Consider the following 95820-nt stretch of genomic DNA (forward strand, 5'->3'; position numbering starts at 1 on the left):
ACCGCGGAGACCTTGCGTGAGCAGCTCTCTGTCGTGCGAGACGTCACCGAAGCGCTCGGCCCCGATGTACCTGAATGGGACGGGGCCCGTACACGCGCGAAAGTGACCTACGAGAAGTTCTTCACCGCAGTCGGTCATCTGCCCCGAGCGGAACGGAAACTCGCCGTTCAATGGGAGCACGCCGCCTCGATGACGTACTGGTACGTCACCGGCGACCGGAGCTTCGCGCCATTGGAGGAACGCGCCGCAGGATTACTGGCGACGTTGCCCGAGGGGCTCGACCGTTCCGCAGCGCGAGAGATGGTCGATGCGATCATTCACCACACCGAGCTTGCCCTGCGCAGCCTTTCCCCTCGCCGTACAGACGACAACGATGAAACTCCGACCGTGGTGAACCAGAAGGGCCTCAGAGACCGCATAGCGGACGACCGCGCCCGATTGACGTTTCAAGGAACATTTGGCACCGAAACCGTCGCCCTCCGGCAAGCTCACCGACATTACTTCCCCTGGATCACAGAAACTCTGACCTATCTCTCCGAACCACGCTCTCGCACAGAACTTGAAGCCGTGGCCGAGCAGTGGCGCAATGAACGAGTCAAATACGTCTACGACAACCCCCAGAATGCCAACATCACCATCGCCACCACCGCATGAACCGGGTTCGCAAATGACGCCTGCACCTGTCCGTGCGATCAGGGCGCTGTTCTGGGGACTGTAAGAACAACGGTGTAACTCTGAAAGGAGATACGCCACTATGACTGACGTGATTGAACGTGAGACAGAGACGAACTCGGCTCAGCCGGGTATCAGCGATGCGCGGCTCAAAGAGCTGGTCGAGCAGGCGCGAGCCGAAGGGCTGCAGTTGACCGGAGATGGTGGATTGCTGTCGAAGCTGACCAAGCTAGTCGTGGAGTCCGCGCTCGAAGGCGAGATGGACGACCACCTCGGATACGGCAAGAGCGACCCGGCAGGGAGGGGCAGCGGCAACTCCCGCAACGGCAGACGAGCCAAGAACGTGTTGACCGAGGCCGGCCCGGTCGAACTCGAGGTGCCCCGTGACCGGGATTCCTCCTTCGAGCCGAAGATCGTGGCCAAGCGGCAGCGTCGGCTCTCAGGCGTGGAGGACATGGTGATCTCATTGTCGGCCAAGGGTTTGACGACCGGTGAGATCGCTGCACACCTGGCCGAGGTGTACGGAGCTGATGTGTCCAAGCAGACGATCTCGACGATCACCGAGCGGGTGATGGAAGGCATGGCCGAGTGGCAGAACCGGCCGTTGGATCCTGTGTACCCGGTGTTGTTCATCGACTGCATCCACGTCAAGATCCGCGAGGGCAACGTCGCTAACCGGCCGATCTACGTCGCGATGGGGGTGACTGTCGACGGCACCCGCGACATCCTCGGATTGTGGGTCGGTGAGCACGGCGACGGGGAGGGAGCGAAGTACTGGCTTCGGGTGTTGTCCGAGCTGAAAAACCGTGGTGTGCAGGATGTTCTGATCGTCGTGTGCGATGGTCTCAAGCATCTACCCGACTCGATCGAGCAAGTGTGGCCACAGACCATCGTGCAGACTTGTGTGGTCCATCTTCTCCGTAACACCTACGCCTATGCCTCCCGCAAGGACTGGTCCGAGATCGCCAAGGACCTCAAACCCGTCTACACGGCTCCGTCGGAGCAGGCCGCGCTCGACCGATTCGCAGAGTTCAGTGACAAATGGGAGAAACGCTATCCCGCGATCATCAGGCTCTGGACTAACGCCTGGGCTGAGTTCGTGCCGTTCCTACAATTCGACAACGCCATCCGGCAGGTCATTTACACGACCAACGCCATCGAGAGTGTCAACGCTCGAATCCGCAGGGCTGTCAAGGCCCGTGGACACTTTCCGACCGAGGCCGCGGCCTTGAAATGCGTGTATCTGGCCATCATGAGCCTCGATCCCAAAGGCACCGCCCGCAGGCGCTGGTCCAACCGATGGAAGGCAGCACTGAATGCCTTCGAGATAACGTTCGACGGACGGCTGTCTGCCGGACGAAAGTAGTTAGAAACCAATCAATTACACCGTTTTCTGGACAGACCCCTGTTCTGGAACAAGTCCGAAGAATGTGTCGGATGCCGGCACTAGCGTGCGGGTGTGAACCCCGTCGAGATCGCCGCGAGCATGGTCGCCTACATCAAATCCAATGAACCTGCGCTGCCGGATTAGACGATCGATTGTTGCCAGGCGGTGTCGGTGGAGGCGGTTCGGTAGCGGTGTAGGAAGTCGGCGATGGTGCGTCCGACGACAGGCCAGTCTTCGCGTTCATCGAACATCGACACCAGAAGAATATTGAATTCGCTGACGCTGGTGTCGAATACGAGGAACTCGGCCCGCTCGGCGATGATCGCGAAGACTATGTCGGTGCTCTCGAGGCGGACGTCGTCGACTCCCCAGAACCGTAGTTCTCGTTCGGTGCGGGCGGCGGATGCTGTCGACGAGAGAATCGTGATTCCGGATTTTCTGGAGCCGGTGCCGTGATGCAGTCGGCATTCTCCGGTGTTCGTCCACAGGTTGACGAGGTCGGCGGGGAGGGCCTCGAGGTCCCACGTGTCGGCGATCAGTTCGATGTCGGCCGGTGGGTCGCAGATGGTGTCACTGTCGAGGGATTCACGTGGATAGGTTTTCACGATGTTCGTGATCGGTGTCGGCATGAGTTCCCTTGCTATCGGGTCGCGTTGCTTGATCGACGTTGGGCGGCGATCAGGTGTGCTGCCACGGTGTCGTCGATCCGGGTGGCGAGTTCGGTGTGTTGGGGTGTGGTGGTGTGCGCGTGGGCGGCGCCGACGGTGCCGGTGCACAGGTTCCAGGCCAGGCGGTGGGCGGCGGGGTGGTTGTCGAGTTCGCCTGCTGTGATGGCCTCTTCGACGAGACTGTGAATGTCGTGGACCCATCGGCTGAAGGCGTGGTCGTCGTCGATCGAGGGTTCGAGGGTGAGTTTCATTCCGGCGCGCAGGGACGGATCGGTGGTGACCTGGTCGGCGAGGGAGGCGAAGATCGCTGTCAGTTGGCCGAGTCGGGTGGATTCCGTGCCGAGGATCGAGGATTTCCTGACGGATTCCGATCCGAGGATGCGGGCGATGCTGATGGTTTCGCCGACTGTGTGGTTCCAGTCGTCGATGAGCTGGAGGGCGATGGCTTCTTTGGATGTGAAGTGGAAGTAGATTGCGCCTTTGGTGATGTCGCCGGCGGCGATGATGGTGCTGATGCTGGTTTCTGCGTATCCGAGTGCATCGAATTGGGTTGCGGCGGCGGTGAGAATCGCGGCTCGGGTGCGGATAGCGCGAGCTTGTATACGGGGGTGTTGTCGGTGTGAGGGGTGCTCGGCCTCCTGGAGAGTTCGGGTCACTTTGTGCTTCTTTCGTTCGGGGGTTTCTCGGGTGCATGTGGAGCTGGACCGTCGGCGTCGGCGCTTTAGCGTTGCGGGGCGAGTAGCAGTGTGAGGGTGTGGAATTGTTGTTCGGCACTGGCGGCGAGGAAAGCGCATCGGTCCGCGTCGACGTGTGGGTCGAGCGTTGGAGTTGGTGGATCCGTAGGGTTTGCGCATCCGAGGGAGAGGTACTGCTCGAGGCTGCGGTTGAAGACATCGACGGGGGAGGAGTTCTGGCCGGTCCACTCCAGTGGTGAGGTGGTTTTGTCGATTGTGCGGACGAGGTTGTTCTTGCGGGTCAAGGTGTCTGCGCAGTGCTGCGCCTCGAAGCGGCACGAGATTTCGGTTTCTGTGCGGAAGTCGGCGCACAACTGCGTGCACGATGCGTTCCCGAGGTGGTTGCGACCATCGTCAGAGCCCTCGTGACCGCAACTTACGATCGACAGTGCCGCAATCACAGGAGCGGACAGCACGAAGAGGCGACGAACAAACCGCCTCGCTCCTGTTGTTCGATATCTGCTGCGTGCGAGCGTTGCTGGTGCTCGGCTGAGCTTCGGATTCAGCATGTGCTGATGATTCCCATCACGAAGAGTGCGGTTGCGAGTCCTGCCGTTGCGACTGCAAGGTTCGTCACCAGTTGACGCTCGTTACTGTCGTCGAGGAGCAAGACAATGAATCGCAACGCTACGGCGATGACCGCGGTGAGGAACCCGGCGATGTAGAAACACTGACTCTGTACCACCGGGTCCCCGGAGTTTCCGAATCGCGTTCTTTACCAGTCACTTCCGGCGTAGAAGATGTTTCCCAGGTTGGTGGCGGGATCGACGAGGTGGATCCCGACGGTGCCGTTCGGGTGTGATGCCGCTTCGTCGAAGAGTTGATCGCCGGTGACCGGGGTCCAGCCTCCGCCGGTGCTCCAGATGGAAGCGTCGGGCAGTCCGACGGTCCAGGCGTCGCCGAATGCGAGGTTGATGAGGTTGCCTGCGTTGATCTCGCTGGCGACGACGGTTTCGTTGTGATCGAGAATGACTCCGACGTAACCGTTTCCGGATACCGGGGTCGCGGCCGAGGCCGATCCCGCAGCGACCACGGCGAGCGCTCCCGCTGCTGCCGGGACGGCGATGGCGGCGAGGATTTTGTGTGTGCGATTCATGGACGATCCTTCTCTTGGTCCGGGTTCGGCGACTCGTTGCCGCCGCATCCACAACGTCGGAACTGGTAGCTTCCTGGGCCCCAGTGAACGCCAATCTGCAAATTGTGGGCAACCCCTGGGGTGGTATGCGAGAGGCAGATCACACGCAGTGTAATCGAAGGGCGCGCGCGAAAAGGCCTGCGGAACTGCTCGCGCGTTGGACCGGGTTTTGTACAGCACGGCTACAACGAAGAACGGCGCCCACCCTGTCCGGGATGAGCGCCATTCTGTTCCAGTGCAGCAGTTTCCGGGGAAGTCGATGAGGAGACTTGCCGGAGGTGTGGGCTGGAGATCTAGTTGTAGGTCGGTGCGTAGTTGAACACGAGGTCGCCGATGGTGAGCAGATCGCCGATGGTGAAAAGCTGGTTCAGAAAGTCGAGCCCGAGGGTGATTGTCGGCATCTGATCTTCTCCTGTGTTTGCTGGAAACTGACTCGTTGAATATTTACCCCCAGCATGACCCCGAGGTGATCTACATATGAACGCAGGGTTACATATACCCGGATGTGACGGACAGAACACGGATCTTCTGTCACGGAGGGGTGTATGCGAGCGATGTGTGCAATCTTTGGTAGCGGAGTAATTGCGCGCCCTGAGCGATTATCGTCGCAGGTAGGTGGGCATGAGGGACCAAAGACCTTAGCGTGTGTCTTTCGTGTCGGGCCGTTGGGTTGCTAGTTATTAGCAACAATCGGTTACTGTGTTGATGCAACCGGCCTTAACAGCTACCTGTCGATCACGACTGGTGGGCGCCGCGAAACGAAGGACGCCACCTATGTCGCGCATATTGAAAGCTGCTGTGGCAGCTGCTGTTTTCGTATCGATCGGAACAATGGCAGGGGTCGTGGGCGGCGGTGTTGCGTCGGCGGCACCGTCGGTGCCGTTGGGCGGCGGCTCGGGAATCGTTCTGCCCGACACGGATCACGCGAACCCCCATGTGAGCGGGCTGTGCACCCTCACTGCTGTCGGTTACGACGACGCCGGGTCGTTGGTGGGCTTGACGGCCGGGCATTGTGGTGTCCCCGGCGATCGTGTCGTCGCCGAATACGACGAGGGTGCTGGGGTTGTCGGTCGGTTCCGGTACTCGTCTCCGGTGACCGATATCGCGGTGATCGACCTCGACGACGCGATGGTCACTCCGTTGCGGACGGTGGGCGGCACGACGATCAACGGCATCGGCGCTGCTCCGACGCCGGGAACGATCGTGTGCAAGGAAGGTCGCAAGACCGGCACCACGTGCGGTGTGACCTGGGGATACGACCAGGTTTACGGGGAGATCGTCGAGCACGCGTGCTCGATGCACGGTGACTCCGGCGGTCCGGTGGTCGTGGGGGACCGCCTGGTGGGCGTGGTCAGTAACGGCTTCCGGCCGGGATGCTTCGATCCGGGTCCGCCGCCGTTCCACGCGCCTATCAATGCTGCGGACATCAACATCGGGATCGCCGACATCAATGCACACGGCGGCGGATTCCGACTGTTCTGACAGACATCGGCCAACCCCCGCTCACCTCGCAAAAGGAAACCATCGTGACGTACCCGCCACAGCAACCCGGGCCAGGCCCCACCGATCCCGGTGCCGGTCACAATCATTCGGTTCCGCCGCGCTCGCCGCTGCCTGGTGGGCCGAACAACTCGCCAGGGGCCGGTCAGCCGTACTTCGCGCAGGACTATCAGCCGCGTCCGCCGGCGCAGCGGATCGAGTACGCCTCCTGGGGCCGTCGGGTGTTGGCGTCCCTTGTCGATTTCGCGTTCAGCATTCCGTATCTCATTTCGTACACGGCGATGTCGGCGACGATCGAATACGGCTCCTACGATCGCCTCACCGGTGCATACGTCCGCGGTCACGGACCCGATGACACTCTGATGGTTCTGACCGTGATTATTGGGTTCGCGACCTTCGCTTTCGGGATCTGGAACACCATTGTCCGGCAAGGGCGGACCGGGGCTTCGATCGGCAAAAGTGTTCTTCACATCCGGGTGGTCTTCGAGGAGACCGGCCAGCCGATTGGGGTGGGGCAGAATTTCTTGCGTCAGCTTGCCCACGTCCTCGACGGTCTGCCTTGCTACCTCGGGTACTTGTTTCCGTTGTGGGAGGACAAACGGCGCACGTTCGCGGACATGATCATGAAGACCGTGGTCCTGCGAGACCCGAGCGAGTTACCCGCCGCTGCGGCAAACGAGGTGGGCACGCTGTATCGCTGACACGGGTAGGGGCGTTCGCATGCAAATCGCGGCGTTTCCATCCGATCTGCAGAACCCGGTGACGCGACCACCCCGGGCGCCGAAGCGAATCCGGCCGGAGCCGTGGCAGCGGAAGTTGCGAAGAGGCGTCTAGATAAAGGCTCAATCGGAAGGCTGTGAGTATCGCGTGGTGGGACGGGTGACGGAGGAGAACGTTTTCCGGGTTCGGCTTAACGAGTTGTTCGCCCGAGCTGATCGCCGGTTGACGAATCGGGCTGTGGTGAATGGTATGGCCGCCCACGGCTGCCGGATTTCGACCCCGTATCTGTCGCAACTACGAACCGGTATGCGGGGCAGTCCATCTGACGAGGTCGTGGCCGCGATCGGGAAGTTCTTCGGGGTGCCTCCCGGATACTTCTTCACGATTCCGTGGGACGGGGATCGTGAAACTGCGCGCGGCGAGGACGAGAAGATCGTGGCCGGACTTGATGATTCGGACTTGCAGCACCTGTTGTCCGCAGCGAACGGGCTCTCGTCGGGGTCTTTGGATCTACTGGCCGACGTGGCCACGAAACTGAGAGTTGCAGAGGCGCGACATGTCATCCCGGCGGACGCGGCCGGTTATGTGCGTCTGGCAGAAGCCCAGTGGCGAAACAGTCAAGGAGCCGTTGTGCCGCGTCAACAACAATCGTGCCGCGCAATCCGCCCGCCGTAAGGCCGTCGAAGCGCTGACGCACACCGCTGCCGGGGTGGGTGTGACGGTGGTGTCCGTACCGGCGCGTGGGTCGTCGTCGTTGTGCCCGGTTTGCAACGACACGCTTTCCTGCCCTGGCGGCTACCACAATGCGTGGTGCGCGCAGTGCAAGGTGGGTGGTAATCGTGATCATGTCGCGGGTGTGAATCTGGCCAAACGTGCGCTGTTGGGGCGGGGCAAAGTTGTTCGCAAGCGAGGTCAGAATCCGGAGATTCGGGTCACCGAGCGTGCGCCGGTACGTCAGTGCCGCGACAAGACCAGTCCTACACCGAGCAGGCCCCGTCATCGTCGTGTCCGTCGCAGTGTTTTCGCCTCGATACCGTCGGTGGGGGTGAATCAGATAAAGATTGTCCCTGCACCTCAAGCGTCGGTGTGGGGCACGGTCAAACCCGCAGCATCGCAAGGTGTTACGGGTAGCCGTGAAGTACTTCCATCTCCAGTGTCGGCCACGTCAGTGGTAGATAGTATGAGATTTAAGTAGACGCTATTGCTTCTCGATCTTCCATGCTCGGGATCGGTTTCCACGTCCGGGCCGGTTGTGGATCCAGTTCACTATTTCGGCTTTGTCCCACAGTGGAGTGCGGCCTTTCCTGTTGACCGGTTTCGGTGCTTGGCCGCGGTGTGCGTAGGCGTGGAAGGTCCTCAATGCGATGACGGTCCCGGATTCCTTCTCGATCAGGGTGATGCATTCTTCAGCGCTGAGCAGGATCGGGTCTTCCATGGCTGTCCCTCCGTCGAATGTGTGCACGTCTGTCGTTGGGCCCGAGGCCGTCATCAAAGATTACATCCTCAGTTTGCGAACTCTGCCGGTGTTGGCGTGTCGGTTTTGAGGCCCTGACCAGCAGGTTTTTCGTGGACAGGTCCCGCCGACTTGAGATTACATACTCAGTATGTAATCTTTGACGAGTGGTTGAGACCGCCCAGAGACCGTGTGAAACGAACTGCTCAGGAGTGCATCCGATGGCGAGTTACAAGCCGACCTACCGCTACGCCGGCTCCATCCTCACTGCACCTGCTCCAGGGGTAGCGCTGGTCAAGGAGGTCGGACTCGTCGTTTCCGTACCCGGCGTCGGACCCAAGACAGGCGGTCGATACATGGGCGTCCCCGTAAAGGTCGGACCGATACATACTCGCCTCTACCGCCCCCACGACGACGTCGAAATGACCCTGCCGAACACCCAGTTGCAGATGTGGATCGCGCCTTTCGAGTCGGCTGCTTTTCGGGAAGGTCATGTGGGGTTGCTTGCTACACAGCCCGGGTGGAGTTGGTTGAACTGGACCATCGCCGAGCACGTTGCGTATGACCTCGATGTCGAAGCGACGAATCGAGTCCACTTTCACGACGTAACAACCCTTTACGGTGGGGAGCCGCCACTGGTAGTGGTTCCCTGCGGCGCGGCCAAAGCGCCTTGTGCGGCACCGGCAGGTGAGCTCTATCGCGGAAGCTATCACCGGCTCTGCCTGCGTGCAGCGAAGGCTCTGACCAGTCCTGATTTCATCCGCATTCTCTCTGCGAAGCACGGCTTGCTCGCCCTGGACACAGTGGTGGAACCGTACGACCTCCGACTGGGTAAACCTGGATCGATCACCGCCGAAGATCTTGTTGCTCAAGCCGGGCAACAGGGCCTGCTCGGTCATCGTGAGGTGGCGATTCTGGCTGGCCGCGACTACACGCGTATCGCGCGCGCAGTCTGGCCTCAGGCCAGTGCCCCGCTTTCGGGAACCCGCGGGATCGGTGAACAACAACACCGGCTTCTCAAAATCGCGGCCGGCGCCGCACCGGCCAATGTTTGACACCCCCAGGTCCCCATTGGAACCCAGAACCCCTTTTTCGGAGAGGTGACCTCAGATGAGTACACAGGAAACCGGCCTGATCGATATTCCAGCACTGTTCGTCGAATCATTCATTTCGTTCGCCAACGACATCAACGACGTCGAACTTGGAGATGATGTCATTGGAGATCTGGAATTCGAGGTGTCCGAGGACGGGAGGAGGTTGTACCTGGCCAATAAATGCCCGGGTTTCTACCCGTACTTGCAGCTTGAATCCGAGGTTGGAGGTTTGACGATCGCCCACATTCGGTCCACGGATTACGTGGAGCGCGACGACGGTGGGTTCGACGAAGTGCCTTACGATCATGGGCAGGTGGTGATAGACCTTCGCAATACACATCAAGCTGCGCGTGAAGCGGTCGACTGCTGGATCGCCACACTCTGAGCTTGTGTGGCTCCCATTGTGAAGTGAGAGCCACACAAACACCAGGTCAGTAGACGATTCGCGTCCTTAGAGGTGAACGTCTTCCCTTATTTCAATCGGTCAATCAAATCTAGCGAACTATTGATCAAAAATACTATTTGACGTAAAGTAAATACTACTCCGCTAATGATTTGAATAACTATAAGTATGGTTGTTAAAGTTATCATTCATCTGTTTTTCCTTTCGTAGACTGCGATTAGCTAATGCTTTTCGCGATGTATCAAGTATATCACTTATAACTGAATAATGCAAATAGAAACCCATTAGAAGACAATGAAAAGAATGCCAGGCCATTCCCGAAAACTAATCAAACTCTTTGCTCTATTATAACAAATTGGGCGAATTCTCGCTTGAATGTAGTTCATGCGGTCGGATTGCCCATTCACCTAGTAATTCTACCATCCAACCCCGCGCGTGAGCATCGATGGCGGCGTCCTGACCAAGGAATACGACGTCACGCAGGCAGGGTCACCTCGTGTGATCGTGCTCCTCGGCTGACTACCCATAGATCACTGAGGGATCACCGGCCGGGTACTAGGCGGAATGTAACGCGGTCTTCGCACCGTATTGAGATGTGTCCGCCCGATGCCCTCAGGACCACCGAACAACTCCTCTGCGCGTCGGCTGTTGAGGAACGTGCTGATCAGCTGCCATAATTCGTCTGCGAATGTAGGCGCGTCGGGTCCGACCAGCCGGAGCAGAACTTCGAATGCCTCGTCGTCGTCGAGCGCGGCAACGACGCCGTGCGAAGCGATCACTTTCGCTTGCTCGGCGTACAGACTGCTCAGTGCTTCCAGCCCGTGCAGAAAATCTTTGAGGTACGTGTCCGGGAGCATGCCCATCATTGTTCCACTGGTTGTCAGGTGTCCGATTGTCTCCTCGTCTGGCCCCCGATCCCAGATTGCCACCTTCTCTGCATGAATGACGATGACTGCATACTGTTGTCGCTCCCTGCTGGCCAGTGGCGTTTTGGACGTCGTCGGCGAGTCCATGAATGGTGGATTGTGTTGTGACGATGGAATAGTCATTGAGGAGTTCGGTTTCTGGGGTTCGTTCGCCGGCTGCTACGGCGCGTGGCGCGAGGTACGGGCGCCGTACTGGTCTCTTCGAGCTGACAGGGTTGTGGATAACGCAGCGAGGTGTTGTCCGGGGGCGCCTGCACTGTCCGGGCAAGGCTCGCCCAGCGAAGGATTTCGGAGCGTTGATTGCCCTGCATCTCGGAGTTTCGGATTTATCGCTCTCTGTTAGTTTGTTGTTCTGGAGGGCGTCACGAGATGGGGGAAGTACGTTGTCGGGTGACTGGAGTCCGGATTTTCAGCCGCACAAGTGGGCGCGGGACAAGGCGGAGTTCGCGGCGTGGATGGACGGGGCGACGGTTCGTGCGCCGTGGAAACGTAACCGGTTCACCATCTGGCGTCGTGAACAGCATGTGAAGCGGGCACACGATTCAGCAGCTGTGGCACGAAAGCAGAAGGCAGATCGGATTGCCAATCCCAGTGCGGAACTTGTTGCGGCGTACCAGGAGTTGCAGGCTGCGGAGGCAGCGTCCGGCGCTCGGCTCGGTTGTGCACGCGGCGGCGATATGAGCGACCCGGAAACGGTTCGGGCTATTGCTCGGCTGCTCAACGATCACGCAGACAAGTTCCAGTAGGAAACAATGAGCGGCGGTCTGTCAGGATCTGGGGCATGAGATGGCCTCGGCGCAATGCTCCGCCTGCTTCGGTAAGAGCCCCGGTGATAATTCCGCCGCCACCAGCGGTGTTGTTCAGCGAGTACATAGAGAAGAAGCCGCGGCGCCCATCGCCCGTGGAGGGCACAATTTTGAGCATGCTCCACGCTGCGAACCCGTCAGGCGGCGTGAACGAGACAGTTCGCACGCGGCTGGCGATGGTGCTGTACAACCATCAGCAGCCACAGGCTGCCGGGGATCCTCGGTTCCCGTCGATGACGGACCAGATGGTCACTATTGCGATTGAGCGATTGGTGTTTGTACAGGGCAATTTGCGGTTGGGTGGGCCTGCCCCGACCTCTAATGCACTGTTTCGGCATTTTGCCGGTCTCATCATGAACGAAGAGGTGTCAGTTGTCCTCGATGCGGTAGGGGCATACGCGGACGCGCATGCGCGGGTTCCTGGAGTGCCGTGGATGAAAGATGCGGAAGAAGCGTTTCTGGCGGATGTCGAAGATGTGCTGGCCTCCACTGAATACGGTGTGCGCGGCCGGGAGTTGGTGTTGCGCACCGACCTGGCATCGGCGGTGCTCGTGGACGAGCCACTGCGACTGTTGTCCGCTGGGGTTCCGGCGCTGGAGAAGATTGATCTCAAGTTCGGGGAGGCTGTTGCCGAGTTGGCGGCAGGAAAACCGGCGGACGCGATCACGGACGCTGGTACGGCGTTGGAGATGCTCCTCGATGCGTTGGGCTATTCGGGCGGCTCGCTGGGCGACCAACTCAAAGCCGCGAAGAAGCAGGGATGGCTTGCCGGCGTCGACACACCTTTGGCGAATGCGCTCGAGGATCTCGTGAAGTGGATTGTGTCTGTGCGTAATCAGCGTTCTGATGCTCATGACACGCAATCACCTGATCAGGGGGACGCTGAGCTGATGGTGCGGTTGGTTGGGGTGTTGGTGCTTCGGTTCGGTCCCGACGTGCCGGAGAAATAGGAGTCGATCGGGGTTTCCAGCACCGCGACGATCCGACCGGACGGGTTGAGTGCTGACGATTCACTAGATCAGAGCGTGCTCGCACTGGCATGCAGGTATCCGGACAGTATTCCCGACGAAAGTGCATGTTGGACTGGTCCATTTGCCGCCAGTTAGGCGTTTCGGATAGTACTGCTCATCTTCCAACGTGACCGAAGGCACTGCCCTACGCAAATCCATGGTTACCGAAATATGCGATACTGTCAGTCACATCCAAGTGGGGCTGCGCCCGATGCAGCCTGCGCGTCGCAGGAGGTTTTCCATGTCCCGTTCACGTATGGCTGCAGCTGCTTTGTTGCTTCCGGTCGCCGCTGGGGCCGTTGCTCTTGTCGGTGCAGGTGCCGCCTCTGCCGCCACGCCCTATTCCGGAAACGGTTATGTCGGTGTCACGTTCGATCAGAACGAGACTCGGTTCATCGCCGATACCAATGCCGGCGAACTCCTCCGCGGCATCCCGGACAACACTTTGCACATCAATCTCGGCCCCGGTTCGATTTACAAGGGGTCCGACAACGTTGTTTACGCGACCGTCGACCAGTTGGTCGACGAGTCGGCGTCACACGGTGGCCGCGTCGCCTTGACGATCAGCGATCCGGCGATCTGGAATGGCGTCGTGCTCACCGGTTTTCAGCAGTGGTGATCTAGCTTCGCCGAGGTTCTTCTCGCGCGGGCGGTGACCTTTCACCTGTCCAATCCGTATGAGGCTGCGCACGATGCAGCCTCCTCCCATCTGGAGGTTTCATGTCCCGTTCACGTATGGCCCTCGCCGCGTTGATGATTCCGGTCGCTGCTGGTGCTGTCGCCGTTCTCGGAGCCGGTGCAGCTTCGGCCGTCGAACCGTATTCCGGCGAGGGCTATGTCGCGGTCCGCTTCGACGAGAACGAAACTCGTTTCATCTCCGCTACCAATGCCGGCGAACTGCTCGATCTGATCCCCAACGAGTTCTGGAGCGTGTCCCTCGAAGAGGGGTCTGTCTTTGAGAACGAGGAATACGTCACGTCCGCGACTATCGACCAGTTGGTCGACGAAGCGGCAGCTCGCGGCGGGATGATCAGCTTCACGATCAACGATCCGGCGATCTGGTCCAAGAACATCTCGATCATCCAGCAGTGGTGACGTAGGTCGAGTTTGTACGTGCAGGGCCGGTGAACATTGTGTTCACCGGCCCTTTTCGTGTGCCCGACAGCTACCTCGTTTAGGTGGCTGGCGCGTCGGTGCCGTCTGAGCTAGTGCGTGAGCTTCATCTGGTCGTGCAGAACCTTCGCCCCCGCAAGCGACAATCCCCGATTCGCCCGACGCAACTCGCGTATGGCGACTAGGGGTTGTTTCGAGGGAGAAATCCCCTCCGCAGCCAATATGTCTACCGCCCAACGCGTTCCGGATCGCACTGCTTCATGCTCTGTCCCGCCGAACACCGCGGTCAGGTTCTTTCTGCCGCCCACAGGACGGGGCGCCAGCACAGCAACACCGATAACCAAAGCCAAGGTCGTGTAGATCGCCATCACACGGTGAACGCTACCGCCGATCTGCCGGCCCTGCCTGGTGCAAAGATTCTCAGCTTCTGCAGGATTGGACGCTTGAACCTTCCGGGTCAGCTCACCGATGGCACTTCGGTGATGGCGTCGGCAGTGACGAGCATGTCGATCTCGACGCTGTTGGTTCCGCCGGCGTCGGTGACGTGCACGGTTACCCCTGCCAGCCATTGACCGTCGTGCATTTTCGCCCAGAATTTCAAGACCCCGTCCAGATATCCGGACATGTACAGCGCGGATGTTTTCACTCGCATGCTCACGTGATCGGCGCGTGATGCTCCTCCGCGTCCGAGTGGCAGCGCCCGACCGATGTCGATTTTCACTGCCCTCGGCTCGTCGAATGTCCTGATCACGGGGTGGTCCGGCCAGCGTTCGTTCCAATGATCGGTGTTGATCACAGTGCCTTCTTCAGGGGGGCAGGCTCGTGTGCGGCGTCGACGGTCGGTGCGATTGCTCGCCAGACAGACGCCCCTGCCTCTTCGCGGATCTCCATCCGTCCTGTGCGTCGTTGGAATCCCTTGCCCAGGGCCGCGACGTCGAGCTGGACGGAAGTCACCCGCCCGCGCCCTGCAGTCAGGCCGCTGTACCCGGCGACCCTCGATTCGATCCGTAGATCCGGGCCGTCCCATTGCCCTTGGGTCACTACGAGAACATTGCCTTTGGACCTGGCTCTGGCGACGACTGCTCGCGCTCTCGACGGTGTGACGGCCGCGCCGGAAAGTGCAAGTATTACCAGGTCAATGCCGTCAAGCAGGATTGCTGCCACCTCGACTGCACTGTCCCGAGGCTCTGGGATCAGTGCGATACGTGACAAATCCGCGCCTTGTTCGGTGGCTGCAAGTAGTCCCAGAGTGGGCATTCCGATCACTGCTGCGTGTCCGCCGTCTGCGGTGACGGACGCGAGCAGGCCGATGAGGACGGAGTTCGCTCCGGAGACGCTGACGACAGTGCCTCGTGCCAGCCCGCCGCGTGGAAGTAGTTCGCCGAGCGGCGGTGGCACCGGGAGCATCCGGAGGGTCGATTGCGCCGTGGCCACGATCGGAGTCGGCTCGCGCTCGTCGACTGGGCGGAGCATCACCGAGGGTGTCGCTGGTTCGGTGCCGTCCGAGCGGGCGGGGATCGAGGCCATCTTGCGGCGTAGCTGTTCGAGCTTTTCCGCCTTGGTCAGCACCGATGTTGCTGATGAGTGGGGCTGTTGGCTCACCGTCGCCCCGCTTTCCTGGATTCGCGCGTATTTCTCGCAAACCCAGGATACTCGAACACAGGTTCGATAAGAACAGGTCTGGGCCGAGTAAGCGCGGCGTCTAGTTCTCGAGGGGGTAGGTCTCCATCACGCACCGCCCGGAGTGAACAGGACACGGATGCCCGCCTTGTAGATGCGGAGGATTGCGTGGGATGGAGTTGTTTCCTCTCCGTCGAATCGGTCTCCCGGATCAAGCGCAAGCCAGTGATCGGGGCCTATCTTCTCGTACACCTCACCCGACCGCTGACCTTCGCGTGCTAGCGCTCGGATCAAGCTGCATTTAGGTAGGGCCATCAACTCGGCCGCGCTGTTCACCGTGCGAGGTTTCGACCAGCCCTGCGACTTCATCACCTCCACTGCTGCGGCGGCTGCTTGTTTGCGGAAGGGCCAACCTTCGAGCGTCGCCCTGATTGCGTCGATCAGCTCCACCTCGGCTAGTTCATCGCTCTCGGGTATGGCCTGTGATTGGATCTCACTCACTTCAACTCCCCGTTGTGCGCTGGTTCATCGAGGCCCCGTTCGTACAGAAATTGCTTGCATGACTTGAGGTGCTCGATCGGTGGGTCGAGTTGGCCGAAGGGGATGGTGAGGTCGTCACCGGAGCGGTTGTCGATGGTGATGGCAGGCTGGTGGATTTCACCGATGCACTCGACAATCGGGTCGTGCCCGTTGTCGACGTCGCCCCAGTTTCACATCTTGGTGCTCATCGCTGTTTCCTCTCAGAAGGCTTGCGGTTCAGTCGGTATGCGAATGCGACGAGGACCTGGTGCGGAATGGGCTCCGGTTCGGGATTCGATCGGGCGCGCTTGATGATCCGCACTGCATTGCCGTCGATTTCCCACAGTCCGCACCCGTCCGGGATCTCCTCCGGCCTTAACAACCCGACTGGTGTGGCGTAGACGAAACGGTGGGTGATCTTCCGCCACGGCCGTCGCTTTTCCTCGCTCTCGCGGAGGAAGTCGGCGCGGCTGATCTTCACTTTCGATCGCGGTTCTTGTTGCCCCGCCGTCGAACATAAGTCCGTCGATCCTGCGATAGACCGGCGTCCCGTCGTATTCGGGCATGGGATCGCCCGGCTTCCAAGCACTCCATGCATCCCGGACTGGGTTTAATGCATCGCGGTCGGTCACAGTGATTTCGCGAACCAGCGCACAACCGGAGTGCTTGCGGGCGATTGCATCGAGTACTGCAGTTGCGTTCATGATTTCCCTTCCAAAGTTGCGCCGATGGTTCGTGATGCTTTCCGGGGTGAAGGGCTTTGAGCAAGTGGACTTTTCCCTCCACGTGGCACCTCAATCAGGCGGATCGCTCGTTCGTGCGCCGCACGTCCGCGGCAGCTGTCACCTTGTGGGTATGTGGACGGGGTGACGCCGAGGAGTTCGACGCGGCCGCGTTTGGGGTGGTGTGAAGGATCGCGAGCGCGGCACGGATATCGCGGGCTGCGGCGGCGAGGTGGGTGGTGATGTCCTGGTTGTCGGCTTCGGCAGCGAGGAACAGTTCCAGCTCTTCGGGGTACGTTCTCGGTGCGGTGTAGATCCCTCGTAGTTCTTCGCGTGCGTCAGCTATCGCGGCCAGTGCATCGTCGAGGGCCGCGAGCATTGCTCGGAGCCGCCGTTCGGCCGAGTCGGGGAAAACTTGTGCGGGACGGTATGTCTGAGTCATGAGCGGGAAACTCCTGTCGTGTCATGTCGCGTTTCGATGACCGTTCGTACGTGTCAGCCGGCGGAATCGGCCCCCGGGGTATGCCGATCGGTGGGCGGGAGGACCGCGACGATGCGGGTTTCTACGCATTTCGACGGTCGGCGGCTCACTTGGATGTCTCCGGCGATCAGCTCGCGCATCCGATCTGCAATGTCGCTGTCGTCTTCGTAACCGCTGCAGAAGATTCTGTCGTCCGGGCCGCGAACGCCGCGCTCGGTGTCGAGGATCGTGTAGTACGGGACCCTGCGGAGGTTGAACGGGCTGGTAAGGATCGCGAACCTGCCATCGCCGGATGTGGCTCGCACTCTCCACCATCGCCGGGACTCCGCGAATTGGACGCGGTGCCCCATCTCGAGCGCGGTTGCATCGACCGCTGTCCGGGCTGATCCTGTCGTCATTTCTCTCATCAGCCGCGCTCCTCGAATTCGGAGAGCTCTCCGCGTAGTTCCGCCAGCGCGGACTCTCGTGCGCGCCGGAGGTCTGTGAGGTCGATCGCCAACTGATCTATCGCCGAGGCCGCCACATCATCGCCGGCCGCGTTGGCCAGAAGGTTCTCGATGGCCCGGTCTCCATCGTGAATCCTGTCGAGAGATTCGCCGGCAGTGAGCGATTCCTGCAGTTCGAGCAGATGGCGACGATAGCTCCACAGCGCAGCTACACGTGTGAGCAGCGATCGCTCGACGCGCTCGAGCCATCGGCTGCTCACCAGGTGAGCTTCCCTCGCTGCGAGGGCTTGCGGGCTGCTACCCGCAGCCGGGGTCCCCAAAGTTGCTCGCACTGTGGCGAGTTCACCGGCGTGCGCAAGAATTCCGGCCAGTTGCTCGTCGAGATTCAGGCGTATGCGACCTACGTCGAGATCCTCACTTTCCCACGCAGGGACCGTGCGGATCTCGTCGACAAGTGTCGATGCCGCCAACGCCAACCGCAACTCGACATGCGCCCCGCCAGCCGAGATCAACGACTGCAGAGCAGTAGCGGCGTCACCGATCTCGGTTTTGTCCTCCTCACTCAGGCGGAGCGGATCGCGGCGGGTCCACCACCACAGCCCCACCGCCTCTATCCCCGCAGCCAGGCAAAAGCAGACAAGTAGTGCGACGAATGGGTTCGCCGGCGCAGTCACGCCCGCAAAAACCGGGATGAGCCCGATCAGAACCGGCGCGAGAAGAGCGAGCGGAATCTTCACCTCCTCACCGCCTGCTACTCGACCGGTATGTACCGTCGTGCGCCACACATCGCGCCGAGGGTAGTAGTCGAGCGACGATTTTCCTTCCCATCCAGGCTCGTCAGTACTCCACGACTGCTCACGCCTGAGGTCGACGATCTCCGCAACGCGCTCGCTGAGCATCTGCTCCCACAACCGGTCGAGCGCGCACAAGAATTCTTCGCTCTCCGGGTCCACGTCGATGTCGGCGATCATGGACCGCACTGCGGTTGCTGCACTCTCTACGCTCATGTCACGCTCCGACCAGGTCCGTTGTAGGTGAATGCTCCCGTTCACAGCAGCTGGCCGCGCTTTTGCCGAACGCCGAACTCGTTGCCGCACATGATCGATACCGGGATTCGCCCCAGCGCTCTCGCTGCCGTAGACGCGTCGTAGAGACGCAGGTCCCGCAAGGGATGCCGCCACCGTTGCAATCGGTGGCGCGTGGACCACCTCGTACGACATTGAACGGGCTGGTAAGGATCGCGAACCTGCCATCGCCGGATGTTGCTCGCATCCTCCACCATCGCCGGGACTCCGCGAACTGCACGCGGTGCCCCATCTCGAGCGCAGTTGCAGCGACCGCGCGGGTGATGAGGAGGGCCCGATTGGATCGCCAACACTCGATTCGTTACTCACGACTGCGCCTCAGAAGGATTGCTGGGCAGGACTTCAGGAGGAAGGGCGGCGAGGGCGGCGTGGATCTGCGCGGCGCGTTGGAGGGTGCCGCGTACGCCTTCGGGGTACGCAAATCCGCGGATGTCATACGGGTCGGGTTGCAACGCAAGGATGGACACGCGCTCGGCGAGCGCGGCGTGATCGCGGCGCGTAAGGGATGTGTAGTTGCCCGGTGTGGGGACATCGCGCAGGGCGGATTCTAGGTAGTTCCAGGTGGTTGATTCCCCCGCGGGGGAGTCGGTTTCGTGGTCAGTCATGAGACGCGGTTCCTTTCGGTTAATTCTGAGGGCTGTTCATCGAGGTCAGAGGAATGCCGTCACTGGACGACGACTCCCTTTTTGAAGGCTTGGTGTAGAGAGAATTCGCGGCCCAATGGGTGTGCGAACGACCGGTGTCCTGGGAAGTGCTCCTTGTGACGCAATGTTTCGCATTCGGGGTAGTTCCAGAATGTTGGTGTGTTCGGATGGCCGACATCGAATCCCGCTTCCCGCCAGAACTGGACCAGTTCCGGGCGGTCAGGGGTTGATCCGTACAGGTGTCCTTGCTTCGCGGTGGCGGCGGAAAGGTCGTCAACCAGCGTTCGGACGAGTTGTGCTCCGACAGCGGACGATCCGGTAGTTTCCGGTTTGACCACCAGGTTTTCGAGTATCCAGACGGTTCTCGATATCCACACGCATCCGGCTTCTGACCAGCCAGCTCTGCGGGCGGCGCGTGCCAGACCGTGTGGTGGTGATGCCAGCACGTATCCGATAGGGCGATGGTTCGACGTGGCGATGATTCCGATCGAATCCACCGCGTTCAGTCCTGCGGGGGCTGCCTCACCGGAGGTCCATCTTCGGTGCAGTGACGTCATTTTCTTGCTCTCACGGGGATGAAATCGCTGAAGCTCGATGCCGTCCATGTGGTCAGTCCCTTCCCAGTTTGAGGACAGGCGATTGTGCGCCCCCTCTTACAAGAGAGGAGGTTCGACGTCGGGGTTCCTGTGACATGAATTGCGAAAAAAGGTTTTGGCGGGGCGCTGTGCGGGGTTCTCGTGGTGGCGCCGAGGCGCTGCCGAAGAGTCTCGTCGGTGGGGGCATATCGCCAGTGTGACTGAGGGTCATTACATCGTGAGCAGCCCGAGTTTGAGGCTGGAGGAGCGTGGATCGGAATGTGCGTGATGTTCGTAGTGTCATGTGCCGCGGTTAGCGTCCGGATTGTCACCACGACGTTTGCGTTGGGAGTCCTACCAACGCACAAGGACCAAGGAGTTTGTCATGGCGTTCGATCCGATTTCGATTTTCGTCGCAGGTGTTGCTGCTGCGGGTGCAGCCGTTCAGGGTTCCCCTCTGCCCCCGCCCGTTGCGGATGTTGCTGCAAATGTGGTTGCAGCAGTGGAGCAGTCGGCCTCTGAGTGGGATGCTCAGCTAGCCCCGTACCTTGAGTATCTTCCTGCGGACATTCCCTCGTACGCAGAACAATTGCTTCCCCAGCAGGACACATCGCCGGAGCCAGCAGTGCCTGATGCACAGGTGGAGAGCCTCGAACCGACCATCACTGTGCCGGCGCCAGTTGCTCCCGTGGTTGCTCCTGTCGTACTGGCCGGCCCGGGGTCCTCTGCCCCCTCTGCTGTCCCACCGTTGACTTCGCTGATTCCCGGGTTGTCGGGCGTTCCCGAACTTGTCTTCGATCCGAACATTCCGCGCGACGTGGAGATCGCCCGCAAAGTTATCGAAGCGGCCTTGACGGCGCTCGGGCTGCCGTACCAGTGGGGCGGCGGAGCCCTCGACGGTCCGACGATGGGTGATGGAACAGGTGGCGCGACAGCGGGTTACGACTGCTCCGGGTTGGTGCGCTTCGCGGTATTTCAGGCGACGGGAAAGGAATTGCCTCGGACCTCGCAAATCCAGTTCACTGTTGGCACTCAAATTGCTTGGGACAGCGCACAGCCTGGAGACCTGCTCTTCGGGAATTGGCAGGCTGACGGCGCGAATCATGTTGCGATCTACCTCGGTGGGGGCCGCATGATCGAAGCGCCGCAGGCAGGGCAGCTCGTGCAGATCAGCGCCGTCCGCTCGGACATGGTGCCGGTCAGGCTCTTCTGAGCCGACAGCCATGTCCAGTGAGGACGAGGCACACGAGATGGTCGATGCGACGGGTACACGTCGACGACTGCAGGCCTTGCTCGCCAACGGGCACCGCGCGAAGGATCTCGTTGCAGCTCTGGGCGTGCACACTAGTTGTCAACGAATCATTCGCAGCGAGAAAGTATCTGCGGTCATCCGAGACAGTGTCACGCAGTTGTACGGAGAGCTCGAAAATCGAGTCGGCCCGTCGGATCTGGCCCGCGAACGATACCGCGGGCTCGGTTACCTGTCGCCGATGTGGTGGGACCCTGACATCATCGACGATCCGGATGCCGAGCCGGCCGGTATTCGGGTGTACATGAAGATTCGAGTCGAAGACCCGCAGGGGGGCAGCCGTTACCGACGAGTGTTGGTGGATGTCGTCACCGAAACACGAGTGGAACGTGTCGCCCGTATGCACCGGCTGGGCCTCTCGGTTGATCAGATTGCTGTTCGTATCGGGACTCGGGTCCGTTACGTGAGGCGCGATTTGGCTGAACTCGGCGTTTCACATCGGTGATGGTGCTTCTTGGGAGAGCAGATCTGGATGTCGGTGGTGGAGGGGCGGGGATCGAACTTCGTTGGATTCCGATCGGCGGGTCGAAGTTGGGCTGATGAAACGTACATCTACGTGCCTTTTTGTCGTGTGCGTGATCGTGTGCGTGACTCGCTTTCCGAACTGGACGTGTTCGAGATGTGCTGTACCGGATGTAGCGTCCCGTTTCGAGAGGTTGCTCGGGAACAAGCCCACAGTGGCCCGTTAACGATCGAGGAGATTCGATGACGATGAACTCACCGGAACCGTCAGCCGCGCAGGCATCGTTGCCTGGATCTGCGGTCCATGGTGGACGGGGGTCGGACGAGATCGTGTCGACCTTCCTGCGTGCCGCGGTTCTTTCCGGGCATGTAAATGGAGATGGGTTCTCTACCAACGGGAATGGCGACATTGATGCTGTAGACGAAAGGAAAGTTTCATGACCAACGTGGGGGAAAGTCGCATCGGATCCCGACTGAGCGCAATGCTCTCGGAGTTCGATACAGGCGAACAACAGGAGGGATCCGTGCGAATGGACTTCGCGCTGGGTGCACGTGCAGACGGCGGGGATCGATGAGAACTCGTGAGCTCGTTGTCGTACAGGTCAATGCGACAGGCGATGACCCGGCGAGGCACGTCGCATTGGAAGTGGCGGCCGTGAGCCTTGGCAGTGGGAAGCGCTGGGATTTGACGGTGCCGCTCACTCAGGAACAGCTTGCGGATGCGGATCCCTCCGTTCTGCGCCGAAATGGCTATTATCGGCGAGGTTTGGCGGACAGTGCCGACCTCACTCGCTCTGTTCTCTCTGCTCGAATCGCTGACCTGGCGGGGGCTTTGGCTGGCAACACCCTCGGTGGGACGTCCCCGGAAGACTCTGCCGATTTTCTCGCCCGACTATTCCGTAGCTTCGATATCGAGCCACGATGGCACCCACGCCTGGCTGACATCGGAGCATTGACGGCTGGCGCATTCGGACTGGCTGCGACGTCGATTCCGACGTTCACGGCGTGCTGTCGAATGTGGGGAATCGACTTCGACGCGGACGAGCCGTCAGCGATGACGACCGCCACAGCTGCCGCAGGGTGCTTTCGCACTCTCGATCAGTACAACGCGGTCGAAGTGCTGCAGGGGAGCGATCCGCATCCGGTCAGGCTGTCAGCGGTCCCCGACCCGATAGTCCGCTCGCAGTCATGATCGGGAAGGGGACTGTTGAGCGCTTCCTTTCTCGGGTCGCAGGTGGGCACCTCGCCGGCGCATATTTTGTCGTTGTCGTCATCGTCAACGTGGCCCAGTCGTGGCGACGAGATGGCGCCCTGCCGTCGTGGACGGTTTGGCTTCTCGACGTTCCGTTGGTCGTCGTCGTTTTCGGAATGACCGGATTGTGGATTGTGCAGCGCGTCCAGCGGTCCAGGGGTGCCGACGGCCACCCCAGCAATGAAACGTCACTGTGACGAACCATAGGAAGGTCCGTACATGACCGACACCACCGCAATATGCGCGAAGATCATCCGTCGATACGCAACACTGCGCGAGGAATATCTTCACGGCAAGTCCGACGCGGATTTCAACAGCTCCTCGACAACTGATCAAGAGCGGTGGCTGATGTGTGAAATCAGTGGCCTACGCAAAGCCGCCGATCTGCTGTCCGCAGATGCATCAGAGGTACCGATGGGGCTGCCCTCGAGGTACTGGGACGCGTGGCCAGAGATGGTGGAGGAGATCCGCAGTAGTCCGGTCGAGAACGAAGCCCGCTCGCAGGGCGTGACCTCAACAGCCGTTGCGCCGGGCGTGGACATGAACCAGCGGGAAATGTTTTCACAGTGCGTACCGAGCTGCGATGCATGTGGCACTGACGCCCCTCATCGCGAGGTTCCTTCAGATGGATGGACACAGTCGCACGGTGAAAAGTACTGCCCTTCGTGCTCCTTCGTCCGACAACAGAGCTGGGGAACCAGCACCCACCACCAAGTGAACGAGGCAGAATCATGACGCGCCGCCGCAGTGAGTCTGAACGTCCACCGCACCTCGGCTCGCGGCTATCCCCGGCGCCGTTGCAGTCGACGAGTAAGTCCGAAGATCCCCGTACGGTCATGTTCGAGAGAATCGACGCGCGAATTCGCGCACGTTCGCGTTCCGTTTCAGCTACCAAGAATGCGACGCTTGCTCTCGGTGCTTGGACGGAACGCGCAGTGACGCATGGCGGACTCACAGTGTCGGAAATCGCGAGGCAGCTCGGAATGGTACGCACGACGCTCACGGAGTTCAGACGCCAAGCCAATGCTGCCGGCTACACCATCACAGACGAGCAGGATGAATGGATCCTGCAGTTGCCAGCGCACGAATTCGTCGACTGCGCTCTCTCCGCGGGTCCGCTCGCGGAGATCATTACGAGCACAGACCCCAGCGACCTCGTCTACTTGTCGGGGCAGCCGCTCTACCGATTCGACCTCTCGTCCCGCGGCTCGGTGCCTCACCTCATGGTCCGATGCGGAGACAACCCAGACAACTGGTTCATGCTGAGCCGATCCGGTTTCGACGGTGCAAGCGCGGCCGACAATATCCGTGTGGTGCTCATTGCGCTCGGGGTTGAAATGCGCATCATCGACCACATCACTCGGCACACAGTCACCCACCTCGTGCTCGACGACGACCAGCTCCGAACGACGAAAGCCCGGCACCTGGGATTGCCCCTCCCGGAAGAAATCGAGGGCGGACGCCGACATCTCATCACGCTGACAGGGAAGTTCGAACCCTCGTCGCCGTCGGGGTACTTCGATGTCGACGATCTCGTTCTTCCGGGTGTCGCGGGACGTCTGTTCGGACTACTCGATCGTCACCCACGGTTCAGCGGTGTACCGCGCGGCGGCACGATCTTCTCTACTCGTAGCGTCGCCGGTGCGGCGGGGTTCGTCGACGACTACGGCACCGTCTACCCGCTGGTGATCGAGCAAGGTTCGCTGCAGATCTAGGTCACAGATTTCGAACCGACCGATTTCACCGAATGGTTGCCGCAAGAATTTCACAGTGTGCTCCACTCTGCGGGGCTGCTCCCCGCAGACTTGGCCGACGAGGATCCTGCCCAGGCCCTGCGGACACTTACCTCCACAGGACGCGGCCGCGCACCTGAGACTCATCTCAACGGCGGGATCACGTGGCTGCCGTAGTCTCCGTTCTTCATCGCTGTGGAGTGAGCGCAGACGCATTGAGGGCCACAGAACGAATTCTGTGGCCCTCAATGCTCGCAAGCACTAGTTGATGCAACTAGGCGGTGACAGCGGGTCTGTCCAGAAAACGGTGTAATTGATTGGTTTCTAACTACTTTCGTCCGGCAGACAGCCGTCCGTCGAACGTTATCTCGAAGGCATTCAGTGCTGCCTTCCATCGGTTGGACCAGCGCCTGCGGGCGGTGCCTTTGGGATCGAGGCTCATGATGGCCAGATACACGCATTTCAAGGCCGCGGCCTCGGTCGGAAAGTGTCCACGGGCCTTGACAGCCCTGCGGATTCGAGCGTTGACACTCTCGATGGCGTTGGTCGTGTAAATGACCTGCCGGATGGCGTTGTCGAATTGTAGGAACGGCACGAACTCAGCCCAGGCGTTAGTCCAGAGCCTGATGATCGCGGGATAGCGTTTCTCCCATTTGTCACTGAACTCTGCGAATCGGTCGAGCGCGGCCTGCTCCGACGGAGCCGTGTAGACGGGTTTGAGGTCCTTGGCGATCTCGGACCAGTCCTTGCGGGAGGCATAGGCGTAGGTGTTACGGAGAAGATGGACCACACAAGTCTGCACGATGGTCTGTGGCCACACTTGCTCGATCGAGTCGGGTAGATGCTTGAGACCATCGCACACGACGATCAGAACATCCTGCACACCACGGTTTTTCAGCTCGGACAACACCCGAAGCCAGTACTTCGCTCCCTCCCCGTCGCCGTGCTCACCGACCCACAATCCGAGGATGTCGCGGGTGCCGTCGACAGTCACCCCCATCGCGACGTAGATCGGCCGGTTAGCGACGTTGCCCTCGCGGATCTTGACGTGGATGCAGTCGATGAACAACACCGGGTACACAGGATCCAACGGCCGGTTCTGCCACTCGGCCATGCCTTCCATCACCCGCTCGGTGATCGTCGAGATCGTCTGCTTGGACACATCAGCTCCGTACACCTCGGCCAGGTGTGCAGCGATCTCACCGGTCGTCAAACCCTTGGCCGACAATGAGATCACCATGTCCTCCACGCCTGAGAGCCGACGCTGCCGCTTGGCCACGATCTTCGGCTCGAAGGAGGAATCCCGGTCACGGGGCACCTCGAGTTCGACCGGGCCGGCCTCGGTCAACACGTTCTTGGCTCGTCTGCCGTTGCGGGAGTTGCCGCTGCCCCTCCCTGCCGGGTCGCTCTTGCCGTATCCGAGGTGGTCGTCCATCTCGCCTTCGAGCGCGGACTCCACGACTAGCTTGGTCAGCTTCGACAGCAATCCACCATCTCCGGTCAACTGCAGCCCTTCGGCTCGCGCCTGCTCGACCAGCTCTTTGAGCCGCGCATCGCTGATACCCGGCTGAGCCGAGTTCGTCTCTGTCTCACGTTCAATCACGTCAGTCATAGTGGCGTATCTCCTTTCAGAGTTACACCGTTGTTCTTACAGTCCCGTGACAGCTGCCCCGCCGTTGTTGATCTGAGTGCGAAGAGTGTTCGTCAGTTCCTCCGCTCCAGTTCGTCCGGAATCGTTGATCGGAGTACTGGCGTAGGAGTTGTGATCGTCGTTGGCGATGAACGTTGCGTAGTTCAGTACCTCGTCGAGAACCTTGCCTGGGGTGAGTTCGTCAGCCATCTTGTTGAGCATGGGGAAGGCATCGAGAGGAAGTGCCTTCAGCGTCTTGCGGACCGCATTGTTGAGCTGGCCGACGAGCTTTCCGAGATCGGGTGGCAGTGCAATGTAGTTCTGCATCGCCGCGTTCGCCGAGATACGTGAGACGGTAGCGCCGATCGCTGCGTACTCGTTGATCGGCAGCTTGGATACGACCTGCCCGATGACGGTGGAGAGCTGTGTAGCGAAATTGATCACTTGAGGAGCCAGCTGCGCGAGCAGTCCTGGGACCGCGAGGAAGTCGCCTCGGGCGACCGTGTCGGTGAGCTGAGTGACAGAGGCGGTGATAGGTGCGATGTCCGCGCCGGGGACCGTTTTGGCGGCGACATCTGCGCTCAGATTGCCGACCTGTGAAGCGAGATCGAGAGCGAGTTGCGGTACCGCCAGGAAGTTGCCGGTCGCGACATTTTGGTTGAGTGCATCGAGAGTTTTGGTCAGCGGAGCGCCATTGAGTCCGAGGAGTGTCGTGACGACGCCGGCGACGGACTTCACCGGATCGCGCGCATCGATCTGCGAACCGAGAGCACCGATGAATTGTGTCCCGACAGCATCGTCGGGGGTGTTGCAGTAGAGGTCTCCGGCAGCGCAGACGCTGACGACGATGTCACTCAGGTCGCCGAACCCTGCCGGACGAACGCCGGCGAATCCGACGCCTGTGATGGGAGCGCCGATGCTCTTTCCCGCGTTCTTGGATTGTCCAGGGTCGGCGAGGAGGGCGACGCCGAACATGCGATTGCGATCGACTGGTCCCGATCCGCTGCCGATATCTGCCGCCAGGTCGCCGGCTGCATCAGCGCCTTGGGAGAATCCGGTGAGACCGAACTTGGTGTTGGTGCATTCGGCTGCCTTGTCGGCGATCATCTTCGAAGCGGTGTCGATTGCCTGCTTCTTGCTTGTGCCGTAGGTGTTCGCTTTGTCGTCGACGATGAGAGCCATGTACGGCACGTACTCGACTTGAAGTTGCGCGGTAGAGAACTCGCTCACCAAAGGATCGGTGACGTTTTTGAGCATGCCCCGCGACTGGTTTGGATCGGCATCTGCAGTTGTTTCGGTCGTGCCACCGATAGCGAGAAGAAGGTTGTCTGGGCACGCAGGCTTCGGAGCGCTTTGATTGGCTGTCGCGGCGGGAACCGCGACTACAGCTGCCAGAACTCCGATGGCAACAGCGGCCACCGTGACTCGTCGTGCGGTGATGAATGTACTCATCGGAGTGTCCTTGTCTTGAGGGCGTGAATGGAGTGAAACTCAACTTGCGAGGGGAAGGTCCTTCTTCGCTGAGCGGTACATGGAGATTCGCTTGATTTTGGGTTCCGGGACGTTGAGGTGATTGCACACGGCGTCGCGGACCCGGGCGATCGAGCGACTCAACCGCTTACGTGCGGCTGCGTGGGTGATTCCCATCTCTTGCGCTAAAGCGGCGACATCGGCACCGTCTTCGTTCATGTACGCCCGGGTGATCAGTGTGCGATCGGAGTCCGAAATGGTGCCCTGATCTACTGCCCAATTCAGCACATCCATGACATCAATCTCGGTGGGATCGTCGTCCCGAAGAAACTCCTCCGCTGCCCGTTCAGCATCTGCAATCTGGAAGTGGGCGTCGTCGACAGCGACGTCGAGAACCGCAGTTGTGGCGGTGATCTTGTGGAGGGTGTTGAGCGCGAGTTGCCCCGCGATTCCACGGCGAGTTCCGCGGTAGGTCGAGATCGTTTCCCAGAATGCGTGAAGCGTCGCAGCGGTCCGGTCTGCGTACGCAGCGTGTGCGGCGACCCCGTTGGCGACTCGTGCGTACTTCTGCATCCCGGTCAGTTTCGGACGCATGAATTCAATGAGCGTGCTGCCCGCCAGTGACGACCCCGCTTGGTGTGCGTGAAGTAGTACCGACAGAACGGCGTCGGGTTCACAGAAGGTGAGTGCCTTCAGTTCCGCGAACGACTCGGCACCCACAAGTTCGGGCCGGGTGTTGACCCACTGCGAGAGTTCGATACGAGCAGAAGGCGTCGCGGACTCTCGTATCCACTGCTGATGCAGGACCGCGAGGAAGTCCGTCGAGTTGACGGGAATGGTGGCGCTGGTATGCGCGTGGATGGACGTGTCCACGGCGATCTCCTATGCAGAAGGAATTGGTCTGCATAGGAGTAGATCAACGGGTTATTGCCGTGACCTGCATGTATGTCATTGCCATTGGGGCTTCTGTTATTGCCGCGGCCACGCCGATCGACTCAAAGCCACCGTGAACGCGGTCACAGCGAGTTGCGCAGGCGGTCGCCCGAGCAGGCAGTTCTTCGACTGGCAATGACACCGAAAACTGCTTCAGAAAACTTTTTGAAGAAAGTTCGTCGAGACCTGTCACAGCAATCCGAAAATCGAACCTCCTCTCTTGTAGAGGCCCTCGAAATTGCCGAGAGCCAGACGAGAGGAAGGACCTGACATGGCCGAGCCGGACCCGCAGGTGAGCACCGATCCATGGAGAGGCCCGTTCACTCGTTTCAGTGGTGAATCAGACGATCTCGGTGGCCAGCTACGCGATGCAGGTCTGGTGTTCGCCGTACAGGAACAACTGCGGACCGCACTGTCGGAGCTTGCAGATCACCCCCTCAGTCCAGAGGCCGGCGCGCGGGTCCACTACCTGCTGGGCGAGCCTGCGGCTGGCGCACGTGCAGCGCTCGGTCGCATGAACACGAGCCGAAAGGCTGCGACACAGCCGCCGACTCTGTCGATCGTCGCGCCACTCATCGAGAGCGAAGGCAGTGCCTCATGAGTCGCTTCAAAGGAATGAAACGGAAGCCCCGCACGGACAAAATCGTCCTCGACGACAACGAACCACAGAGCGAACAAGCGACGTGGGCGCGCACACAAGATCGGAAGACACAACTAGTCCGATTCGGACTTTTCGGAGCCATCGGAGCGGGAGTACTGGCACTCGTTCTCGTGTTGTCCGGGTTCACCGTGTCCTCACCAACAGTGGTGAAACCGAAGTCCACGGCATCCGTGAACACCGCCGCACAGGCACAGTCGGAAGACCTCGCGCAACAGCTCGTTGTGACGTGGCTTCAAGCGAAACGTGGTGCCGAAAAGTCACTCGCACCATACGTTCGCTCGGAAGGAATCAAGCTCCCTGCGGAAGCGCTCTTCGTCGCCAGCGACGCCCGAATTGCAAGCGTCGAACTACAACCAGCACCCGCGAAGTCTGCCGCAGCATCCGGAACTGGTGCGCCAACTACCAACACGTCCGAGGTCTACTCCGTCATCGTCTCGGCCTCCGTGCGGCAGGTATCCGAACCCTCCGAAGCCGCGCAGAGACGCTTCTATTCGGTACCCGTTGTCGTCAACGACGGCCGGGCCCGTGCGGCATCAATCCCGTCACCCGTTCCCGCCCCTGCAACCGGACCCGACGTGAATCTCGGCTACAAGTACCGCATTGTCGCCGGGCATCCGTCGAACACCGCAGTCCAACAGTTCCTCGCAGCTTTGACCGCAGGAACGGGAGAAATTTCGCGATACATCGCGCCAGGGACCTCCCTTCGGGCGATCAGCCCAGCCCCGTACAAGAGCGTCAAGGTCGTCGATCTCGTTTCCGATCGCGACTTCTCCGGTGAGGCAGCTGACAAAGCGCCGGCCGACGGAATCAAGATCCGAGTGCTCGCCACTGCCGAACTTTCGGTGACAGCTACCGAGTCGGTGACCGGCCAGTATCCACTCACGCTCACCTCACGAGGCGGTCGATGGGAGGTTTCCGCCATGGACGCCAGCCCGCTGCTTCCTGCCCCCGAACAGAACGCAGCAGCCAGCGGTGCGCCCTCTACTTCCGTTTCGACGACGCCCGCGAGCGCAACTGCTCCCACTTCAGCCACCCCCGTCAACTGACATCCACGAAAGGCATCCCGATGAGTACAGCTGCACTTCTCCTCGACCCGAACACTCACCTCTTGGCGGAAGGAATCCTCGAATGGACCAACACCAAAGCCACCGAAACGCAAGACACGATCCGAATCCTCACCGCCACCGGAGCCTGCGGAGGTGTCGCCTTCACCGCAGTCAAGAGTCGCTTCTCCATGGCTCCCATCCTGCTGTCCGGACTCGTTGCGGGACTTCTCGTGTGGATCGTCTGGAACGTCACCGAAGTCAAGGACAAGGTGGGCTCCGAACTCGATTCCATGGGTCACTCGATCGTCGTCGATGCACCCGAGCCGCGTGCTGACCTTCTCGGATTTGTGAACCTGCCAGACCCGCACGACATCTAACTCACCTCAGCCCTGAACGCAGCCAAACAGCGAGTCACCACGAAGGAGGTGCGAAGGCCGTGAGCGAATCGGACCCGCAGTCAACGTCCCGAGAGGTCGTCAAGAACTACACCCGCGCACGAAAGTTCCCGCAGCTGCTCGGCATGACGCCGGATGGAAAGAAACTCCCCGGCGGTCCGTACAGCTACACACAGTTCGTCGGCGCCGGACTGGTAGCACTCGTGCTCTGGAAGACACCAGGAATTTGGGCGACAGGCTCGCTGATTCGCAACGTATTCGTCTTCGTCGCACTCGTCGGGGTCACTGCGTGGGGACTTGGCAAGCTCCCCATCGGCGGCAGGAATCCACTCTCCATGGTCGCCGGCGTGAGCAAAGCGCTCGGCTCGCCGGCACAAGCACCGAAAGTTTCCGGACCTTCACCGCGCAGGCCCCGAGTACACGCACTCGCAGGCATGGTGACCGTCGTGCCGGTGCCCTCGCTCGCGGCGCACCCCCTCGTCGAACACATCACCGAAGCTCGCCCGGTCCGCATGGAGCCCGAACCCGCTTCCATACCTGTTCAAGACCACACCCCGGAGCGCCGCCGAGTTTCACCGCCGTCGATTCCCCGGCCCCCACTGGCCACCCAACCCGCTGCATCCACCAGCGTCCAGCGTCTTGTCGCCATGGCCGCCGCATCGCACAACACTCGAGAGAAGGCCTGATGCTTCAACCAATCACCGCTGTCGGAGGAAACCTTCGGTGGACGCGCTCAGGCACTGTCTGGGCAGACTTCATCCTGACCGGAATCGAATACGGCTACAGGCCCGCTGAGGACAAGAGCACTGCGCGGTCTATGCACAAGATGCTGCTGCGTGCTCTCGACGGAGAAGCGCTTCTGCTCGGAATCTGCGCCAGCCTCAATCCCGAGGCGGTAGTGGCACGGATGGAAGAAGGAATCGATCTCGACGCACACCCACAGTGGGCTGCAGAGTGCGACGCCACCATTGAAACACTGGAAATGTTCCAACCTGGCAAGCGCATTTACTGGCTGTCCATTCCCCTCGCCAACAAGGGATGGAAGAACCAGGCGGCCGCGGCCTGGTCCGCTGCACGCACAACCTTGACTGACTATCTCGGACTCCCGCGAACATCACTGGACCCGGAAGAAGTCGCCAGGCGGACAACGCAGGCAAACATGATCGCCGCCGACATTCCTGCCTACTTCCGTCCCACACCGGCGACGCCCGCACAGATGATCTGGTTGCATCAACACAGCCTTCAGCGTGGGCTCGGCTTGGATTCGGACGTTCCACTTTCCTATTCCTCGATCGGTACGAAGCCGATGGCCGCATTTACTGCCGCACGGTTCGACGAAGGCGCCCAGACCGATCGCCCCAGTACTGGTTGGAAATCGAAGGCGCCGACATTGACGAAGGCCCTCAAAATCGATCAGCCGTGGACTCTCGAGGAGCGGCCCGCGAACTACCAATGCCTATTGGCGTTGGCCGACACACCCTCCGGCAACACAGTCTTCCCCGGCTCCGAGTTTCTCGCCCTGGCCGATGCCATTGCCGGCGTCGACGTCGATTGGGGCATCAGACTTCACATACGCAGCTCGGCAGAGGTGTCGAAGAAGAACAAGCGTGCCCTGATCAACCTGAACGAGCAGTTCAGCCAGCGCGAGGGCGAAGTGTCCCATGGGCACGGGGTTCTCCACGCCGCAGCGGAGGACCTCGCCGAGTACGCGGCGAAAATGGATGCCGACAACATGGAAGTCGAAGTCCAGTCGACGACTATCTTCGCGATCGGGGCGCACACCGAAGAGGTCGCTCTCCGGGATGCGCGTCAACTCGCGAAGCTGTTCGAGCTATCCAGTTACAAGCTGGTCAGCCCTCTCGGATTCCAAGAGGAGCTGTGGGGCGCACTCAACCCGGGAGTATCGACACCCTCCATCGTCAAAGAATTCGCTCAGATCACCACCTCCACCGATTTCTCCGCCTACGTGCCCTGCGTTCACAACGACTTGGGTGATTCGTCGGGCCCACTGCTCGCGTTGAATATCAGCTCGGCTCGGATCGGCGTGGTTCACCACGACGTCGCCAAGAAGTCGGCGGCGGACATCTCGGGTTCCTTCGCAGCGGTCGGGTCGCTGGGATCGGGTAAGTCGGTTCTTCTGAAAGGGATCGGTGGAGCCTTCCACGATCGCGGAGGCAAGATCGTCGTTATCGACCACACCGAGGTGGGGGAGTACGCCCGATGGGCCGCCACCATCGCCGAGGCTGTCATCGCGGATCTGTCTCATCCCAAGTGGAGCCTGGACCCACTGCGTATCTTCGGGCCCGACAAGGGCGCCGAGGTCGCGACATCCGTTCTGCTGCCACTCCTGCAGCTCCAGCCCGACGAGCCGCTGGGCGTCCTTCTCGGCACTGTCCTCGAACCTGCCTACCGCGGTGAGCACGGATTGCTCGGCGGAGGCCTCGGGGACATCCTCGATCACCTCCGCAGCGATGATTGCACCCTCGTTCAACGCATCGAGCTGGCCGACAAACTCGGCGTCTATGCCCGCAAGTCCTATGCAGCGGCCTTGTTCGAGAAGGGACTGCCGGCACTCGACATCACAGCGCAGGCAATCGTCTTCCGCACCCACACGGTCAAACTTCCCAGCCAGCAGGAAATCGTCCAGGAACACCTGTTCCGCCAGCTCGGGTTGGAGAAGCGCGTAGGCCGAGCCATGTATGCGCTCATCGGTCTGATCGCCCGCGGGATCTGCTTCGCGAATCCGACTGAGCCCGCGATGTTCCTCGCCGACGAGTGCCACCGCATGACGCGCGCCGAGGAAGGCGTCGACATCGTCATCGACTTCCTCCGAGAGGGCCGCAAGGAGCAGGCATACATCGGGCTCGGATCGCAGGACCCGGACGAAGGTTTGGGCAATGAGACCTTGCGAGGCTTGATCCCTACGCGGTTCGCGATGCGCCAGACAGATGCCACGCTCGCTCGCCGGTCTCTTTCATTCGTCGGTCTGGATCCCAGCGATCCCGACATGTTCAAAGAACTCACCGAACAGACGTCCCCCGTTTCGGGCAAAGACCCGGCCACCGGCGCGGAATACGTCGAGCCTCATCGCCGCGGGGAGGGCTACATGCGCGACGCCTACGGCAACATCGGCCGAATCAAGGTGCTCATGCCGTCGGAGCCGAACCGTGCACACGCAACCCAGACGACGCCGGACAAGGCGCCCAAGGAGCTGATCGAGGCATGAACGCCACAGCAATGTCGCCTGCCGACACGTCCCGCACCGTCTTCTCTGTTCGCGCCGGCGTCAAGGCGGCATTGCTGTGGGTTCTCTGGTCATGGGTTCCTCAACCTGTGTGCTCAGCACTCGATCGCCGTACCAAGGGGCTGCGAGTGTGGCTGTGGGCAACGAAAATTCGGCGTGCAGTAGTCAGAACGGTCGTCGGTTGGCACTTGATCGGAACGGTCGCGGTCATTGCAGCTCTGCCCGCACATGCTGAAGACGGATCTCGATCGCCGGAGAACCGCTACTTCAACTTCATGCCTGTGAAGGACTCACACGGCATTTCCGTATGGCGGTACTACCTCTCGATCGACGAAGGTTCCGCTCGGCACCCCACCTACATGGCGTACTCCATCATCATCCAGATCCAGTTCGAGATCTATCGAGCGATCTCAGGGGCGGCGATCTGGTTCATCACCTGGAGCATGTCGTTCGACTGGCTTCCGAAAATCGTTGCACCCGTACGAACGCTCGGCGATGCGGTCACGTCGATCACCGGACAGTTCAACCTCACCACCACGTTTCTGACAGTGACGGCGGGCGTCGTTGCGATCTGGATTATCCGCGGACGCTGGTCGACCGGCATCTACGAGCTCATGATCTCCTGCGCGATCGCAGCGTTGGCCGTGGGTGTCCTTTCGAACCCGATCGAGCGCATCGCCGGCGAAGACGGGCTGATCATGCAAGGCCGCGACGCCGGCCTGCAGATCGCCGCGGGACTTGCCAACGACGGTGACATGAACTCGAGTCCCGACGAAATGATCAATGACATCGGAGCGGGCTTGGCGGACAGCTTCATTCGCCAACCCACCCAACTGCTGAACTTCGGAACAGTCATCGACAGCGACCCCTCTGCAGGCGTCGACTGCATCGAGGCGTGGGACTCGGCGCATGAAGACAAGAAGGGCAACGACAAAGACACTCTCAAGGACAACATCGCCGACTGCGACGGATCCGGCGCGAAAGACATGAAGGACTACGCCGACAACCCTGGACCATCCCAGGTCATCGGCGGCCTGATCCTCGTACCCGGCAGCTCGATCATCATGCTCTTCGCCTTCCTGTTCGCGGGGGCGATGTTGATGGCAGCAGCGGCAGCACTCGGGTCAGCAGTCAAAGCGATCCCCGCCCTCGTGTTCGGTATTTTGCCCGGAGCAGGCCGAGGATCGCTGCTGAAAACTGCCTCCACTGTCATCATGTCCATCTTGATCATGGTGTTCGCGGTGGTCTTCGTTGCGGCATATCTGCTGGTGGTGCGTTCGTTCTTCAATACGGAGAGCGGCGGGTTGATGGAGAAATTCGTCTTCGTCGACATCGTCCTGCTCGTCGGGCTGGTCATGTTCCGCCGAGGGATCAAACGTCTACGCAAGCTCTCCGACACCCTCGCACAGAAGATGGCCACCCGGCCCGGCGCAGCGCCCACCGCGATCAGCAAGTCGACTCCGGTCGCCAGCCCGATGCAGAACGCCGCAGCTGCAGCACAAGTCGGCCGGCAGGTCTACCAGGGTGGAAAAACGCTCGCCAAGCACGGCGCCAAGGCGGCCCGCCATGGCGCAACTGCAGCGAAGGCCACAGGCAGCGCAGCGCAAGCCGCCGGTGCGGCAACGGGTACAGCCGCAACCGGCGGGGTTGCTGCGGCTTACTTCGTCGGTAAAGCAGCAGTCTCAGGTGTGAAAGCGGTCAAGAACAAGCGTGCCGCCGGCAAGGACGTCGAGCCGGCCGAGAAAGCCGAGACGAAGGGAAAGGACTCCACTGCGACTGCCGCAGCGCTCGCGGCAGGGCAGAAGGGCAAGGACGCCGCGAAATCGGCAGTGTCTTCAGCGACCGCAGCGGCGGCATCGAAGGTCGCCGGTGTCCCGGTATCCACTGGTGCACCGCGTCCGCGCCGGGACCAGGTGGCCAAGCCTGGAATCAAGAAGCCGGTCAGCAACGCACCCGTCTCCACTGCCTCTCGGCCCGCTCGCGGCGACCGAGGTGGAGCAACACCGAAGACCACCAACGTCGGCCGAGACACCTTCCGCGAGTACCGCACGAGCAATGGTTCGCCGATCTTGTTGCCGGAACCCAAGAAGAGCTCTACCCGCCGAACCTCGGAGTCACCGGCGACCAACGAGTCCTCGGCGGTGCCTCGGGTTTCGCCGTCCACAGCTCGCCCGCAACCGTCCGAGTTGGTACGGCCCTCCCGACGCTCCGCCGGGTAGGCGGCAATGAACTACAAGCACTGGATCGCGATCGCTCTCGTTCCAGTAATGGGCGCTGTCATGATCGTCGCCATCCCGATCATGATGCTGCTCCGCAGCGGGTCGGATGCCTCGACAAGTTGCGGCGGGCCTGCAGTCACGGCGCCTGCCGGCGCCGAAGTGGCACCGACCGACCCCTCCGTTCTCGCCGGAAAACAAACGGAGATCGTCCGCACGATCATTGCCGTCGGCGAACAGATGGGCTTCTCCGATCAAGGCATCATCGTCGCGCTCTCCACCGCCTCTCAAGAATCCGGATTCAAGAACTACGCGAACGACGGAACCGGCATCTTGGCAGCCGATCAAATGGATGTCGCCAAGTCGTTGAACTACCCGCACGACGCGGTCGGCAACGATCACGGCAGCGTCAATCCATTGCAACAACAGTATCCGTGGTGGGGAACGATGGACGAGCTGATGAACCCGCAGATCGCCGCGGTCAAGTTCTACGAAGCTCTCAAAAAGGTTCCCGGCTGGGAATCGTTGCCGGTCACCGTTGCCGCGCAGAAGGTGCAAGTTTCGCTGTACCCCGATGCCTACGCCGACGACGAGATCATCGCTCGCCGTCTGTACGCGGAGAACAAAGGCGCAAGCAAAGACGCACCCGCGCTGCCCCCGCAATACGACAAGCCGGTCTCCGGCGGACCGCAGGACGTGGGCGACAGCCCGGTCAACGTAGGCGACAGTTTCGAGCTCGACGTTGCCGATGTCCTGTGCGGCGGCGGCGCGGCAATGGACTGCGCACCGACCAACAACCCTGCGGAAAAGGGACTCACGCCAGACGCCCTCCGAGTGATGCGGTGCATCACCGAAACCTTCGGAGAACGGCCCTGGGCGAACATCGGAGATCGCCCGTCGGGCGTCGACCGGGATCATCAAGAAGGTCGCGCCGTCGACGCGATGATGACCGAGGGCGACGACGACTACCGCACACCCGCCGGCCGGGCCAAGGGCGACGCGATCGCGGACTTCGTCGTCAAGAACGCCGACGCCTTGGGCGTCAAGTACGTCATCTGGTACGAGAAAATCTGGACACGAAGCCAGGACGCAGTAGGGCAACCAGGAAGTTGGGGACCCTACGACTACCCGCTCGGAGGAAACAGCACCGACACCGTCGCCCACCGCGACCATGTGCACGTCAGCGTCTACGGCAATGCCGCGATCGCCGCGCCCGGTGCCGGCGCGATCGGTGACGGAAACGCGCGGCTACCCGTCGACCCAGGCAAATACACGATCACCTCCGGCTACGGCTACCGCTCCAACCCAACAGGAACGGGCGGGCAGATGCATGCCGGTCTCGACTTCGGAGCGGCCTCCGGGACCCCAATTTTCGCTGTGACAGGAGGATCCGTCACACAAGCGAGCAACGTCGGCGATGGCTACGGGAACTGTGTTGTCATCACCACCGGCAACACTGAGACCCGATACGCACACCAAGTCGACGGCGCAATCAAAGTCAAGGTCGGAGACCAAGTGAGCGCGGGAACGGAAATCGGTGGAGTCGGCACAACCGGAGACTCCACCGGCGACCACTTGCACTTCGAGGTTCGGGTGGACGGCAAGAGCACTGATCCGATGCCGTATCTGCAAGCCATGGGCCTGACCCCCTGAAAGAGAGAAGCACGTGATGTCATTGCCACCGCTGGGGAACCCTGATGACCAGGAATTCTCCGAGGAGAATGAACCCACCGAGCAGAAGCAACCACCACGCTCACAGGTGGTCATTGCCGGACTACGCCGACATCGATTCGCGGTCGTTGCCATAGCTCTGATCAGCGGATTTCTGCTCTACACGCTGGTCATCGATCGACCAGATGACTCCTCGACGCCTTCGGAGACACCCACTACGACATACGTGGCGGAGGCTCCTCCTACCGAAGCGGAAGAAGACCACGGTGACGGCACAGACGCCGACCACAACACCCCGATGGGAGTGGCCGGCCAGTACCGGGTGGTCGCCCGCGGCTTCGCGCAAGACTTCACCACACCCGGCGCTGACTGGTTCGACCGTGTGAGCAGGTGGGTGACACCTCATCTGGCGCAGGGCTACGCGAGCACAGATGTCCGTCGGGTGCAGCCGGCGCAACTGGTTGACCTCACCGAATACTCCACCGGAGCTTCTGTTTCGGACTTCATCGCCACCTACGACACCGGACTCGAACTGGCGATTCGAGTGGAGTACAGCTCCACAGGTTGGCAGGTCAGTACCTGCCAGCCGATGAAAACTGCGTACTGATCATTCGCTGAACATTCCAACAAGAAGGCCGAGACCGCATCCGATGGATGTGGCCTCGGCTTTTTCTCGTGTCTTCACAGACTTGCCGTTGACGGTCGATTGGAAGGCGTCTGTAAGGGGGTCATGCGGATCTGACCGTGAGAGAGATTGTGTGTTGACGCAGTTGTGGCAATAGCGCAATATAGCCCCGGGCTGGGGGGATGCGCTCCGTCCTTAGACTCGCAAGCTCGTCACGTCGGAGCGTACCTCCCCTGTCAAGGGGGTGTCCACCGGAAACCTTTCAACCAGGAGATTTGCCTCGGGTGCCGAACGGAAGGGCACACGTGACCCACAAAGCGCCCACCATCGACCCACCACTCTGCGGCCTAGTCGGTGCCTGACCTGTCACAGAACGCGTTCATCCGAACCTCCTCTCTTGTGAGAGTCGAAATTCCGGCTCGTCCACAGACGGAGGTTGAAAACGGTGAATCCCCCTACGAAAACGGTGAGCAGCGACGGATCTGGTGCCGGTGGCGCTTCGGTGGCTCAGGAAGGGATCGAATACGGAAAAGAAGGGAAGGTGTGGCTGCCGGAGGAATATCCCCACCACTTCAGCGCCCGTCGCTCAGAGGCAGACGAAGTGACGGCGCTGGCAACTGCTGTGTGCGCAAAGGGTTGGTCGCTGTCTGTCATTGAGCCGCGCGCCGGTGTGCTTGGAAGCAACCGCGGTCTCGATCTTCAGGCGCACGCCGCATTCGATGACTCGGCGGGAGTGCAGGGCGTTCTCCGCGAGGCGCTGCTGCTCATGCAAACCCGTTATGGGCAGTTGTTGTCAGGGTCCGTCGACCAGTTCACGGTCTTCCCGCCCCACATCGTGTTGGTTGACGGGCTGGATGAGTTCTTCGAGGAGCTGAACACACGAAAGAATCCCGCGTACTCCTGTGCCGAAGCCAGGCAGGTACGACGCGACTGGGACTACATCGCCCGGAAGGGAGGTGCATTGAGAGGAAGCGTGCACATCCTTGCCACTGGTTGCTCGAAAAATCTCTTGTCGTCGACCGTCTACTCGGATTTCGATCGAGAGGAGTGGTTCTGGATGAGTATCGATGGGCTCTGAACTAGGCGCGGAGTCGCGAGAGGCAACGCGTTCCCGCTCTCGAGGTTCTTTTAGGTTTGATCTGCCGCGTTGCACAAGCTCGCGAAGTTACGAAGAAGGACTCGTCTCTCGTTCCTGGCATGTGGGACAAGACGATCATGTCCGTCACCTCCCACCAGTGGCGAACTCGCCACCGAATAGCGAGTTTCGCTTTCCCTGTCACAGAACGCGTACATCCGAACCTCCTCTCTTATGAGAGCCGAAATTCCGGCTCATCGAGACGGAGGTACGGAACAGTGAAGACCACAGCGAAAATGACGAAGACCGGATCCGGTGTAGGCGGTGTCTCTGTGGCACACGAAGGGATCGAATACGGACAGGATGGGGATCAGCGCAAGTTGTGGCTTCCGGAGGTGCATCCCCACCACTTCATCGTCCGGACGGAAGCTACCCATCACTCAGAGTGTGGCGAGGTCACAGCGCTAGCAACCGCTGTCTGTGCTGAGGGTTGGAGGATGTCGATCATCGAGCCGCGCGACGGTGTATTCCGGAGCAGTCACGGCGGCCTCGATCTTCATGCATACGCCGCGTTCGATGACTCGGTGGGAGCATGCACCATTTTGCGCGAGGCGAGACTGCTCCTCGATAGTCGCCTCGAACAACGGTTGACTGGGGACGCCTTGAGCGATGTCACGCCCCACGTCGTACTGGTGGATGGGCTGGATGAGTTCTTCGAGGAGCTGAACACGCGAAAGAACTCTGCGTACTCCGCGGTCGAAGCCACGCAGGTACGGAACGACTGGGACTCCATCGCGAGGAGAGGAGGAGCAGCAAGCGTGCACCTTCTTGCTACTGGTTCCGCGAAGAATCTCTTTTCACAGGCGGCCTTTGCAGATTTCGATCGGCAGTCGTTGTTTGCGAAGACTGGTGATGGAGCCTGAACGAGACGCTGCGTACTGAGTAACGAGTGGCAACTACTCCCTCCTGAGAGACTCGATCTTGCACCCGGGCGTCGCATCTATCGATGCGCTGCCTGGGTGCTTTCGTGTTGCATACGGCTCGCACGGCTAAGCCAAAGGACTCGCTTGTCGTTCCGCGCTCGGCGGTAAGGGCGATCATTTCCGTCATCTCCCACCAGCGGCGAACTCGCCACCGAAAAAGAAATTTTCGCTTTCCCTGTCACAGAACGCGTACATCCGAACCTCCTCTCTTATGAGAGCCGAAATTCCGGCCCGTCGAGACGGAGGTACGAATGATGACGACCACAACGGGTCCGACAAGCATCGCCAATGCGAAGCAGAAACCGATGATCACCTCGGTCCTCGTGTTCGGAGTCACGGGTAACTCGGCACGAGTTGTGGCAAGTCGCTCGTACCCGAGCAGCGAAGCGACGAAGGATGTGCCGGCGGCGACGCTCGTGCACCTCGGTTCTTGCGTGCACTGCCTTCCCGCTGTGGAGGTGAGGGCATGACCGCCTCGATGGAAAAGGGCGTTTCGCGTGCGATGGAACTTGCCTCCGCACGCCAGATCGCCGCGCAGTCCCCGCCACTGGAAGCGCGCCCGCACCCCTGGTTGCGCAACGCCGCCATCACCGCCGCCGGAGGCGCAGTGTTCGCCAGTCTCGCCTCGATCATCGATCAGAGTGCATGGGCGGTGCCGATCGCCGCGGCTGGCGGCGCGACCGCAGTCGGCGTGGGGGCACTGGGTTATCGCGCGAAAATGCGTGACGTCGAGGTCGACCGTGCGATCGAACAGCTCAGCCCTCAGCTAGGACTTGCCGCGCCGAGTCGGGAAACAATCAAAGCCAGCCGGTGGGATGCGCGGGGGTGGCCTGGGCGTCCTGGGCGCCTCGTGATCCGATACGCGTCGGCGAAATTGTCGCTCGACGAGCACTTCATTGCGCGTATCAACGAGGTGCTTTCCGGTCAGGCGTGGGGCGAGTACCGATTGCAAAAGCACGACACTCGGCGCCGGCGAATCATCTTCGTTCCGACTCGCGCCAGCGAAGAAAAGACTGTTGAGGAAGCCGCCAGCATCGCGCGTGCGAAACGCACCGTTCTGACCTTGCTCGGACCCACCGGCAAGATCACGAAGACGGAGTTCGATCCGGTGACGGGCGAGTTGCGCGCATTGGAAGCAAGCCACGAAGTCGGAACGAAAATAGCGCCGTCGGGGTATCGCAACCGAATCGAGCGCACAGTTTCCGGGTTGCTGTCAGGGCGGTGGCGCGCGAAATGGGAACTGGAAAAGGACACAGTTCGATTCGAGGTCCGCCCGAACTTCGAAAAGAACGTGTGGCACCCCGCTCCAGTTCTTTCCGATGACAACCCCTTGATCAACTACGACAGCGTCAAGATTCCCTACGGCATCGACGAAGACGGTCACGTCATGTACTGGCGGCCAGCCGTTGACCCACACATGATGCTGGTCGGTTCCTCCGGAACAGGAAAGACAGTCACCGCTCACACTGTCTTAACCGAGGTCACGGCCAACGGCTGGATCGTATGGGTCGTAGACGGCAAGGGAGTCGAATTCCTCGGTTTCCAAGACTGGCCGAATGTACAGATCGTTGCGGCACAGATCGCTCATCAAGTCGCTGTCATCCATCGTGCATGGCAAGTCATGGAAGAGCGATACGCAGCGATCATCGCCGGAGAAGCTCAAGAAACCGACTTCGAACCTTTGGTGCTGTTCATCGACGAGTTCGCAGATTTCCGCGGCAACCTTCTCAACTGGTACTCGATGATCAAAGGCAAGGGAGATCCCACCAAGCCTCGTACATTGCAGGAAGTCGGATCGATCGCCCGTAAAGGTCGAACATCCCGGGTGCATATGGTTCTCGGCACCCAGCGCCCGGACGCCGAATATTTCGGTGGCGACATGCGCGACAACTTCCGGATGCGCGTCTCCATGGGCAGGCTCTCACCACAAGGTGCGCAGATGATGTGGGAGTCGATGAGTATCGGCACTTCAATTCCACGGGGATGCCGCGGTCGCGCCACCACAGTTAACGACGCGAATGACGCAGTGGAGATCCAGACGTATCGCACACCGGATCCACGCAAGGTGGGCCCGGGGGATGAAGGTTACGAGCTTTTCGAGGTTCTTCGTCCCGCGGTGGCTCGCCATCCGCGCCTGCTGATTCTCGATCCCGAACCTGACGAGGTCGACATCGACAAAGGCGACTCCGAAGAAGTGGAACTGAGATTTCACAACTACGCGATGGCGCCGTGGGGCCGTGCAGAGGACCATCCCTACAGCGATCCAGTTGCGCTGCGCGCCAAAGGAAGGTCGCGCGATACCGCCCGAGGCGCCACCCCGCTCGAAATTCTCGGAATCTACTCCAAGCGGCTACCCCGCACCAAAGATCTCCTTGACGCTGCAGAGTCTGCCCACGCTCGGCCCGAACTCACTGTCGTTCCGGAGTTGCTTGCCGATGACGTTGTCGAGGATGACTGGGAAGGCTTCAGCGAACCGGCCGTGAGCTCGCCAGGGGACATCCAGGTAGGCGACTTGATCTGCGTCGACGAGGACACCGACCACTGGGCCGTGGTCGACAGCGACCCTGGCCCGGACGAATTCGACGAGGACCACTACGCCATCACCTGGCGCGGAGACGGCGACTCCGAAGGCGTCCTATCGGTCCCCGAGGACGGCGAGGTCTCGCTCCGTCGAGCTCTCGAATTCGCCTGAACCGCAACCACTTCACTAGTCAAGGACAAGTACATGTCAAACTCGAATTCTCGAAACACCTTGTCGGACTCGGACATTCTCATCTTGATGTGCCTGGCACCGTTTGCTGTCCCGCTCGTTATCGCCCTGGTACCTGGATGGTGGGGCAATTCGCTGACGTGGCTGGTCGAGCACAAAATTCTTGTCGCCGCGTCGGAGTCGCCACTCTTCACGTTTCCTGGCCAGATCGGCGGCGTTGACCTTCCTCGACTCGTCATCGTTATTGCAGTCCTGCTTGCTGCAGTGGCGTGTGGGTTCAGTGCACTCCGAGCTCTGCACGATCGCCGGATCGATCGCCGGCTCGCATCGGGGGACAGATTGTGATCGGCCGCTTCCCATCGGCTGCCCTGGACGACGAGGTCCGGACTGCGGTATCGTCCGAATCGCTAGTTGAGACACGGACTGACCATCCGTGCACACACAATTTGAAAAGAGAATCCAATGTCCTTGGATAACGCTGTTTCACGCATGCCTTCTGTGCCGTGCACCCCAACTTCGCCGACCTACGAAGACGATGGGCTGTTTCCGCTGCCGACTTCCACCGCTAGAGTGGAGAGCAGGCCGGCTTACCGGTCCACGGAGCCGGAGTCTGTGAGAACGGGTTGGTCCCCTGACTCCAGAACCCGGTTGGACGACGTTTCACGTCGCTCCTCCTCCGGCGGCGGGACGTTTAGGACAACCTCCCGCCGCCTGAGGTCCACCACGGTTTTCAATTCCGACGGATCGCGCCGGCATCTGGAAGTTCTTGAAAAAGCCGGACTGACTCGACGCATGATCGCGCGCTCGGCGAAGGTCAGTCTCAAGGCGCTTTCTACGATCAGTTCGCAGACACAAAAGTCGATCGATGCGTCCGTCGCGCAACGAGTGCTTGCCGTGACGTTTCACCCTTCTGACGATCGGACGAGGACTCCGGGCGTGGGTGCGCTACGACGCATCCGTGCGCTGGTCGCGATGGGGTTCCCGTTCAGTGATCTGGCACAGCGCCTGGGTGTTTCGCAGGAAGTACTGGAATCCTTGCCGGAGAAGGGTTTGATTCGTGTTGCGTTATGGGAGTCGATCGATCGTCTCTACGACGAGCTTTCGATGACATCGGAAGCTCCGAATCCCGCAGTTCGAGATTGGGCGCGCGATGTTCAGGGTTGGGCGCCTCCGTTGGCGTGGGATGACGATGAGATCGACGACTATCGAGCCCGCCCGCACCGGCCCCGCGGTCTCAAATCGCTCGATCCTGTTGCCGTCGAACGTCGTCTGAATGGGGAGCGCTCCGTCAATCTCACCCTCGCAGATCAAGAGGCGATCGTGAAGGTGGCGCTGTCGCAAAAGTGGCCCGTCGCGCGACTGGCCGACGTCCTCAGCTGCGACGAGCGAACAGCCAACTCACGACTGGTCCGTTATCGTGCTCGAATGCGAACGAAGAGTGCCGCTCATGGCGAGAGTGTTTCGGATGTTGCGTAGCGCCGCGCGAGCACAGTCGTCCATCATCCGAGTTCTTGTCTCTCTTCTCGTTGTCCTCTTTGCATCGGGAGTCGTGACACTTTTGGATAGCACTGCTGAGGCACTCCACGCCCAAAATCGTGTTGTTTCTGGCGCACTTGTCGTGGGAATTACCCTGATCTGCTCCGTGATGGCGTCGCGCGGTTTGCGAACCGCTGTCACTGTCTGGTGCAGCGATGCGGACATCCCCTTCGAAGTCACCAGCGCAGCTACCCACGTTGCCTCTATTTTCACGGCCGTTTTCTGGCTTTTGACAACAGAATTCGCGAACATGGGAGCAGCGTTGCCTGCCGTCTTGGCACTATCGACTATTGCTGTGTGGTGTGCGGTCATTGATCAAGCAACGATGCGAATTCCGACTTCCGCCGCCTACACCGCAGCAGCACTGACGCTTTTGCTGATTGTCGTTGCAGGGCTGTTTGATTCAGACGCGTCAGCGATCCTTCGTGCGGTCGTGGGCGGTTTCGCGACAGCGCTGATGTACCTGCTTGTCGCGTGGGCCACGAGGGGAGGGGTGGGATTGGGTGACGTCAGGTTAAGCCTGAGTCTAGGATTTGTGCTCGGATATCAGGGTTGGCCGAGCGTAGTTGCCGGGCTGATTTGGCCGGTAATCGTCTTGTTCCCAGTGGCGATCGGCGCGATCATTCATAGGCGCATAACTCGATCAACCGAGACAGCGCGAGAAATTGCCGCCGGCCCGGGTCTTGTCGCGGGTTGTGCGCTAGCCCTCGCCTTGAACGGTTGAATGGAACCGGAACTCGTCTGGTAACCGAAAGATCCATACTCACATCATCCTCTGAACCGCCAGTGTTCAGAGGATCTTTTTTTGCTGTCTTCGCAGGTTAACGGCTATATCTCAAAAATGGGGTGTCCAAAGTGTAATGGGTCGTCGTTATGGTCCGAACCAACAAACTGATCGGGGAGGGCACTGTGAAAATCTCAGGTAGATCCAAGGCAATGGCATGGGTTGCAGGAGCGGCTGTCGCGGCAGGTGTTGCACTGGCCACCTATCCGGACGCGGCTCCTTGAGGTGTGTCAAGGATCTTGGACAGGTCCTCGTCGGTTATGCAGCTGCTGCTGCCTGTCGGTATTCGTTGAATGCTTCGATCGGTGGTCGATAGCCGAGGGTTGAATGAAGTCGTTGCCGGTTGTAGAAGACCTCGATGTATTCGGCGACGGCGCACCGTGCCCGGCTCCGGGTCTGGAACGATTGCTGGTAGTACATTTCGTTCTTCAAAGTCGCGAACCAGGATTCCGCGGCGGCGTTGTCCCAGCACACACCGGTGCGACCGACACTGGTTCTGATCGCGTTCTTCCTCGCGAACTCGGCGAATCCTGTTGAGGTATATTGACTTCCGCGATCGGAATGGAATACTGCGTCCGGTGAGACGTAGCCGCCACGCATCGCCATCGTCAGGGCGTCGACGACCAGACTGGTGCGCATATGGTCGGCAGTCTGCCACCCGACCACCATCCGGGTAGCCAGATCGATCACGGTCGCCAGATACAACCAACCCTGCCCCGTGCGCAGGTAGGTGATGTCGCCGACGAAGCGCTGTCCGGGTTCGGGCGCGGTGAAGTCCCGCTCGATCAGGTCCGGACTGACCACAGGCCCGTCACCGGCGACGGTGGTGCGTTTGTAAGCACGGGGCTGAACCGCACGCAGGCCGAGCTCACGCATGATGTCCGCGACGGTACCGACGCTGACCTCGACATCGTCGCGGTTGAGCGCGGCGGTGATTCGCCGGCACCCATATGTCTTGCGGGAGTGAATGAATGCACGCCTGACGTGGTCGGCGAGGTCCCGACGACGCGCCGTCGCCGGTGTTTCGACCCGGCTGCGCCAGGCATAGAACGTCGAGCGTGGCACGCCCATCAACATGCACATCCAGCCGATTGCATAGGTGGCCTTCTCCACTTCGATCAACGCGCAGCGCTCGGCTACGGTTGAGTCCTCGCGAAGAAGGCCGCGGCTTTTTTCAGGAACTCGTTCTCCATCCGCAGCCGGCGGATCTCGGCTTGCATCTCTGCCACGTGGGCAGCCTCCACGGGTTCGGTTGCGGTCGCCGGGTCGGGATTCTTCTTACGCCAGGTATTGACCCAGTTCGCCAGCGTTCCGGCGTTTATCCCCAGATCACGAGCCACATCAGCGGTCGAACGATCCAGACTGACAACCATCTGCACAGCTTCAGCCTTGAACTGCGGACTGAACTGGCGGCGAGTCTCGGACACAAACAGATCCTCTCTCAAAACGAGAGTCACTGTCCAAGATTATTGGTACACCCCACCTGCTGTACCTCCCCAGGTCCCGAGCGCAGAGGTTCTACAGAGCGCGGTGAAAGTCGCGGGCCTAATCGAGAGCTCGTCGGTCGTAGACGACGTTCCGAACGTTTCGGGCTACCAGAGGGGTTGTGGGAAGGGAGAGGCCCCGTTGACTGAACTAAATGCCGAATGGTGCAGGTCTGAAGGGGTGGGGTCGATGTGGGTCGGTAGCTTGCGGACATGAGCGAAGGGGAAAGTTCGAGAGATCTGTCGGGGCTTGTGGTGGCCCGAGTGGGTCGGTTGATAGCGACAGGTCAGGCGGCGGAGCCTTACGTCTTGCAGGGCAGCGACGGTGAACGAGTGGAGTCCGTCGAGGTGTTCTTCCGGGAGCTGATCGCTTCCGGGAGGTCGGTGGCGACGGTGCGTTCGTACGGTATGGATCTGCTCAGATGGTGGCGGTTCCTTCACGCTGTGGACGTGGCGTGGGATCGTGCCGATCGGGTCGATGCCCGCGATTTCAGTTGTTGGATCCAGTTGACGGCGAAGGCACGACAAGGATCAGTGGTGCCGGCCAGCGCCGAGGCGGCTGCTACTGCTGCGGCATCGCCGAATCCTGTCACCGGCAAACCGGCTCTGGGGGCCGGGTACTCGCCGGCGACAGTGGCGCACAGTGAGACGGTGCTGCGAAGTTTCTACGATTTTCATCGGGACGCGGGGACTGGCCCGCTTCTGAATCCGTTCCCTCTCGATCTCTCTCGCCGGTCGAGACGGGCTCATGCGCACCACAATCCGATGGATCATTGGGCACCTGAGCGTGTGGGGCGCTACCGGCCTCGGGTCTCGCAGCGGATTCCCCGAGCGATTCCCGAGGATCTGTTCGATAAGTTGTTCGCGGCGTTGTCGTCGGATCGGGACCGGGCGTTGGTGGCGTTCTGGATTTCATCGGGGGTGCGAGCGTCGGAGCTGTTGGGAGTCCGCGAGTGCGATGTCGACCCGGGGCAGCAGTTGATTACTGTGGTGCGCAAGGGAACACGTGCGGTGGAGCAGGTACCCGCGTCGGCGGACGCGTTCGTCTGGTTGCGGTTGTATCAGGAGCAGTTGCGGGGCGAGGTGCCACTCGGACGGATGCAACCGTTGTGGTGGACACTGCGAAGGCCTCGCCGCCCGTTGAATTACCATGCGGCGCATCGGATGTTCGAGCGTGCGAATGCTACCCTCGGTTCGGATTGGACTCTGCACGACTTACGTCACAGTGCAGCGAGGCGGATGGCCAACGACCCGCACTTGTCCTTGGTGGAGGTCAAAGAGGTGTTGGGGCACGCACATTTGTCGACGACCGAAATTTATCTGACACCCGATAAGGACGAGGTGATCGCCAGCGTCCTGGCCCACCACGCTCGTACTGCTGATCAGCGGGAACATCCGCGGGCTCCGTCGCCGCCTCCTGCTCCTGGATACGATCCGGCAGCGTTGAGCGTGCTGTTCGGGAGGCCGTTGTGAGCACTGCCGTCAAGCACATGACCCGCCCGGAACGCTTCGAGGTCACACCGGTGCCGCATTCGAGGATTCGCCAACTGCACAAACAGTTTCCACCACGCGAAGGTGAACTCTGGTGGCCGCACACCGCTGCCTCTGCTGAGGAGGTCGAGGCCCGACTGAACTGCTCGGTGCTTGCTGAGGCTGCGGTCACCACCCGAGCCGGACGGCACCGGGGCGTGATCAAGATACTGACTTGGTTGGCTTCGGTGCCCGGCGATACCTGGCAAGCCCGGTGGCTCGCCAGCGGCGCCGAGAACATTCGCGGGTCTCGTTACGGCGCGACAGCCTCCTGGGCCGATCTCCCGGTGGAATGGATTGCCGGACACGGGCGCCCTGTCAGACATGATCGCAACGATCTGGCTGCAGGACTGCTGATGTTGCTGTGCCTGGACGTGATCCGGCCGCAGTTGCCGTGGATGCTCTCTCGGGCGCACCCGTTTCTCGCGCCGATGATGGCGAAGCTGCGAGATCCGGACGGATTCGCGCGGTTGGACGAGCTTGCTGCCACTCAGCCGGATACCTCGCGAGCCGATGCACGAATCGCAGCGACCAGAATCGCGACTCTGCTGGTATCCAAAGGCGGGACGGTCGCGGAGATCACTGTCGGCGATTGTGTGGAGCTGATCGAAACGATGGCGCAGGTGCACTCCCGCCGCGGTCAGAAGAAGATCGATTTCTACCTGCGGCTACGTGCGATGGGCATCTTTCCCGAGGATGCACCACACAGCATCCGTGCGTTCGGCGCTCCGGTCGGACAGTTGACGATCGAACAACTCGTCGACCGCTACCCGATAGAGAACCAACCGATCCGAGCTCTGCTCATTGACTATCTGCGCGAGCGTCAACCCGCGCTGGACTACACCAGTCTCAACTCTCGTGCCCGAGGGCTCGCCGGGCTGTTCTGGAGCCGCGTCGAGACACTCGCCCCCGGTATCGACACCCTGGCGCTGCCGCCTGACGTTGCCCGAGCATGGAAGGACGACCTGAGATCGATCACACGCACCGCCGTCGACGCGGCGGGACGAAAGCACGAAACAACTTCGCCCCGAAAGAATTACAAAGACAATCTGTTGCAAGTGCGTGCGTTCTATCTCGACCTCGCGCACTGGGCCGTCGAAGATCCGGCACGCTGGGCGCAGTGGGTGGCGCCCTGCCCGATCAGTGACGCCGAGGTCAAAAGAGGCAAGGAACTCAAACACCGTAAAGCGCGGATGGATCAGCGCACTCGCGAGCGGTTGCCTGTCCTGTCTCAGTTGGTTCGGTCCGCCGCTGACCGCCGCGCGGCCGCAGCGGCTCTACTTGTTGCGGCGCAGAACACCGAACCAGGTGAGGTGATCGCGGGAACCGACGGAGAACTGCGACGATCCTTGATCCTTCGGGGAACTGGCCGCGTCGTATGGGCCGACAATACTGTTACCGGTGTTCGCCGCGATCTCACCTACGAGGACGAGGAAGCATTCTGGGCATTCGCCACTATCGAAGTGTTGCGGCTCAGCGGTATCCGTCATGAAGAGCTCCTCGAGCTCAGTCACCACAGCATCACCGAATATCGACTACCTAGTACCGGTGAACTGGTTCCGCTGCTGCAGATAGCTCCATCGAAGACCGATACCGAGCGGCTGATCTTGGTCAGTCCCGAGCTTGCGGAAGTCCTCAGTGCGGTAGTTCAGCGTTCGCGGCAACCCAACGGATCGATACCGCTCGTGGCTGCCTACGATACGCAGGAGAAGCTGTGGAATCCGCCGATGCCGCTGCTCTTTCAGCGGGGAATCGGAAACGAACGCCGAGCGATCCCACCGAGTTTCGTCCGCAAGCTCCTCATCAATGCGCTCACCGTGGCAGCTCTCACCGATGCCAGTGGCGATCCGTTGATGTTTCAGCCCCACGACTTCCGGCGAATATTCGTCACCGACGCGATCATGAACGGCCTGCCACCCCATATCGCACAGGTTATTTGCGGGCACAAGACAATTGACACGACGATGGGCTACAAGGCCGTCTACCCCTCGGAAACGATCGAAGCGCATCGAGCGTTCATCGCGCGTCGTCGTTCGATGAGACCCAGTGAGGAATACCGGACACCGACCGACGAGGAATGGGATGCGTTCTTGTCTCATTTCGAGAAGCGGAAAGTATCGGTCGGGACCTGCGCACGGTCGTTCGGCACACCCTGCATCCATGAGCATGCTTGCGTCAGATGCTCACTCCTGCGGCCGGATCCAACGCAGCGAGGCAGGCTCGAAGAAATCCGAGACAACCTCGAAGCCCGCATCATCGAAGCCAAACAGGAAGGCTGGCTGGGTGAAGTCGAAGGACTGCAGGTCAGCTACACCGGAGTCAGGGACAAGCTCGCACAGGTCGATGCCACGATGAAACGAGGATCGGCAACAACTGACCTCGGAATGCCTGGATTCGGATCGATCTCGGGAAGGACTTCCACATGATTACCAAGCTTGAATTCTTGTTCAGAGAATCCTGCAGCTTTGGTCCTGCGTGGACCGATGACTACGAGGGACCAGGCGGCCACGACGGCTGCGATACTCGCATTATCTGCACGCATTTTTGACATATCTCAAAACCTCGCTGGTAGGGGTTCCATTGTTCGATGTCGACGGTGTGAGTTATGTGAGTGACGATGGTCAGTTCGTGTGGCAGTCGGCTGATTCGACCGCACAGATAGGGACGATGGCATGTTCAAACACGCATGTGGCCGGTTGATTGGTTTCGGAGGATGTGTGGCACGACTGGTCTGATGTCGGGATTTCCCGACAATCATCCTCATGAGTTTTGTTGATAAGAGTGTAGATCCTCTGCACTGCATATGATTTAGGAGTTTCACGTTGCATAGTCGTTTGGTGCGTTCCCGTTCCCTACTGGTTGCCGTCACTGCTTTTGTTGGATTGTCGATGTCCGGTTGCAGTACGACGTTGGCGGATGTGGTCCCAGCAGGATCGTTGTCTGTGGAGAGCCCTGTCGGTCAGCACGATGTTGATGTGGCTTCCTCCGTCGCGCTGTTGGAGACGCTTCCGGTGAAGGGGCGTGCTCCGAAAACTGGTTACAGCAGAGATCAATTCGGTCAAGCCTGGTCTGATGATGTCGATGTGGAGTTCGGGCATGACGGGTGCGATACGCGCAATAATCTGTTGGCTTCGCGGCTGACTGATGTGGTCTTCAAAGAAGGAAAGAAGCTATGTGTTGTTCTCTCTGGCACGTTGGCTGATCCTTACACTGGAAAGACCATCAATTTTGTTCGGGGACAGGACACTTCGACTGCGGTTCAGATTGACCATGTGGTCGCGTTGAGCGATTCGTGGCAGAAGGGTGCGCAACAATTGAGTCTTCAGGAGCGCACGAATCTGGCGAACGATCCCCGAAATCTGATCCCGGTGGATGGGCCGACGAACGCGAAGAAGTCTGATTCCGATGCCGCATCCTGGCTTCCCCCGAACAAATCCTACCGATGCACCTACGTCTCGAAGCAGATCACGGTGAAGTCGATCTACCGCCTGTGGGTGACTCAAGCAGAGAAGGACGCGATGTCTGCCGTGTTGTCCGCGTGTTGATTCACAGTTCTGAGTGGGCGCGATGCCCACTGAGGTATTCATGTCCGGATAGCGTCGATTCGTCGTGCTGGAGAAACGCTTTGAACCATCCTTTTGAGTGAGGCGCGGGCGGCGGTGAGCTCGTCCTGGAGTTCTTCGGTTCGTGTTGTCATGGTGTCGGCGCGTCTGCGTTCGGAGTCGAGGTCCGAGCGCAGCTCGGCTGCGATCTGTTCGAGCTCGTGGATACGGGCGAGCAGTGTGTCGTGTGGCAGGTGTTCGAGTTGGTTGCCGAGTAGGAGTTGCACTTTGGTCTCGAGCTTGGTGCGGTCCGTTCGTAACGCCCGAACTTCCTCACGCGCCATCAACAGTTCGGCGTGAAGACTGTCCGCCGTGGCGGACGTGCGTCCGGCGCTGCTTCTGGTGGCGGTGTGGGAGTGCTCTTCGGTGGCGCGTTCGACGGCGGTTCGAATTGCTGCGGTGTTGTAGATGAACCATGGAGAAACGCCTGCGCGGCGAGCTATTTCGCTGATGTTGATGCGTTCGCCAGCGGACGAGAGGTCGGCGATGACTGTCAGCGTTCTGCGTTGTTTGTCAGCGCTGTCACGTCGACGGGAGGCGATGAGCCGTTGGGTTCGTATGTCACGGTCATCGGCAGTCATCGTTGTTCGTCCTCGTTCGTGTGTGTGGTTACGGACTCGAGCGGGATGAAGGCAGCTGCGGTCCGCGCTTTCCGCAGTTCGCGGGAGGCATCGTCGATGACCGCACGCTGGTCTGCGGGCAGGTCAGCAAGCATTGCGTCCATCGACGAGATGACGTCCGTGAACGCGTGAATTTGGGCGTCGAAATTGGTGATCACCCACGACGCGGAGTCGGTGGCGATTGCAGTTTCTTTGTCTGTGCGCAGCTCTGCGAGATGCTGCTCGATTGCGGGCCGGTAGGACGGGTCCGGTCGGTAGAAGGAGCATCCTGCGCACTGGAATCGGATCGGGCAGTGTTGGCCGCCGGCTTTGATGTTCGAGGGTTCGGTGCAGTTTCCGAAGGGTACTGCCACCGACTGTCGCTCGTACTCCGTTACCGACGTGAATCCCGCCGGTCGTCCGTGTCTGTCGATCGCGAACTTCGAAATCTCCTCGGTGGCTTGGCGTTTACGTTTGAGTGTGACGGAGAAATATCCCATGGTCGTGTCGACGCTGCGATGATCCATCAATTCACGCAGGACGTCCACCGGCGTCCCGTTGTCAGCGTGCCGCTGAGCGTAGGAGTGCCGCAATCCATAAGGAGTGATCATTGATCTGTCGTAAAGAGCTGGGTTTCCGTCATCGTCGAGTCTTTCGTCGACAAGTTCCGGGATTGCATCGATCCAGATGGCGAAGGCCCGGGACCCGAACTGCGCACCGCTCAAGTGCCCGCGGCGAATGTTGTTGCGGGTTCCTGGCGTGGGAAAGAGCCAGTCGCACAGTGTGTCCGGAACGGACAGCGATTGAAGGTGGTCGAGCCATTGGTCGATCACGGTTGCCGTTGCAGTGCTGATCGGCAATCTACGCCCCATTCTGCGACGTTTACGGTTGTCGTAGACGAGTGTGGGCTTGCCGTCGACCCAGTCCAGGCATGAGCGTTTGAGCCCGACGATTTCACTCGGGCGTCGACCGGTGTCCCGGATGATCTGGTAGACCGTCTGATACATCATGGCGTAGTCGTCAGGGTTCCAGCCCGGCGCGGAGTACGTGGAGTGCCTACCCAGCAGCTCGAGGTGTTGATCGAGTTGTGCGATGACATGTTCGGGGATCGTGCGTCCGAAGTCGTCCTCGCTGGTCTCGACCTGGGCAATTGTGTGCGAACGCAGATCGAGTGCGAAGGAGCCGGGGATGTCATCCATTGCGCCCGTGCGGCGTGAGAACTCGAGAAGTCGGCGCCACCACCCGAGCAATGATCTTCGATGGGTGAAGGAATGGGGCTTGCCCTCTCGATCGGCGCTGGTGCGGAAACCCTCGACGACAGCGCTCATGTCACCGTGGTCGAGTAGTTCGGGGTGATCGCCGTTCGTGCGCAGCGAGAGTTGCCGTGAAGCGATTTCGGCGGCATGAACGGTATGCCGCAGTGTCGTCACGGGTGGGCGTACCTCGCGGCCGAATTGTTTGGTGATCTCTCGAAGCCATCGCTGTCTGATCTCTCGGAAGTCCACAACGCCACCGGCCGCACTGTATCGCCGGTCCGGAGCAGCTTGCAGGCCCACGACGGCAGGTTTCCACACGTCGGCCATGGTGGGATCAGTACCGGAGTACACGACGTGCGCCCGCTGCAGATGGGTGACCAACGACCGGAACACACCACCGGCTGCGGCTCCGAGTGCCTTCTCGAACTGGCGATTTCCGGCGACATCGAGCAGTGAGCGACAATCCGGTGGGAGGTGGGAAACTATGCTGCGGATCCGCATCGGAACCAAGATGATCTGATCACGGTCACGCTGCTGCACTCCGTAAATAATCTCCGCCGCAACAGTGCCGTTCACCTCACTGAGTTCGAAATCGACTTTCGAAAAGGCTTTTTCGTCTCTTCGTGGAACCGAATCGGGGTCGAATGTCCGGTCGAAGAATGAAGGTGAGGTCCCGTTGAGCTTGCGGTGGCGTTCGCACCGCCTGCAACGGCGGTCGAAGATTTCCACGACCGTCATGCATTGGTCGACTCGGCACAGATAGACCGCTGTCATTTCGTTGTCGACGTCTCCGGTGAATACCTGTCGGCGTGAATCCCATTCCGCGACTCGCCATTGCGGGTCGATTCGTTCGATCAACCACGCTTTCCAGGTCTGTTCGTTTCCAGTCGAGAGGGCTCTCGACTGGACGGGTAGAGCGGTGATGCTCATATGCCCACTCTTTCCACTGCCGCCCTCAGGTCCTCCGCGTCGGGGTGTTGATAGATCGCGGTCGATGCTCGGCTCACATGACCGAGCAACGACTGAACCACGTCGATACCGGTGCCGTTGCGCGTCCAGATTGTGGCTGCCGTATGCCGGAACATGTGGGGCCGCAATCGGAAACCGGCACGGTTGCCGATCCTTTCCACAATCTGTTTTGCGTTCGAATACGACATCGGCGAACCGGCGTGATGCCCGAGAAGGTTGACGAACACGAAGTCCGAGGTCATTGCGGTGGGCACGCTGTCTCGTTCGAGAAGGTACTCGCGATACTGAGTGACCACCTCGTCGCTGACCGGTACGACTCGGGATTGTCCTTTAGCGCGGGCACCGTTCGAATTGCCTTCACGCCGAACAACATGAACATGAGGTCCACGTTCCTGGCATCCCAGATGAACCGAGGTCGGAAGGAAATGCAGGTCGCTACGGCGCGAACCCAATGCCTCTCCGATTCGGAGTCCGGAACGAACCAGCAACAGCACCAGAAAACGGTCTCGTTCGGTGTTCGCGGAGTTCAGAGCATGCGAAAACTGTTCTTCAGTAATAATTTCCGGAGGCTTTACGACTTCCGGCGCTTTGAGGGTTCTGGCACGAATCAGCCGATGCTGACCGGATTCACCTTCGTGGAAATCGCGGGGTGCGTAGGCCAGATACTTGGGCTGGGACAGCCCAGAAACAACATCTGCGGAGACCAATCCACGCATTCCGCAGAACCTGAGGAATTCGACGACAGCAGTCATCACTGCGTTGACCGATCTGCCGGAGCGCAGCCGGTGGTGGACGGTTGGGGTGTGTTCGACGGCGAATTTGAAACGAGTGAGTTCACCTACACGAATCTCGTGCCAATCCAGTCCGCGACCGGCAGTCCAGTTCAAGAACCAACAGACCCGAGGAACGTATGCGCGGATTGTTTGAGGTGACCTTCCGGCGCCTTGCATGAACAGCACCCACTCGGAAGCCTCCGCGACCGGGCGCATGGATTCTTCGTCCACGATCACCCAACCCGACTGCCCCGTCGTCAGTGAAATGACCTTCTCTACAGCACACGACATCGCCACTCCTATGGCTGTCCCACCTGTGACATAGACGCTATTGGATAACCACGAGGGACAGGCCCACCGACACGCCGTGCCTACCGTGCCTTTCTCCTGATACGGCGCTAGAGATAACTCGCAACGACATCCTGCGGCGTGACCTCACCGACCTGACATTCAAGGACGGCTCCAAAAGCTGCTCGGTCCAAACCGGTACGCTCCGTGACCCGTACACGAACAAGACCATCGCGTTCGCCCGCGGCCAGGACACGTCTTCTGCAGTCCAGATCGATCACGTGTTATCAGCAGCTTTGTCAAGGAGTCTTCCTCTTTCTGCTGGTCATTATGTCGATGTCATGCCGCTGATGGCTGTGGTGGCAGTGCGATGGGCCAGAGCGTGAGCGGCGTCGCGGCGGTGGCTGCGGCGTTCGTTGTCGCTGTTTCTGGTTGCTCGGCCCTTCCTGCTGATGGCGGGACGGTATTCGCCGCTCCGGTGTCGGAGACCGCTGCGCCTGGTGCGCAGGTTGAAGAGGCACTGTCCGCGTTGGAGCAGCTTGCGGTGAAGGGTCGTGCGCCGAAGACGGGGTATGCGCGCAGCGAGTTCGGTGCCGCGTGGACTGATACGAACACCGCTATGTGGGGCGGGAACTCGCTGAGCACTCGCGAGGACATACTCTCCCGTGACCTTATGGACGTCACGTGCAAGGGCCGCTCAGGTGTGGCCGCGCCGCCGTGCGTGGTGCAGTCGGGAGTCCTTCACGATCCGTATACCGGGACCACGGTGAATTTCGTTCGCGGGGAGACGACTTCGCCACTCGTCCCGATCGAGCATGTAGTCGCCCTTGGTGATTCGTGGCAGAAGGGCGCGCAGCAGTTGTCTGCCGCCGAACGTGTCGACCTGGCGAATGATCCGCTCAATCTCATCGCCACTACGCAGGCTCCGAACTCGGCGAAGAGTGACTCCGATGCCGCCTCGTGGCTTCCTCCGAACAAGGCGTTCCGATGTGCTTATGTGGCTCGTCAGGTCGCGGTCAAACTCCGGTATCGGTTGTGGGTGACCAAGGCGGAGAAAGACGCGATTGCCGCTGTCCTGTCGACGTGTCCCGGCCTGGCGCTTCCCTCCAATGCCGAGGCGGCGGGTCGTGTTTCGTGGACGAGCAGCGAAACCGATTACCCTCAGGGCGCTAGCGGGAGTCGGCGAGTCGTCGCCGCAGCGCGAGGTTCTCGCCGTGGGCGACCGCGAGCGCCTTGCGCAGCTCGCCGAGCTCTTCGGCGTGCCGGCGTTTGAGTTCCTTGAGCTGCGAGGACAGTGCTCTGACCGCGGACGATGCGGACTGCCGTTCGCGTTCGGACATCTGTTCCGGAGTTGTTCGGTGGTGCGGGCGCCTGGTGCGGAGGTCGTTGATCTTTGTGCGCAGGTCGGGCTGGTTGTAGAGGAAGTCGGTGGAGACCGTGGCGCGGCGAGCGACGGCCGCGAAGGTGACCGGCTCGCCTGCATTGCTGAGTGCCAGCAGAGCCGCTTCCGCGCGCGCTCTGGTCTCGGTGTGGCGTTGTCGCGCTGCGGCGGTGAGGTGTTCGGGCACGGGCTTGTTCTCCTTGCTCTAGGTGGTGGTTCCGGGGCCGCGAACGGCCTTGTCGGCGGCGGAAACATCGTTGATCGAGAGCAGGATCCGGTTGAGCGAGTCGACCTCGATCCGGCGGCCTTGCAGCCAGATGTTCGTCTCGTCCATCGGGGCGCCGTACTTCGCGGTGAACACTGCTTGCCGGTGTTCGATCAGGGTTTCCGTGTCGGTGAGCTGGGTCCGCAACTGCGGGGCGTGAGTGGAGTCGGTGACGAACTTCGAGCAGGACAGGCAGGCGTTTCCCTTATCGCACAATTGTTTCGGTGGGAGCGTGCACCAACCGTTGGGCAGAATGCGGTCAGCTCGCTTGTCGAGCTGGATCAGATCGTAGAGGTCGGAGCTGTCGATCGAGGCGGTGCGGCCGTCGCGGGTGACTTTCTTGTATCGGAGGAATTCCTCCTCCATGGTCTGCGCAGAGGTCACGGCGTAGTGCAAGGTCATGTCCGGGGAGACATGACCGAAGTAGCGCATCACGACGTGAAGCGGCACTCCAGCGTTGATCAGGTTGGTCGCGGCGGTGTGCCGGAAGCGGTGTGTCTTGGAGACCGCGACCTGACGGCCGACGGAGTCTCTGATGTTGAGCAGTCTGGTGAGCCTGCTGAACCGCAGATGCATTGTCGGAAGCGGGTAAGGCTTGTCGCCCAGTCGGTTTCGGCTCGCGCAGAGGAACAGGTATTTCGGCGTTACGTCAGAGTTTCCGAAGTGCGCCATCATGTCTCGGGCGTGCTTTTGCTGGGCTCGGATGATCGTGACGATCTCCTCGTCCACGGGGATCGTGGGTGCGACGTTCGATTCGATCTTCGTCTGTTGATACCGCATCCGGGCGACGAAGCCCGCGCTGTCAGGATCACCGTATGTGCGATTGTGCAGGATCGGTTCGAGCGGGTCGAAGTCCATCATCAGCACCTCGTTGGCGCGACGTCCGGTGCGCAGCAGAAGCATCAGGATGTGGAAGGCTTGCAGGTCGCCGAGCCCGCCCTCCTTCACAGGCTGTGCGAGCAGGCCGCTGCCCTCGGCGATCTGCTGCATGACATCCTCTTCGAGGACCATGTCGTGTGCCTTGACGTTGGCCAAGCGGGGCTTGTCCTCGGGGCGGAACAGCACGCAGTGCTCGGGTCGCAGAGTGGCCCAGGCGCTGATGCCGAGTTCGGTGGCGGCTTCATCCCGGTGGTCATACATGAACTGGTAGAACTGCTCGATCGCGGTCATGATCTGGCGGCGTGGGTTCGTCGCCAGCGCCTTGCCCGCGCGTACCCCGGACTCGATGCGGTGTGCGAGGAGCATGTCGCAGAAGCCGCGGATGAAGTCCCGCAGGCGGTGTGGGTCCGTTGTCAGGCACGGGCCCTGATCGGCGGTGGTGTCGATGTAGCGTTGCAGCCATTTCAGGGCGTCCAGGCGCGATTTGACCGTGCTCCACGAGTACCGCTCCGTGGTCAGGCCCGCCGAAAGCCAGTACTTCGCTCCTTCACGCAACCACAGGCTGGTCAGGTTGGTGAAGTGCATTGTCGTGCGACCTTGCGGTTCGTGGTCGCGTTGGGGCACCCTCGGGTCGAGGCTGGGATTCCAGACGTTCAGCTCCCACCACGGGCCGCGGTGATAGGCGTACCCGAGCACGGCGGCCATGTGCCCGAGGCGGTAGGTGCCGCCTTTGAACGCAGATTCGCCGATCTTCGCACCGCGCATCTGTGCTTTCCGTGCGGATCGCACCCACTCGTCAGGCGAACGGTGCAGCAGCGATTGCGCCGACCGGCACTCGTCGTCGTGATTCATCGCGGCGCGCAGCAGGATGAAGGCGGCATTCGTCTCGATGACGCGGACGAAGTGACCCAGCTCGATGCGCCGGTGGATGATCCAGGCGATCTCCCAGGTCATCGGCTCCGGCAAACCGCGGAAGTTCAGGTAGCAGGAGGTCCAGCTCCCGCCGACGTTGACTTCGCGGATCGCCGGTCGGTAGTGCGCCGGCATCGTCTTCTTGTCGAAGTGATCGCTGCGGCATTCTTCGGGCAGAGAGTCCCAGAGCCTGCGGGCGATGGTGAGGTCGAACATGTCCGCTAGTGCCAACCCCGGGTCGATCTGGTGCAGTCTCTTGGGGCTGCGCGACCATGACGTGATGGCGGGATCGGTTGCTGGGCTAGACATTCGGGTACTCCCATCCGGCGACGTATTCGCGCCAATTCGCTACCGAGGCCAGCTCGGCGTCCTCGGTGACGTGGCCGTAGATGTTCATCGTGGTCTGCACGCTCGCGTGTCCGAGGCGGCGGCTGACGGTGTGGACGGGACTCCCCGCCAGCAACAGCGCGGTGGCGTGGGTGTGCCGAAACCAGTGCGGTGTCATCAGGTTCGGGAGGGCGGTGTCGTGATGCTTCATCGAGCGCAGGTGCGCATAGACCGACTCGGTACGCAGGGGCGCGAACAGCGGGTTCCGCATCACGTTGCAGAAGATGTAGCTGCTGTCCCAATCATCGAGGGCGACATCGGCGCCTCGGTCGCACAGCCACCACACGTAGTCGGCGTAGAGCCGGTCGAGCCGCGACCCGATGTGGACCTCGCGTTCCCCGGACTTGGCGGACAGGCCGTACGGGTGTGGCCTGCTCACGATCGCGACCCGGGCGCTCTTGCCGCCGATCCCGGTGTTCCAGTCGCGGTGCTCCAACGAGAGGGCTTCGCCGATCCGCATGCCCGATTCCGCCAGGACTGCCCACAGGAACCGATATCGCAGGTCACCTCTCCACTCCTCGAGTGTTGGGTCGTAGGTGGCCTCGGCGCCTTGGAGGGCGTCGATCGTGGTCGGCGCCAGAACCGGGATGGCCTTGCGGGCGGCGCGGATTCGGATGGCGGCGCGCTTCTGTGGCGCTCGCCTGGCCACGTGCTCGAGGAACGAGAGGTAGCGGCCGGATCGGACGTGGGCTTGCTTCCACAGGAACGGCGCAGCGTCTGTTCCGCTGTCGGCTTGGTAGCGGTAGAAACTCATCACTGCGCGCATGCGGAGATTCACCGTGCTGTCGCTGAGCGTCGGTCGGGGGCGGAGTTCGCGGATCGGCGAGTCCTGCTCGCCGTAGCGCAGGGCCGAGATGAAGTCGCCGAAGTCGTGCAGCTTCACCGCATCCCACGACGTGCCGGTCACTTCCAGGAACGACCACCACTGGGCCAGGCTCTGTGCGTAGGCGCGGGTGGTGTTCGGCCGGAAGTCGATTTGCCGCCCGTACTCGAGGTAGGCCTCGACCGGCTCAACGAGACCGAACGATCTGTCGATCACCGTCCAGGTCGTTGTACCGTCGTTGAGAGTGACACGTTGCGCTGTAGCCATCAGCCCGCTCCCGTTCGTCTGAAGTCGAAGCTACGCCCGGCGCTGCCTAATTCGAGGCACCCGAACGGCGCGTGTCTGCGGTGTCATCGGCGTACTTCGCTACCTGCAGATAACACCGTCGCCCACATGTCCCGAATCTGTGGAAGGAAGCTCAGGATGATGTCAACGGCACTAACTACTAGCTACGGATTACACGTGTATCCCCTTGCCCGAGCATGGAAAATGGGTGCTTCGAAGTGGACTGTCGATAAACGAATCCAGTTTGCCAACGACATCGACCGCAACCTGATGGCCGTGGACGGATCCACGAACGGGAAGAAATCCGACAAAGGGCTCGATGAATGGATGCCCCCCAATGCTGCGTACGGATGCGAGTATGCGGCACGCTATTTGACAGTCGCCCGCGACTACGCGCTGAGCGTCACCACCGGTGACCTCCACAGCGCTTCACTTGCGTGCGGACTGGATCCGGCGATAACCAAGGAGAAATGACAGATGAGCCCCACACCGACCAACAAGAAGGCCGTGGACACAGCACGCAAGAGTGCTGAGGCCCTGGCCCACAAGGCGCTTCAGGCGCGGGTATCGCTTGTCGGCGCAATTGGTGAGGCGCAGGCCTCTGCGCAGGAAATACTTGATCAGCGCGAGGTTCTTCTTGCCAAGCATGCCCAGGAACTCGACGTGCTCGACGCAGAACACGCAGATGCGGAAGACAAGATCAAAACCGCATACGACACAGCCGTTTCGGGTGGCTGGACCGCACGTGAACTTACAGAGATGGGCTATTCGGCGCCGAAGAAGAAGAAACCGCGCCGGCAGAAGCCGGCCGCTGCCGAAACACCGCAGCCGGCCACCCCGCCGAGTCACACCGGTGAACAGCCCAGCGGTACCGATCACAACGACTAAATCGCCTGCCAGCTTTGCAGAACAGAGGAGTTCACGATGGACCACAACTCGCCGCTCGACATCGATTCGGTTGTACGTGTCCTCCCTGCCTGCACCAGCTGCGAGCTCGAAAAGCAAGCTGGCGTCGAGGTGACTTACGTCCGGCCGGCGCAGTGGGCTCTCACATTGAGAGACTGCTGCGCCGGATGGACCCCGAGTCCGCACCTGGTGTGCCACATCCATTTCGTGGAATTGCTCACTCAACATCTCCCCGCCCAATGTGTGGTGTGCGGAAGAATCAGCCGGAACATCTCCGATGTCCTCGACACTGCGATGACGTTGGGAACGCAAGTCCCCACTCCGCACCGCAAAACTGCGTGATCGGACCCCATTCGAGGAGGTAGACCCCCCTTATGTCTCGCAGTTACACCAGATCGAGCCCAGACGGCGTATCCGGTGTCGTGGACGTCGACGGCGGAAACTCGAATGTGGCGACGAAAAAGCAAGCTCTTGTCATTCCCGAGGAGCGATATGCGGAGCGAGAGAAGGAAAGAGCATCCGCTCGGAACCTTGACTCGGCAACCGAAGGTATGAGTCTGACCCGAGCTTCCAAGGATCTCAATCGTGCTTTTCCTCGCCCGGGCACCGCCCCGATCACCGATGCACGATTGCGCCGAAACTTGCCTGGCGAGATCGAACTCCGCAAGAACTTGAGTTCGAGACAACGCAAAGCGCGCTCGGTGGCCAAACGTGCTGTTCTCGACGCGATGCCGGGGACACAACACCGCGCGTTACACGGGTTGGTGTCTGACCCGAAGACATGGGAGTCGACGAACGCCGCCCTGTCGAGAGTTAACGGCGACGCGGTCATGCTCGACGACAAACAACGAAAAGAGGTCCAGCGAATCGACCGTGCGATCCAATCTGCGGAATCGAAAACAGGGCGAGGCCATCTGGTCTACACCGAAGTCACCATGCCTCATCCAGTGGCCGGACAGCATGATTGGCCATCGAATTTGCAACCAGGGGCAGTGATTTCTTTTGACCGCTTCACAGCCGGCACACACACGCTTCACGAACTGGACGCTCATCGAGGCCCCAACGACGTTGCCTTCGAGATCGAAACGAGCCGTGGCATGTACCTCGGCCAGTCTGACAGCGGGAACAACACCTCGCACGTGCTTCCTCGAGGAATGCATGTCGAAGTAGTCGCTGTGCACAACGCGCCGTACGAACGACCCGGTCTGCCGCCCGGCGAACGAATCGTCGTGCAACTACGCGAGATCACAACGCCCGACACGACTTAGAAAGAAGCTGATCATGGGTTACACCGACGCACAAGGCCGCCCCGAAATATTTATGCACCCCGACATTTTGGCTGGCAAGTCGACGTTCAACATCGTTGAATCGGCTTCGGAGGATCTGTCGACCGCGGACGCCGACAACAATGACGTTGTTGGCGAAAAGAAAAATCGGAGGTCACCTAAAAGGTGATGCCTCCGACTCTCACTGTGCAATCTCAGTGCCCAGATCTTAACTGCAGAGACAGTCAGAGTGCAAGTGAAAAGTCCACGTGTACAAAGTAATCAAGCGCAACGGAGAAGGTACTGATGAAGCGACATTCCACCAGACGCTGCACCATCGCGATAGCAGCAATGATTGTGGCTGCAGTCGCAGGGTGCACTGATTCGGGCTCCGAGAGCGAGTCGTCAGCGGCAAGAACCGCCAGCGAAGCATCCCGCTCGTCAACCTCTACCGCAGCGCCGGGTCAGGCTGGTGCGACGTCTGCCCGAGGACAAGCGGGGATCACAGACGGAACCCTCGATCCTTCCCCGACACAGCCCGGTATCGCGTTACCAGCTCAGCCCGAAATTTCATCGCCTGTAGCCGCATCGGCCGGCGACACATGCGGGACAGTCATCCCCCACGCGACAGGCGCTGTTCAGCCGGTGATCGTCCTAACCGGGTCCATCGAGTGCGCGACCGCATTGGCAGTCAGTGAGCGATACCTCAACGATGCGTCGGTGGCGAGTGAAGGTCAGGGGCGGTTCGCAACAATCGACGGGTGGCACTGCAACTGGCCGTATGTGGACGGCCGATCCCATGCGGAGTCCTATCTCCAATGCACTGATGTGGCCCAAAACTCGTTCCAGATCGGCGAATAGATCACATGCGCAGGCAATTAGACGTACTCGCGGATGCGAGGAAGGACATCCGCGATTTCCTCGAACAACGTCGGCCATCCGCGCCGTAACCACGTAGCCCGACCTTGTTCGAGGAAATGACCGTCCACGAGATGACTGACCCGCAAATTTGCTTCTGAAACGCCGAGGCCACGCATTTTGTCGTAGATCGGGTTGGCAGGAAGTTCGCGTCGAGCGATATACCCCCAGACATCGTCGCGGGTCCAATCCCACACCGGCCCGTACGCGCGTGTTTTGTCCGCGCGCGCAATCGATCCTCCATGAGCCCGGCGTTGTTCGGCTTTGGTGGCACAACATGATCGGCAACTTCGTTCAATTTCGAGCGCGAGATTGCTGTAATAAAGAGACCATCTACCAGTGCCTTTAGCCGATTCGTCCGCGCGCACACCCCACATCTCGCCTGGACCGTGGTCGGTGTGCGCGCGCCGAGAAGGCTCCGCAATCAACGCGTCCTGCAAAGAAGCGGACGGCGAGTGGTCACCTGCACGGTTGCCGTGCTGCCAACCGCCGTCGCTGGCGAGGATTTCCAGGAGCGACGGCTCTGCCGCATAAACCTGAAAGTTCAACTTCCATTCCTGCGCGATCTGTTGCACGAATTCGTACGTCTCGGGAAACTCCGCTCCCGAGTCGAAGAAGACGACGGGAACATTCGGCTCCACCGAAAGTGCGAGGTGGAGCACAACGAGAGAATCCTTGCCGCCGGAGAATGCGACATAGCCGTCATTGTCTTCCAGGTGCGCAGCGATTCTTGTCCGTATTGACGCCAGATCGTGCCGCGCCGGACGAAAGCTGTTGAGAACAGCCATATTCAGGCCATCCGGCGTTGCGGTCATCATGGGTCCTTTCGTGAGACTTTCAACTGTATCGACGCTATGCATCTCAGAGCGAACGTGTATTTGTGAACGAATCTCAGAGCCCGCGGCAGGTATTGACCTGTTCGTCGTGTATCTACTCGGTGATACGTTCGCGGAAATCGTCCAAAACGAATTTCGACGAAAGTGGGGGACCATGCCTAGTGAACAGGGTAATCGCAATCCGGAATTGCCACCGTGGCTCGATGCCAGCGCAGATAACGGTGAGAAGGCGCCGGACACAGACAGTCATCATCAAGTACGCCCTGACGACCGCGCAACCAGTCACGCATCACCTCAGCACGAGCGACCTCAGGTCCGCGTCGCACCTCAAGTGCAGCCGTCCGCGCCCTCAGGTCCCTCGCACGCCATCGAATCAGGATCCCCGGCGGCGAACGATAGCTGGCAGCCGATCGCCCCTCCGGAGACAAACCAGGGGGAGACGCAACCGCCCGCGGACGATCCAATTCGTCACGGCGGGGGTGTCCAGGAAACGCAGGAGACAGCCCCGATGAGCCCTCCGCGCACTCGCTATGTCGACTCCACGTTGAACCAGGAAGCGACTGTTGCACACTCGCAGCCGGTCCAGCCGAGTTCGTCGCGGGGCACAAATGTTCGGGGTGCGGTGCCATCCAACCCGCCGGCGAGTGCGCAGCCAGCAGCGCCGTCTGCCACACCGACTGCGCCCAAGCCCCCTGCCGTGTCGACTCCGGCATGGGATCTGCCTACGACAACTTTTCCCGCGCAAGGCGCCGGCGCAGACAGTCGAGGGTCGTACGGTTCCCCGGGAGACAGCACTTCTGTCCCACAGCCCCTCAACCCGCTTTCCTACCCCCAGCATCAGCAAGCCGAAAACGCACAGATCGACCCCCGTCCGTCCGTTCCATCGGCAGGGCAAGTGAGTTCCGTACCAGTAGAAAATCCGCAGGGGCAGCAACAACCCCACAACGGTGCACCGCCTCAATGGCAAAACAGCCGACCGCGCCAGGTCAACGCCGGAATTGCATCGGATTTCCGTTCCTCTACGCCGCCCAAGCGCACTATCGACGACCTCGACATCATTCGTCGTGCGAAGCGCCCGCCGGCGAAAGGTTTCCGCCGCTTCCTGTTCAAATTGACAGGGGGCAAGGTCAACCCGGGTCAGTCGCAGGCAGAGCTCGAGTACCTCGAATTGGTCAAGCGGATCAATCAGCCGTCGCGAGGTGTCTACAAAATCGCTTTCGTTTCTCTCAAAGGAGGGGTGGGAAAAACCACTGCAGCGAAAACCGTGGGATCGACGTTCGCCTCGCTGCGAGGCGATCGCGTCATCGCGATCGACGCCAACCCGGACGCCGGAACCCTTGCCGATCGGGAACATCGCGAGCACCGGTACACCGTCCGAGACCTGCTGGCGGATCATCAGATCCGCACCTACAGCGATGTGAGGCACTACACCTCTCAGGGTGACAGCCGCCTGGAGATCCTCGCCAACGAAACAGATCCGGCGACCTCCGAAGCCTTCAACGAGCAGGACTATCTCGACGCACTCAAGACGTTGGAGGTGCACTACAACATCATCATCACCGATTGCGGAACCGGCATGATGCATTCGGCGATGAAGGGAATCCTCGACGAGGCCGATGCAGTAGTTGTTGTCAGCCCCACCGCCCAGGACGGCGCACGGTCGGCTGTCTCCACCTTGGCGTGGCTCAACGAGCAAGGACATCAACGTCTGGTGGAAAAGGCAGTGGTGGTGGTCAATTCGACACGGCCGGGATCGTCTTCTCTCGACCTGAGTCAGCTCGAAGACGTTTTCCGTCAGCAAGGCGTACGGGCAGTCCGCATCATTCCGTTCGACGAACACCTCGGAGAAGGTGGCCCGATCGACCTGCCGCTGCTGAGCAAGAAGACCGAACGTGCGTACCTCGAACTCGCGGCGGATCTCGCCGACGATTTCGTGAACAAGGGACCCGCATAACGAACAACGATGCCGGCGGCCTCGACAGCTGTTGATCATCCACTGCCGTAATGTGTGCGGTGTCCGTAATGTCATGTGCCGCAGATAGCTTGCTTGCATGACCGACGCGAACGCTGTGAGCATCGAAGACGTGTGCACCGCCGCACACAGGGCAGTTGATCCCCCACCTGTCGAAGGTCGCCGCTGCGGTGGCCCCTGCGCCCGCTGCGGGCGAGAGAGCACCGGCAATATCTCTGTCAGCTCCGTCGTTTCACGCACCTTTACTGCCTTCGACGGATGGTCCTCGCCCGCAGCGCAAGGGATGTGCCAGGTCTGCGCGTGGGTCTACCGCACCCCAGCACTGCGTCTGAACATCCAATTGGTGGGAGCGTGCCCACCCACGCTGAAAACGCTGACTTCGAGACAACTCGGAGCGCGCCTGCAGAAACCGCTAACCTCGGCGCACGCGCTCGTCGTGCCAGTGGGTATGCGTCGCAAACACCTCCTCCCTCATGCGCGGTGGGGCGAAATTAGTGTCGACGACATCTCGTTGTCCTGGACCAAACACGATGTACGCACTCTCGCTGCGATGCGACGACTACGCACGGACGGCTTCGGAGAGCGGATGCTGGCAGCGAGCGCACCGCAATTCGCGATGATGCGCCGACTTCCAGCCGCGCGGTGGACGGGACTCCTCGAAGACTGGGCAGAACTTGATCGATGGCGCACGGCACCCCCATGGTGGGAACTCGGCCTACGCGCCTCCTCCTCGAACAGGAAGGAATCGTAATGGCAACCTCCACTGACACATGGCTTGCTTCCGTTCCCGAACTACCCGCACTGACCGGGCCTCACTCGACCGCTGAACGACTACTTCTGTTGCTGCACTACGGAATCGACTGGGAAAACGGATGGGTAGCATCCCGCCGAGCCGTGTACTGGGAACACCACCTCCCCGATCGTGTCCGGCTCGCCACCTACCGGTGCGGCGCCGATCTCGACCGATGGTGGGGCATCGTGTCGGAGAAGCTCGAATCCAGGCCCAACGCATCGCAGCGACTCGAACTCTCGCAACTACTGAGAGAACCACCGAAGCCAGTGCTGGCAATCATGCGCGAATCGACCCGGGCGCTGGTGCTTCGAACGCAGATCGTTGCGACGGCATACCGAGAGTCCCAAACCCACACCCGGCGGCAGCGCGACAACGCAGGAGAAACATCACCATGACCAGCACCGTGCATTGGGATCTGGACATCTATGCACTGTCGTCTATCTCGCACAAAGACGACAGCACCTCGACAACCACAGCGCTCTTTCGCCGTGAAGAAGTAATCCAGCCCGACGGGACGGGGAACTCGTTCCGATCATCTCCGGCAACTCCTTCCGCGGAACACTGCGACGCATCGGTGAGGAACTCCTCCGCGATGTGCTCGACTACGAGGGCACACTGTCGCTGCCGGCGGCCCACACCCTCCGCAGCGGAGGAGCCCTACGAAAAACCAAGGGCGAACCCCTCTCCGGAAGCAGACTTGAGCATGCACGAAATCTCATCCCCCTGATCGGCGTCTTCGGAGGTAACAGCAGCTCCACGATGATCAAGGGCCGCGCCCAGATCGGGAAAGTCGTACCGCGGGTCAAAGAGACCGAACACATCATGTCCAGACCGTCGAAGCTTCCGTTACTGAGCCAGTTTGAGCTGCTGGGCATCGAGCGGTACAGCCGATTCGACGACTCGGACACCGCAGACTTCCCATCAACCGCCGCGGCAGAGTCCGACGCGGAGAACTCGACGACCGGCTCCCATCTGATGCGCTACGAAGTCGAGACCTTACCTGCGGGAACCACCTTTGAATCCTGGATCCGCCTCACCCGAGCCACCGATCTGCAGATCGCCTTCTTCACGGACGTCCTCGCCGAATTCACAGCAGCAGGACGACTCGGTGGGCGATTGTCGATCGGCCACGGGATGGTTCGCGTCGAATCCACGCGATCGACGACAGCCGGCACCACAGCGTCTGCGGTGGATTGGCGCGAACATCTGCGCAGTGTCCGAGACGACGCGCTGGAAGTTCTGGCGAACTGGTGATGAGGCCGCTACTGGTGAAAGCGAGACTCGCCCACGGAATCGCGCACGCCGCACCGTGGGGAGTGAGCCTCGACGGACTGCTCGCCGCAGAGATATGGGCGGACCAGAAGGTGGGCAAGCGCGATCGAGGCGAAGACGTAGCTGCGCTGTCAGCGGACGTCGACCCTGAAGACCTCGATTTGCCCTTGGCTCGATGCGAACTGTCGGGCGGAGACCTGTGGCACTGGGCAGCTACTTGTGCGTATCCCGAGAAACCTGTCGATCATCCAGTGGTGCGCTACTGGACGGGGCGCCCCGATCATGCGGCGCTCGGAGACCTCGTGGCAGATCTCCCGGGCGTCGTTTCGGAAAGGCAAGGCCCGTACCGGTCGCGGAGCATGCCGTTGTTGGTCACGAGCACCGACGCCGTGACATGGCAATGCGTGGGAGACGATGACCGGATCATGGCGATCCTGCAAGGCATTGCCGCGATCGGAAAGAAACGTAGTCAGGGCGAAGGTCGAGTTCTGCGGTGGGAAGTGACGCCGCTCGACGAGTCCTCTGCCTGGTCGGCGGGCCATCTCCATATTGATGGCAGCCTCGGTCGGCCAACTCCGGATGGATGCCTGCACGGAACCACGGTGGCAACCGGTGGCCGAGGACCCACCGGTCTGCGGCCGCCGTACATGCATGGTTTCCGCCGGCACACGCTCAACCTGCCGTTCTCGCTCACTGTGTGAGTAGCGAAGACGATCTTGGAGCTAAGTTCTGTCGTGGCGCTCGGCTATTGCGCGGTACCTGAACTGGGGTTCTCGGGCCTGGTAGCGATAGTCATCAGCGCCCTGTACGCGCGATCTCGACGCCCTTCCGGGACGAGTTGCCACGAACGGTGTTGTGGGTTTTCGAGTGCCTCAGCGAGTTTCTCGAGTCTGCGGGGGTCGTTTTCCGTCATCGTCACATCACGTTCGACGATCGGATTGCCAATCGCACTGGCGAGGATTGCAGCGTCATCGAGATGGCGTTGCGTGTCTTTGCGGTCACTGATGAAAGCTGCCCCCTTGAGGATCAGAGCCCCCAGAACGGTCGGCAGGCTCAAACGGGTTGGTACCCCGTCAATTTCGATCGTGCAGTTCACGGTTTTCCGCAATGCAGATGTGGCACCTGGGACCTGGAAGACCGGGTGCCCTTTCAGCTTCGGGACATGCTTCGGTGGTAGATGGTCGGCGACCATCACATCGACTATCTCGGGCGTCTTTTCTCCTCCACGTGTAAACCGGTGGATGGGGTCGTCGTCCTGGAGCGACCAGCGGAGTTCGTAGCCGAGATCCTCGAGTTGTTTCTTGACTTCGTTGAATACGGCTGCGCCGGTTTCTATGTGCAGCACGATGTCGACATCAAGCGTGGGTCTGTTGAGTGGCACTCCTGCTTTCGCTGCGTGCAGCTGCACCATCAGCCCCCCGATCAGTGTCCATTGGTCGGACGGGATCGCGTTGGCCAGTTCCGCGGCTTGCGGCCACGGTGTAGCCCACCCGCCGGCAGGCGCCTGAATAGTCCACTCGGGACGTTCAACGGAAGTCATCGAGTAGCTCCTGGAGTACGCGTGTGCCGGCGCTGCGCTGGCGGGTGTCGAGGGATTCCATCAGATCGACGGCGACGGCCGCGATCGGAAGCGTTGATGTACGGAAGAATGGGTTCAGGGCGGAAACGACCCGGAGGGTGACATCTCCGTTTTGGGAGAGCATTCCGAATTGTTCTACGACGTCGTCAAAGTCGTCGTCGACGATGTACCCGTCGGCTTTGTCGTTTCTCGCGGAGGACAGTCCGAATCGCGCCGCTGTTTCCGGTACGTGGATGATCGCGCTGATACCGGTGGCGGCGAGGTAGCCGCCCCTGATCAAGACATCTACGTCGCCCTCCGCCCAGGTCTCCATGTGGTGTGTGGTGGCGCGGTTTCTGGCGAGGTAAGCCACTTCTGCCGCGGACGACCGGCGTAAACGATGTTTGAGTCGGGTGATCTGTGTCGGAGAAGCGATCCAGTCGACTGTGCAGTGGGACAGCAAGGCCAGGGCTGCCCAGGAAACCTCAGGATTCCACGGGCGTCCCGGCCGGCGAGAGCTCTGGGCCATCCGGTGGACGGATGCACTGTTGAGCAGGAGAGAATTGCCCACCTCGCGGGCGATGGTGATGGAACCGGCGCGAGCGAGTCTGGTGACCTGCCGTTCGGTCACCGAGAGTGCAGCTGCAGCATCATGCACCGTCATCTCATCCATGCCTTATATGGTCGCATTCGAGACCATATAAGGCAATAACAGCACTAAATCGACCAATTATTTGAGGTGTGATCGAGCCACATTTTCTATCAGCCCTGCGGATTCCCAGCGGCGACGAGGTTGGTCAAGTCAGTCGGCCAGGGGTACTTTCCCGGTGCGTCTGTGACGGATTCGACGATGGCCTTTCCCGAGGCTTCATCGATCTCGACGATGGAGAACACCGACGTACCGGTGGTGTGGATCCGGACATGATCGCCGACCTGCATGTGTGAATCTCTTTCTCGTATTCTGCGTTGTTTCGCAACTCCGCACTATCTCAGGTGTGTACGACACGATCTGGTCACACGGGGGAGAGGGCCGGCCGGCTGGTCGGCCTTCCCTCGCCGCGCCCCCGGCACGGCGAGGGGCAGGGCCATTTCGAGCCACAGAATCCGTCATTTCCGCAGTTCAGGCCGTATAATTCGAGGTGTCCTGTTGAGTGCGCGACTGACCATCGTGCCGATTTTTTTGGAGTGTTCTGATGGCTGATCTGGCTACTGCTGTGACTGTGTTGGATGCGAATGGGCGGGCGGGTGTGCCGTCGTTGTTGATTTCGGGTCCGGGTATGGGCAAGTCGAGTTTGGTTCGTGGGTTGGCTGCGGCGGATGGGGTGTTGTGCAAGACGGTGTTGGGGTCGTTGCGTGAGCCGTCGGATTTCGCGGGGTTGCCGGTGGTGCGGGAGAAGGGTGTGACGTTGGAGGCTCCGGCGTGGGCGAAGGAATTGGTTGCCGGTGGTGGTGGGTATCTGTTTTTGGATGAGTTGACAACGAGTCCGCCTGCTGTGCAGGCGGCGATGTTGGCGGTGGCGTTGGATTTGACTGTCGGTGATGTGCAGTTGCCGAGGGGGACTCGGGTGATTGCGGGGGCGAATCCTCCGGATTGCGCTGCTGGTGGGTACGAGTTGGAAGCGCCGTTGGCGAATCGGTTCTGCCATGTGGAGTTCACGCCGTCTGTCGATGAGTGGTTGGACGGTATGTCGACGGGGTGGGGTGCGCCGCCTGCCTCGCGTGCGGTGGCCACCGATGAGCAACGGGTTGCGTTGGTGCGCAGTTCGATCACCGGCTTTTGCAGCGCAATCCTGATGCGTTGGATGCGTTTCCGTCGTCGGCGGCGAAGACCGGTGGCGCTTGGCCGTCGCGTCGTACGTGGTCGATGTTGGCGGCGGTGTTGCCGCATTTGCGGGAGGACGACAACGCGGCGATCAACACGACGGTGTTCGGGTTGATCGGTGAGGGCGCGGGCGTGGAGTTCTTGGAGTGGCGACGTAGCGCAGATCTGCCCGATCCGGTTGCGGTGGTGGAGAATCCCGATTCGGCATTCGATTGGCAGTCGCGTCCTGATCTGGTGTGGGCGGTGCTGTCCGGTGTCACGGCGTGGGCGGTGGGGCGCGGCACGGTGGAGGCCTGGCGCAGTGCGTGGGGTCCGCTGATCGCGGCTGCGGAGGCGGGCGCACCGGATGTGGCGGGCGCGGCGGCGCGCACGTTGGCGAAGGCGCGACCGGCGAAGGCGACTGTTCCGGCGTCTGCTCGTCGGTTCGCGCCGATGTTGACCGCTGCGGGTCTGATGGAGGCGGCAGCATGAGCGGGGTTCGGGTGCTCGCGCCGGATGAGTTGCGGGCGTTTCGCCTGGCACGGCTGGTTTCTGCCGAGCAGATGCCGTATTTCATGCGGGCGTTGTTCGCGGCGCAGCCTGTTGCTGCACCGGGGTTGGGCACGTTCGCGGTGGATGCGCAGTGGCGGCTTTATCTCGATCCGGCGTTGTTGGTGGGGGCGGGTGCGTGGCCGGTGCCGGTGGCGGGTGCGGTGTTGTTGCACGAGGTCGGGCACTTGCTGCGGGCGCACGGTGTGCGGGGTCGGTCCTTGCCGAAGCCGGTGCAGCACGTGGCGTGGAATTACGCGGCGGACGCGGAAATCAACGACGACTTGCTGGCGGCGGGCGTCGGGTTACCGGACGGGGTGATCACTCCGAAATCGTTCGGGTGCGAGGACGGCGGAATCGCAGAGGACTATTACACGCACCTGATCGATCCGGCTACGGGACAACAGTTTCCAGACGAGAATGATGTGGGATGCGGGTCCGGTGCGGGGTGCGCGCCGGTGCCGGGGGAGTTGGGTGCGGCAGCGGGGGAGGTCGCGGACGGGTTGGACGGCGCGGAAGCGGATCTGGTTCGCCGTCATGTGGCGCGGGCGGTGCAGGCGGCGCAAGGGAAGGGGCGCGGGAGCGCACCGGCAGGGTTGGCGCGCTGGGCGGGTGAGGTTCTCGCGCCGCCGACCGTGCCGTGGGATCGGGTGTTGCGTGCGGTGATCCGGCGAGCGCTGGCGGATCAGTCGGGGAGGACGAACTACAGCTATGCGCGTCCGTCGCGGCGCAGCGTGCCGGGGATCGTGGCCCCGGCGATGCGGGGTCCGTCGATCACGGTGTCGATTGTGATCGACACGTCGGGGTCCATGTCGGCGGCGGATCTGTCGGCGGCGATGGGTGAGGTTGCGGGTGTGCTGCGGGCGGGCGGTGTGGCGCGGGAGCGGGTACGGATTCTCTCGTGCGATGCGAAATCGACGTCTGCGCAGGCAGTGCGGTCGGTGGCCGATGTGGTGTTGGTGGGCGGCGGCGGTACGGATATGCGCGTCGGGATCGACGCGGCGAACGCGGCCCGCCCTGCCCCGCACGTGGTGATCGTGTTGACGGACGGGGATACGCCGTGGCCGGATCGGCCGTCGCGGGCGCATCTGGTGTGCGCGGTGATCGGCAACGACGGCGCACTGGCACGAACCCCGGAATGGGCGTCGAGTGTGCAGATCCCGGTCGGTGCGTTGTGAACTCGGTGAGCGGTGATCTGTTGCGGTACGCGCAGCAGGTGTTGACCGGGACTTCTCACGCGCCGGATCAGGTGGCGAGCGTGGTCGCCGGTACCAGCGAGGATGCGGCGGCGCGGGCCTTGCGTGCGGGGTGGGAGTGTGCCGCGAATCCGGTGGTCCTGGCGTGCGAACAGATGGAGGACGTGTCGTGAGCGTGGAATGGTTCGATCTGGCTCAGCGTCTCTATGCTGCCGACACAGGGCGCCCCGTTGCTCGGCTCGCACACACCACGTTCATCCCGTCAGCGTCGGCGCTGGCGGTGCGTGCGAGCGCACGCGGCGGCAGCGTGAGCGTGTCCGCTGCGGCGTTCGGTGGACGCGCGGAAACCGCGTGCGATGAGGCCGGGTTGGCGTTGCTGGCACGGTTGGGCGGCACGCTGGCGGCGGATGCCCCGGCGATGTTGCTCACCGACGACGGCGGCACGATTCCGGCGCTGGTGGGGTTGGCGCGGGCGCACGCTCACCACAGTGACCCGAACATCTCCGGTAGTGCCGCGATGGTGGGGTGGTGGGCGGATCGGGCGGATCATCCCGGCACGTCGGCGGTGGTGAATCTTCCGGCCGCGTCCAGTGCCCGCTACGTGCTCGGCGTGGTGCCGGAAGCGCAGCGGTCGGCGCGGGTGTGGCGGACGTGGTTGCAGATCGCGGACGAGAGTGTCGCCGGGATGCACGAATGGGCGCGGGCGATCGGCAGTGGCCCGTTGCTGCCGCTGCTCGCTGCGATCGGCGAAGACGACGCGTATTCGTTTTCTCGGGCGCAGTCCGCACTGGTGGACGGCCACGACTGGTCACGTCCCGACAACACGGCCAGCGCCGCGATGGGTCTGCGAAGTCGTTGTGATGCAGCAGATGTGATGTCATCGGGTTTGCTCGATGATCCGATGTGGCGCGAGCGCGCATTGCACACCGGTCACGTCGCGGTGGGTGTGGCATCGATGACGCCGCCACCGAAAGGTTCACGTCGCCGCAACGGGTCGTTGTCGGTGACGTGTGAGCGTCTGGATTCGCGTCTGCGGGTCGGATCTGCTGTCACCGGGTGGGTCGGTACACCGCGACGGCGTCCGTTCGAGCAGTTCAACGTCGAGGTCACTAAGGCCGAGGTTGTCGGCGGGAAGTTGGTGCTCGGACTCGGTTCGGTGGGGATGTATGCGCCGCCGAGTGGGGCGTCGGTGGTGTTGATGCCGCAAGCGGCGTCACCTTTCGCGATGCGCGCTGGGCGGGGCCGGTACTGGCGGCTCTACCGAGGTCGGCGGTCCTGGCTTTCGACGGGGCAGACGCCCGTCCCTTCCCGGCGTGAAGTGCCGTTGGACGTGCTCATCGCGGGCGCAGAGGAATAACGCCGGCACTGGGCACAAAGTATGTAAATAGCCAGTTCAGAGAGCTTTTCCAGGAAAGGATTGATTCGTCATGCGCATTACTGTCCCGTCGGATATCGCTGCCCACTCCGGGCCGGTCCCGTCACCGCCGCGCCCGCCTGCTCCCTCACTGACGGGGTGGCCGGGGTCGGAGATCATGGCCGACCCGATCACAGCGCGTGTGCTGTTCTCGGTGTGGTCGGGTGATCCTGCGGTGGTGGTGCCGTCCCCTCCCGGCGCAGGCAAGACCCGATTGGTTGCATTACTGGCTGCGGCATTGGCGCACCGGGCGGATCTGCGGGTGGGGATCGCGGCGCAGACCCGCGAACAGGCGGTGGAGATTGCACGCCGATTGGGAACACTCACCGACCGCGCCGCATTGATGTGGAAAGCGACGCCGCCGGCACCGGACAGCGGCGACACGCCGGTGGTGTCGGGGCAGAAAGTGCGCTGGCAGGGCGACGTCGGGGGAATTCTGATCGGCACGACGGCGCGATGGTTGTTCTCGGACCCGGACCGAGTCGGCGCGGACGTGTTGATCGTGGACGAGTCGTGGCAATGCACCTACGCCGATCTGGGAGCGCTGGGAGCCATGGCGAAACAGGTGGTGTGCGTGGGCGATCCTGGACAGATCGACCCGGTGGTGACCGGCGATGTATCTCGTTGGGAGGGAGGCGAAACCGCACCCGATCTACCCGCCCCGATTGCACTGTTGGCTGCGCACGGCGATGCGGTGGGGATGGTGCGGTTGGCGCACACCTGGCGACTCGGACCCGACACGACAGCGCTGATTGCGCCAGTGTTCTACCCCGATCTGCCGTTCACCTCGAAGCGGCCCCCGGAACACCTCACAGATTCGAGCGGCGCTGTGTGGCCCGAATTGGTACACCGCCCGATCACAGCCTGCGGAGGCCCGTCTGATCCGGCCCTGGTGACCGCATGCGCTGCGCGGGTGCGGGAACTACTGGCAGCGGATCTGGTCACCGCCACAGGCCAGCGGTCAATGACGGCCGCCGACGTGGCCGTGGTGGTCCCGCACGTGACTCAGGCTGCGGCAATCCGTGCCCTACTGAGCGAGCACCCCGACGTACTGGTCGGCACCGCCAACTCATTGCAAGGCCTCGAGCGTCCTGCCGTCGTGGTGCTGCACCCATTGGCGGGATACCGGACCGCCGAACCCTTCAACCTCGATGCGGGCCGCGCCTGTGTGATGCTCTCGCGTCACCGCGCCCACATGTCCGTCGTCATCGACGACACGAGCGCGAGCGTTCTCGCACACGGTGCGCCGTCGCCCGCGCTCGACACCCAGACCGGCCTGTTGGCCGCGCTGCACAGCACCCCCGCTGTGTAGACCACTCGAAAAAGAAAGGGACACAACAAATGTCCGAAACAACGAAGATCGAATACCGTGCACGCGTTTGGGAAGGAATAGACACATTCGACGCAGTCGCGGCATCGACAGCGGGCGGCAGCATGCGCGATGACTTCCGCTACGAGCAAGACCCAGAGTCGCAGATCCACGACAACGGCGTCCGCGCTGTGCGGGCAGCAGACGGAATGATCGCGTACGCCCGCCGCTGCGGCACCGGCACCGAAGAATTGCCCACCGTGTTCGCGGACTTCCTCTCCGATGCGCACCACCTTGCCGACGCGTTGGGCGTCGATTGGGATGAAGCCACACGCAATGGGGAGGGGCATTACACCGCCGAGTTGTACGGCACCGAGTAATCGGGGCACTGACGGTTGGACAGTCCACGGACGTTCGATCGCCAGGTCCCCGGCACTGTGAGAGTCAGTGGCATTTGGCGTCTTTGGCCTGGTGGATGTCGGGTGTTGTGGATAGTCTGTTGGTGCTTGTCCTATCAGGGCGTGACTGACCATCACGCTGATGTCTATCCCCGGAAGGGGTGTTTTTCGTGACCCGATTTGTCTTGTCTGAGTCCGGTGTGGATGCGGGGGTGGCGTTGGGTGTTCTGCCGGCCCGCGCTGCGGCCTATCTGCTTGCCAGTGGGTGGAGTGCCGATATGGAGGGAGGCGGTGTGACGGTGGGAGCGGCACTCGAGCGCTGCGCTGAGTCCCGATGGCAGTATCTGCTTGTCAAGGAGCTGTATCGGTGGCAGGTGCGCGGTGGTGTCCGCGACGACCTCTTCGAAGACAGCCCAGCGGAAACAAATTCCGAGCGGGCCGCCGTGTTGTCGGCTGTTCGCACGGACTCTGCGGCGCTGGCGGAATTGTTCGGGCCGCAGTGGGCGGAGATGGTTTCGCTGGCTGTGGCCGGAGACTTCAGTGAAGATCGGATGGTCGATTCGCTGGAGGCCGTCGATGCTGGCTGGTGGGCTGGATTCGCGTGGCCGGCGGCGATCGACGCGGCGAGTTCGGTTGCCGTCGAATCTGGACGCCGAAATCAGTTCCTGGCCGCGTTCAATGTGGCGTGCCGATTGGGGCACGGGGTGAGCCGGATTGCGGCTGCCGATGCGTCACGAGGTCTGGTGGTTCGGGATCTGATTGGAGTTCATGGTTTCGATCTCAGCCACTACGACCGATTGACCGGACCGTGGCGCCGGCACATCGGTGCGGTGCACCGGGATGACCGTCAGCCCACCCCCTACCCGAGCAAGTGAATGGGGAACATGATGAAGGCTTATGTCATTCACTCAAATGGGCAGATACAGGCTCTCGACCTGGCAGACGGCGCCACCGAGGCGCTGCACGTGGCGGTCAGCGAAGACATCGACGAGATCCCGTTCACGTCAGATGCGCGATTCCTCGTGGATCCCTGGGCGAAGTTCAAGGCGCTGAATCCGAACACCGTTGCCAACGAGATATATCGAGCATTGGGTCCAGATTTGGTCGAGGGTGACTACATGGCCGGCGCAGTCGCCATCGTCGGCATCAGTGATACCGGATCGTGGACGGATGTACCGAGCTGGGTCGAAATGGTTCTCGCAGTGCCCGACCCGTCACTGGAATAGATGACTGAGCTACAGAGCCGCTACGAGTGGTGAAAGAAGGGCGGGTGTGAATTCCTTTGCCGCGACGTTATTCACAGTGTGGAGACGTGACCAGTGCTCGCTATCGTTCGCACGCCACTTACTCGACTCGCCCCTCACACTTCGTCATGTCACTGAAATAGGAGACCTACCGTGTCCGAAACCACCACCACCGCCATCCTCGATCTGAAGCCGGGCGACATCGTCCGCGAGCGCAACGCGGACTGGGCAGAGCCGTTCTGCAACGGCGAATTCTACGACTACACCGTTGAAGTCGTAGAACGGATCAACGAGACCACCGTGCACGTCGGCATTGCCGGCTACACCGGCACACGGGCGTCGATCTCGTACCGCATCGACAATGTCGTCAGCGTTCTAAAGCCGCACTGACCTGTGCCAGCGTGTCGGTGAGCCTTGCAACAATGCACACAAATCAGGCGGAGTACTCCGCAACCGAAAACTCTATTGGGGAAGACATGACGAACAACAACGACACCCACGAGATGCAACGAGCACCTGCAGTGGACCAGGCGCAGCGGCGGTCGAACGCTTACTTCGGTACTGCGATCGCAGCAGTCGGACTGGCCGCCGCGATGGCGCTTGGATTCAAGACCGGGGACTGGTGGATATCCGCAGCGTTGTTTGCCGCCGTTCTCGTGGCTCTGCGCGTCGAATCGGACTTGCGAAACAGCGCCAGCAACGAAGAATTTCTCGGACGATCGGTGCCCGTCGCAATCGGAATCGCGTTTCTCCTCGGCGCTCTCTACGCCATGCGCAGTGGATGGCTGACCGGCGCATTCTCCGCCGTGTCTGCCGGCGCTCTCTAGCTTCTCCGGCCCCAGCCGATTGCACACTGATGGTGAGCCGTAAGGCCAGGCAGGGGACTATCTGTCAGGCAACAGGATTGATGTGAGGAGACGAGGATGCTGAAACTGGCGAACAGTGGCGGCGCGGGTTCGACCCAGGCGTGGGCACAGCAGATGCTCGAACCGGGCATTGCCTGCATCCTCGACTGCGAAACAACAGATCTGGACGGCGCAATCATCGAACTTGCGATCATCGACGCCGCCACAGGCAACACACTGTTCGACAGCCTGATAGACCCAGGCGGGATCGCTATCGCCCCCGAGGCTGCCCGGGTCCACGGCATCGAAGCCCGCGATCTCCTCGGCGCACCGATGTGGCCGGAAATTTTCCCCGACATCGCAGAGATAACAGCGTCTCGCATCACACTCGCGTACAACGCACCCTTCGACCAAGGCCGTATCATCGCTGAATGCCACAGATACGGCCTCAACCCAGACCACCTGGGTATCGCCGAACAATGGCAGTGTGTGATGGCGCGCCGCTCGCAGACTCTGGGCATCACCGATCACCTCAAACTCGCAGGCGGACACCGTGCCCACTCCGACGTCACAGCGACGCACCAGATTCTGCGCGAGATCGCCCGCCACGGGATTGTGCTAGCCGACCGGACACTTCATCTCACCTAGAACACCTGTCCACAGAGGCACAGCGTCGATCAGGTGACGAGCAATGCGCCCAACTCCAGACAAGGACTTTGCAGCGATGAGCGACATCCTCACTTCCCCGCCAACTCACTCACCCAGCCCCCGCCGCTATCGACAACAACCGCGAGCCATCGCAACCCGGGAGAGGATCCTGCTCGTCTCAGCGGAGATGTTCGATGCGAATGGCTACGCGGGCGCCGGCATCAACGAGATGCTCGACAGCAGCGGACTGTCGAAGGGCGCGTTGTACTTTCATTTCGAATCGAAAGAAGCAATCGCCCAAGCGTTGATTGATCAATGGCGGACCTTCGTCGACGACCTTCGCCACGAGGTGAACTCGACCGAAACTTCCGCCCTCGCACAAATCGTGATGCTCTTCCGTGAGCATGCCGAAGCTGTAAGCGAGGATCTTCGACTCCGAGCAGGACTGAAGCTGAGCGTCGAGCAGGGGATCACCGGATCTGGAGGCGCATATCGGGAATGGGTCGACATGGTTGAGGCGCTGGTCGCTACAGCGATCGACCGGGGGGAGCTGCATGACAACGATGCCGCGCAACGTTTTTCAGAAGCAAGTTGTACGACGTTCCTTGGGACGGTCACCGCTCCCCCGTTGATGAACACGTCACCGAGCATCACTGTTGCGATCGACGACATGCTTACCGGCTGGCTCATCGGGGTCTTGTCTGCAGAAGATCCTCAGCGTGCACTGACCGCCACCAGTTAAGGGGAACTTCGCTCCAAATAATGCTTCTAGCAAGCGATTCCGTGTAGATCATGTGCGATTGCATCCCCCAATACGTGGCGTAGGTCGCCCCATCCGATCGAGATGGTGGTGGGCTCACCGAAGGACGTGGGGGTGACCTGTCGAGCGCTCACAGTGTGGCGGTACAGGGCGCCGGCATCGATGACGTTTCCGTCCAAATCGGTGTAGCTGGACGTACGAATTGTGATGGCGTCCGCGACAAAGTATTTCCCCTGATGTTCAAGAAGCTCTCGCCATCCGCGAGGCGGGGTGTAGATGCGCACTTCCTCGATGCGCATCGCTGGGGCGTCGTCGTGGGAGACAAGGCGCCGGTACGTCGTGTGCGAGGTGATCATGCGATGACCGTAGTGGACTGGCGGCAGAGATTTCTACCCCACTTTCGCGAATGATCATGGGGTGCAGATTATCTGACTCGTAGGTACAGGTATACGGTCGAATGGACTCGACACGAATCGGGGTTCAATTTCGGCTTCCGTGGCATGTGGGGGCGCATCTGCGCAATGGCTAATGCGCGGATAGCGTCGTCCCAAACCGGTTACGTCGAGTGCGTGCTCAAGGAGAAGCGTTCCATCCCAAAGATGTTCGAGGCCATTTCAGTGCAGTCCTTGCAGGTTGCTGAGGCCTAGTCAGTGACCGGGCGAGGCGCGGTCTCGGCACCAGTTTTGATGCGGATTTCGGTTCCCGCAGGCATGGTGATGTGCACAATCCCGTCGTCGTCAACGAATACCGAGATTCCGCGCACTACGGCATGTGATCCGCCGGCATCCTCGTCGACGGTGTTGGTCCCGATGACGAGAGTCGCTGTCGGAACGTAACTTACGGGTCCGTGAGTTTTGCCTACGGGAGAAGGCTGGCCGATTAGATGTGCTAGTTCGGGTGCGGGTTCGAGATCGAAGAACACGCGTGTCCGCTTGTTGCCCCACGTCCCTGGAGGTGCGATCTGGCGGATGTTTTTGACTCGGTAGGCGTATCTGATGCCTTCTCCGGGGATGTCGCCGAGGATGTGGCTGACGTGTGTGGCGCGGTCTTCGTTGATTGCCCACCCGCCTCCGAGTACGTCTTCTACAGATTCGTGATCTACCTCGATTCGATTGAGGCCGTTGGCTTTTGTGATCTTTGCGATCAGGGTTTCAGTCATCATGTGAGTCATCCCTTCGGGGGTCGCGAAAAAAACAGTCTGTGTTCTGTTTGAACAGTATCAAAGAAACGATTGAAATGCGAATAGAACCGATTCAAATATTCCCGTGCGCGGCAACGCTGCTCAAGGGTCAGTCACTGCTCTGCAGGTGCGCTGACGATCTCACGACAGGTTCAGTAATGCGGCGCGGCCAGTGGTTCGACCAACAGATCACGAAATCATAACGATAGGCTCAAGTGCGTATTCCCATCGAGAGTCGACTAAGTTCGCGGCGGGTTTGTGCGGCTGAAGCAGATTCAGTGGTTGTGTGCACCATTTGGCTCTCCGTATGACGCATTCCGGCGATTCGCAGGCCAATACGACGTCGACGAATGCAAGGCCGGTATCTTGCGGTCCAAGCGAAGCCGATGCGTTGTCGGAGGCTCTCGCTCAGGTTCCGGACGATTCCGTCACCGGACGAAGCTGGTCACCAGTTCCAGTCGCCAGTAACTTCGATCCTTGCGCAGATCTCTCGACAATGCTTGTGATGGTGGAGGGTGGTACCGGCAGTTCGCCGGTACAAGCGTTGATGTTCCATCGAGGCGAGTACGTGGGTACCGGGACTTCGAAGTCATACGGCTTCACCGATCTGGATGTTTCTACGTCGACGCCGGATACGGTGGTTTTGACCTACAAGTCAGGACAAACCTGCAATGCCTGCAACGATGGGATCACTACTGCGGTGCGCTTTCAGTGGGATGGCCAGTCGGTGCAGATGCTGGATACCCCGCCCGCTTGATCGTTGTAGACCGTTTCCTGCGCCCTCACATGGAGTTTGAGGATTCACCACCACTTTTGGGAGCGAGCAGTCGCTTCCAGTTCTATGGTGAGTCCTTTGAGTTTGGTCTTGTCGATCTTGAGGTTTGTCGTCCAGTCAAGGTCACTTGCGTGCTCAGCGAAGTCAGTGGTCAGGCGCCATGGTTCGGTTCGGAAGTTGCCGTCCCCGTCGTAGGTGGTGTGGCTCAAAACGGGCAGCCAGCAGTGCGGAGATCCGCGGTGGATCTGTATGAGCGCTTTTCTGTATTCGGTTCGCTCGGCGAGCAGGAGGTAGGCGGATTTGTTGCCGACGATTGGTTCGAAGAGTGGTTGGAGTTTCGAATCGCTGAAGTGGTAGGGGCGGGCCTGGCTTTTGATTCGAGGAAATAGAGTGTTAGTCAGGTCTGGGAAGAGTCGGTACTCGTACAGCACTGCGACAGCCGGCGACTCGGCTACTCGATCTCCAGCGGGGTCGCGGAGTTCCGGGTCGTGGGTGGTGGGTTCGGAGTGGAGTCGGATAAGGAGGTCGTCGCGTTTGGCGAGGACCGCGGCGAAGCTCGCAGCCTGCAATGCGAGCCATGCCGGGAGGTATCCGAGGTACTTCCACGTGTCGGAGATGGCTTTATTGGGATCGTCGGCGCGTGGGGTCTGGCGGCACGCGCGCATAAGTTGCTCCACAACCCAGATCCAGAGGTTGTCGTGCTCGCGCGTGGTGTCGAGTGTGATGCCGTGGGCGAGTAGGTGCATGAGTGTGCTGGTCAGGTCGGTGAGGTGGTCGGCTTCGATTTGGAGTATGTTGACGCCGTCAATTTCGTCGGGTGAGTTACGATCCCGCGACAATGATCGGGAGTCGAGAACTGTTCGAATGCGCTGGATCTCGTCGTCGAACAAGTCTCGGAGGTCGATCCGACGGGCAGGGTCGGGCAGATAGCGTTTGAGCTGTCCGATGGCCAGGTCAAGGGTTAGGGGCGGACTGGTCATTCGGTCGAGGACGTCGAGCCGGTCGGCGAGATGGCCGAAGAAGGTGTCAGCGTCGTCGATGGGTACGACGGTTCCGCGCCGGTGGTCGACGAGCCGGTTTGCGTTGACTCCGAGGGCGCCTCGGTTCGCCCAGTACATCGGGTAGCGGCGGGAAGTGGCTCGTGTGATGGCGTCGACGAGGGCAGCATCCCAGTCCGCTGACCAACCGCAGGTGATCAGCCCGTACTCGTCGAAGACCACGGTGAGTAGGTCGTTGATTTCCTGCTGGTAGGTGGCGAGTTCGTCTCTGGTGTTGAGTTGGTCGGTTTGGCGGTAGTCGCCGTGCACTTTGATGATGGTGCAGTTGTTGTGGCGCAGTGGTTCGGCGCCGGCGATGTCGCGTGACGAGGAGATGACCTGGTAGGGGACGCCTTGAGCGTCTGTCAATGGCCACGAAGTTCTCCCCGTAGGCGGCCAGTAGTTCTCCCCGCTGGTGGCCACGGGTTCTCCCCGGTGGCGGCCAGTTGTTTTTCCCCACCCGCTTTCTGATTTGGGTTAGCTGAAGGGCTTCACCCCCTTGCCGGTGGTGGCTTCGGTGAGGCGGAAGGAGTCGCCGTCGGTGACGACGACGTGCGCATGGTGCAGGAGCCGGTCAACGGTGGCGGTGGCCAATGTTTTGGGCATGATCTCGTCGAAGCCGGAGGGGTGCAGGTTGCTCGAGACGGCAATCGCTCGGCGTTCGTAGGCAGCGTCGACGAGGCGATAGAATCCTTCGGCGGCGTCTTCAGAGACCGGGAGCAGACCGATGTCGTCGACGATGATCAGGTCGGAGCGGATGATCCTCGTCAGGGCTCGGGCGATGGAGTCGTCGGCACGGTGCCGGCGGACCAGGGCACCGAGGTCTTCGATGGTGAACCAAGACACCGCCAGCCCAGCTTCGACTGCGGCCTGCCCGAGTGCCTCGGTGAAGTGAGACTTGCCAGTTCCCGAAGGCCCACAGACGCAGAAACATTCACGCCGCCCGACCCACTCCAGGGTGCGGAGCGCGTCCTGGGTGGCGCGGGGAATCGACGATTTCGTTTCGTCCCAGTCGCCGAAGGTCTTGCCGGTAGGGAAACCCGCGCGTTTGCGGCGAGTGTGCAGGTTCGCCCGGTCCCGGCCGGCGGCTTCCTCAGCGAGGAGAACCCGCACGACTTCGGCGGGGTCCCAGCGTTGGGCTTTCGCGGTCGGGATGATATCGCTCAAGGACCTGCGGATATGGGGCAGTTTCAGGCGTTTAGTCAGGTCGATCGCCTCGGCCAACGGGTCGCCGTTAGCGCTGGTAACAGTGCGCAAAGGGGTGCTCATCAGGCGTCATCGCTTTCATCGTCAGTAGTGGCTGGGCTGGCCGGCGCTGGTGTCTGGCCGAAGGTGGACCAGGCGGCGGTGCCCGGTTGCAGAGTGTGGTTCTCGCTGCGACGGACCGGATCAGCGTGTTCGTGGGTGACTTGGTAGTCGAGGATCGAGATCAGGTCCCGATCGGCGAACCGGCCGGTCATCGCCGCCGTCCCCAACGCTCTGTCGACTGCGTCCGGGGAGTGCAGCTTCGAAAGGTCCACGGCCTCGGCCATCTTCGCCCTGATGCGGCGCGCTCCCGCGGCGGCAGCCTCGACCAGCCAGCTGTTGGCACCCTGGCCCAACTGTAGGAAGGCGAGCTCGGCGGCGGTACGAGGCTTGGGCACCCGGTCGGCGGCGTCGCGGTCTGGGCGGGGTGGGTAGTGGTCGTTGTCGAGGACCGGTGAACCGGGTTGGCCGCGGCGGTGCCGCGCGACTTCGACTGCACCGCCATCATTGTCGACGGCGGTCACGATCAGCTCCTCACCATGGAAGCGGGCCCAGACCCGAGTGTCGATCAACGTGTGCGGCACCGAATACCGCACCCCTTCCACCGAGATCGTCGACTCCCAGTTCACCCGCCGGGTAGTGCCGAACACCGCGGTGAACGGAGATTTCGGCAGCGGATGCAGCCGCTGCAACTCTTCGGCCAGCCGCTCGACCGGCCGCCGCCGAGTAGAGCTGTGGACGCGGGTGTTGACGTCGGTGCAGAACTGCCGGCAAGCCGACTCGAGCTCACCGAAAGAGTGATACTGCTCGCGCAGGTTCACCTCCTTCGGCAACAGGTCGGCTTTGGCGATCCGCACCGTCGCCTCACTTCCTCCCTTCGACTCCGGATCAGCAGGTAAACACGTCCGCAGCGTCGTGCCGTAATGCCGTGCCACCTCCACGATCTCCGGATTGCGGACCGCGATCCCGGCCACGTGATCGATCGTCGCGGTCTTCTCGTTGTCGGTGAGGACATAGACCGGAACCCCGCCCAAGCGGCGGAATGTCGCATCCAAACACGCCGCCACCGTCGGCAATGTCTTGTCCCAGATCGGGATCACCACCCGAAATCGCGACCACGCCAACCATGCGCAGAACAACGTCGTCTTCCGGCCGGAAATCGTTGGCCCGTCACCGAAGTCGTACTGTAACCACAGCCCAGGTTCGGTTACCCACGGCCGATACACTCGCCGCCGACCAGCCCGAAACTGGGCCTTCGCCTCCGCGACCGTCCGGCGCGTGGTCCGCTCACCGCCGGTGAACCCCAGCGCGACGATCCGTTCGTGGATGACATCCGCGCGGACCTTGCCCTGCGAGCGGACCACCAACTCCTCGATCTTCGGCAGAAAGTCGTCGATCGCCCGCGCTCGATGCCGCCGGCGGTCCGGCGGCTGCCCCGCAGCGCGCATCTGCACATACCGGGCCACCGTGTGGTGATCACACCCAGCCAGCTCCGCCGCCGCCCGATAACTACCCGTGAGGTCGTACGCCTCCAAAATTTCCATGATCTCCCTGCTCGATTTCATCCACCCAGCGTTGCCGGGACCGAATCTGACTCACAGCAGGTGGGGAACTATCTGGCCGTACGCGGGGAGAAACCATGGCCACAAAATGCGCCATAAATGGCCGCCAGTGGGGAGCTTACGATGGCCGTCGACAAGCGTCTAAGGCCTTTTCGAGGAGGTCATCGAAATTCGTTGTCACGATAACCTTGATACTGCCGCGTTTGACCAGTCGTGCGATAGCTCGGTGCGCTTCGGCTGGTGTTTTCGTGCCGGCTTCGAGTTCCTCGTCGGTGGGTACGAAGAAAGGCTCGAGGAAGCGTCGTCGTTCGGTGGGCGTGAGTGTGCACGCTTCGAGAACGGCGTCGTAACCGAGTTCTTTGCTGGGAAATGTTTCTGCCCACCACTTTTCCGCGTCGAATTCGGTGCCGAGGGCTGTGTCCGGATCAGCGACACTTGCCATCCTGCGGACGAGCTCTTGAATGACACCCCAACCGGTGGGAACGCCGGCACCGAAGGAAATGCCTGAGCCGGCGATCAATGCGTAAATCCCGGGGTTCGCGTGCACTGATAGTGCCAGCATGGCCGATGAGTCGTAGGGTGCGGGAGGCCTAGCCGGCGTAGCAGTCATGCACTAGAGAGTAGGTCCTGGGAGGGATTCCACATCGAAACGGAGCTTGATTCGTATGACAGTCTCACTGGTTTTGATGCAGCATGTCGAGAAGAAGGTCGTTGGGGCCGCGGTAGTGCAGCTTTATCGAGGTGTCATGTGCGTTCCGGCGGGCGTACAAGGCGCCCTTCCGGTCGGGATTGATTTCGACGCGGGCTTCGCCTAGGTAGGTGAATCCTGTCGACCACAGTTCGACGACACCTGGGCTGAGGTCTGTGACCCGCAACGGTGCCTCAGGATCGGGTATCTCTTCATCCCATTGGACATCCTCGACCTCGTACGTTCGAAACTCCCAGGGGAACGCACGTGATGTACGTGTGTGAGTTACGAATTGCAGCCAAGCTCTGCGGGATTCGGTTGTCGGCCAATCTGGATCTGTCATCAGGGAGTGAGGTAGGTCTTGGATCCAGCTTCGCATTCCGGTGCTCGAATTGAAGGTTGACTCGACGCTTTCGACGGCTTTGATTGCAGCGGATCGGTAATCGAATCCCGACCTGATGATTATTGCAGCCTGAGGGTTGAGTGTCCCGGTCTCAACGGCGGCCGTAGCTGTGCCGGCGAGCAGTGCTGTGAAGGGATTGAACTGCGCTTTCTCGTAGACTCTTGCGGCCTCCATCCCCCATACCAGGCGATAGGCGAGGTCCGATTCGATGAACCGAACTATGTCGTCTCGATTGCCGCTCAGTTCCTCCAAGGGACGACCGCTCAACCAGTGAGTAAGGACTGACCGCCACTTGACAGATGTTTCGGGTGCGAGTTCTTTGGTCTCCGGTGTGAATGTGTCGACGGTGAACAGCAATTCGGCGATGCGAGTGAGCAGATCGACTGCAACGCTGGACTCGTCCGCTGCGATAGCGGCTTCGGCATCAATGATCATGGCGACGACGTCGGGTGCAACCGCAGCCAGCGCGGATCCGGCGCGTTCCCCCACGCCAGCTAGGTACCAGCCGCGACGTTGACTTGGAGTGGAATTGTTCCAGATGTATTGCGCGCGACTGGTGACGACAGCACGTAGTGCCAAGACCAAGTTAGCTTGCTCGTAGCGCGCAAGCTGTCGTTCCCACAGAGACTTGCGCAGCATGTCGAGGAGTAGTTGAGTGACTTGGTCCGGGTCGGCTTCATCATCTCCGATGATGCTGAGAATGCTGGTATCTAGCAGCAACAGATTGGTCTGCCAAGCGTTTCTCGCGTTCAGCGCTGTTTTGGCGGGCTCGCCTTCCCTTTCTGGGAACGCCCAGTCCGGCCCGCCCGTTACGTAGTCGAGGAAACTTTCTACGCGGCCAGAGCCGAACGCGATGGTCACGCGATTAATCAGTTCCATACCCACCGATATCAGGCCGGATCGCAAATCCTTGCCCTCTTCGCCTGTCGTTAGTCGCTTCCAATCGTCAAGGCCTCGTTTGTCTTTCCGTGTGTCTCCCGAGGGAAATTGGGGGTAGAGCACCAAGCCCTCTGTATCGACGAATGCGCGGCCGGCGCGGCCGATAACATTGGAAAATTGCGCTCCGGTGAGGAGGTCTCGGCCGCTACGAAGTCCGTGGAAGAGCACGACAGAGGCGGACAGATTCAGACCTTGTGCAAGTGTCGGGGACGCCACGGTGACTTTGATGAACCCGTCGTGTAGGAGGCGTTCGACTTCCTTTCTGAAGGGGCCTGGCAGTGTCCCGTGGTGAATTGCTACACCCAGTTCTAGGCATTTGAGGATGGGGTGGTCCGCTCCGAACCATTCAGTGCCCACTGCGCGGGCGTCGGTGAGATCGGCGCCGGCGGAGAGGATTGTGTCTATGAATCCCTGCTGGTGGAGTCCGACGATGTCTTTGGCGTACGGAGTCACTCCTCGGCGTTGAGGGCAGAAAATGAGAACTGACTGACCTTCCTCGACGAGCCGCCAGGCAGTTGAGATGACCAGTTCGCGAGGGTTGGTAGGGAACTGGTTTTTGCGTTTTCCGATTTTTGGACGTTGTGCTTCGACGTACCGTGGGATGAAAGCGGATTGCCCACCGCTCAGGGTCATCTCGAGTCTGGCGTGATCACTTCGCCATTGGACGACGCCGAATTTCTGTTGTGTAGGTCGCCATTTTTCCTTGTGTAGGCCGGTTGGATCGTCGTCGGTCATCCATGCGACGAAGTCCTGGAGATCGTCTCCCGAGGGAAAGACTGCGGAGAGACACACGATCCTTCTGTTGTCGGCGTCGTCGCGGCGTAGTAGGCGCTGCACTTGCGCTTCATAGCGAACTTCGCGTTCGTTGGGGCCGATCATGTGCCCCTCGTCAAGGATCACGACGCCGACGTCGTTAAGGACTGAGGGATCTGAGCGCAACGCGAAGTCGAGTTTTTCGGGGGTGGCGACGACAATATCGCTCATTCGAAGTGCGTCTTCGTCGAGGTTGCTCGTTCCCATGCTTCCGTACAGCGACGAGACTTGAACCCCCAATGGAGTGAAGGTTCGTTCCAAGATGCGTTCGGTCTGAGCGGACAAGGCTCGGAGGGGAGTGATGTAAACGGCCCTTCGACCTTGAGCGAGGCACGCGAGAATGCTTAATTCAGCAATTCGAGTCTTGCCGGCACTCGTAGGTAGAGCGACAACGAGATCGTTGGTGCCAGAGAATATTTGATCGAGGACGTGTAGCTGGGATGGCCACAGGTCGATTTCTGAGCGCTTACGCGCAAACAGCGTCGCCACAAGCGTCTCGCGGAGCTGTTCCCAATCTCGTTGATCCGCTTTGATATCAGCGGTTGCTGCCGGAGGACGGGTGATGGGAATGTTCTTCCTGATGCTGTTTTCTTGAAGATCACCAATCAATCGGCGCGTGAGTCTGTACACCCACCAGGGCCCGGGGGCGTTGATGTCGCTTGCGGCCTGCTCCCCGTTCTCTAGGTCCCTTATCGCTGCTCGAAGCAGTGGACCCTGGCCGTGAGCGATTGCAAAGATCGCGCTGGAGACAGCGGACATGTAATGCTCGCTCAGTAGGGCAACGATCGGTCCCACTTCGGATACTGCGTTCTCGATCTTTGCACCCACCGGCTGGGTCGGATCTGCCGAGAGTGCGTTTGTGTCGGCGGGGTTCCCTTGGAGTGCTTGAAGTAGCGCCTCATCGGTGAAACTTGTAGATGTCTTCAGCAGTCGGGTTCGCTCTTCGATCTGCATGGGGTTCCGCAAGATCAGATCGGCGAGGGTGGCTTCCATCGGCGTCATACGTCCGGACCGGATGCTGGCGTCGACGAGTGAGAACGCGCGAGCCGCGAAGCCGCCGAGATGACTTGCAGCTCCTGCCATCAATCGGTGGAATGCGAGGTCCTCGGAGGGCGCTGCGTTGCGGGTGGCGGCCTCGAGTGCGTGCGATGCCTGATTGAATCCATCCTGTACCAGTTGTCGCCGCGCTTGCTGGTCTTCAATCTCGTCTAAGGGCGAGTCAAGCAAGCCCAGGCTGGTGTTGATGATGGCATAGCTGTTGTTGAGAAGGTCGTTGTCGAGGTAGCGGCTGAAGCGCGGTGCATCCGCAGGTAGGACACCGCCCCTGCGGATGCTGGACTGAGCCTGTCCCTGAGCGAGTATGTTCTGCTGATATTCGAGGGCGCTTCGCAGGCTCGCGACGAGTTCTTGGATCTCACGGGCCATAGTTGGGCGCCATCTCGTAGGTGGAGTTGATGAATCTCTTGTGGTCGCCGACCTGGAGTGTGACCGTCAGTTGTTCTATCGGGCCGGTGTAGGTGTTGAGGTCTTCGGATATGTACTTGATCGGGTCGTTCGTCGTGAACAGGAACATCAAGTGCCGCACTATGCCAGGGCGTACTGCGCCAGTTGCCAGCAGACGGAAGATTGCTATTCCCAGAGCCTCGTCGGGCGTACTGACAAGGCGTTCCGCGAACTGTGCCAGGGAATGTCCCGAGGGTAGCCCTTGCTCGCGGTCGAGTCCTTCGCGTGCCTCGACGACGACGTCGTTGTATGCCTTGCCCCGGCTCTTTGCCTCGCCCTTTGCGAGCTGAACCTGCGAGGACGCGTCGAACTTTGCTCCAACCACGTCGTCGCCGCGCATTGCCCATTCTTGGTGATCGCGGTGCATGAGTCTGCTGGGGCCGACGGTGTAGCCGCACTCTTCTTCAAGGTACGACGTTGCGAGAATCTCGCCAATGTCTCCTGAACGTGACGTCAGTTTGTTCGGGAACTTGTTGCGCAGGTATTCGGCAAATTGTGGTTTGTTGCTGTTGGCAGCGATCATCGCCAAAGCCTCTGTCTTCACGTACTTTTCAGACAAGGTACTAGCAACTGCTTCGATTCCGGCGTCGTCATCATTTGATACCAGGAATCCAGCTACGTGCCCATTTATCGGCACGACCTTTGCCGGATCGCACCACGTGTCGAATTGGGTCATTTGTGGATCCGTTGTGAGGTCTCTACCGGGGCGCGCGTGCTTACGGTGGTTTCGGCAGTGATGCGGCTTCTTGAGTAAGTACTAGGAGCGCGATGGGGTGCCGGCATTTGCTTCGCTCCTGAAGTGGTCGATGAAACTTGTTGGGTGGTTTGTAGGTGACATTAACCGACCATCTGTTTCGTAGTTGACATCTAATGTTCTTCGATCGAAACGGTTGGGCCGATGAGCTAAACCCCGTGCCCCCGGCACGGGGAGGGTCAGGGGCGTTTGGCGGTTGTGCTTGCAATCTCGGTATGATTCAAAGATGGTGTGCACCGGGCGAATTGAGCACACACCGCATTGTTTCGGCCCGCCCCTTGAGGTATTGTTGTGGAGTCCTGTTAGTGGTGGCGCCTGACCAGCCCGCCGATTCGATCACCTGGAAAGGGTGGTTTTCTGATGACTGTTCTCGATGTGAGTGCGGATTTTGCTGTCACGGCTCCTGTGCGCGATGGAGTGGAGGTGCTTGAGGTGATGCCCGCCGCGTTGGTGTCCGGTTTTCCCTCCGAGGGTGTGTGGTCCGAGGTAGTTGAAGAGAGCGGCGATGTGGTGGCTGCAGGGTGGTTTTCTATTGACGCGGATGTTTCTACGCCGGAGTCGGGCAGGGTGGTGTTGGTTTCTCCGCAGTTGGCTGTGCCAGGCCCGAAGTTGCTGTCGGCGTGGGCAGGTTCCGTGCGGCCTTCAGAGGTCCGTGCCGCAGCTGTAGCGCCTGGGTGTGCGCCTGTGTGGTTCGGGCAGTACGTATCCCCTGTGCATGAAGCTCAGCGTGTTGTGGTGCAGTTGGAAGCCGAGCGTGAGAAGTGCGCCATTCTGGAGCGCGCGCAGGGTGAGTCCGTGCGTAAGCATCAGGAATGGATCGAGAACTTGAATGATCTGGCGATCGAATGGGCCGATGACAACAGTTTGTGCGAGCAATTCGATCGGTTCATGGAAGAGAACGGGTTGCGAGGGCGTGAGCGTGACCAGGAGGTAGAGGTGACCGTGACTGCAACGATGACAGCGACGGTGCGCGGTGTTTCGCAGCGCGATGCTGAGGAGCGAATTGATTCCGACGATATTCGTGAGCACATCAGCGGCCATCTCTCGTATCTGGATTTCGACTACGCGTTGGCCGACTAGCCAGGGGAGAGGTGAGGCAGGGGAGCGCGCAGCGCCCGGCCTCACCTCGATCTTTGGTGAGCGGAAGAGGGAGCGCGCAGCGCGAGTGTGTTTCTGTTGGTCTTTGGCGTGAGTTTCGTTGGTACGTAGGCACTTCAGGACCCAGCGCAGCGGAGGCCGTGTCAGTCATAGGTTGGCTTGGCGGTGCCTGGTCTGAGTGGCAGATCCACGATAGTGACGTCCGCGCTGTGCGGGCAGCGGACGGAATGATCGCGTATGCCCGCCGCTGCGGTACTGGCACCGAAGGATTGCCCACGGTGTTTGCGGACTTGCGCTCCGATGCACATCACTTGGCCGACGCGTTGGGCGTCGATTTTCGGTGATGCCACACGCAATGGGGAGGGGCATTTTCGCCGCCGAGTTGTACAGCACCGGGTAATTGGGGCACTGACGGCCCGGCAGTCCCCGGACGTTCGGCCGGCAGTCCCCGGCACCGGGAGTGTCAGGGGCGGTGGTTGCAAGGGGATGAATGGATGTGGGACCAGTACCGGTTTGCATCCCAATTCGGTATCATGGTGGTTATGAGTACGCAGATCGCGGTACGGCTGCCCGAGGACATCGTGGCGTTTCTCGACAGTGAGGTCAGTGGCGGGCGCGCGAAAAGCCGTGCCCAAGTCGTGCTTCGAGCGTTGGAGCGTGAGCAACGTCGGCAGCTGGCGGTCCGTGACGTGGAGATCTTGTCTGACGGCGCAGGTGGCGATGTGAATATCGCTGCCGCGCACGGGAAGAAGAACTGAGTGCGCCCGATCCATGACGCGCACCTCGGAGATCTTTGTCCGGTCTTGGTTCTGACGAGAGAGTTGGTCCGGCCTCATCTGGGAACGGTCACTGTTGCGCCCATTCGTTCGGTGCGGCGGGGGTTGTCGACGGAGCTGAGTCTAGGTGACGTCAACGGCGTCGAGGACGGATCGGTTGTCGACTGCGACGGGGTTACGACCATCCCCGTGTCCGCTCTCGGGGCGAACAGAGGATTTCTTCTGCCTGAGCAGGAAGTGTTGTTGAGCAGGGCGTTGCGATCTGCATTCGATCTCGAGTCATGAGGGCATCAGCAGCGATGATGGGGCAGCGATGGCGGTGAAGAAGTGGGAGCAGATTCCCCTGTTCGATCTCGATCCTCCTCCGGTGCCCGAAGTTCAGGGGGATGGTCCTGATCTCGATTCTGAACCGGCCCTTTTCGAGCTCGACGACGCCGCAACGCCGGAATCCGATGCTGACGTGATGGATGCCCACGCGCCGATCGCGGAGGATGGTGTCGACGCGGAACCAGAAGGCGAATCGGAAACTGGCGAAAGCGTCGACGCAGATCGTCAAGGTGCCGGCTCGACGTCGCCCGTGTCATCGGTCGCAGATACTGAGACCGTTGTGCCCCAAGACGACCCCACTGCTGACGTGGAACCGGGACCCACCCCGGCGTCCGAACGGGGCGCAACCGAACCGGCCGCGCTACCTCCCGCCAGCGAGTCAGCAGACGGCCACGCCGTCATTGTCACAGCAGCCGGCACCTACACACCATCCGGCCACACGCTCACCGGCCCAGTAGATTCCATCGAAAAACTCGACAAACTCATCAGATGGGCAACTCTCACCCCGCTGGGCGCACCGGCACAGATCTGGATCGTCGGAATCGAAGCATGCGAAATGCTCGGATGGATCATCGACCCAGGCAGCGAAGACGACGTCGATGACATGGAAATCCTCCGCACACGCGCGGCCGAAGAACTCACCGCGATCCTCCACGCCACGCTGACCCCGATGCTGACCGCAGGATGGGAACTCCGCGGAGAACCCGGCCACGTCGTTCACCTCTCCCGCACCACCGGGAACTTCACATCCATGGTCGACATTTTCATCGAACCCTACGTGTGGACCTACTGGAACAAAGACTTCGGATGGGGCAATCGCGTGGGAGACATGGGGATCCTCGGATCACCCACCGCCGGAACCTACCTCCCCGACGACGACCTCCCCGCTGCACAGGAACTGGGACGCCGACTCGCCTGGTGCGCACAACACCTCGGCGTACTACCCGGCCCCACCCCAGCACGCACCGGCGCCGCCATCGTCGACAAGATCAAACGCGACCGCACCCGAAGCGGTAAAGGAATCGTCGTCACCGTCGGTGGACCCGTACCACCACTGGACGGCGAACCCCGCGGAGATCTCGAACCTGCAGTCGGATGGACCCGCATCCCGGGCAGCGAAGAACTCTCCGACGCAACACAACTGGTATCGATAGACCAACGAGCGGCATACCTCGCCTCCGCTGGCATGCTCGAACTCGGCTACGGAAAACCTCGACATCTTCGCGGCGAGAACGCGCTCGACGCTGCGCGGCAATCGAAAACCCCGTTCGGGCTGTGGCATGTAACCCTCCCACCCGGTGACATACTGGCGCTCCCACCCACTCTGCCGTTACCTCACCCACACATGCTCGCCGACCAACCGGTGCAAACCTGGATCACCACCGTCAGCCTCGACGCACTACAAACCTCCATCGCAGATGGCGGAATCGGCGCAGAACTCGCCGACCCTCGACATCACCGAAGCATGGGTCTACCCCGAACAAGGTCGGGCCCTCGACAAGTGGGCGAAAATCTTGAGAGAAGCCCGCAAAGTTGCCGTCGACACCGGCGACACAGCAATGAAACGGTTCATCGGCTCCTGCTACAAAGGCTACATCGGCCGAATGGTCAACCCCGACATGTGGACCGCCAAACAAATGCAACACCACCACCAACCGCTCTGGCGAGCAGCGATCATCGCGCACTGCCGCTGGCGAGGTCGCCGCGTCGCGATGCGCATCGCGCGCGAAACCGGCCGATGGCCACTGCGCACGGTCACCGACTCCTGGGTCTACCCCCTGCCCCCGGGCACCGACATCGCAGACCGACAGTGACGCACTAGGGAAAATGACTCTGGAAAAGCGTGCCCCGCTCACCGAGGACATCACTGTCATGCTGACCGACGCCCGCGACACCCACGAGATCAACCTCGCACTCAAAGCTGCGTTCACCGACGAAGATGAAGGAAACATATAGTGGCCCTGCATCTTCCGAAACCGCGATCAACCAAACCCGCACAGAAAACCGTCGGTTTGGACGGCCTCAACGTGTCCGTCTCGACAGCAGCAACCAGCGGGATCGAAAAATCGAAATCAGTCAAAAGCGGGGGATTGGCCGGACTCACCAGCAAAGTCTCCGTACGCCAGATCCGTACCGACATCGGCAAAGAGGCCTA

At 60.9% G+C, this 95820-nt stretch carries 101 protein-coding genes and 4 pseudogenes (1 of these 105 running past the window's edge); 68 read left to right on the top strand and 37 right to left on the bottom strand.

What is annotated here, in order from left to right; genetic code table 11:
* A protein-coding gene (locus G4D79_RS33105; protein WP_214514931.1) for a hypothetical protein crosses the window boundary here: on the top strand, window positions 1–654 show its 3' portion. It extends 60 nt beyond the left edge of the window; the window shows 654 of its 714 coding nt (coding positions 61–714); the start codon falls outside the window, past its left edge; it ends in the stop codon at window positions 652–654.
* A gap of 100 nt (window positions 655–754) precedes the next feature.
* On the top strand, window positions 755–2038 hold the full coding sequence (locus G4D79_RS33110) for an IS256 family transposase (protein WP_075832375.1): 1284 nt from the start codon (window positions 755–757) through the stop codon (window positions 2036–2038).
* A gap of 161 nt (window positions 2039–2199) precedes the next feature.
* Here G4D79_RS33110 and G4D79_RS33115 read toward each other — a convergent pair whose 3' ends face one another.
* The gene (locus G4D79_RS33115) at window positions 2200–2688 is read right to left on the bottom strand and encodes a hypothetical protein (RefSeq protein ID WP_214514932.1); all 489 of its coding nucleotides are present in this window, start codon (window positions 2686–2688) and stop codon (window positions 2200–2202) included.
* A gap of 11 nt (window positions 2689–2699) precedes the next feature.
* Window positions 2700–3383, bottom strand: a complete 684-nt coding sequence (locus G4D79_RS33120) for a TetR family transcriptional regulator (protein WP_308252630.1) — start codon at window positions 3381–3383, stop codon at window positions 2700–2702.
* Between the two features lie 98 nt (window positions 3384–3481).
* Between G4D79_RS33120 and G4D79_RS33125 the strand changes: the two genes are divergently transcribed.
* Complete coding sequence (locus tag G4D79_RS33125) at window positions 3482–3661, top strand: hypothetical protein (protein WP_214514933.1); 180 nt, start codon at window positions 3482–3484, stop codon at window positions 3659–3661.
* Between the two features lie 302 nt (window positions 3662–3963).
* Here the strand turns inward: G4D79_RS33125 and G4D79_RS33130 are convergent, their stop codons facing one another.
* Together G4D79_RS33130 and G4D79_RS33135 are read right to left on the bottom strand one after the other, a co-directional pair.
* A complete protein-coding gene (locus G4D79_RS33130; RefSeq protein WP_214514934.1) occupies window positions 3964–4146 on the bottom strand; it encodes a hypothetical protein in 183 nt (60 codons plus the stop codon).
* Window positions 4147–4176: 30 nt separating this feature from the next.
* Window positions 4177–4557, bottom strand: a complete 381-nt coding sequence (locus G4D79_RS33135) for a hypothetical protein (protein WP_214514935.1) — start codon at window positions 4555–4557, stop codon at window positions 4177–4179.
* An 813-nt stretch (window positions 4558–5370) separates the two neighbouring features.
* Between G4D79_RS33135 and G4D79_RS33140 the strand changes: the two genes are divergently transcribed.
* From G4D79_RS33140 to G4D79_RS33155, 4 genes are all read left to right on the top strand, one after another.
* Window positions 5371–6078 carry a S1 family peptidase gene (locus G4D79_RS33140; RefSeq protein WP_250888150.1) on the top strand — a complete coding sequence of 236 codons (708 nt, stop codon included), beginning with the start codon at window positions 5371–5373 and terminating at the stop codon, window positions 6076–6078.
* Between the two features lie 44 nt (window positions 6079–6122).
* Window positions 6123–6797 carry an RDD family protein gene (locus G4D79_RS33145; protein WP_214514936.1) on the top strand — a complete coding sequence of 225 codons (675 nt, stop codon included), beginning with the start codon at window positions 6123–6125 and terminating at the stop codon, window positions 6795–6797.
* A gap of 268 nt (window positions 6798–7065) precedes the next feature.
* The gene (locus G4D79_RS33150; RefSeq protein WP_214514937.1) at window positions 7066–7491 is read left to right on the top strand and encodes a helix-turn-helix transcriptional regulator; all 426 of its coding nucleotides are present in this window, start codon (window positions 7066–7068) and stop codon (window positions 7489–7491) included.
* On the top strand, window positions 7400–8011 hold the full coding sequence (locus tag G4D79_RS33155; protein WP_250888152.1) for a zinc ribbon domain-containing protein: 612 nt from the start codon (window positions 7400–7402) through the stop codon (window positions 8009–8011). The genes G4D79_RS33150 and G4D79_RS33155 overlap by 92 nt, the downstream gene beginning before the upstream one ends.
* 3 nt (window positions 8012–8014) lie before the next feature.
* On the opposite strand, the gene G4D79_RS33160 is transcribed toward G4D79_RS33155, so the two are convergent.
* Window positions 8015–8251, bottom strand: coding sequence for an AlpA family transcriptional regulator (locus G4D79_RS33160; protein WP_214514938.1), 237 nt, complete (start codon window positions 8249–8251; stop codon window positions 8015–8017).
* 239 nt (window positions 8252–8490) lie between these two features.
* On the opposite strand from G4D79_RS33160, the gene G4D79_RS33165 reads away from it, so the two are divergent.
* Together G4D79_RS33165 and G4D79_RS33170 are read left to right on the top strand one after the other, a co-directional pair.
* On the top strand, window positions 8491–9324 hold the full coding sequence (locus G4D79_RS33165) for a DUF6884 domain-containing protein (protein WP_214514939.1): 834 nt from the start codon (window positions 8491–8493) through the stop codon (window positions 9322–9324).
* A 55-nt stretch (window positions 9325–9379) separates the two neighbouring features.
* Window positions 9380–9748 (top strand): hypothetical protein, encoded by a 369-nt coding sequence (locus G4D79_RS33170; RefSeq protein WP_214514940.1) that lies wholly within the window; start codon window positions 9380–9382, stop codon window positions 9746–9748.
* Window positions 9749–10296: 548 nt separating this feature from the next.
* Here the strand turns inward: G4D79_RS33170 and G4D79_RS33175 are convergent.
* A complete protein-coding gene (locus G4D79_RS33175) occupies window positions 10297–10779 on the bottom strand; it encodes a hypothetical protein (protein WP_214514941.1) in 483 nt (160 codons plus the stop codon).
* Window positions 10780–11075: 296 nt separating this feature from the next.
* On the opposite strand from G4D79_RS33175, the gene G4D79_RS33180 reads away from it, so the two are divergent.
* The 4 genes from G4D79_RS33180 (at window position 11076) to G4D79_RS33195 (ending at window position 13603) form a co-directional block, all read left to right on the top strand.
* On the top strand, window positions 11076–11438 hold the full coding sequence (locus tag G4D79_RS33180) for a hypothetical protein (RefSeq protein ID WP_214514942.1): 363 nt from the start codon (window positions 11076–11078) through the stop codon (window positions 11436–11438).
* A 176-nt stretch (window positions 11439–11614) separates the two neighbouring features.
* Window positions 11615–12448 carry a DUF4145 domain-containing protein gene (locus G4D79_RS33185; protein ID WP_214514943.1) on the top strand — a complete coding sequence of 278 codons (834 nt, stop codon included), beginning with the start codon at window positions 11615–11617 and terminating at the stop codon, window positions 12446–12448.
* A 301-nt stretch (window positions 12449–12749) separates the two neighbouring features.
* Window positions 12750–13127 carry a hypothetical protein gene (locus tag G4D79_RS33190; protein ID WP_214514944.1) on the top strand — a complete coding sequence of 126 codons (378 nt, stop codon included), beginning with the start codon at window positions 12750–12752 and terminating at the stop codon, window positions 13125–13127.
* Between the two features lie 101 nt (window positions 13128–13228).
* Entirely contained in the window at window positions 13229–13603 is a 375-nt protein-coding gene (locus G4D79_RS33195; protein WP_214514945.1) for a hypothetical protein, read from the top strand.
* 475 nt (window positions 13604–14078) lie between these two features.
* Here the strand turns inward: G4D79_RS33195 and G4D79_RS33200 are convergent, their stop codons facing one another.
* The 9 genes from G4D79_RS33200 to G4D79_RS33240 form a co-directional block, all read right to left on the bottom strand.
* Window positions 14079–14417: a hypothetical protein gene (locus G4D79_RS33200; protein WP_214514946.1), complete on the bottom strand. Its 339-nt coding sequence runs from the start codon at window positions 14415–14417 to the stop codon at window positions 14079–14081.
* Complete coding sequence (locus G4D79_RS33205; RefSeq protein ID WP_214514947.1) at window positions 14414–15223, bottom strand: hypothetical protein; 810 nt, start codon at window positions 15221–15223, stop codon at window positions 14414–14416. Before G4D79_RS33205 ends, G4D79_RS33200 begins: the two co-directional genes overlap by 4 nt.
* Window positions 15224–15349: 126 nt before the next feature.
* Window positions 15350–15742: a hypothetical protein gene (locus G4D79_RS33210; RefSeq protein WP_214514948.1), complete on the bottom strand. Its 393-nt coding sequence runs from the start codon at window positions 15740–15742 to the stop codon at window positions 15350–15352.
* A 223-nt stretch (window positions 15743–15965) separates the two neighbouring features.
* Window positions 15966–16241 carry a hypothetical protein gene (locus G4D79_RS33215; RefSeq protein ID WP_214514949.1) on the bottom strand — a complete coding sequence of 92 codons (276 nt, stop codon included), beginning with the start codon at window positions 16239–16241 and terminating at the stop codon, window positions 15966–15968.
* 317 nt (window positions 16242–16558) lie between these two features.
* On the bottom strand, window positions 16559–16924 hold the full coding sequence (locus tag G4D79_RS33220) for a hypothetical protein (protein ID WP_214514950.1): 366 nt from the start codon (window positions 16922–16924) through the stop codon (window positions 16559–16561).
* A gap of 53 nt (window positions 16925–16977) precedes the next feature.
* Window positions 16978–17370 (bottom strand): hypothetical protein, encoded by a 393-nt coding sequence (locus G4D79_RS33225; RefSeq protein WP_214514951.1) that lies wholly within the window; start codon window positions 17368–17370, stop codon window positions 16978–16980.
* On the bottom strand, window positions 17370–18416 hold the full coding sequence (locus G4D79_RS33230; RefSeq protein WP_214514952.1) for a hypothetical protein: 1047 nt from the start codon (window positions 18414–18416) through the stop codon (window positions 17370–17372). The genes G4D79_RS33225 and G4D79_RS33230 overlap by 1 nt, the downstream gene beginning before the upstream one ends.
* Before the next feature lie 383 nt (window positions 18417–18799).
* Window positions 18800–19099 (bottom strand): hypothetical protein, encoded by a 300-nt coding sequence (locus G4D79_RS33235; RefSeq protein ID WP_214514953.1) that lies wholly within the window; start codon window positions 19097–19099, stop codon window positions 18800–18802.
* Window positions 19100–19158: 59 nt separating this feature from the next.
* Window positions 19159–19743 (bottom strand): hypothetical protein, encoded by a 585-nt coding sequence (locus G4D79_RS33240; RefSeq protein ID WP_214514954.1) that lies wholly within the window; start codon window positions 19741–19743, stop codon window positions 19159–19161.
* Window positions 19744–20098: 355 nt separating this feature from the next.
* Between G4D79_RS33240 and G4D79_RS33245 the strand changes: the two genes are divergently transcribed.
* From G4D79_RS33245 to G4D79_RS33275, 7 genes are all read left to right on the top strand, one after another.
* The gene (locus tag G4D79_RS33245) at window positions 20099–20926 is read left to right on the top strand and encodes a C40 family peptidase (RefSeq protein ID WP_214514955.1); all 828 of its coding nucleotides are present in this window, start codon (window positions 20099–20101) and stop codon (window positions 20924–20926) included.
* 10 nt (window positions 20927–20936) lie between these two features.
* The gene (locus G4D79_RS33250) at window positions 20937–21467 is read left to right on the top strand and encodes a hypothetical protein (protein ID WP_075836558.1); all 531 of its coding nucleotides are present in this window, start codon (window positions 20937–20939) and stop codon (window positions 21465–21467) included.
* A 454-nt stretch (window positions 21468–21921) separates the two neighbouring features.
* The gene (locus G4D79_RS33255; RefSeq protein WP_214514956.1) at window positions 21922–22059 is read left to right on the top strand and encodes a hypothetical protein; all 138 of its coding nucleotides are present in this window, start codon (window positions 21922–21924) and stop codon (window positions 22057–22059) included.
* Complete coding sequence (locus G4D79_RS33260; RefSeq protein WP_075836560.1) at window positions 22056–22676, top strand: hypothetical protein; 621 nt, start codon at window positions 22056–22058, stop codon at window positions 22674–22676. The genes G4D79_RS33255 and G4D79_RS33260 overlap by 4 nt, the downstream gene beginning before the upstream one ends.
* Entirely contained in the window at window positions 22673–22933 is a 261-nt protein-coding gene (locus tag G4D79_RS33265) for a hypothetical protein (protein WP_214514957.1), read from the top strand. The genes G4D79_RS33260 and G4D79_RS33265 overlap by 4 nt, the downstream gene beginning before the upstream one ends.
* A 22-nt stretch (window positions 22934–22955) precedes the next feature.
* On the top strand, window positions 22956–23471 hold the full coding sequence (locus tag G4D79_RS33270) for a hypothetical protein (RefSeq protein ID WP_214514958.1): 516 nt from the start codon (window positions 22956–22958) through the stop codon (window positions 23469–23471).
* Window positions 23468–24451: a hypothetical protein gene (locus G4D79_RS33275; RefSeq protein WP_214514959.1), complete on the top strand. Its 984-nt coding sequence runs from the start codon at window positions 23468–23470 to the stop codon at window positions 24449–24451. The genes G4D79_RS33270 and G4D79_RS33275 overlap by 4 nt, the downstream gene beginning before the upstream one ends.
* Before the next feature lie 346 nt (window positions 24452–24797).
* Here G4D79_RS33275 and G4D79_RS33280 read toward each other — a convergent pair whose 3' ends face one another.
* Genes G4D79_RS33280 through G4D79_RS33290 form a run of 3 tightly spaced genes read right to left on the bottom strand, consistent with a single transcriptional unit; the run spans window position 24798 to window position 28442 of the window.
* A complete protein-coding gene (locus tag G4D79_RS33280) occupies window positions 24798–26081 on the bottom strand; it encodes an IS256 family transposase (RefSeq protein ID WP_075832375.1) in 1284 nt (427 codons plus the stop codon).
* A 36-nt stretch (window positions 26082–26117) separates the two neighbouring features.
* Window positions 26118–27551, bottom strand: coding sequence for a cutinase family protein (locus G4D79_RS33285; protein WP_214514960.1), 1434 nt, complete (start codon window positions 27549–27551; stop codon window positions 26118–26120).
* Window positions 27552–27590: 39 nt separating this feature from the next.
* Window positions 27591–28442, bottom strand: coding sequence for an RNA polymerase sigma factor (locus G4D79_RS33290; protein ID WP_214514961.1), 852 nt, complete (start codon window positions 28440–28442; stop codon window positions 27591–27593).
* Window positions 28443–28773: 331 nt separating this feature from the next.
* Between G4D79_RS33290 and G4D79_RS33295 the strand changes: the two genes are divergently transcribed.
* The 15 genes from G4D79_RS33295 (at window position 28774) to G4D79_RS33365 (ending at window position 45388) form a co-directional block, all read left to right on the top strand.
* Entirely contained in the window at window positions 28774–29103 is a 330-nt protein-coding gene (locus G4D79_RS33295) for a hypothetical protein (protein WP_075836572.1), read from the top strand.
* Window positions 29100–30209, top strand: a complete 1110-nt coding sequence (locus G4D79_RS33300) for a conjugal transfer protein (protein WP_214514962.1) — start codon at window positions 29100–29102, stop codon at window positions 30207–30209. The genes G4D79_RS33295 and G4D79_RS33300 overlap by 4 nt, the downstream gene beginning before the upstream one ends.
* Window positions 30210–30229: 20 nt before the next feature.
* Complete coding sequence (locus tag G4D79_RS33305; protein WP_214514963.1) at window positions 30230–30586, top strand: hypothetical protein; 357 nt, start codon at window positions 30230–30232, stop codon at window positions 30584–30586.
* Window positions 30587–30645: 59 nt separating this feature from the next.
* A complete protein-coding gene (locus G4D79_RS33310; RefSeq protein WP_214514964.1) occupies window positions 30646–31290 on the top strand; it encodes a hypothetical protein in 645 nt (214 codons plus the stop codon).
* Window positions 31290–33830, top strand: coding sequence for an ATP-binding protein (locus tag G4D79_RS33315; RefSeq protein WP_075836580.1), 2541 nt, complete (start codon window positions 31290–31292; stop codon window positions 33828–33830). Before G4D79_RS33310 ends, G4D79_RS33315 begins: the two co-directional genes overlap by 1 nt.
* Entirely contained in the window at window positions 33827–36067 is a 2241-nt protein-coding gene (locus G4D79_RS33320) for a hypothetical protein (protein ID WP_214514965.1), read from the top strand. Before G4D79_RS33315 ends, G4D79_RS33320 begins: the two co-directional genes overlap by 4 nt.
* Before the next feature lie 6 nt (window positions 36068–36073).
* The gene (locus G4D79_RS33325; protein ID WP_214514966.1) at window positions 36074–37717 is read left to right on the top strand and encodes a M23 family metallopeptidase; all 1644 of its coding nucleotides are present in this window, start codon (window positions 36074–36076) and stop codon (window positions 37715–37717) included.
* Between the two features lie 16 nt (window positions 37718–37733).
* Window positions 37734–38342, top strand: a complete 609-nt coding sequence (locus G4D79_RS33330; protein ID WP_047269939.1) for a hypothetical protein — start codon at window positions 37734–37736, stop codon at window positions 38340–38342.
* 463 nt (window positions 38343–38805) lie between these two features.
* Complete coding sequence (locus G4D79_RS33335) at window positions 38806–39438, top strand: hypothetical protein (protein ID WP_214514967.1); 633 nt, start codon at window positions 38806–38808, stop codon at window positions 39436–39438.
* Between the two features lie 275 nt (window positions 39439–39713).
* Window positions 39714–40358 (top strand): hypothetical protein, encoded by a 645-nt coding sequence (locus tag G4D79_RS33340; RefSeq protein ID WP_214514968.1) that lies wholly within the window; start codon window positions 39714–39716, stop codon window positions 40356–40358.
* Window positions 40359–40672: 314 nt separating this feature from the next.
* On the top strand, window positions 40673–40888 hold the full coding sequence (locus G4D79_RS33345; RefSeq protein ID WP_190287676.1) for a hypothetical protein: 216 nt from the start codon (window positions 40673–40675) through the stop codon (window positions 40886–40888).
* Entirely contained in the window at window positions 40885–43110 is a 2226-nt protein-coding gene (locus G4D79_RS33350) for an FtsK/SpoIIIE domain-containing protein (RefSeq protein WP_083954826.1), read from the top strand. The genes G4D79_RS33345 and G4D79_RS33350 overlap by 4 nt, the downstream gene beginning before the upstream one ends.
* A 33-nt stretch (window positions 43111–43143) precedes the next feature.
* Entirely contained in the window at window positions 43144–43473 is a 330-nt protein-coding gene (locus tag G4D79_RS33355; RefSeq protein ID WP_214514969.1) for a hypothetical protein, read from the top strand.
* Between the two features lie 447 nt (window positions 43474–43920).
* On the top strand, window positions 43921–44604 hold the full coding sequence (locus G4D79_RS33360; protein ID WP_214514970.1) for a hypothetical protein: 684 nt from the start codon (window positions 43921–43923) through the stop codon (window positions 44602–44604).
* Window positions 44576–45388, top strand: a complete 813-nt coding sequence (locus G4D79_RS33365) for an A24 family peptidase (RefSeq protein WP_214514971.1) — start codon at window positions 44576–44578, stop codon at window positions 45386–45388. The genes G4D79_RS33360 and G4D79_RS33365 overlap by 29 nt, the downstream gene beginning before the upstream one ends.
* A gap of 318 nt (window positions 45389–45706) precedes the next feature.
* Here the strand turns inward: G4D79_RS33365 and G4D79_RS33370 are convergent.
* Window positions 45707–46875, bottom strand: a protein-coding gene (locus G4D79_RS33370; protein ID WP_214514849.1) for an IS3 family transposase whose coding sequence is annotated in 2 segments (ribosomal slippage) — window positions 45707–46617 and window positions 46617–46875 — 1170 coding nt in all. Because the reading frame shifts where the segments join, the coding sequence is not laid out codon by codon here.
* A 270-nt stretch (window positions 46876–47145) separates the two neighbouring features.
* Here G4D79_RS33370 and G4D79_RS33375 point away from each other — a divergent pair.
* From G4D79_RS33375 to G4D79_RS33385, 3 genes are all read left to right on the top strand, one after another.
* Complete coding sequence (locus G4D79_RS33375) at window positions 47146–48405, top strand: site-specific integrase (protein ID WP_011133407.1); 1260 nt, start codon at window positions 47146–47148, stop codon at window positions 48403–48405.
* On the top strand, window positions 48402–50888 hold the full coding sequence (locus G4D79_RS33380; protein ID WP_308252631.1) for a site-specific integrase: 2487 nt from the start codon (window positions 48402–48404) through the stop codon (window positions 50886–50888). Before G4D79_RS33375 ends, G4D79_RS33380 begins: the two co-directional genes overlap by 4 nt.
* Window positions 50889–51404: 516 nt before the next feature.
* The gene (locus tag G4D79_RS33385; protein WP_374223460.1) at window positions 51405–52007 is read left to right on the top strand and encodes an HNH endonuclease family protein; all 603 of its coding nucleotides are present in this window, start codon (window positions 51405–51407) and stop codon (window positions 52005–52007) included.
* Window positions 52008–52045: 38 nt separating this feature from the next.
* Here the strand turns inward: G4D79_RS33385 and G4D79_RS33390 are convergent, their stop codons facing one another.
* The 3 genes from G4D79_RS33390 to G4D79_RS33400 are packed head-to-tail and all read right to left on the bottom strand — an operon-like array spanning window position 52046 to window position 55952.
* Complete coding sequence (locus G4D79_RS33390) at window positions 52046–52645, bottom strand: DUF6262 family protein (protein WP_073511952.1); 600 nt, start codon at window positions 52643–52645, stop codon at window positions 52046–52048.
* Entirely contained in the window at window positions 52642–54849 is a 2208-nt protein-coding gene (locus G4D79_RS33395; RefSeq protein ID WP_099696970.1) for a site-specific integrase, read from the bottom strand. The genes G4D79_RS33390 and G4D79_RS33395 overlap by 4 nt, the downstream gene beginning before the upstream one ends.
* The gene (locus tag G4D79_RS33400; protein WP_073512087.1) at window positions 54846–55952 is read right to left on the bottom strand and encodes a tyrosine-type recombinase/integrase; all 1107 of its coding nucleotides are present in this window, start codon (window positions 55950–55952) and stop codon (window positions 54846–54848) included. The genes G4D79_RS33395 and G4D79_RS33400 overlap by 4 nt, the downstream gene beginning before the upstream one ends.
* A gap of 116 nt (window positions 55953–56068) precedes the next feature.
* Here G4D79_RS33400 and G4D79_RS34885 point away from each other — a divergent pair.
* Together G4D79_RS34885 and G4D79_RS33405 are read left to right on the top strand one after the other, a co-directional pair.
* A pseudogene (locus G4D79_RS34885) lies at window positions 56069–56239 on the top strand (HNH endonuclease); the annotation flags it as partial.
* Between the two features lie 80 nt (window positions 56240–56319).
* A complete protein-coding gene (locus tag G4D79_RS33405) occupies window positions 56320–57222 on the top strand; it encodes an HNH endonuclease family protein (RefSeq protein ID WP_070160272.1) in 903 nt (300 codons plus the stop codon).
* Here G4D79_RS33405 and G4D79_RS33410 read toward each other — a convergent pair.
* Genes G4D79_RS33410 through G4D79_RS33420 form a run of 3 tightly spaced genes read right to left on the bottom strand, consistent with a single transcriptional unit; the run spans window position 57119 to window position 60863 of the window.
* Entirely contained in the window at window positions 57119–57517 is a 399-nt protein-coding gene (locus G4D79_RS33410) for a DUF6262 family protein (protein ID WP_047270891.1), read from the bottom strand. The two genes, G4D79_RS33405 and G4D79_RS33410, sit on opposite strands and share 104 nt — an antisense overlap.
* An 18-nt stretch (window positions 57518–57535) precedes the next feature.
* A complete protein-coding gene (locus tag G4D79_RS33415) occupies window positions 57536–59695 on the bottom strand; it encodes a site-specific integrase (protein WP_083291452.1) in 2160 nt (719 codons plus the stop codon).
* Window positions 59688–60863, bottom strand: a complete 1176-nt coding sequence (locus G4D79_RS33420) for a tyrosine-type recombinase/integrase (RefSeq protein ID WP_058037612.1) — start codon at window positions 60861–60863, stop codon at window positions 59688–59690. The genes G4D79_RS33415 and G4D79_RS33420 overlap by 8 nt, the downstream gene beginning before the upstream one ends.
* Before the next feature lie 159 nt (window positions 60864–61022).
* Here G4D79_RS33420 and G4D79_RS33425 point away from each other — a divergent pair, with 159 nt between their 5' ends.
* From G4D79_RS33425 to G4D79_RS33445, 5 genes are read left to right on the top strand one after another with little or no spacing between them, the layout of a single operon-like run.
* Window positions 61023–61355, top strand: coding sequence for an HNH endonuclease family protein (locus G4D79_RS33425; RefSeq protein ID WP_223304551.1), 333 nt, complete (start codon window positions 61023–61025; stop codon window positions 61353–61355).
* Between the two features lie 3 nt (window positions 61356–61358).
* Window positions 61359–61769 carry a hypothetical protein gene (locus G4D79_RS33430; RefSeq protein ID WP_214514972.1) on the top strand — a complete coding sequence of 137 codons (411 nt, stop codon included), beginning with the start codon at window positions 61359–61361 and terminating at the stop codon, window positions 61767–61769.
* A gap of 36 nt (window positions 61770–61805) precedes the next feature.
* On the top strand, window positions 61806–62129 hold the full coding sequence (locus G4D79_RS33435; RefSeq protein WP_052959937.1) for a hypothetical protein: 324 nt from the start codon (window positions 61806–61808) through the stop codon (window positions 62127–62129).
* A gap of 32 nt (window positions 62130–62161) precedes the next feature.
* The gene (locus tag G4D79_RS33440) at window positions 62162–63055 is read left to right on the top strand and encodes a hypothetical protein (RefSeq protein WP_214514973.1); all 894 of its coding nucleotides are present in this window, start codon (window positions 62162–62164) and stop codon (window positions 63053–63055) included.
* A 13-nt stretch (window positions 63056–63068) separates the two neighbouring features.
* Window positions 63069–63242: a hypothetical protein gene (locus tag G4D79_RS33445; protein ID WP_155419214.1), complete on the top strand. Its 174-nt coding sequence runs from the start codon at window positions 63069–63071 to the stop codon at window positions 63240–63242.
* Window positions 63243–63930: 688 nt separating this feature from the next.
* On the opposite strand, the gene G4D79_RS33450 is transcribed toward G4D79_RS33445, so the two are convergent.
* Window positions 63931–64785 (bottom strand): phosphoadenosine phosphosulfate reductase family protein, encoded by an 855-nt coding sequence (locus tag G4D79_RS33450; protein ID WP_214514974.1) that lies wholly within the window; start codon window positions 64783–64785, stop codon window positions 63931–63933.
* Window positions 64786–65701: 916 nt separating this feature from the next.
* On the opposite strand from G4D79_RS33450, the gene G4D79_RS33455 reads away from it, so the two are divergent.
* From G4D79_RS33455 to G4D79_RS33475, 5 genes are all read left to right on the top strand, one after another.
* Window positions 65702–66760 (top strand): MinD/ParA family protein, encoded by a 1059-nt coding sequence (locus G4D79_RS33455; protein ID WP_223304552.1) that lies wholly within the window; start codon window positions 65702–65704, stop codon window positions 66758–66760.
* A 97-nt stretch (window positions 66761–66857) separates the two neighbouring features.
* Window positions 66858–67529 (top strand): hypothetical protein, encoded by a 672-nt coding sequence (locus G4D79_RS33460; RefSeq protein WP_214514975.1) that lies wholly within the window; start codon window positions 66858–66860, stop codon window positions 67527–67529.
* Window positions 67529–67966: a hypothetical protein gene (locus tag G4D79_RS33465; protein ID WP_214514976.1), complete on the top strand. Its 438-nt coding sequence runs from the start codon at window positions 67529–67531 to the stop codon at window positions 67964–67966. Before G4D79_RS33460 ends, G4D79_RS33465 begins: the two co-directional genes overlap by 1 nt.
* A 166-nt stretch (window positions 67967–68132) precedes the next feature.
* Complete coding sequence (locus tag G4D79_RS33470) at window positions 68133–68825, top strand: hypothetical protein (RefSeq protein WP_374223461.1); 693 nt, start codon at window positions 68133–68135, stop codon at window positions 68823–68825.
* Complete coding sequence (locus G4D79_RS33475; protein ID WP_214514977.1) at window positions 68825–69544, top strand: hypothetical protein; 720 nt, start codon at window positions 68825–68827, stop codon at window positions 69542–69544. The genes G4D79_RS33470 and G4D79_RS33475 overlap by 1 nt, the downstream gene beginning before the upstream one ends.
* A gap of 44 nt (window positions 69545–69588) precedes the next feature.
* Here G4D79_RS33475 and G4D79_RS33480 read toward each other — a convergent pair whose 3' ends face one another.
* From G4D79_RS33480 to G4D79_RS33490, 3 genes are all read right to left on the bottom strand, one after another.
* Window positions 69589–70383, bottom strand: a complete 795-nt coding sequence (locus G4D79_RS33480; RefSeq protein WP_250888153.1) for a hypothetical protein — start codon at window positions 70381–70383, stop codon at window positions 69589–69591.
* Complete coding sequence (locus G4D79_RS33485; protein ID WP_214514978.1) at window positions 70370–71074, bottom strand: hypothetical protein; 705 nt, start codon at window positions 71072–71074, stop codon at window positions 70370–70372. Before G4D79_RS33485 ends, G4D79_RS33480 begins: the two co-directional genes overlap by 14 nt.
* Window positions 71075–71163: 89 nt before the next feature.
* Entirely contained in the window at window positions 71164–71340 is a 177-nt protein-coding gene (locus G4D79_RS33490) for a hypothetical protein (protein WP_214514979.1), read from the bottom strand.
* Window positions 71341–71594: 254 nt separating this feature from the next.
* Here G4D79_RS33490 and G4D79_RS33495 point away from each other — a divergent pair.
* The 12 genes and pseudogenes from G4D79_RS33495 (at window position 71595) to G4D79_RS33550 (ending at window position 80547) form a co-directional block, all read left to right on the top strand.
* Window positions 71595–72694 (top strand): annotated as a pseudogene (locus G4D79_RS33495) (ATP-binding protein).
* The gene (locus G4D79_RS33500; protein ID WP_214514980.1) at window positions 72691–73929 is read left to right on the top strand and encodes a VWA-like domain-containing protein; all 1239 of its coding nucleotides are present in this window, start codon (window positions 72691–72693) and stop codon (window positions 73927–73929) included. The pseudogene G4D79_RS33495 and the gene G4D79_RS33500 overlap by 4 nt, the downstream one beginning before the upstream one ends.
* On the top strand, window positions 73926–74120 hold the full coding sequence (locus G4D79_RS33505; RefSeq protein ID WP_308252632.1) for a hypothetical protein: 195 nt from the start codon (window positions 73926–73928) through the stop codon (window positions 74118–74120). Before G4D79_RS33500 ends, G4D79_RS33505 begins: the two co-directional genes overlap by 4 nt.
* Window positions 74117–75304: a hypothetical protein gene (locus G4D79_RS33510; protein ID WP_214514982.1), complete on the top strand. Its 1188-nt coding sequence runs from the start codon at window positions 74117–74119 to the stop codon at window positions 75302–75304. Before G4D79_RS33505 ends, G4D79_RS33510 begins: the two co-directional genes overlap by 4 nt.
* A gap of 70 nt (window positions 75305–75374) precedes the next feature.
* Window positions 75375–76673 carry an AAA family ATPase gene (locus tag G4D79_RS33515; RefSeq protein WP_214514983.1) on the top strand — a complete coding sequence of 433 codons (1299 nt, stop codon included), beginning with the start codon at window positions 75375–75377 and terminating at the stop codon, window positions 76671–76673.
* Between the two features lie 29 nt (window positions 76674–76702).
* Window positions 76703–77050, top strand: coding sequence for a hypothetical protein (locus G4D79_RS33520; protein WP_209923559.1), 348 nt, complete (start codon window positions 76703–76705; stop codon window positions 77048–77050).
* Window positions 77051–77238: 188 nt separating this feature from the next.
* Window positions 77239–77943: a hypothetical protein gene (locus G4D79_RS33525; protein ID WP_214514984.1), complete on the top strand. Its 705-nt coding sequence runs from the start codon at window positions 77239–77241 to the stop codon at window positions 77941–77943.
* A 9-nt stretch (window positions 77944–77952) separates the two neighbouring features.
* The gene (locus tag G4D79_RS33530) at window positions 77953–78294 is read left to right on the top strand and encodes a hypothetical protein (protein ID WP_214514985.1); all 342 of its coding nucleotides are present in this window, start codon (window positions 77953–77955) and stop codon (window positions 78292–78294) included.
* Between the two features lie 171 nt (window positions 78295–78465).
* Window positions 78466–78702 carry a hypothetical protein gene (locus G4D79_RS33535; protein ID WP_225989386.1) on the top strand — a complete coding sequence of 79 codons (237 nt, stop codon included), beginning with the start codon at window positions 78466–78468 and terminating at the stop codon, window positions 78700–78702.
* Between the two features lie 86 nt (window positions 78703–78788).
* Window positions 78789–79139: a hypothetical protein gene (locus G4D79_RS33540; protein WP_214514986.1), complete on the top strand. Its 351-nt coding sequence runs from the start codon at window positions 78789–78791 to the stop codon at window positions 79137–79139.
* A gap of 96 nt (window positions 79140–79235) precedes the next feature.
* Window positions 79236–79805: a 3'-5' exonuclease gene (locus G4D79_RS33545; protein ID WP_214514987.1), complete on the top strand. Its 570-nt coding sequence runs from the start codon at window positions 79236–79238 to the stop codon at window positions 79803–79805.
* Window positions 79806–79848: 43 nt separating this feature from the next.
* Window positions 79849–80547, top strand: coding sequence for a TetR/AcrR family transcriptional regulator (locus tag G4D79_RS33550; protein ID WP_214514988.1), 699 nt, complete (start codon window positions 79849–79851; stop codon window positions 80545–80547).
* Between the two features lie 26 nt (window positions 80548–80573).
* Here the strand turns inward: G4D79_RS33550 and G4D79_RS33555 are convergent, their stop codons facing one another.
* Complete coding sequence (locus G4D79_RS33555; RefSeq protein WP_214514989.1) at window positions 80574–80921, bottom strand: hypothetical protein; 348 nt, start codon at window positions 80919–80921, stop codon at window positions 80574–80576.
* A gap of 287 nt (window positions 80922–81208) precedes the next feature.
* Window positions 81209–81727 carry a hypothetical protein gene (locus G4D79_RS33560; RefSeq protein ID WP_214514990.1) on the bottom strand — a complete coding sequence of 173 codons (519 nt, stop codon included), beginning with the start codon at window positions 81725–81727 and terminating at the stop codon, window positions 81209–81211.
* 325 nt (window positions 81728–82052) lie between these two features.
* Between G4D79_RS33560 and G4D79_RS35155 the strand changes: the two genes are divergently transcribed.
* Complete coding sequence (locus tag G4D79_RS35155; protein WP_284731229.1) at window positions 82053–82502, top strand: LppP/LprE family lipoprotein; 450 nt, start codon at window positions 82053–82055, stop codon at window positions 82500–82502.
* A gap of 44 nt (window positions 82503–82546) precedes the next feature.
* Here the strand turns inward: G4D79_RS35155 and G4D79_RS33570 are convergent, their stop codons facing one another.
* From G4D79_RS33570 to G4D79_RS33595, 6 genes are all read right to left on the bottom strand, one after another.
* On the bottom strand, window positions 82547–83980 hold the full coding sequence (locus G4D79_RS33570; RefSeq protein ID WP_214514992.1) for a hypothetical protein: 1434 nt from the start codon (window positions 83978–83980) through the stop codon (window positions 82547–82549).
* 54 nt (window positions 83981–84034) lie between these two features.
* Window positions 84035–84826, bottom strand: coding sequence for an IS21-like element IS1415 family helper ATPase IstB (gene istB / locus G4D79_RS33575; RefSeq protein ID WP_003944771.1), 792 nt, complete (start codon window positions 84824–84826; stop codon window positions 84035–84037).
* Window positions 84826–86367, bottom strand: a complete 1542-nt coding sequence (gene istA / locus G4D79_RS33580; RefSeq protein WP_030538069.1) for an IS21-like element IS1415 family transposase — start codon at window positions 86365–86367, stop codon at window positions 84826–84828. The genes istB and istA overlap by 1 nt, the downstream gene beginning before the upstream one ends.
* 115 nt (window positions 86368–86482) lie before the next feature.
* The gene (locus tag G4D79_RS33585; protein ID WP_214514887.1) at window positions 86483–86974 is read right to left on the bottom strand and encodes a hypothetical protein; all 492 of its coding nucleotides are present in this window, start codon (window positions 86972–86974) and stop codon (window positions 86483–86485) included.
* Between the two features lie 64 nt (window positions 86975–87038).
* The gene (locus G4D79_RS33590; RefSeq protein WP_214514886.1) at window positions 87039–90632 is read right to left on the bottom strand and encodes a DEAD/DEAH box helicase; all 3594 of its coding nucleotides are present in this window, start codon (window positions 90630–90632) and stop codon (window positions 87039–87041) included.
* A complete protein-coding gene (locus G4D79_RS33595; RefSeq protein ID WP_214514885.1) occupies window positions 90622–91386 on the bottom strand; it encodes a Hachiman antiphage defense system protein HamA in 765 nt (254 codons plus the stop codon). Before G4D79_RS33595 ends, G4D79_RS33590 begins: the two co-directional genes overlap by 11 nt.
* Before the next feature lie 438 nt (window positions 91387–91824).
* On the opposite strand from G4D79_RS33595, the gene G4D79_RS33600 reads away from it, so the two are divergent.
* The 5 genes and pseudogenes from G4D79_RS33600 to G4D79_RS33620 form a co-directional block, all read left to right on the top strand.
* Window positions 91825–92544, top strand: a complete 720-nt coding sequence (locus G4D79_RS33600; RefSeq protein ID WP_214514884.1) for a hypothetical protein — start codon at window positions 91825–91827, stop codon at window positions 92542–92544.
* A gap of 560 nt (window positions 92545–93104) precedes the next feature.
* Window positions 93105–93320: a hypothetical protein gene (locus G4D79_RS33605; RefSeq protein ID WP_047270442.1), complete on the top strand. Its 216-nt coding sequence runs from the start codon at window positions 93105–93107 to the stop codon at window positions 93318–93320.
* The gene (locus G4D79_RS33610) at window positions 93321–93623 is read left to right on the top strand and encodes a type II toxin-antitoxin system PemK/MazF family toxin (RefSeq protein ID WP_214514883.1); all 303 of its coding nucleotides are present in this window, start codon (window positions 93321–93323) and stop codon (window positions 93621–93623) included.
* A 28-nt stretch (window positions 93624–93651) separates the two neighbouring features.
* Window positions 93652–95621: pseudogene (locus G4D79_RS33615) on the top strand (hypothetical protein).
* Window positions 95621–95820, top strand: a pseudogene (locus G4D79_RS33620) (hypothetical protein); the annotation flags it as partial. The pseudogenes G4D79_RS33615 and G4D79_RS33620, both read left to right, overlap by 1 nt.

Origin of the sequence: Rhodococcus sp. WY5, from assembly GCF_018588185.1 — a bacterium.
GTDB lineage: Bacteria > Actinomycetota > Actinomycetes > Mycobacteriales > Mycobacteriaceae > Rhodococcus_F > Rhodococcus_F qingshengii.

Bases quoted from the DNA above. Each gene is read 5' to 3' on its own strand.
- G4D79_RS33110 (WP_075832375.1), top strand. From the start codon at position 755: ATGACTGACGTGATTGAACGTGAGACAGAGACGAACTCGGCTCAGCCG.
- G4D79_RS33115 (WP_214514932.1), bottom strand. From the start codon at position 2,688: ATGCCGACACCGATCACGAACATCGTGAAAACCTATCCACGTGAATCC.
- G4D79_RS33135 (WP_214514935.1), bottom strand. From the start codon at position 4,557: ATGAATCGCACACACAAAATCCTCGCCGCCATCGCCGTCCCGGCAGCA.
- G4D79_RS33140 (WP_250888150.1), top strand. From the start codon at position 5,371: ATGTCGCGCATATTGAAAGCTGCTGTGGCAGCTGCTGTTTTCGTATCG.
- G4D79_RS33150 (WP_214514937.1), top strand. From the start codon at position 7,066: ATGGCCGCCCACGGCTGCCGGATTTCGACCCCGTATCTGTCGCAACTA.
- G4D79_RS33155 (WP_250888152.1), top strand. From the start codon at position 7,400: ATGTGCGTCTGGCAGAAGCCCAGTGGCGAAACAGTCAAGGAGCCGTTG.
- G4D79_RS33160 (WP_214514938.1), bottom strand. From the start codon at position 8,251: ATGGAAGACCCGATCCTGCTCAGCGCTGAAGAATGCATCACCCTGATC.
- G4D79_RS33165 (WP_214514939.1), top strand. From the start codon at position 8,491: ATGGCGAGTTACAAGCCGACCTACCGCTACGCCGGCTCCATCCTCACT.
- G4D79_RS33170 (WP_214514940.1), top strand. From the start codon at position 9,380: ATGAGTACACAGGAAACCGGCCTGATCGATATTCCAGCACTGTTCGTC.
- G4D79_RS33175 (WP_214514941.1), bottom strand. From the start codon at position 10,779: ATGGACTCGCCGACGACGTCCAAAACGCCACTGGCCAGCAGGGAGCGA.
- G4D79_RS33185 (WP_214514943.1), top strand. From the start codon at position 11,615: ATGCTCCACGCTGCGAACCCGTCAGGCGGCGTGAACGAGACAGTTCGC.
- G4D79_RS33190 (WP_214514944.1), top strand. From the start codon at position 12,750: ATGTCCCGTTCACGTATGGCTGCAGCTGCTTTGTTGCTTCCGGTCGCC.
- G4D79_RS33195 (WP_214514945.1), top strand. From the start codon at position 13,229: ATGTCCCGTTCACGTATGGCCCTCGCCGCGTTGATGATTCCGGTCGCT.
- G4D79_RS33220 (WP_214514950.1), bottom strand. From the start codon at position 16,924: ATGACTCAGACATACCGTCCCGCACAAGTTTTCCCCGACTCGGCCGAA.
- G4D79_RS33225 (WP_214514951.1), bottom strand. From the start codon at position 17,370: ATGAGAGAAATGACGACAGGATCAGCCCGGACAGCGGTCGATGCAACC.
- G4D79_RS33230 (WP_214514952.1), bottom strand. From the start codon at position 18,416: ATGAGCGTAGAGAGTGCAGCAACCGCAGTGCGGTCCATGATCGCCGAC.
- G4D79_RS33235 (WP_214514953.1), bottom strand. From the start codon at position 19,099: ATGACTGACCACGAAACCGACTCCCCCGCGGGGGAATCAACCACCTGG.
- G4D79_RS33240 (WP_214514954.1), bottom strand. From the start codon at position 19,743: ATGGACGGCATCGAGCTTCAGCGATTTCATCCCCGTGAGAGCAAGAAA.
- G4D79_RS33245 (WP_214514955.1), top strand. From the start codon at position 20,099: ATGGCGTTCGATCCGATTTCGATTTTCGTCGCAGGTGTTGCTGCTGCG.
- G4D79_RS33250 (WP_075836558.1), top strand. From the start codon at position 20,937: ATGTCCAGTGAGGACGAGGCACACGAGATGGTCGATGCGACGGGTACA.
- G4D79_RS33255 (WP_214514956.1), top strand. From the start codon at position 21,922: ATGACCAACGTGGGGGAAAGTCGCATCGGATCCCGACTGAGCGCAATG.
- G4D79_RS33260 (WP_075836560.1), top strand. From the start codon at position 22,056: ATGAGAACTCGTGAGCTCGTTGTCGTACAGGTCAATGCGACAGGCGAT.
- G4D79_RS33265 (WP_214514957.1), top strand. From the start codon at position 22,673: ATGATCGGGAAGGGGACTGTTGAGCGCTTCCTTTCTCGGGTCGCAGGT.
- G4D79_RS33270 (WP_214514958.1), top strand. From the start codon at position 22,956: ATGACCGACACCACCGCAATATGCGCGAAGATCATCCGTCGATACGCA.
- G4D79_RS33275 (WP_214514959.1), top strand. From the start codon at position 23,468: ATGACGCGCCGCCGCAGTGAGTCTGAACGTCCACCGCACCTCGGCTCG.
- G4D79_RS33280 (WP_075832375.1), bottom strand. From the start codon at position 26,081: ATGACTGACGTGATTGAACGTGAGACAGAGACGAACTCGGCTCAGCCG.
- G4D79_RS33285 (WP_214514960.1), bottom strand. From the start codon at position 27,551: ATGAGTACATTCATCACCGCACGACGAGTCACGGTGGCCGCTGTTGCC.
- G4D79_RS33295 (WP_075836572.1), top strand. From the start codon at position 28,774: ATGGCCGAGCCGGACCCGCAGGTGAGCACCGATCCATGGAGAGGCCCG.
- G4D79_RS33300 (WP_214514962.1), top strand. From the start codon at position 29,100: ATGAGTCGCTTCAAAGGAATGAAACGGAAGCCCCGCACGGACAAAATC.
- G4D79_RS33305 (WP_214514963.1), top strand. From the start codon at position 30,230: ATGAGTACAGCTGCACTTCTCCTCGACCCGAACACTCACCTCTTGGCG.
- G4D79_RS33315 (WP_075836580.1), top strand. From the start codon at position 31,290: ATGCTTCAACCAATCACCGCTGTCGGAGGAAACCTTCGGTGGACGCGC.
- G4D79_RS33320 (WP_214514965.1), top strand. From the start codon at position 33,827: ATGAACGCCACAGCAATGTCGCCTGCCGACACGTCCCGCACCGTCTTC.
- G4D79_RS33325 (WP_214514966.1), top strand. From the start codon at position 36,074: ATGAACTACAAGCACTGGATCGCGATCGCTCTCGTTCCAGTAATGGGC.
- G4D79_RS33330 (WP_047269939.1), top strand. From the start codon at position 37,734: ATGTCATTGCCACCGCTGGGGAACCCTGATGACCAGGAATTCTCCGAG.
- G4D79_RS33345 (WP_190287676.1), top strand. From the start codon at position 40,673: ATGACGACCACAACGGGTCCGACAAGCATCGCCAATGCGAAGCAGAAA.
- G4D79_RS33350 (WP_083954826.1), top strand. From the start codon at position 40,885: ATGACCGCCTCGATGGAAAAGGGCGTTTCGCGTGCGATGGAACTTGCC.
- G4D79_RS33355 (WP_214514969.1), top strand. From the start codon at position 43,144: ATGTCAAACTCGAATTCTCGAAACACCTTGTCGGACTCGGACATTCTC.
- G4D79_RS33360 (WP_214514970.1), top strand. From the start codon at position 43,921: ATGATCGCGCGCTCGGCGAAGGTCAGTCTCAAGGCGCTTTCTACGATC.
- G4D79_RS33365 (WP_214514971.1), top strand. From the start codon at position 44,576: ATGGCGAGAGTGTTTCGGATGTTGCGTAGCGCCGCGCGAGCACAGTCG.
- G4D79_RS33375 (WP_011133407.1), top strand. From the start codon at position 47,146: ATGAGCGAAGGGGAAAGTTCGAGAGATCTGTCGGGGCTTGTGGTGGCC.
- G4D79_RS33390 (WP_073511952.1), bottom strand. From the start codon at position 52,645: ATGACTGCCGATGACCGTGACATACGAACCCAACGGCTCATCGCCTCC.
- G4D79_RS33395 (WP_099696970.1), bottom strand. From the start codon at position 54,849: ATGAGCATCACCGCTCTACCCGTCCAGTCGAGAGCCCTCTCGACTGGA.
- G4D79_RS33400 (WP_073512087.1), bottom strand. From the start codon at position 55,952: ATGTCGTGTGCTGTAGAGAAGGTCATTTCACTGACGACGGGGCAGTCG.
- G4D79_RS33405 (WP_070160272.1), top strand. From the start codon at position 56,320: ATGGGCCAGAGCGTGAGCGGCGTCGCGGCGGTGGCTGCGGCGTTCGTT.
- G4D79_RS33415 (WP_083291452.1), bottom strand. From the start codon at position 59,695: ATGTCTAGCCCAGCAACCGATCCCGCCATCACGTCATGGTCGCGCAGC.
- G4D79_RS33420 (WP_058037612.1), bottom strand. From the start codon at position 60,863: ATGGCTACAGCGCAACGTGTCACTCTCAACGACGGTACAACGACCTGG.
- G4D79_RS33425 (WP_223304551.1), top strand. From the start codon at position 61,023: ATGTCAACGGCACTAACTACTAGCTACGGATTACACGTGTATCCCCTT.
- G4D79_RS33430 (WP_214514972.1), top strand. From the start codon at position 61,359: ATGAGCCCCACACCGACCAACAAGAAGGCCGTGGACACAGCACGCAAG.
- G4D79_RS33435 (WP_052959937.1), top strand. From the start codon at position 61,806: ATGGACCACAACTCGCCGCTCGACATCGATTCGGTTGTACGTGTCCTC.
- G4D79_RS33440 (WP_214514973.1), top strand. From the start codon at position 62,162: ATGTCTCGCAGTTACACCAGATCGAGCCCAGACGGCGTATCCGGTGTC.
- G4D79_RS33445 (WP_155419214.1), top strand. From the start codon at position 63,069: ATGGGTTACACCGACGCACAAGGCCGCCCCGAAATATTTATGCACCCC.
- G4D79_RS33450 (WP_214514974.1), bottom strand. From the start codon at position 64,785: ATGACCGCAACGCCGGATGGCCTGAATATGGCTGTTCTCAACAGCTTT.
- G4D79_RS33460 (WP_214514975.1), top strand. From the start codon at position 66,858: ATGACCGACGCGAACGCTGTGAGCATCGAAGACGTGTGCACCGCCGCA.
- G4D79_RS33465 (WP_214514976.1), top strand. From the start codon at position 67,529: ATGGCAACCTCCACTGACACATGGCTTGCTTCCGTTCCCGAACTACCC.
- G4D79_RS33475 (WP_214514977.1), top strand. From the start codon at position 68,825: ATGAGGCCGCTACTGGTGAAAGCGAGACTCGCCCACGGAATCGCGCAC.
- G4D79_RS33480 (WP_250888153.1), bottom strand. From the start codon at position 70,383: ATGACTTCCGTTGAACGTCCCGAGTGGACTATTCAGGCGCCTGCCGGC.
- G4D79_RS33485 (WP_214514978.1), bottom strand. From the start codon at position 71,074: ATGGATGAGATGACGGTGCATGATGCTGCAGCTGCACTCTCGGTGACC.
- G4D79_RS33490 (WP_214514979.1), bottom strand. From the start codon at position 71,340: ATGCAGGTCGGCGATCATGTCCGGATCCACACCACCGGTACGTCGGTG.
- G4D79_RS33500 (WP_214514980.1), top strand. From the start codon at position 72,691: ATGAGCGGGGTTCGGGTGCTCGCGCCGGATGAGTTGCGGGCGTTTCGC.
- G4D79_RS33515 (WP_214514983.1), top strand. From the start codon at position 75,375: ATGCGCATTACTGTCCCGTCGGATATCGCTGCCCACTCCGGGCCGGTC.
- G4D79_RS33520 (WP_209923559.1), top strand. From the start codon at position 76,703: ATGTCCGAAACAACGAAGATCGAATACCGTGCACGCGTTTGGGAAGGA.
- G4D79_RS33530 (WP_214514985.1), top strand. From the start codon at position 77,953: ATGATGAAGGCTTATGTCATTCACTCAAATGGGCAGATACAGGCTCTC.
- G4D79_RS33540 (WP_214514986.1), top strand. From the start codon at position 78,789: ATGACGAACAACAACGACACCCACGAGATGCAACGAGCACCTGCAGTG.
- G4D79_RS33545 (WP_214514987.1), top strand. From the start codon at position 79,236: ATGCTGAAACTGGCGAACAGTGGCGGCGCGGGTTCGACCCAGGCGTGG.
- G4D79_RS33550 (WP_214514988.1), top strand. From the start codon at position 79,849: ATGCGCCCAACTCCAGACAAGGACTTTGCAGCGATGAGCGACATCCTC.
- G4D79_RS33555 (WP_214514989.1), bottom strand. From the start codon at position 80,921: ATGATCACCTCGCACACGACGTACCGGCGCCTTGTCTCCCACGACGAC.
- G4D79_RS33560 (WP_214514990.1), bottom strand. From the start codon at position 81,727: ATGATGACTGAAACCCTGATCGCAAAGATCACAAAAGCCAACGGCCTC.
- G4D79_RS35155 (WP_284731229.1), top strand. From the start codon at position 82,053: ATGACGCATTCCGGCGATTCGCAGGCCAATACGACGTCGACGAATGCA.
- istB (WP_003944771.1), bottom strand. From the start codon at position 84,826: ATGAGCACCCCTTTGCGCACTGTTACCAGCGCTAACGGCGACCCGTTG.
- istA (WP_030538069.1), bottom strand. From the start codon at position 86,367: ATGAAATCGAGCAGGGAGATCATGGAAATTTTGGAGGCGTACGACCTC.
- G4D79_RS33585 (WP_214514887.1), bottom strand. From the start codon at position 86,974: ATGACTGCTACGCCGGCTAGGCCTCCCGCACCCTACGACTCATCGGCC.
- G4D79_RS33590 (WP_214514886.1), bottom strand. From the start codon at position 90,632: ATGGCCCGTGAGATCCAAGAACTCGTCGCGAGCCTGCGAAGCGCCCTC.
- G4D79_RS33595 (WP_214514885.1), bottom strand. From the start codon at position 91,386: ATGACCCAATTCGACACGTGGTGCGATCCGGCAAAGGTCGTGCCGATA.
- G4D79_RS33600 (WP_214514884.1), top strand. From the start codon at position 91,825: ATGACTGTTCTCGATGTGAGTGCGGATTTTGCTGTCACGGCTCCTGTG.
- G4D79_RS33605 (WP_047270442.1), top strand. From the start codon at position 93,105: ATGAGTACGCAGATCGCGGTACGGCTGCCCGAGGACATCGTGGCGTTT.